A 115343-nucleotide genomic window follows, 5' to 3' on the forward strand; every position below is an offset into this window, starting at 1 on the left:
AATTGCAGCTTCCGGTATTATCGGCAGTCTGATTACGGCGACAGTCGGAGCCATTCTGATGTTATGGATCGCTTCGTTGTTTAATAAGCGAAATGTAGATTAATAACAACAGGACATATAGAGTAACGCAAATCCACCCAATTGGCAAGATCTGCGTTACCCTGTTTTTTCAGCTATTTACGGGAACACATCCTATTTCAACACAACCAATACCTTGACCGGGCCATGTGCACCCAATACAAGAGCCTGTTCTATATCAGCTGTTTTAGAGGGGCCTGAGATAAAAGCACCGAAATCATATGTCATGTTTTCCGTCCGTTTATAGGCTTCATGCATATTGTTCACGATCGAATTGCGGTCTATCAGCATAACCAGGCTGTTGGAGATAAAATACAATGCCTTATGCTTTACCTGGCGGGTAATCCAGACAGCCCCGTTCTCGGCTACACCAAAATGGCCTTCCACGATGGCAAGGTCTGTATTGTCCAACTCACGAGGATCGTCGAGATCGTCCGGATTAAAGGTGGCACAGGTAATACTGGACAGATTGGAGGCGATACGGATTGCATCAGGAAAATGGTGACGAATAATATCGTTGATATCGTCTCCAGGCTGCATCAGGACGACTTGCCCCCCAGCAGCTTTCAGAGAGTCGGTAAACTGGAGGATTTTATCTTCGTAAGTGATGGCATCCAGCGTCAGTTCCGGCATATCGTAACGTTTGCCGGTGTGACGACGGATAGCAGATAATATATCGTTTTTGCTACTCATTGTCGTATCATTTTAAGGGCAAGCATACTTCACCCCTACATTATTTTATCTTGTTACTTTTCCACATTTCATTGAACGACTGCTTGGCAAAAGCTGGCAGTTCACGGCCCTTCCCCCATGCATTCAAAGCGTTGTAGATCATAAAACGAGGCATGTTATTGACTACCGGGGCAAACTTCAAAGCCGTATTGAACAGTTTCGGACGTTCCATCAGGAACTTCATGCCGCCGGACATAATCTTTTTCTCCGTACTCGCTTTCCCTATCTTATCCAAGTCCTGACGCCAGCGATAGATCTGTTCGCCGAGGTCTATCTTGACCGGGCAAACATTCGAGCAAGAGAGGCACAACGAACAGGCAGAAACATTGTCCGAATATTTCACCGGATCTTTCAGCATCCCTAGATTGATCCCAATCGGGCCGGGTATAAAATATGTATAGGAATAACCACCGCTACGGCGATAGACCGGACAAGTATTCATACACTCGCCACAACGGATGCAGTTCAGCGTACGGATATGATCGGGACATGCCAGGATATCACTCCGCCCGTTATCGACTATGATGATATGAAACTCACCTCCTTCTTTCGGTTTACAATAGTGAGAAGTGTAGGAAGTGATCGGCTGCCCCGTGCCGGAGCGTGCCAGCAGGCGGGTGAAGACACCTAACGAGTCCCGATCCGGCACGATCTTCTCCATTCCGAACGTCGCAATGTGAACATTCGGGAAAGAAGTTCCCATATCTGCATTCCCCTCGTTGGTGCAGACCACTATCTCTCCAGTCGAAGCAACTGCAAAGTTAGCTCCCGTCATGGCAACATCGGCTGTCAGGAATTTCTCACGCATATTTTTGCGGACGGCATGCGTCAGATAGGTCGGGTCGGAATTGCCTTTTTCCGTACCTAACACGCGCTCCATCATCTCGCCCACCTCCTGCCGCTTGATATGGATAGCGGGCATCACGATATGGCTGGGATGAAGTTTCATCCATTGAAGGATACGTTCGCCGAGGTCGCTCTCGATTATATCGTAACCTTTTCCGAACAGGTAATCGTTCATACCACACTCTTCTGTCAACATGGATTTGCTCTTTATCAGCGTATGCGCCTTGTGCTGTTGCAGGATTTCCTCGACGATCGCATTATGTTCCGCCGCGTCTTTCGCCCAATGGACAATCGCTCCGTTGGCCGTGGCGTTCTTCTCGAACTCTTCCAAAAGGACATCCAAATGGCTGTTCGAATAAAGTTTGATCTCACAAGCCAGTTCACGCAAGCGTTCCCATTCGGGAAGCGAATGGCTCATTTTATCCCGTTTGACACGGACCATCCAGAGGGTTTCGTCGTGCCAGGCTTCCTGCTTGCGGTTCCCGATGAAGCGGGCAGCCGCTTTTGAATGTTTCGTGCTCATAATCCGGAGGCTAATATTTCAACAATATGAATCGTTTTGATCGGAAGGTTGTCACGCTTGATCACGCCTTCCATATGCATCAGGCAGGAACTGTCGGCACCGGTGATGTACTCGGCTCCTGTGCTCATGTGGTCCTTCACCTTATCTCGTCCCATACAGACGGACACTTCGGGTTCCTCAATCGCAAACATGCCACCGAACCCACAGCACTCGTCGATACGTTTCGGTTCGAATATCTCAATGCCTTTCACCAAAGAGAGGAGATCGCGCAACTTAGAAAAATACGGGATATTCCGTTCACTCGGAGAAGAAAGATGCAACTCGCGCACACCGTGACAGCTATTGTGAATGCTTACCTTGTGGGGAAATTCAGCTTTCAGTTCCTTGACCTTCACAATATCGTGCAGAAACTCGCAGATATCATAAATCTTCTTGCTGTTCATACACACATGACCTGCCTTTTCCAGAATACCGGGATGATTCTCTTTCACGAAAGCGACACAACTGGCAGAAGGGCCAACCACATAATCGTACGAACGGAACAATTCTTCCATACGCAGCGCCAACCCTGCCGATTCATGCTCGAATCCGGCATTTGCCATTGGCTGGCCACAACAAGTCTGGTCTAACGGATAATCCACATCCAACCCGAGACTTTTCAATAATTTATAGGAAGCAACACCAACTTCCGGATATACCGCATTGATATAACAGGGAATAAATAATCCTATCTTCATATTGGTTTATTTTAATTACCACAAATGTAATAATTATTTCTGTTACTTTGAACTTGATCCAAAAGTAACAAATCACTTATACTCCTGCCAGCTTCGGATTTGTATATCGTCCATGCCCAGCGTGCAAAATGCTTCGATAAAGGCGCTTGCCAGACGGGCATTTGTGATGAGCGGAACGTTCAGATCGATGGCGGCACGACGGATCTTATAGCCATTATTCAACTCACCGGCTGAAAGGTCGCGCGGAATATTCACAACCATGTCAATCTTCCTTTCGTGGAGCATGGTGAGTGCTTGAGGTTCCATGTCCTCCTCGCTCGGCCAGTAAACCCGCGTACTGGAGATGCCGTTTTCTTCGAGAAAGCGGTGTGTCCCGCCTGTTGCAAAGAGGTTGTAGCCTTTCGATGCCAACATCTTGGCGGCATCCAACATGGCCACTTTCTGTTTTGGCGTACCCGTCGAGAGCAGAATATTCTTTTCTGGGATACGGAGACCGACGGAAAGCATACTTTTCAAAACAGCCTCGGAAACATCGTCGCCGATACACCCGACCTCGCCCGTCGAAGCCATATCAACACCTAAAACAGGGTCAGCTTTCTGCAAGCGGTTGAAGGAGAACTGCGAGGCTTTGATACCTACATAATCCAGATCGAATTCGTTCTTATTAGGTTTCTCGACAGGTAAACCTAACATGATGCGAGTGGCCAGTTCAATAAAGTTAATCTTCAATACTTTGCTGACGAAAGGAAAGGAACGGCTCGCGCGAAGGTTACATTCGATCACCTTGATCTCGTTGCCTTTCGCCAGATATTGGATGTTGAACGGACCAGAGATATTCAGCTCTTTTGCGATCTGCTTGCTGATACGCTTGATGCGGCGGACCGTTTCAACATACAGCTTTTGTGCGGGAAACTGGATAGTTGCATCGCCGGAATGCACACCGGCAAACTCGATATGTTCGGAGATAGCATACATGACGATCTCACCCTTATCGGCTACTGCATCCATTTCCACTTCCTTGGCATGTTCGATGAACTGGCTGACAACGACCGGATGTTTCTGCGACACGTTGGCTGCCAGCTGCAAGAAGCGTTCGAGTTCTTCCTGGTTGGAGCAGACATTCATGGCGGCGCCACTCAGCACATAACTCGGACGAACCAAGACCGGAAAACCCACCTCAGCCACAAACTCGTTGATATCTTCCATCGACGAAAGCTCTTTCCAACGCGGCTGGTCCACACCGATGCGGTCCAGCATGGCGGAAAATTTCTCGCGATCTTCGGCATTGTCGATACTCTTGGCGGATGTCCCCAAGATATTGACATGCTGCTCGTCCAGACGCATCGCCAGGTTATTGGGTATCTGGCCGCCTGTCGAGACAATCACGCCGTGCGGATTTTCCAGTTCGAGGATATCCATCACACGCTCGAAGGTCAGTTCATCGAAGTAAAGGCGGTCACACATATCATAGTCGGTCGAAACTGTTTCGGGATTGTAGTTGATCATCACTGAACGCCAACCTTCCTTACGGATCGTTTCCAACGCCTGCACGCCACACCAGTCGAACTCGACCGAACTGCCGATCCGGTAAGCGCCGGAACCCAGCACGACGATGGAACGGTGGTCACCCTGATACTGCACGTCGTTTTCCGTACCGCTATAGGTCAGATACAGATAGTTCGTCTGCGCCGGGTATTCAGCAGCCAGCGTATCGATCTGTTTCACTACCGGAACGATGCCGTGTTCCTTACGAAACTGGCGGATCTGCATCATACCTTTTTCTATATTTCCCTCAAGGCCGAAGGCGCGAGCTATCTGAAAATCGGAGAAACCTTGCCGTTTCGCCTTGCGAAGCAATGAACTATAGACTATGGACGATTGACAATTATCAGGATTGCGATATTCTTTTTTAATTGCCAATTGTCCATTGTCAATTGTCAATTTATGCAACTCCTTGGAGGTACACATGATTCCGTAGAGTTTTTGTAGGAACCACCGGTCTATCTTGGTCAGTTCGTGTATCTGATCGATGGTATATCCGGCACGGAACGCTTTGGAGATAACGAAGATACGGGTGTCGGTCGGTTCATGGAGTGCCTTGTCGATGTCGGTTATCACCAGCTCCTTGTTTTCCACGAAACCATGCATGCCCTGTCCGATCATACGCAACCCTTTTTGGATCGCCTCTTCGAAGGTGCGCCCGATCGCCATCACCTCGCCCACAGATTTCATGCTCGACCCCAACTCACGAGCCACACCATGAAACTTACCCAAATCCCAGCGCGGGATCTTGCAGACCACATAGTCGAGAGCCGGTTCGAAGAAAGCACTTGTCGTCTTCGTCACCGAGTTTTTCAAATCAAAAAGGCCGTAACCCAGTCCCAACTTGGCTGCGACGAAAGCCAACGGATAACCGGTTGCTTTAGAGGCCAGCGCAGACGAACGGGAAAGACGGGCATTCACTTCGATCACGCGGTAGTCTTCGCTCTCCGGATCGAAAGCATATTGCACGTTACATTCGCCCACGATACCGATATGACGAATGATCCGGATAGCCAGTTCACGAAGTTTATGATACTCGCTGTTGGTCAGTGTCTGTGAGGGAGCGATCACAATGCTTTCGCCGGTATGGATACCCAACGGGTCGAAGTTCTCCATGTTGCAGACCGTGATACAGTTGTCGAAACGGTCGCGCACCACCTCATATTCCACTTCTTTCCATCCCTTCAAACTCTTTTCCACCAACACTTGAGAAGAGAAAGAGAAGGCTTTTTCAACCAGTACATCCAGTTCCTCCTCATTGTCGCAGAAGCCGGAGCCGAGGCCGCCCAAAGCATAAGCGGCACGGACAATCACCGGATAGCCTAACTCGGCAGCAGCCCGGCGGGCATCTTCGGCATTTTCCACCGCTTCGCTCTTGATCGTCTTCACACCGATCTCGTCGAGTTTGCGGACGAAGAGTTCGCGATCCTCCGTATCCATGATTGCCTGTACCGGAGTACCGAGTACACGGACGTTATATTTTTCCAGCACACCACTCTGGTAAAGCGCCACACCGCAGTTCAACGCCGTCTGGCCTCCAAAAGCGAGCAGGATGCCATCCGGACGTTCTTTGGCGATCACCTTTTCGACAAAGAAGGGAGTGACGGGCAGGAAATAAACGGTATCTGCCACTCCTTCCGAAGTCTGTACCGTAGCGATGTTCGGATTGATAAGCACTGTCTGGATTCCCTCCTCCTTGATGGCTTTCAAAGCCTGGCTACCTGAATAGTCGAATTCTCCCGCTTCACCGATCTTTAGGGCGCCGGAACCGAGTATCAGGACTTTCTTTATATCTTCTTTCATTTTCAGACTCTTTTATTCGTTAACATTTTTAGATCTGTCGTCCCAATTCCTAAAGCAAATCGACAAACTTATCGAAGATAAACTCCGTATCGGTCGGTCCGCTACATGCTTCGGGATGGAACTGGGAAGAAAAGAAAGGCTTCGTCTTATGCCGGATTCCTTCGTTTGTCCCGTCGTTCATATTGACAAAGAGCGGTTCCCAGTCAGCCCCCAATGTGTCATTATCCACTGCGTAGCCGTGATTCTGGGAGGTGATAAAACACTTCTCCGTCCCCACCATACGCACCGGCTGGTTATGGCTGCGGTGGCCATACTTCAGTTTATAGATCGAAGCACCGCCTGCTTTGGCAAGCAACTGGTTTCCCATGCAAATGCCACAGATCGGTTTGTCCCCATCCAATGCCTTGCGGATATTCCGGACAGCAACATCGCAAGTATTGGGATCGCCAGGGCCGTTCGAAAGGAAAAGCCCGTCGTATTCCAAATGATTGAAATCATAGTTCCAGGGAACACGTATCACCACTACATTCCGCTTCAAAAGGTTACGGATGATATTGGCTTTCACACCACAATCGAGAAGCACAACACGCTTCAAGAGTTGAGAGTTGAAAGTTGAAAATTGAAAGTTGTCGAAGCCTACAGGGTAATGGGTGGTGATCCCGTCAGGTAAGTAGGCGACAATGTCTTTGCAAGAAACACGATCCACATAATTGATGCTACCGTAATCCGGTATTTCCCCTCCACTTTCACCTTCTTTATCGGCGGTACCGATAACGATACGTCCCATCATTACCCCGTGCTCTCGTATCTTTTTTGTCAGCGCACGGGTATCGATGCCGGTGATTCCGGGAATCTTCTCACGTTTCAACCAGTCACCAAGGCTTTCCACAGCATTCCAGTGGCTATACTCTTCACTATAGTCACTCACGATAATCGCCTCCGCATGAATTTTCTCACTCTCCATGAAGGTAGGCAAGCCGTTCTCTTCGATAGAGAAAGGAGGCACCCCGTAGTTTCCGACCAGCGGATAAGTCAGAACCATCAACTGCCCGGCATACGAAGGGTCGGTAAGACTTTCGGGATAACCGGTCATAGCAGTGTTGAACACCACTTCGCCGGCCACTGCCTTGTCAAAACCAAAAGAGAAGCCGTGAAACATGCTTCCGTCGTCTAAGACCAATGTTGCTGTTTTTCTTGTCATTTTCAATATTCAATTATCATTTTTCAATTCCCCAATATTCCTCTTCCATATAATGAATGAACGCTTCGTTCACCATTCGTACACCACCAGGTGTCGGATAATCACCGGAGAAATACCAGTCGCCCGGATGATCAGGACAAGCGGCATGTAACCCTTCGAGTGTCTGGTAGACAATCTCCACCTTCGCACGTGTTCCTACGGGGGTAAGCAGTTCCACCATCTTGGCCGAAATTTCCTCGTCGGTGAAAGACGCATAAATCTCCTTCACGCAATTTACGGTCGCATCGCACGGCATAACCTGCTGCCGCTTGGCTTTCTTATAGGCATCGAGCAGAACGGATTCCATCCCCTTGTCCACTAAAAGTGCCACGGCAGCCTTGAACGCGATAAATTCGCTCATACGAGACATATCAATACCGTAATAGTCCGGATAGCGCACCTGCGGAGACGAGCTGACCACCACGATCTTCTTCGGATTCAGGCGGTCCAAAATACCGATGATACTCTGCCGGAGTGTCGTACCGCGCACGATACTGTCGTCGATCACGACCAGATTGTCCTCGAAAGGCACGACGCTTCCGTACGTGATATCGTACACATGGGCAGCCAGATCGTTACGACTGTTTCCCTCAGCAATAAATGTACGCAATTTTATATCCTTGATCGCTACTTTTTCACACCTAACACGCATGGACAGGATTTGTTCCAGTTCTTCCTCCTGAAGCAGGTGGCTACGATCGGCGATCCATTCTTTTTTCTTCTTGTTCAAATATTCGTTCATGCCCTCCTGCAATCCGAAGTAAGCAACCTCCGCCGTATTCGGGATAAAGGAAAAGACCGTATGGTTCAGATCGTTGTCCACAGCCTTCAGGACTGCAGGTACAAGATTTTCACCCAACCGTTTCCGTTCGCGGTAAATATCCCGATCGCTTCCACGCGAGAAGTAAATACGTTCGAACGAGCATGCCTTATTCTCCTTCGGCTCCATAATCTGCGAGGTATGCCAGTCACCTTGCTTGTTGATGATCAGCGCCTCTCCCCTTTTCAGTTCATGCACATCTTCGGCAGGCACATTCATGGCCGTCTGGATTACTGGACGTTCGCTTGCCAAGATCACAATCTCGTCATCGGCATAGTAAAACGCCGGACGGATGCCCCAAGGATCGCGCACGCTGAAAGATTCGCCGCTCCCGGTCAGTCCGCAGATCACGAAACCACCGTCCCATTGCGGGGCACAACGTTTCAGGACATTCGACAGGTCGACATTTGCCTCGATCGCATGGGTGATATTCATTCCTTTCAGCCCTTCGGCTTCGTACTTCCGGTACAGGCGTTCGACCTCACGGTCCAGACGGTGCCCCACCTGTTCTAGCATGATGAAAGTGTCGGCATAGGCACGCGGATGCTGGCCGATGGCTGTTATCTCTTCAAAAATATCCTGTACGTTAGTAAGATTGAAATTACCGCAAAGAGCAAGGTTCTTGGCTCTCCAGTTGTTACGGCGTAAAAAAGGATGGACATAGGAAATACCGGATTTCCCGGTCGTACTGTAACGCAGGTGTCCCATATAAAGCTCTCCTGCAAAGGGAAGGTTTGTTTTAGCAAAAAGCGGATCATTCAGTTTGTCGGGCGGCAAATCCTTGTAATACTCATGAACGGCTGCGAATATCTCGGTAATGGCTTCTGTGCCTAATGCTCTTTCCCGAAACATATATTCTTCGCCGGGACTAGCTTCCAACTTGACGCATGCTAAACCGGCTCCTTCTTGACCGCGGTTATGCTGCTTTTCCATCAACAAATAGAGCTTATTGAGCCCATACATCCAGGTTCCATACTTCTGATGATAATATTCCAAAGGCTTTAGTAACCGGACCATGGCGACTCCACACTCGTGTTTAAGTACTTCCATTTGGTTCTATCTTGTTTATTCCGACTGCAAAGATACTTACATTATATTACATAATGTTCATATAAACGAAGTTTATTTGACACATTAATAGAAATAATCATTTTATCTACCATTTAGTTAAATTATTCTATAAAACAATATTCTTTCAACAAATCTACCAAATAAAAAGAAAAAGTCCTTTCATCACATACGGATCGTAAGAAAGCAAAAGGCTTTTTTATATAATCATTATCAGAGCGATTTTGTTCTGGGAAATCGCTTTTGGATTTCTCATTTACACAAACTGACTTTATAAACAAAATGCGGCATGTCCACCCCTCGGTAATGCTTTATGAAGGTTGCCACTTTTTGCATGCTATTGCGCCGCGCTACTTTTTGGGAAGCAATATTGGTATCCCGTATGATCGAATAGACCTCTTCGAAACCAAGCGTATGGAAAGCATACTCCCGACAAGCGACAGCAGCTTCGATAGCAAAGCCCTTATGCCAAAACTCCTTTCTAAAAAGGTAACCGATTTCAGGGACTCGTTTTCCGTCAAATTCCTGATAAGTAATACCACACTGCCCAATTAGTTCGTTGCTACCTTTCTCAACCACTCCCCATAAACCGAAGCCGTCGTGCCGGTACCGTCCGAACTGCCTATCCAGCCAGTTTTGCACTTCCTGATCGTTGAATGCCCCTTCATAGGCATACATGACTTCATCGTCCTGCAACAGTTTGCACACATCCTTAAAATCTCCTTGTTCCAATCCCCGTAATAACAATCGTTCCGTTTCCAGTATTTTCATATCATCCTCCACATTTATAAAATCATCAATTCCGAAACATTTAAGTTTCTCACCTTTACCAACACTATTTCCGGTAAAAGAACTTTTACCTCCTCTTCTTCTCCCGTTTTTTTCCAATACACGACAAAATTAACGCGTGCCTCTTTCAGTTCATATCCCTTATCCAGCCATTTCTCGATCTCTTTTTTGAAACTGTTTGAAAAACGGACAACTTCCTTATCCGACGAATCGCAACAACCGCCCTCCATCAACCGCAATGGCATGCCACTTTTCAGATTTCCAATCGACTCCTGCCTCCTTGCATCTTTGAAAAAATCCAACCATACATCGCGATGCGTAAGCAAGAACAGTAAACGTTCCGGCATCGGATAATAAGCCTTATCGAACCGGATAATTTTTTCCTCATTGCCGAAAATTTCCGGATAATAGCTATTCAAATGGATCGATAACTTATTTTTGGCACGTGTGAGTGCTACATAAATCTCACGTCTCTTTTCATCCGTGACAGGCTGATTATCCCCTAATAAATCCCTATTATCGTTTAAAAGCAGAAAGACATTATCAAACTCTTTCCCTTTTGCCTTGTGAATCGTAGAAACAACGATAGTTTCTCCCCGAACGGCATAGAAATCTTCCAGCTTCGATTCAAACAGATACGTTTCCCAATCCGAACGATACTTACAGGGATAAAGTTGTTCGAAATTCTGAATAATCCCCCGGCAAATTTCCCAAGAAGCAGCTTCACAATATTCATTTTTAATAGCTTGTTTTGCCTCAGCCCAGCATACTTCATCTATCAGATGAACCTCCGCTTGCGATCCTAAAATCCGGTTGAAGAAACGCATCTCATCCATATCGCACAGACGGAAACCCTCGTTTGACTGAATCAAACGGACTGGCATACGTTTATCTTTCAACAAACAGGCAACCTGTATCGCTTCCCAGTTTGTCTGAGTCAATACGCAGGTCGTTCCGATTAGAGGGGTTGCACAAATATCCTGCACCAATGGTATAACCATATTCGGCGACTGGTATTGAACGATACGGATCTCACCTTCATCCTGGTCGTGAGAAATGATCCGCGACTGCTTCATTCTTTCAGGTATAGTTTCCCAAAAACGATTCGCAAACTCAACCAAACACTTTTTGCTTCGGAAATTGACCAGCAAATCATGCGTACGAGCACCGTATTCATCGACCAGCTTTCTCATATATCGGGAATTCGAACGACGGAAACTGTAAATATTCTGGTCATCGTCACCTACCGCGACCACCTTCAAGTCCTCATTTTTACGAATAAGCGCCTCCACCAGTGCAAACTCGTCTTCAGTCATATCCTGCGCCTCATCAATCACCAGAACCGTTTTTGTAATACGATTTATCTCTACTTCCCCATTGTCTATTTTTCCCACGGCATCGATAATTACGGAAGATGATTTTTCTAAAGAACCTTGCAGCCCTAACAGGTCGAAACAATAAGAGTGGAAAGTCTTGATCTCAACATAACCAGCAGCAGTCCCTATCAAATCCCATAACCGTCGTCTGAATTCGCTCGCAGCAGCACGAGAAAAAGTCAGCATCAAGAGTTGTTCGTGCTTGACATCTTCCTCCAACAGCAAGTAAGCCAGTTTATGAACAAGTACACGTGTCTTTCCACTTCCGGGTCCCGCCATGACGACTATAGAACCGGGACGGTCATCCTTGACAATCTCCAATTGTGTTTCGGACAATTTCCCCAATAACCGCTGAAGTTTGGTATTCGTCATTTTCCGGTTAATCTCATCCCTCCGTTTACCAGGGAAATATTTTTGGAGGAATGACGAATAATTCAGTTGGAAATAGTCGTCAACAAATTCCAATGCATCGCTATTACCGGAAAGCATTTTCCGTACATATTCACCGACAATATTAATCTGCTGGATCTTATTGGCATAAAACAGTTCGAGTTTATGATAATCATCCTGTTTATATTGCATCTTATTATTCAGAACCAATCTGTCTATCTGCAATCGGTTGTATAACACCAAGAAGCCACCTTCGATCTGTAAGGCTTCTATCCGCGAAAGATACAAAAGAGTATCTTCAATGTCTTCCATCCGAATGGTATGCCCAAACAATTGTTTCCTGACATCCTTCTCATACGCCTCTTTCAGCTCAAGCATGGAAAACTCGACCAAAATATTTCCGCTCTGTTCCAGCTCGCTGGACTGTCCTGTTTTCTCAAACAAATAACGAATGATGAAATCAGACAAGAGATGCCTCCCTTCCGTCAGTTCTTCCAGATCGAGGACCGATCCGGTACGGGCAATCGTGACATAATTATGCGCTTTATCCAAGTATATCCGTTTGATCCAGTTCTTTTCAGACCAAAAATTAAGGAGTCTGTTTAGCTTATCTGGCGAAATACTTTTTCCAGTCTCGATCTCGGCTTCTTTCCGTAGCTCTTTCAGATTGAAAGATTGTTCTTTTGCGGTAAAAACGGATAAAAGATATTCATCAAGACGGTTGTAAAGAAGGACCGTTTCAAGCGAACGATTGCTGTTTTCACCTTTTTTTATATAAGCTGTCAAGTCACAAGCGTCTGCCAGAATATTCTCTTCCCGCAACAAGCGAATGACCAGCATCACTTCTTGCCGGGATATCCCCAAATGGTCCGAGATATAATCGATACGAGATTCCGGGATCTCGCCATTTACATGCTTGCGGCTTCTCGTCGAAATTAATTTTTTGATGATACGTATCGCTTCTTCCTTTTGAGTGTCATCAAAACGTGGAGAGACTGTTATTCTATCGATAGCCTCCTGAGCTGTTTTCGCAAGGATACTATCAGCAAAAACACACGGATTGTTTTGCCCCCGCCGAATATAACCGGCCTCCTCAAGCGCGGCTATTGCAGTGGTTACACGCGTTTCCACGTCCAGAATATTTTCATTCCAACCAGCTTTACGGGCAAGTTCAAGAGCTGACAACGAAATCCTGGAACTGGTAAGTTCTTTAATTGCTTTCCAAACCTGCTGTATCTCTTTAATACGCAGTTTGGTCTGGTTTAGCAAATAGAAGTGCTTGTCCAGATCCTCTTCGTTGAAAAGAACGTAACAATCCGCCTCAATTGATTCGTCACGTCCGGCTCTACCAGCCTCCTGCACATAATTTTCCAATGAATCCGATATCTCGTAATGAACCACCAGACCGACATTTTTCTTGTCGACCCCCATTCCAAAAGCAGAGGTAGCGACCATTATCCGGATTTTATTGTCTATGAAATCATTCTGACTGGATGTTTTCATCCGGGTTTCCATCTTTCCGTGAAAAGTACCGGCCGAAAAACCATCCTGCTGCAAGCGCGTGGCAACTTTGGCTGCCGTACGGGTACGGGAAACATAAACTATAGCCGGACAATCATGGTCTTCAATGATACTCCGTAACAGTCCATATTTTTCATCTTCATTTTCTACCTTGAAAACTTTGTATTTTAGATTTTTGCGGGTACTTCCCGAACAAAATGTTTTAAAGCGTATATTTAGCTTTTCGAAAAAATAGTCTTTGATATCTTGTATTACATTCTGCTTGGCAGTGGCTGTAAAACAGGACACCGGTATCGCCTGCTTCCCTCCTTTTTGTTCCTGTAACAGACGTATGAAATCACCTATATATAGATAATCCACACGGAAATCCTGTCCCCAAGCTGAGAAACAGTGTGCCTCGTCAATAACGAAACGAACCACTTTCCGCCCGACCAACAACCGTTCTATCGTTTTCGAACGAAACGACTCCGGCGATATATACAAGATAGAAACCGACCCTTCTTCCACCCTTTGGATAGCATGGGCACGTTCCACCGGGTCTAACATCCCGTTGATGGTAACAACATCCATGATTTCATTTTTCCACAGGTTATCCACTTGGTCCTTCATCAGGGATTGCAAGGGAGAGATAACGACAGTAAGTCCTTTTATCCGTTTACCGCTCATCAAAGCCGGGAGCTGGAATGTGATGGATTTTCCTCCGCCTGTCGGAAAAACAGCCAAAAGAGATTCTCCTTCAATCGCAGCCTCCACCGCTTTCTGCTGCAGATCTTCTCCTTCATAGGTACGGAACGAATCATATTTGAAAAAATATTTCAGTCCTTCCTTACCGTTAAATGCTCCTCTGCAATAAGCACATTCGTTATTTTCACAAGGCGTATCCCGCAAACGCTCCATCACCCATCCTACCTTCGGGTAATTATGCAATACCCAAAGCGGAATGCCGGAACTGCTATTCCAACAATTAATCAAAGACAGGCCATAAGCCAATTCCACCGGATAAGAGGTGATCAATTCAGCAAGCGGAGAAGATATACAGATGTCTTTACTGAAACGCTCAAGGATACTACCCGATAAATCATCCAGAATATCCGGTGCATAATCTATGTAATCAAAAAAGCCGCCGAACTCATCCGTATCATGTAATAACCCGTAATAGATCATTTTCAGCATACTATCCAAGCGTTCAAAAGCGTTTTGTTCTTCCTCGAATAACAACAACGATTTCAGCGAATCGTTTACCGGGTTATTGGGTTTATCAGCCTGTAACTTATCATCCTTGGACAGTTGATGATGCAGTTTTTCCGGGAACAGCAACGAGGATAGATAGAGCGTATCAATTATTTTCGGTTGTCGGCAGCCTGCTTTCTCAAACTGAGGTTTCAAATAAGAAAGGTCATGTTTTAATATATTATGCCCGCCAATATAAGGTACCTGATGCAAAAAAAGCAACAGATTATCAAAGGAATTTTCATGAAAAGGAGTTCTGTCGGATCGGACAGCTCCGATATCCACTACCCGGCAGGTGTTCAGCGTTACTTCCAGATCAACAAAGGTTATGTCTTTCATGGGCTACATTTTTGTTTTGTAGCAAAAATACATTTTTTCTTTTATCCTCAAGCAACCACACCAAAAAAATCCTTTCTCGACTATCTTTCCCATATTGTCATTTTGATAATAATCTCCTGCCGAAAACGAGAGATACTACCACTCCTTCGGACGAAGAGAAGCCGAGAGAACTCTAAGACTCTTGGCTCTTGACTAAGAAATCTCACATTTTCATATTCCCTATTACAAAGAAATGCATATATTTGTCTAACGTTAAAATTCAAATTATGAGAATTTACTACTTCATTATCACCCTCATTATCAGTTTTTGTGTTTCCCTTCAGGCACAAAACAATGCGGACAAATTCAAGCAACAGGCACAAAGTAGCTTTGAGAACAAAGACTATACGAAAGCCCGCTATCTTTATATCCAGGCATACAAGGATTACGCAAATGAAGGAAAAATAACGCAGGCAATCGAATGCGGTACACAGGCGGCATCCCTCTATCACCGCGAGAACTACTATCAGGAAGCGTTCGACCTCTGCCGACAAATGAGCCAGATAGTGGCAAATCAGGAACATGCAGAGCAAAAGAAACTGTACGGCCTGCGTTTTGGGATAACAAAAGAGCGCCTACAAATGTACATCAAGCTAAGAAACACCGCGCAAGCACAGCTCCAGCTTAACATGCTGGACAACTTGGCCGAAGAATCAGGCAATCCCGAACTTACCGAAGAACTGTTGTACACAAAAACCGATTATTTCTATATCTTCGAACAGAAAAAAGAAGGAGACGCAGCATTCAACAAGCTCATCAGCCAATACCGGGAGAAAAAGGAATACGGCAAAATCGACGAATGCTATCAAAATCTGATCGCAATTGCCCGCAAAGCCAATAATATCTCGTTGCTGGAGCAAACCTACGAGAAATATATGGTATGGACCGATTCCGTAAAAATGCTTACCGCAGAGGACAAATTGGGTGCCCTGCAACAAAAATACGACAGCAGCCTGCAAACGATACAGGAAAAAGAAGACCAGCTATCAGCCAAGCAGTATATCATCGCCGGGCTCTGCACGTTAGCCGCCATCCTAATTGCCGCATTGGCGTTTCTGGCATTTCTGGTCATACGCTTCATACTCCTGAACCGGAAGTTGAAGAAGATCATCCAGACCATCACCGAGCACAGCGAACAACAGACCGGATTCATCCAAAGTATATCGGCGCAGATGGAACCGACACTAGACGAAATGAGCAAATCGGTAGCCGGATTGCAAATCACAGCACCCAGACAAGCAAAAGCCATACAAGCCCGTATCGATGCCCTAAAACAGTTCGGAAACCATATACAAGAACTTTCTTTGTTGAAAAACTCCTTGCTGGAAACCTACGAAGCACAATCTTTTAATGTCAGCTCTTTCTGCGAGAAAGTGATGGAACAGGTAAAAGAGGATGTCCGTCCGGACGTTGAAGTCACTGCTGATATCCCAAAGATCGAAATCAAGACAAATGCCGAACAGCTGCAACGCATCTTGCTACACCTGCTGAGAAATGCGGCGATCTACACGACATCAGGCAAAATCAAGCTGGAATTCAAGAAGAAAGGAGCCCATATCTGTCAGTTCATCGTTACCGACAGCGGTCCGGGTATCCCTGTCGAAAAGCAAATGGCGATCTTCAAGCCTTTTACTGAAATCAAGGATCTGACTGATGGAGACGGACTGGGATTACCCATCTGCTCCCTAATCGCTTCGAAGATGAACGGTACACTGTCCATAGACCCCGAATACAAAAAAGGCAACCGCTTTATTCTGGTATTGCAGGTGTAACCTGACCACATACATCTCCTGCCACAGGCGAGTCCGCATCGTCTGCGGCAGGTTGCATCCTGTAAATCTCATTCCATCCTCTTCTTCACTATCCCCCCAGGCATACGTATCAAAAAATACAACATACTTCCTATTTGATAGAATTAAACGATAATAACACTACAAATTATTACCTAAATCAATCATACACTTTCAAATAGTAACAAATCAATCTATAGAATAAAAAAGCCTCTCCTTATTCACACGTAACACTATTACATTTTGAAAGAAATAATATATATTTGTCAGACATTTTGATGCATAATAAAATATTTTACAAACATAAGGTCAACAAATAATGAAAGTAAGGAGCCATTTGAACAATAAGCAAGGATTATACGATCCTGCCAACGAGCACGACGCTTGCGGCGTAGGACTGATTGTAAACGTCCACGGTGGTAAATCGCACGGTATTGTAGAATCAGCCCTTAAGGTATTGGAAAACATGCGGCACCGGGGTGCAGAAGGAGCAGATAACAAGACTGGCGACGGTGCAGGCATCCTGTTACAAATTCCACACGAGTTTATCTTACTGCAAGGTATCCCCGTACCGGAAAAAGGTAAGTACGGAACCGGACTGGTCTTCTTTCCGAAAGACGAGAAACAGCATTCGGCTATCCTCAGTATCATGATCGAAGAGATCGAAAAGGAAGGGTTGACCTTAATGCATCTGCGCAAAGTACCTGTCAACACGGACATCTTAGGAAAAGACGCACGGGATACAGAGCCGGATATCAAACAGGTGTTCATCACCGGATGTGACGACCAGCAAGTATTGGAACTGAAACTATACATCATCCGCAAACGAATCGAGAAACGGATGGCGGCATCCGATATACCGAACAGGAAAGATTTCTACGTAGCGTCACTTTCCACCAAGAGCATCATATATAAAGGCATGCTGGAATCAATGCAACTTCGCCATTATTTCCCTGATCTGACCAACCCCTACCTGACAAGCGGACTGGCACTCGTCCACTCCCGCTTCAGCACGAACACATTCCCGACCTGGAGTCTAGCACAACCGTTTCGCCTCCTGGCACACAACGGGGAAATCAATACGATACGGGGCAACCGTGGCTGGATGGAAGCACGTGAAAGCGTCCTGTCCTCTCCCCGCATCCCGAATATAGACGAGATACGCCCGATCATCCAGCCGGATATGAGCGACAGCGCTTCGCTGGACAACGTGCTGGAATTCTTCGTGGCGTCCGGCATGAGCCTGCCACATGCCATGGCGATGCTGGTTCCGGAAAGTTTCAACGAAAAAAACCCGATATCGGAAGACCTGAAAGCGTTCTACGAATATCATTCCATCCTGATGGAACCGTGGGACGGCCCGGCCGCCCTGCTTTTCAGCGACGGACGGTATGCCGGAGGAATGCTCGATCGCAACGGCTTGCGCCCGGCACGCTACCTGATCACGAAAAACGGCATGATGGTCGTGGCGTCCGAAGTGGGCGTAATGGACTTCGAACCTGATGAAATAGAGGAAAAGGGGCGTCTGCAACCGGGCAAAATCCTGCTGGTCGATACGGAAGAAGGCAAGATCTATTACGACGGCGAACTGAAAAAGCAGCTTGCTGGCGCACAGTTCTACCGCGTCTGGCTAGCAAACAACCGGGTGGAACTGGACGAACTGAAGTCCGGGCGACACGTCCCGCACACCGTTGCCGGATATGACAGGATGCTACGCACTTTCGGGTACAGCCGCGAGGACATCGAGCGTATCATCGCCCCGATGTGCATAGGCAGCACGGAGCCGGTCGGTTCAATGGGAAACGACATACCGCTGGCCGTCCTCTCCGAGCATCCTCAACTGCTGTTCAACTATTTCCGCCAACAGTTCGCCCAAGTGACGAACCCGCCAATCGATCCGCTCCGTGAGGATTTGGTCATGAGCCTAACAGAATATATTGGTGCTGTAGGAAGTAATATCCTCATACCGAACGAGGCACATTGTAAGATGGTACGCCTCGCTCACCCAATACTGACCAACACGCAATTAGATATTCTTTGCAACATCCGCTATAAAGGTTTCAAGTCCGTCAAGCTGCCGATGCTCTTCGAAGTATCGCAAGGCTGCGAAGGACTGAAAACCGCCCTCGACCGGCTTTGCATGCAAGCAGAACAATCTGTCGCAGACGGTGTGAACTACATCATCCTGAGCGATAAGGATGTGGACGAAACCCATGCCCCTATCCCTTCACTCCTTGCCGTCAGCGCCGTGCACCACCACCTGATCTCCGCACAAAAACGTGTGCAGACCGCATTGGTGGTGGAGACTGGGGAAATGCGCGAAGTGATGCACGCAGCCTTGCTCTTAGGCTACGGAGCAAGCGCCATCAACCCATATATGTCGTTCGCCATCCTCCAAGATCTGGTGGACAGGCAGGAAATACAGCTCAACTACGAAATGGCACGCAAGAACTACATCAAAGCGCTTTGCAAAGGTCTGTTCAAGGTCATGAGCAAGATGGGAATCAGCACGATCCGCAGCTATCGAGGCGCCAAGCTGTTTGAGGCAGTCGGCCTTTCGACCGCACTTACCGATGCCTATTTCGGAGGGACGGCCAGCAGTGTAGGCGGTATCCGCCTGCAAGAGATAGCCGCCGACGCCATCGCCCTGCATCATCAGGCCTTTAGAGGGACAATAGACAGTCTGACTCTTGAGCACAAAGGGCTATACAGTTTCCGCAAAGACGGCGAGAAACACGCATGGAACCCGGAAACGATCTCAGCCCTCCAACAGGCAACCCGTTTGGGTAGCTACAAGAAGTTCAAGGAATACACACATCTCGTAGACAAAAAGGATACACCAATCTTCCTCCGAGATTTCCTGACCTTCCGAACGGGAAAATCCATTCCGATCGAAGATGTGGAACCAATAAGCGAGATCATGAAGCGTTTCGTCACGGGCGCCATGAGCTTCGGCTCGATCAGCAAAGAGGCGCACGAGACGATGGCAGTAGCAATGAACAAGATACATGGACGCAGCAACACAGGGGAAGGAGGCGAAGACTCCGCCCGTTTCACTCCCCGCGAAGACGGTCTCTCCCTCCGTTCCGCCATCAAACAAGTGGCCTCCGGACGTTTCGGCGTAACCGCTGAATATTTAGTGAATGCAGAAGAGATACAGATCAAAGTCGCCCAAGGCGCAAAACCAGGTGAAGGTGGACAGCTGCCGGGATTCAAGGTTAACGACGTGATTGCCAAAACACGCCACTCCATTCCAGGTATCTCGCTGATCTCTCCTCCTCCCCACCATGACATTTACTCGATCGAAGACCTAGCACAACTGATCTTCGACCTGAAAAATGTCAACCCGAGTGCCGAAATAAGCGTGAAGCTGGTATCGGAAAGCGGTGTCGGGACAATTGCAGCAGGCGTAGCAAAAGCTAAAGCCGACCGCATCGTCATATCGGGAGCCGAAGGGGGAACAGGTGCTTCTCCGATGAGCTCCATCCGCTACGCCGGACTGCCTCCCGAACTGGGATTGTCGGAGACGCAACAGACACTGGTCATGAATAACCTTCGCGGGCAAGTCCGGCTGCAAACCGACGGACAGTTGAAGACCGGGCGCGACATCGTCCTGATGGCCCTGTTGGGAGCCGAAGAGTTCGGTTTCGCCACCTCCGCCCTGATCGTACTGGGCTGCGTGATGATGCGCAAATGCCACATGAACACCTGCCCGGTGGGTGTCGCCACCCAAAACGAGGAACTGCGCAAACGTTTCCACGGCCGTTACGAATATTTGGTGAACTTCTTCACCTTCCTCGCCGAAGAGGTCCGAGAATACTTGGCGGAGATGGGCTTCAAAAGGCTGGATGACATCATCGGGCGTACGGACCTGATCGATAAGCGCCCACCCACGCCATCTGCATCCGGCAAATACGCATTGCTCGATTTCTCCAAATTGCTGCACATCCCAGCACAGGCTGCTACAAATGCCATACGTCATACGGCAGAGCAGGTCCACTTGACCGGACATGTAAAAGACCAGGACATTATCCTGCATGCCATGCCGGCCATCGAGCACCGACAAGAGATTTCTTTGGATTATGCCATAGCCAACACCGACCGCTCGGTAGGCGCCATGCTCTCCGGTGAGATTGCCAAACGATACGGCAACTCAGGATTACCGGAACATACGCTTAATATCAAATTCAAAGGTTCGGCCGGACAGAGCTTCGGCGCCTTCCTTGCGCACGGTGTCAACTTCCGCCTCGAAGGAGAAGCCAACGATTATTTAGGCAAAGGCTTGAGCGGAGGACGTATCAGCGTGATGCCTCCGGTACGGTCGACCTTCGTAGCCGAAAACAACACGATTGCCGGAAACACCCTGATGTACGGGGCGACAAGCGGCGAAGTGTATATCAACGGACGTGTAGGCGAACGTTTCTGCGTGCGTAACTCCGGTGCTATCGCCGTCGTAGAGGGAGTCGGTGACCACTGCTGCGAATATATGACCGGAGGACGCGTGGTGGTTCTCGGACGTACAGGGCGCAACTTCGCCGCCGGCATGAGCGGCGGTGTTGCTTATGTGTGGAACAAGGAAGGAGACTTCGACTACTACTGCAATATGGAGATGGTCGAACTCTCGCTGATCGAAGACAGCACGACACGCAAGGAACTGCACGAACTGATCCGCAAACATTACCATTTCACTGGCAGTCACCTCGCAAGCAAAATGCTTGACAACTGGAACAAGTATGTGGATGAATTCATACAGATCGTCCCGATCGAATATAAAAAGGTCTTGCAGGAAGAGCAGATGAAGAAGTTGCAACAAAAAATCGCTGAAATGCAGCGCGACTACTAAACGGCAGGGATACGTACCCGGCAAGTGAGGAGCGACCGTCCTTATGCGTGAGGAGTCACCGTCCTTACAAGGTCCCCCCTACCCATCCGGGCCGAATTACGAAGAAAAGAAAAGTATCAGTATAAACAATCAATTACCAACATGGGAAATCCGAAAGCATTCCTCACCATACACCGGCAAGAAGCCGGATATCGTCCCGTTCATGAACGCATCGACGACTTTAGCGAAGTAGAACAAACGCTCAACAGCAGCGACCGCCGCACACAGGCTTCCCGCTGCATGGACTGCGGCGTGCCCTTCTGCCACTGGGCCTGCCCGTTAGGTAACAAACAACCCGAATGGCAAGACCTGCTCTATAAAGGCAGATGGCGCGAAGCCTTCCACGTGTTGGAGCAGACCTGCGACTTCCCGGAGTTTACCGGACGCATCTGCCCCGCTCTCTGTGAGAAAAGCTGTGTGCTGAAACTGAGCTGTGACGAGCCTGTCACGATACGCGAGAACGAAGCCTCCATCGTAGAGGCCGCTTTTCGCGAAGGATACATCCAACCGGTCCGCCCCATCCGCAACGGCAAGCGGGTAGCCGTGATCGGCAGCGGCCCGGCCGGACTGACAGCAGCCAACCAACTGAACCGCCGGGGATACGAAGTAACGGTATTCGAGAAATACGAACTCCCAGGCGGCCTGCTCCGATTCGGTATTCCGAACTTCAAATTAGGGAAGAACATCATCGACCGCCGTATCCGGCTGATGGAACAGGAAGGGATCGTCTTCAAAGTCAACACGATGGTCGGCAACGAAGTATCCGCCAAAGAGATCGCCTCGACGTTCGATGCCGTCTGTATCGCCATCGGTTCCGAAGTGCCGCGCGACCTCCCCATCGAAGGGCGTAATCTGAAAGGCGTCCATTTCGCCCTCGAACTGTTGTCACAACAGAACCGTATCCTCGAAGGCATCGTCATCCCGCCTAAAGACATCATCAACTGCAAAGGCAAGAAAATCCTCATCATCGGTGGCGGCGACACGGGAAGCGACTGCGTCGGGACAGCCAATCGCCACAAAGCCGCTAACGTGACGCAAATCGAAATCATGCCCCAGCCGCCCGTCGGACATAACCCGACAACTCCCTGGCCCCTGTACCCGCAAGTGCTGAAAACGAGCAGCAGCCACGAAGAAGGATGCATCCGCCGCTGGAACCTCGCCTCCGTCCGTTTCATCGGCGAAAAGAACACACTGAAAGGCGTCGAAGTCGAAGAGGTGGAATGGTTGCCTGCGAAAAACGGCGGACGTCCCGAAATGTGGAAGACAGGCCGTACGGAAATAATCGAAGCCGACCTCGTCTTCCTCGCGATGGGCTTCATCCACCCCGAACAGGAAGGGCTGATCAAAGAACTTTCCATCGCCGTCGACACACGCGGCAACATCGCCGTCGATCCGGGCACCAACCGGATAGCCGACACTAATATCTTCGCCTCAGGCGATGCCGTCAGCGGTGCCAGCCTCGTTGTCCGTGCCATGGCCTCCGGTCGCAAAGCAGCAGCCGCTATCGACAAATACCTGCACCCCCATAAATCATAATTCATAATTCATAAATCATAATTCCCATGTGTGGTATTACAGCAATCTTCAACATCCATAGCAGCGCCGCCGACCTTCGTCAGCAAGCCCTGAAAATGAGTAAACGTATCCGTCACCGCGGCCCGGACTGGAGCGGCATCTATCAAGGAAAAACCGCCATCCTCGCCCATGAACGCCTCTCCATCGTCGATCCTGCATCCGGCGGACAACCGCTGAGAAGCAAAGACGGCAAACTGATCCTCACCGTCAACGGCGAGATATATAACCATCGCGAACTCCGCGGACAGTTGAAAGACGAATACGAATTCCAGACCGGAAGCGACTGCGAGGTCATCCTCGCCCTCTACCGCAAATACGGCGTGGGATGCGTGGAAAAGCTGAGCGGGATCTTCGGATTCGCTCTCTACGACGAAGCGAACGACTGTTACCTGATCGCCCGCGATCCGATCGGCGTCATCCCCCTCTATATCGGCCACGACGACGAAGGGCATCTCCTTGTGTCATCCGAACTGAAAGGGCTCGAAGGCTTCGCCACCGCATACGGCCAGTTCCCTCCGGGACACTATTTCTATAGCCGTGATAAGGATTTCACCCGCTGGTATATCCGCGACTGGATGCAATATGATAACGTGAAAGATAATCCTGCCAGCGTAGAGGAACTGCACGATGCCCTCGAAGCGGCCGTACGCCGCCAACTGATGAGCGACGTGCCCTATGGCGTACTCCTTTCCGGCGGTCTGGACTCGTCCATCACCTCCGCCATAGCCAAAAAATACGCAGCCAAACGCATCGAGACCGAAGGGAAGGCAGATGCATGGTGGCCGCAGCTGCACTCCTTCGCTGTCGGTCTCAAAGGAGCGCCTGATTTAGTGGCAGCCAAGAAAGTGGCCGATTATATCGGTACTGTCCACCACGAGATCAACTACACGATCGAGGAAGGGCTCGATGCCATTCGTGACGTGATCTACTACATCGAGACATACGACGTGACGACTGTCCGCGCCTCCACTCCGATGTACCTGTTGGCTCGCGTAATCAAGTCGATGGGTATAAAGATGGTGTTGAGCGGCGAAGGGGCGGATGAGGTGTTCGGGGGTTACCTCTATTTCCACAAAGCCCCGGATGCGAAAGCATTCCACGAAGAGACCGTCCGTAAACTGAGCAAACTCTATATGTATGACTGTCTACGGGCTAACAAAAGCTTATGTGCTTGGGGTGTGGAAGGTCGCGTTCCTTTCCTCGACAAAGAGTTTCTCGATATTGCCATGCGCCTCAACCCTGAAGCCAAAATGTGTCCCGGTAGCGTGATCGAGAAGAAAATTCTCCGCGAGGCTTTCGCCGATGTGCTCCCCTCGGAAATAGCCTGGCGGCAGAAGGAACAATTCTCCGACGGCGTCGGCTACAGCTGGATCGACACGCTGAAAAAGGTGACCGCCCAAGCCGTCAGCGACACTGAAATGGCGAATGCCGCCCGGCGCTTCCCGATCAACACGCCTCAGAACAAAGAAGAATACTTCTACCGTACCATCTTCGAAGAGCATTTTCCCAGTGAAAGTGCCGCCCGCAGCGTGCCGAGCGTACCGAGCGTTGCCTGCTCCACCGCCGAAGCTCTCGCTTGGGATACCGCCTTCAAGAACATGAACGACCCCAGCGGACGGGCGGTGAAAGGGGTACATGAAGCGGCATACTGACATACCGATCTCCGTAACAAAACACACTCAAATCTGTATGTTATATAAAAAACAGAAACAAACCTCTAAACTGAAGTTTGCTTCTGTTTTTATATGACCTTCACTAATCCCGCACGCAACGGATAGGGAAATAACAAGCTCCGACTGCTGCCGCTGAGACATTATTATTAATCATATCATTGTCGCCATCCAAATATGGAAGCATCGGAATTCCCTTTGACAAGATATCGACCCAAAATAAGACAGTTCCTTCTAACTCCGTTGAATTAAACTTAGGAGTATTGGTTTTACCAAACCCTGTTGTCTGTCCCAGTGCAGGCACAGCATAAAGTGAAAGTCCACTCAAATTATCAGGAGTATTATCACCAGACTTCCACCATTGAGCAGCCACCCAATCACGACTATCTTTATTTTCCGCCACATTAGAAGCCATCATATGCCACCAGTCAAAGCCAAAAATATAATCAATATATTCCATGTCTGCATAATAATTTCCAAATACACCATGCGTAAAACTTGTCGGAATATGCCACCCTTCGGGGCAAAGACTATTATTAGTTTGTCCTTCTATATCTTGTGAAAGAATATTGTAATCTGAACCAAGATTCTGGACATATGGATCGTAATCTCCCGCCACAGCCGAAAAGTTATAATGCAAACCATATCGTTTCTTCACCTCATCGCTCTGACTTTCCACATCAAAACTATCATCTTTCTTATAATAATCATACATAGCTGCTTTCTGATACTGAGTACCTGTCGAATATTCGTTAAGATAAACAGTTTGAGACTTTTGGTCATCCGTTGCGCTCCGCTGATAAACCAAAGAAGTTCCATCCTTAAACTTTGTAGCACGCAAATTCTCTCTCATCCAATAAGACGCTCCTATCTTGACAATAGGATACTCAATACCGTCAGCATCCGAAATGGTATAGGGTTCTAACTTATACTTATCAATCCCATTTTTGCATTCCTTGACATTTTTAGATGATGTAATCATCAATTTGGAGATTTCCTCCTTCCCTCCAGTTCCCGCAATAAAAGCTGCAAGAGGTGACACATTACCATTTTCATAACTACCCCGCATTGTCCAACCAATGTTACCTCCGGCAATATTCCTACTGCCTTTAGCACCTCCTAGATATTTCGCTATATATCCATTGGCAAGGTCTACCTTGTTATCTTCACCTACAGGATAAACGGCTACGACCTGATAAGTCACGCCATTTTGCCCCGGAATACGGCCGAACCCTTCCTTACAGATCTCCGCAACCTGCTTATCGCCATCCATCACTTTCCACACGTTGGATTTATCCCAATCTATATCATTTATATCGATATAATTCTCAACTGTGACAGGCATACTGAACCGGGTTCCATCAGTCAAGATAAATTCCACATAGTCATCATAGACCTTCACATCGCTAAAGAACGAGCTACCACCGCCCCCACCGCTACCGGCAGGACCTTGTGAGCCGGTCGGACCCTGTTCTCCCGTTTCGCCACGCTCACCTGAAACTTTCGCCCACTGCTTACCTCCGTCTACAGAAAGATAAACGGCAGTATCATTCTTCTTACCCCCGCCAATCAGAATGGCATCATCCGGCAATTGGCTTCCTAATTTCAATTCAGGAGGTATACTCTGTGTATTAGCGCCGATTATATTGCCTTCAGAATCTTTCATCAGTTCGCCGTCAAGTGTCCAATACCAATTTCCATCTTCCGACTGCTTTATACCGATTAGGGGGGTATTCCCTTTTTCGCCTTTCTCGCCGTGATAGATCGTAGCCGGTTCCTGATTCTTAAAACGTATCGTATAACCGACCGTATCACTGCCTAAAACCACAGGAGTGACATCCGTGATATAGTCATTTTCGTCCATCAACTTTTGAAGAGCATCAATATTGCTACTGGCCGCAGCCTGCCAGGTTTCCAAAGCTTCGATACGGTTCTCCAATCCCGAAATCTTATTCCATAAATCTTCATCATTATAGCATCCGGTCATAAACACAGCAGAAAGAGCTAACCAAACACAAATACTCGTTTTTATCTTTTTCATTTTTCTATTATATAAAAATTCGATTAATAATACTAATCAGTCTTGACTACCGGCATCGCTGGATGCCGGTAGTCAAGACCATTCGGTGCCAGTTACCAGCACCGTTCAGTGCCGATGACCGGAACAAATTATAATTCACCCGGACGTTCTTCTTCTCCGGGAATATTTCCCACATACAAAGGATAGGGGAAGCGGTTTCGACGGGGTTCCTTCAACAACTTCTTTGAATTTGTGCTTGCCTGAGTCGCAACCTCCAAATAGTAAGCCCCCTTATTTAACTGAGGAATGATAAATGAAAAAAAAGATGGGTCGTTGCGTAGTAAAGCAGAAACCGGGACAGGGATTTCCGTTTTATCCGTATCGGACACGAAGAAGAAGCCGACCGTCTGCCCTTCAGAACCGGTTATCTTCACCCGGTTGCCTTCGCCGTTAAGACCACCGCCCGGAGTGATCCGAAGATTTTCACTGCCGGTTGCCACATCGACAACTTTCGTAATGGTCGGCAATCCTTCTTCCGTACCAGCGACAATCACACTGATGTTTTTCAAATCTTCCTTAAATTCGATACGGGGTGAACAACGTAAAGTTACATTGTTGACCGACGGATCGAATTTGGCATCCGGACCTATAAACGGACCGTCCACGCCAAGTGAATTATTCGCAAACCCGAACTCTACGGTAGAAGCATTGTAAAGTTCTATCTTAGCCTGGGCCATCAAGTCGTTATAGGCACTCTCCAACTCAGACGCCGTAAATTTACTGTTCGTTGCAGCCAGCTTGCATAAGTCTTTGACTGAACGATTTGCCTGATAAGTTACATTAAAAGAAAAGTCATCATCACGCTCCGTCAGCTTATTAGCAACTAATTTGCCGGTAATGCTACGCATTTTAGGTTCGTTTAAAGCCATAAATTTAAAATTTGATTAAGTTCGATTAGAACTATTTCCTTTTATGGCGTTTTTCAAGTAACGAAATCCATATCAACAACCAAAACACACTTTATTTTGGCAAAAAGGTTCAAACGGGTAATAAAAATTAATACAAAAACCCGTTTTGTTAGGATTTATTTTATAGATTTGCATCATTATTAACGTAGTTCTAATCGAACTATGTCTATTTTTTTGTTTCCTTTTAATTATCAATTATTATTACAAATACGAACTTCCGGCTACTTTCGTAGTACAAATGGGATTCCTGCCATTTATAAGAAATCCTCCCGCATCGGACTGAACGTGTCGATCAGAACACCAGCTTCCAAGCATATGCAACCATGCAGAATACCCGGTTTCATATATACGCCGTCACCCGGACGCACAATCTTCGTTTCACCGTCCGTCGTGAACTCGAACACACCACTCGCTACATAAGTCGTTTGCGTATGCGGATGTGTATGCGGCGTTCCGATTGCTCCTGTTTCGAACTTGACTTTGACCATCATCAGGTTGTCGTTATAACCCATAATTTGCCTAACGATACCTTCACCCGCTGATTCCCATAGCATTTCTGCCTCAAACTGAAAATTGTTACTCTCGTATTTCATGATTTTGCAATTTAATTATTACAAAAATAATCGTTTTTTCGTACATTTGATGCATTATTAAATCTATCAACATGAAAAATAGAATTTCTACTGGGGCGCTCTTCGCCATGCTTATGCTTATGGCCATGCTTCCCCGAACCGGACATTCACAAGAAATCGATCCCAACGCCTATTACGAGATCGTAAGCAGCAACAACCTGGTTCTCGACAATCAAGACAGCGAAGACGACGGGACCCAGATATTCATCAACAACCGTGTGGAGAACCGCGTGTCGCAGGTATGGCAACTGACGACTCCCGGCTATGGGGTCTATAAGATCTGCACGCCCCTCTCCGATAAATGCGTGGACAACAACAACACGAAAGAACCGGGCCCGGTTATCCAGTGGGACAACGGAGCGACCAATATGAACCAATTCTGGAAACTCACGAAGATAGGCGGAAACACCTACACGTTCACCAACATAACAAACGGGTTGAACCTCGGTATCAGTGACGACGGGCAACCAGGAAAAGCGGCTCTCCAGCTTGTCGCTGATTCGACCAGTGCCAGACAACACTGGACAAACATCAAAATTGACAAGGAGGCCCTGCGCAGTTCCAGTGACAAGGATTGGGAGAACGAAACTATCTTCGCTATCAACAAGGAGCCGGGGCATACGACTTATGTCCCCTTCCCTTCCGTGGAAAGCCTGAAAAGTTCGCCAGACTACCGCAAAGCCTGGCTTCGCCCGAACTCGCCGCGCTACCAGTTGTTGAACGGCAACTGGAAATTCAATTGGGTAAAACAGCCGTCCGAGCGTCCGGTCAATTTCTATAAACCGAACTACGATGTTTCCGGCTGGAAAGAAATTCCGGTTCCTTCCAATTGGGAAATGTACGGATACGGTACTCCTATTTATACAAACATCACGTATCCGCATCGCAACAACCCTCCTTTCATACAAGGCAAGAAAGGATACACGATTATGGACGAACCCAACCCGGTCAGCTCCTACCGCCGCGACTTCAATATTCCGGACGACTGGAAAGGAAGTGAAATCTTTATCCATTTCGACGGAGTCTACAGTGCAATGTACCTCTGGGTGAACGGAAAGAAAGTCGGGTACAGCCAGGGAGCGAATAACGACGCAGAGTTCAATATCACGAAATATGTAAAGCCGGGAAAGAACGTCCTGGCTGTCGAAGTGTACCGTTGGAGCGACGGCAGCTACCTGGAAGACCAAGATATGTTCCGCCTGAGCGGTATCCATCGCGATGTTTATCTGTTCGCGACTCCCAAGCTGCGCTTGCGCGATTACTATCTGACCGCTTCCTTCACAGGAGATGACCTGAGCAAGGCGATATTCAATGTCCGTACAAACGTGACGAACTATGGCAAAACAGTGGACGAAGCGGTTGTCGACATCACGTTGCTGGACCAAGACGGCAAACAGGTGGCCTTTATATCCGATGTTGTCAAAGACATCAGGAAAGGACAGGAAACGATCAACACGGCCAGCGTCGAAGTCAAGAACCCGCGTCTCTGGTCTGCCGAGACTCCCTACCTTTACACGGCGATACTGGAACTGAAAGACAAGACTGGCAAAACACTAGAAGCTATGTCTTCACAATTCGGTTTCCGCAAAATCGAGATCAAGAACAAGCGGGTATATATCAATAATGAGCAGGTGTTCTTCAAAGGAGCCAACCGCCATGACATCCACCCTCAGCACGGAAAAGCGGTTCCGGTCGAGTCGATGATCGAGGATATATTGCTTTTCAAGCGTTATAATCTGAACACGATCCGCACGAGCCATTATCCGAACGATGCCAAGATGTACGCATTACACGACTACTATGGCCTCTACGTGATGGACGAAGCCGATATAGAGTGTCACGGCAACCATTCGATCAGTAACAAGGAAAGCTGGTTACCCGCCTATGTAGACCGTATGGTTCGCATGGTCGAGCGTGACAAGAACCACCCGTCCGTCATCTTCTGGTCTATGGGAAACGAATCCGGTGACGGCAAAAACTTCGACACCGTATACAAGGAAGCCCGCAAACTCGATCCGCGTCCGATCCATTATGAAGGCAAAAACCGGATCGCCGACATGGATTCCCGAATGTATCCTTCCATCGAGTCGATGAAGCAACAGGACGAGGAGAAGAGCGACAAACCGTTCTTCCTTTGCGAATATGCGCATGCAATGGGTAATGCGATCGGTAACCTCGATGAATATTGGGATTATATCGAAAACCATTCCCGCCGCATGATAGGCGGTTGTATCTGGGACTGGGTGGACCAGGGTATCAACAAATATGGCGAATTGTCTGACCGTTACTACTTCGGCGGTGGCTTCGGCGACAAACCTAACGATTTTGATTTCTGCTGTAACGGTATCGTAACTCCCGACCGCCAGGTAACTCCTAAATTGATCGAAGTGAAAAAAGTGTACCAATATATCAAATTCAAACCGGTAGAGTTGAAGGCTGGTAAAGTGAAGCTGGAAAACCGCTACGATTTCCTTAATCTGAATCAGTTCGATTTACAATGGCAGTTGTTGAAAGACGGCCAAATAGTCGAATCGGGCGTATTATCTTTAGGCGATGCAGCTCCGAACAAAGACATCGAAGTGACGATTCCTTATAAAACGGCTTTGGATGCCGGCAGCGAATACTTCCTCAACCTGTCAGCCCGGTTGAAAAAAGATTGCAATTGGGCGAATGCCGGGCACGAAGTAGCCTCCGAGCAATATTCACTGACCGGAAAGATTGCAGTAGCTCCTGTCGACACAGCTTTCAACGACACACTGAAAGTCGAAGAAGAAAAAGGGCAGATCGGTTTTCGCGCTCCGGGATTCTTCATCGCTTTCAATCCAGAGACGGGCAAGATGGTTTCTTTACGCTATGCCGGTACGGATATGATCTATAATAAGGAAGGTTTCGATTTCAACTGGTTCCGTGCAATGGACAATGATAAACGGGACTATCTGCCGACCACCGTCAAAAAGCAGGCATTCGACTGGAAGCAGGCCACCGACAAAAAGTCGGTGACCATTACCACAAGCTTGGAAGCTACCGTAGGAAGCGGAACCCAAAAAGTGGTACTGCCATTCGACGTCACCTATACAGTCTATGCAAACGGTACGGTCGATATAGACGCGACTTTCAAAGCTGGCAACGACTTCAACCTGCCTCGCCTCGGCCTTCAGGTTGCTTTGAACCCGACACTCGAACAGGTGGAATGGTACGGGCGCGGCCCGATTGAAAACTATTGGGACCGCAAAAATGCAGCCTATGTCGGCCTGTACAAGAACACCGTGACTGGAATGGAAGAAGCCTACGTACGTGCCCAGTCGATGGGTAACCGCGACGATGTACGCTGGCTGACGCTAAAAAGCCTCGATAACCAAGGTATCCGAATCACATCTAAAGACCACCTGAACTTCAGCGCACTCCACTTCACCGATCCGGAACTGTGGGAACTGACTTACGGGCATGACCTCGACAATATCCGCCGTGCGGAAGTGATTCTAAATCTCGATTGCATCCAGCGTGGTATTGGAAACGGCAGTTGCGGCCCAGGCCCGCGCCCACATTATGAAATTGAAAAGAACAAAAACTATAGCTACTCGTTCCGCATCGAGAACGCGAAGTAACCTATCGGCGAATGAAGACTTAACCGCCTTGTTTCCACGCTCGACGCGGGATCGCAAAAGAACAGGCATCATCTACGGCCAGTTATAACGCGATCCTGTGCCCAGCACAGGAATAAGGCGGTTTTTATTCACCGATAAAGCATCATTCAAACAAAACAACCATTTACTAAGCCCCTATAAAGAATGAAGAAAATCTTATTGACCGCAGGCTTTACCCTATTCGCTTGGGGATCGACCTGCCTGGCGCAAAGCACGTATTTCAGCGACAGTAAAGAATGGCTCCGGAAAGCTGAGGCCTGCAAGCCGGAGTTGAGTTATCAGACTATTTCTCCCGTCAAAGTCGTCCGTTCCGTACAGGACACAAAAGCATTCCAGGGCTGGCGGATGGAAGATGCCGGACAACCGGATATCCTCTTCAACGAGCCGTTCAAAAAGCATCCAGCCATTACCCTGGATTTCGGCAATCATTATACCGGCTATCTCACTTTCTCCATCAAACCGTCCGGATTAAAAGCAGCAGACGCACCCGTCCGGCTTAAGTTCACCTTTGCAGAAGTTCCGGGAGAGTTGAACACCCCGCTCGAACCTTATAAGGGAGGTTTGGCCCGTTCCTGGGTGCAGGACGAGATCGTGACGGTCATGAGCGTCCCCCACGAGATGACGATCCCGCGCCGCCTGGCAGGACGCTACCTGAAAATCGAACTGCTGGGCATATCGGGCAGTTTCGACTTCGTGTTCGACAAGCTGACCTTCAAGACACAAACCTCCGTCACCAACGAAGCACCGGCTTTAGCCTCTACCACCGATCCTCTGGTCCGGGATATATATAAAGTAGGCTTGAATACCCTGAAAGAATGCATGCAGACTGTCTATGAAGACGGCCCCAAACGGGATCGCCGCCTGTGGATCGGCGACCTCTATCTCGAAGCATTGGCAAACGCCCATACGTTCAAGAACCATGAACTGACCAAACATTGCCTGTATCTGCTCGCCGCCTTCGCCAACGACGAAGGCTTGCTGCATGCCACACTGCTCGAAAAGCCTCAACCCCATCCGCAATACGGCACGCACACACTGGACTACTGCCTCATTTATAACGTAGCATTGTTGGAATACCTGAAAGAGACGGGGGACAGGGAAACAGCGAATGACCTGTGGCCTGTTGTTGTCCGCCAGATAGAGTTAGCACTTCGCCAGTTTTCACCGGAATGGATCTATGACATGGACAAGAAACCTCAATACTGGTTGGTATTCGACTGGAAAGACGGATATGACCGGCAGGCTTCCATGCAAGGACTAACGATTTTCGCCCTACAACACAGCTACGAATTGGCTAAAATGTTAGGCAAAGAAAAGGAGGCCGGCGAATGGCCGACAATAGCCGGCAAGATGAAGAAAGCTGCCCGCCAACATTTCTATGACAAGAAGCGAGGAGTAATGGTCAGCGGCAAAGACAAACAAATCTCCTATCTGTCGCAAGTTTGGATGATCCTATCCAACACACTGGACAAAAAAGAAGGGGCTAAGGCAATGGCTACCGTCATGTCCATGCCCGACGCTTGCTATCCGGGCTGCCCCTATGCTTACCATTATGTGATAGAAGCCCTTCTGCAATGCGGCATGCCGCAAGAAGCACGCAAACTGATTACCGATTATTGGGGTAGTATGGTAAAGCGGGGAGCCGATACCTTTTGGGAAGTCTATGACCCGAACAATGATTACCTTTCCCCCTATGGCTTCTTCGTAATCAATAGCTATTGCCATGCCTGGAGTTGCACCCCGATCTATTTCATCAACAAATATCCGGAGATATTCCAAAAATAACCTCTTTCATGCCGGTTAAGGAACTGTATCAAAATACCTATATGATTTCTCTTAGGCACGGATTACATGGACTTTTTTATTCTTTCCTCGTGTAACCCGTGCCAAAAAAACAAATAGCAAGCGAATTTTCATTTTGACCTCATGAAATCTTTCAGGAGGTGTGTCGATCAGCAGTCAGAATTTCTTCCCATCCTTCCAAAACCAAAAGTCCTCATCATAAACTCAGATAGCCATTCGCATAGAACAACTTACAATAACAAAGATAAAACAAGTATCCTCATTACTATTTATAACATAAAACAGCCCTATTTATAACAATTCATCACAAATACATTATTATTATACATTAAGACATAATTTACATATCAAAAATATCAAAACGTCGTATATTTGCATTGCAATAAAACAAAAAGACATATCAAACAAAATAATAGCGATAAAAATGACAGAACCAATCAGATTTACAAAGATGCACGGAGCCGGAAACGACTACATATACGTGAATACAATGGCTTTTCCGGTCCGGAACCCGGAAGAGCTTGCCATTAGGTTGAGTGCTCCCCATACCGGGATCGGCTCGGACGGACTGGTTCTGATCGGTTCATCAAAAATCGCCGACTTCAGCATGCGTATTTTCAATGCGGACGGTTCCGAAGCCATGATGTGTGGAAATGCCTCCCGTTGTATCGGCAAATATGTATATGACAAAAGACTGACGAACAAAAAAAACATTACGCTGGAAACATTATCCGGCATCAAGGAGTTGCAACTGACCACCCGGAAACTTTCCGGTCCCCACGAAGAGGTAACCGAAGTGACGGTCGACATGGGCTGTCCGGTAATAGGTGAAACAGCCCTTGAAATAGAAGCCGGAGACTATTTTTATACGGGAACGGTCATCTCGATGGGGAATCCGCATCTTGTCATTTTTGTCGAAGATATCACGAATATAAATCTGCCGGTCATCGGACCTTTATTGGAATGCCATCCGCTGTTCCCGAACCGGACGAATGTCGAATTTGTCCAGGCGCTAAGTACAGACGAAGTACGGATGAAGGTTTGGGAACGCGGTTCCGGCATTACGCAAGCCTGTGGGACCGGAGCCTGTGCGACAGCCGTAGCAAGCGCAGTGCGCGGGAAAACCGGACGAAAAACCAAAGTCGTCATGGATGGAGGCCCTCTTACCATCCATTGGGATGAAAGTTCCGGACACGTCTATATGACTGGCGGGGCGGTCAAAGTATTCGAGGGGGAACTGGAAATATAAACACAACAAAAAACTATTGATAGAATATGGCACTGATTAATGAACATTTCCTGAAGCTGCAAAACAACTACCTGTTCTCGGACATCGCAAAGAAAGTAAACAGTTTTAAGGTTACACATCCCAAAAAGAAAATTATCCGCATGGGTATCGGCGATGTGACGCAACCGTTAGCCCCTGCCGTCATCGAAGCCATGCACAAGGCGGTCGACGAGATGGCAAGCAAGGATACATTCCACGGATACGGCCCCGAACAAGGCTATCCGTTCCTGATAGATGCCATCATCAAGAACGATTATGCCAGTCGCGGCATCTTCCTCGAACCCGGAGAAGTGTTCGTGAGCGACGGAGCCAAAAGCGACTGTGGAAACATCGGTGACATGCTTCGTCACGACAACAGTATCGGTGTGACAGACCCGGTCTATCCGGTATATATCGACTCGAACGTGATGAGCGGACGGACCGGTACGCTGGAAAACGGCAAATGGAGCGACGTGGTCTACATCCCCTGCACCGAAGCCAATAACTTCGTGCCCGATCTGCCCAGCCGCCGCGTAGACATCATTTACCTCTGCTATCCGAACAACCCGACCGGGACAACGCTTACGAAAGAAGAACTGAAGAAATGGGTGAACTATGCCCTTGCCAATGATTGCCTGATCATGTACGACTCGGCTTACGAGGCCTATATCCAAGATCCCAATATCCCCCACTCTATCTACGAGATCAAGGGAGCGAAGAAGGTGGCGATCGAGTTCCGCAGCTTCTCCAAAACAGCCGGTTTCACAGGTGTGCGCTGCGGTTACACGATTGTTCCGAAAGAGTTGAACGCCTTTACCCTGGCAGGCGAACGGGTTCCGCTGAACCGGATGTGGAACCGCCGTCAGTGCACGAAGTTCAACGGTACGAGCTACATCACCCAGCGAGGAGCCGAAGCAGTCTACAGCCCGGAAGGGAAAGAGCAGGTCCGGAAAACGATCGATTATTACATGGCCAACGCCCGCATCATGCGGGAAAGCCTCCAGAGCTGCGGCCTGCGGGTGTATGGCGGCGAAAACGCACCTTACATCTGGCTGAAAACACCGGACGGACTCTCTTCTTGGAAATTCTTTGACAAACTGCTTTACGAAGTCAATATAGTAGGGACTCCCGGTGTGGGGTTCGGACCCGGTGGCGAGGGTTTTCTCCGTCTCACCGCTTTCGGAGACAGAGACGACACGCTGGAAGCCATGAGCAGGCTGAAGAAGTGGTTGCTCTAAGCTAACAGTCGATGAATTCCAATCCACAGGTTAATTTGGAAAATTATCACATCAAATCATTATATCTATGTCAAAGTTAAGATTCAGAGTAGTAGAAACAGCCTTCAAGAAACGGGCTGCAGAAGTACCGGCTCCAGCCGAACGTCCATCCGACTATTTCGGGCAGAACGTATTCAACCGGGCGAAGATGTTCAAATATCTTCCTGAAAAAGCGTACGAACGGATCACGGACTGCATCGACAACGGCGCTCCGCTCGACCGAGAAACAGCCGACATCGTAGCTGCCGGCATGAAGAAGTGGGCGATCGGAATGGGAGCCACCCACTACACGCATTGGTTCCATCCGCTGACCGAAGGAACAGCCGAGAAGCATGATGCTTTCGTCGAACACGATGGCAAGGGCGGCATGGTCGAAGAGTTCTCCGGCAAGCTACTGATCCAGCAGGAACCCGACGCATCCAGTTTTCCGAACGGCGGTATCCGGAACACATTCGAGGCACGTGGCTATTCCGCCTGGGACCCCTCCTCTCCCGCTTTTATCGTAGGTGACACACTCTGTATCCCGACTGTTTTCATCGCTTATACCGGAGAATCGCTGGACTACAAAGCCCCGCTATTGAAAGCCCTCGAAGCCGTTAACAAGGCTGCCACAGACGTCTGCCATTACTTCAATCCGGATGTAAAGAAAGTATACGCTTACCTGGGCTGGGAACAGGAATACTTCCTAGTCGACGAAGGACTGTATGCCGCACGTCCCGACCTGTTGCTGACAGGCCGTACGCTGATGGGACACGAAAGTTCGAAGAACCAGCAATTGGAAGACCACTACTTCGGCGCCATCCCGACCCGTGTCATGGAATTTATGAAGGAGTTGGAAATCGAGTCGCTCAAATTAGGCATTCCTTTGAAAACACGCCACAATGAAGTCGCCCCGAACCAGTTCGAGCTGGCTCCCGTCTTCGAAGAATGCAACCTGGCGAACGACCATAACCTGCTTGTAATGGCTCTGATGCGCAAGATCAGCCGCAAACATAGCTTCCGTGTCCTGCTGCACGAGAAACCGTTCAAAGGCATAAATGGTTCCGGCAAACACAACAACTGGTCACTGGGAACCGACACAGGCATCCTGCTGATGGCTCCGGGCAAGACACCGGAAGAAAACCTCCGCTTCATCACCTTCATCGTCAATGTGCTGATGGCTGTCTACCGCCACAACGGATTACTGAAAGCCAGCATTTCGAGTGCCACCAATGCCCATCGTTTAGGAGCTAACGAAGCACCTCCTGCAATCATCTCCAGCTTCCTCGGAACACAGTTGTCGAAAGTCCTGGAACATCTCGAAAAAAGCGAACCGGAAGACCTGATGCTGGCAGGCAAGCAAGGCATGAAGCTCGACATCGCCCGTATCCCCGAACTGCTGATCGACAATACCGACCGTAACCGTACCTCACCTTTTGCCTTCACCGGCAACCGTTTCGAATTTCGTGCCGTAGGCTCCGAGGCCAACTGCGCTTCCGCCATGCTCGCCCTGAATGCTGCCGTAGCCGAACAGTTGAAGACATTCAAAACCGAGGTCGATGCAAAAATTGCCGATGGCAAGGATACATTCGCCGCCATCCTCGAAGTACTACGTAAAGACATCAAGGAATGCAAGGCGATCCATTTTGACGGCAACGGCTACAGTGACGAATGGAAAGCCGAAGCAGCCCGTCGTGGCCTGGACTGCGAGACAAGCGTGCCGGTGATTTTCGACAACTATCTGAAAGAAAGCAGCGTCCGGATGTTCGAATCCACCGGCGTCATGACACGCAAGGAACTGGAAGCCCGTAACGAAGTCAAATGGGAAACCTATACGAAGAAAATCCAGATCGAAGCTCGCGTACTCGGTGACCTGGCGATGAACCACATCATCCCGACCGCCACCAGATACCAGACTTCCCTGATCGACAACGTCTACAAGATGAAAGACCTCTTCCCTGCCGATAAGGCTTCCGCCCTTTCGTCCCGCAACCTGGAGATCATCGAAGACATCGCCAACCGCACCAACTTCATCAAAGAGAAGGTCGATGAAATGGTGGAAGCCCGCAAGGTCGCTAACAAGATCGAAAGTGAACGCGAGAAGGCAATCGCCTACCACGACAAGATCGTCCCGATGCTGGAAGCCATCCGCTACCACATCGACAAATTAGAACTGGTTGTCGACGACCAGATCTGGACATTGCCGAAATACAGGGAACTATTATTTATCAGATAGTTTTTTGTTGATTGTTTTGTGTTTGCAAGGGGAACGTGCTGTGAAGTATGGATCCCCTTCTTTTTTATTACAAAGGAATTGCATACCTTTGGAGCATAATTCAATAAGAAAGGAGTTTACGTCATAACGGCAATGGAATTACAACAATGGAAACAGAACTTTATCCGCGATTATCTGGACGAGATAGACAGTCTGGAAGTGATGGATAAGCTGGAAAAATATACAAAACGGATACTAAATAAAAAGCCGGTGGCTCTATCCCCTATCGCTTTCAATATAGACGAAGCAAATGCTGAAATCGATATTGCCGAAAAAGAATTAAGCGAAGGAAAAGGTATCAAAGAAATGGAGAACCTGCCTTTGCAAACAGGACAAAGCAGTATCGCTCTCTGGTAGAAGGCTACTATAAAATTATCTATACCATGAGAAAACGATCACACGATACAAGTCGTTTTATCATGGGATTGCCGTCAGAACCCCGACAAGCTCAAAAAACTATAAGACAAATATAAACAAATATGAACTACGGATTTGTAAAAGTTGCCGCCGCCGTACCGCTTGTACAGGTAGCGGATTGTTTTTATAATATAGAAAAAATAGAAGGACTGATGCGGCAAGCATCGGAAAAAGGCGTGCAGATCATCGCTTTCCCGGAACTGTCCGTCACCGGCTATACCTGCCTCGACCTCTTCGCTCAGCAGACGTTGCTCGATGGCGCAGAAGCGGCACTGCTCCAGTTGGTCAGCAACACGGCCGACCTGGATATCCTGACCATCGTCGGCGTTCCGCTACGGACGGAAAACCGGCTGATCAATGCCGCCGTTGTCTTCCAGAAAGGAGCCATACGGGGTGTCGTCCCCAAGACATATTTGCCCAACTATAAAGAGTTTCAGGAACAACGCTGGTTCACATCTGCCACGGAACTTCGGGAATCGACAATTTCCATCGGGAAAGAAGAATATCCGATGGGCAGCCACCTGCTGTTCCGTTCGGGACGGCTGACTGCCGGCATCGAGATATGCGAAGACCTATGGGTTCCCGTCCCCCCCAGTTCCCTGCTGACGATGGAAGGAGCCAACATCATCTTCAACCTCTCCGCCAGCAACGAGCTGATCGGCAAGCACGCCTACCTGCGTTCGCTGATCTGCCAGCAATCCGCCCGTTGCATGGCAGGCTATGTCTATGCCTCTTCCGGCTTCGGCGAATCGAGCACCGACCTCGTCTTTGCCGGTAACGGGATCATTGCCGAGAACGGCAACCTGCTTGCCGAATCTCCCCGTTTCACGATGGAAGAACAGCTTGTCATCAGCGAGATCGACATAGAGACTTTGCAGAACGACCGGCAAGTCAACACCAGCTTCATGTATGGCACATCCGGTCTACCGAAGGAAAAGGCACAGGTTGTAGACTTCCAAGTCCGGATTTCGGACGGATTCAGCCTGACGCGTCCGGTCGATCCGCATCCGTTCACTCCCTCCGGAGAGGCTTTGAAGGAACGCTGTGAAGAAATATTCCACATACAGGTAGCCGGCCTTGCCAAACGACTCGTCCATGCACATGCTCAAACGGCTGTCGTCGGTATTTCAGGCGGGCTGGACTCCACCCTGGCTCTGCTCGTGACCGTCATGACGTTCGACGCTCTGAAGATGCCACGGGGGCAGATCATCGGCATCACGATGCCCGGCTTCGGTACGACCGACCGCACCTATACTAACGCTTGCGACCTCATCCGCTCCCTCGGCGTCACACTGAAAGAGATCCCGATCAAGGAAGCCTGCCTTCAACATTTCCGCGACATCGACCATGATCCGTCCGTCCATGACGTGACCTACGAAAACAGCCAGGCACGCGAACGGACCCAACTGCTGATGGATGTCGCCAACCAGAAGAACGGCCTCGTGATCGGAACCGGCGACCTCTCCGAACTGGCACTCGGCTGGGCGACCTACAACGGCGACCATATGTCGATGTACGGCGTGAACGGCAGCATCCCGAAAACATTGGTCAAATACCTGGTCGAATGGGTTGCCAATCACAAGGTGGACGATGCCTCCCGCCTCACCTTGCTGGATATCGTCGACACGCCGATCAGCCCCGAACTGATCCCGGCAGACGAGAACGGCAACATCAAGCAAAAGACAGAGGACTTGGTCGGCCCGTACGAACTGCACGACTTCTTCCTCTACCATTTCCTGCGTTTCGGTTCCCATCCGTCCAAGATTTATTTCTTAGCGCAAAAAGCCTTCGCAGGCATCTACGACAATGCAACGGTCAAGAAATGGCTCTACACCTTCTGCCGCCGCTTCTTCCAACAACAATTCAAACGCAGTTGCCTGCCAGACGGCCCCAAGGTCGGCTCCGTCAGCCTCTCGCCACGTGGTGACTGGCGTATGCCGAGCGATGCGGTGTCGCGACTCTGGTTGGAAGAGATAGAACGGATCAACATATAGATACCGGACCGATTCACCCGACAAAGATACGAAACCATAAAAAAGCAAAGTCGATTAGAGTCGATTAGAGTCGATTAGAGTCGATTAAAATGACTGCTAAAACGATTTTTATTGGTATTCATTGTTTTATTGATAGCTATGTCCATTTGCAAACGATCAATAAAACAGTGAATACCAATACATTGCAACAGCAAATCACCACCTCTTGACCTTTTGCTATGACGATTCCTTATATATAATAACTAAGTATTCTCTTATAACTAATTATAAAACGGGACTTTTTTCAATTTTTGAAAACGACAAAAGGCGAAACTTCAAAAAATCCCGCCAACTCCTAAAGGACCGGCATCTCAGCCCCCCAATCAAAACACCGGTGTTTTGAAAACGAATCACCGGTGTTTTGAATTCAAATCACCGGTGATTCGCACCATAAAGCAGCAGGCTATATATAAAAGCAGATCACAATCCGGAAGAATCGATCCATGAACATGAAAAGATTAATCGACTCTATTCGACTCTAATCGACTCTAATCGACTCCGCTTTTTTATAATGCCATATATTTGCAGGATAATCGATTCACAAACGCTCTTTGAAATATTTACATATAGCCAACCGTTCCCACAAAAAAAGGCTACCGGAACCCGATAGCCTTTTAATGGATATTTCAATTTTCTTATTCAGACAATGCAAATGCCGGCTGACGGTGAATCCACTGTCCACGAGTAAAGTCGGGGAAGTCTACCAATGCGCCGCCACGGGCGATAGACATCTCGGACAAAGCGGAAATAGCGCTCCATGCAGCAGCATCGTAGCAGTCCATAGGAGCCGGTTTCTTGTTATGGATAGCGTTGATCAAGTCGAACATCATCACGTAGTCCATACCACCGTGTCCGGCCTGAGCAGCTTCGGCTTCATGTTTGGACCACAATGTATGGTCGAACTTCTTGAACCATTCTTCCGAATCATCCCAACGGTGAGGTTTGGATTGGTTTTCAACGTATACGTGATCGCCATCGTTCATCCATAAACCTTCGGTTCCCTGAATGCGGAATCCCAAAGAGTAAGGACGGGGGGAATTCGTATCATGCGTAACGATAACCGTCTGTCCGTTCGCACACTTGATCATGGAAGTCACGATGTCACCCAAGTTGAAGCGGACTTTTGCCAACGGATGATTTTCACCGCCATTGTCCACGATGAACTTATGCAAACCGCGAGACTGGGTTGCCATAGCAGACAAGGAGAGAAAACGGTTACCACGGTTGATGTCTAGGCAGTTTGCCACCGGTCCGATTCCATGCGTCGGATAGACATCGCCGTTACGGCGGACAGAATGGTTCGTACGCCACTGGGCTTCTGCAAACGCATCTTTACCCATGCGCAACTCACCGCCTTTCTGGTAAGTATAATGTTTACCATCATTGAATTTGACATCGCGCAAATCATGTTCGTAACCGCAAGTCGCATGCAGCAATTCACCGAACAGGCCTTTGCGGACCATGTTCAACGCAGCCATGCAGTCGCGACGATAGCAAACGTTTTCCATGATGTTCAGATGGCTTCCCGTAGCTTCCGATACGTTGACCAGATCCCAGCATTCTTCCAGCGTATTGGCGGCAGAGACTTCCACACCGACATAAGGGACACCGGCTTTCATGGCTGCAACCGACATCGGCACGTGCCATTCCCACGGGCTGGCGATGATGACACAATCGAATTCTTCGTTGTTCAACATCTTTTCAAATTCACGTTCGCTGCCTGTATATACCTTCGGAGCCGGAACATTGAACTTGGCGATATGATCCAGCGTACGCTGGATCGGACCAGCTTGGATATCGCAGATAGCCACGATCTTGTTTCCGGGGATAGACAACACGTTGTTAATATGTTCGTGACAACGAGAACCTGTACCGATAAAACCGAAGCGTAATTTGCCATCGTCTTTGCCGGCGGGTTTCTTTTTCTTCTCTGCACTAGTTTCTGTTGTAACCGTAGCAGCAGCATTGCTACTCAATGCAAGACCGGCCGTACCGATTCCGGCAGCGGTCATCTTTTTCAGGAATGAACGACGAGTGTTTTCCATTTTTCAATTTAGAATTTTATGTTAAGTGGGCAAATGTATAACATTCCATGCATATATCAAAGGAGATAGCCCATTATTTTGCAACCGTTCTCTTCTTATTCCGCCAAAAGCTGCCATCCCGTTTGCTACCGAACATATTCCGGCGCTTGGACTCTTCTTTTATCGCTTTTTTCTTCTCGGCTACCGCTTCCTTTACCTCGACCGTCTCGAACATATGGCCTCCTGCAACCGGCACTTCTTTACCGATCAGCTTCTGGATATCTTTCAGATACGGAACCTCTTCCACATCGCAAAAGGAAAAAGCGATCCCGCTACGGCCGGCACGACCGGTACGGCCGATACGGTGCACATAGGTTTCAGGTACATTCGGCAAATCATAGTTGATGACATGCGAAAGATGGTCGACATCGATACCGCGGGAGGCGATATCGGTCGCGATCAAGACACGGAGCGTATGATCCTTAAAACTGGATAAGGCACGCTGACGGGCACTCTGCCCTTTGTTTCCATGAATGGCTTCCGCACCGATCCCGGATTTGTTCAGGACACGGGCAACCTTGTCGGCTCCGTGCTTCGTACGAGTAAAAACCAAGACGGATTCCAGTGAGCGGTCTTCCAGCAGATTCTTCAACAGGTTGATCTTTTCCACTTTCTCAACAAAATAGACAGACTGGTCGATCGTATCGACGGTTGAAGAAACAGGAGTCACCTCCACTTTCTCAGGTTCATGAAGGATCGTTCCGGCCAGGCGTTCGATCTCCGGCGGCATCGTTGCAGAGAAGAACAGGGACTGGCGCTTTCGGGGCAGTAAAGGAAGGATGCGTTTGATGTCATGGATAAATCCCATATCCAGCATCCGGTCGGCTTCGTCCAAAACAAAATATTCCAATGTGTCCAGGCGGATAAAACCTTGGTTGATCAAATCCAGCAGACGCCCGGGAGTTGCGATCAATACGTCTACACCCCGTTCCAATGCATCTGTCTGCGGCTTCTGCCCCACGCCACCGAAAATAACGGTATGTTTTACGTGAGTATAACGCCCGTATGCCGTAAAACTTTCACCTATCTGGATCGCCAATTCGCGTGTCGGAGTCAGGATCAAGGCTTTGATGCCCGGTTTACGTCCCCTCGAAATCCGCTCTTCGATCTTTTGGATGATAGGGATGGAGAAAGCTGCCGTCTTACCTGTTCCGGTCTGTGCGCAACCTAATAAATCAGATCCGTCCAATACTACGGGAATGGCTTCGGCTTGTATGGGAGTGGGAGTTGTGTACTTTTCTTTTTTGAGAGCCTTTCGTATCGGCTCGATTAGTTCCAATTGTTCAAATGTCATATAATAAGTATGAGCCGTCACGGCTCGTTAAATAAATAATGGTGACAAAGATACACAAAAATCCGGCATCTCTGCAATAATTTGCTATATTTGCGTGCTTTTTAAAAATATTCAGTTCTTTTTGATTCTCATGAAAGAATTATTGTCACTACTCAAACGGTTCTTCGGATACACTTCATTCCGCCCCTTACAGGCCGAAATCATACAGCGCACCTTGCAGAAAGAAGATTCGCTGGTCCTGATGCCTACGGGTGGCGGCAAGTCGATCTGTTTCCAGCTTCCGGCGATCTATATGCCGGGAACCGCCATCGTAGTATCTCCCCTTATCGCTCTGATGAAAGACCAGGTCGAAGGGCTGATCGCCAATGGCATACCGGCTGCTACGCTCAACAGCATGATGCCGGAGGAAGAACGCCACCGGGTACGACAACTCTGCATACAGGGAAAGGTGAAACTGCTTTACATCTCCCCCGAAGGGATCATTAGCGAACTGCACTGGCTCCTGCCCCGCATCGACATTTCGCTGATCGCCATCGATGAAGCGCATTGTATCTCGCATTGGGGACATGATTTCCGCCCCGAATATACCCAGTTGTCCGTTCTGAAAGAGAATTTTCCGAAAGTACCGATCATCGCCCTGACAGCTACGGCAGACAAAATCACCCGGACGGACATCCTGAATCAATTGAAACTGCGTGATCCTAAAACATTCATCTCGTCTTTCGACCGCCCGAACCTGTCGCTCACTATCCGTCGCGGGCTGAGCAAAAAGGAAAAGATCGCAGCGATCGTCCATTTCATCAACCGGCATCACCGGCAGAGCGGTATCATCTACTGCATGAGCCGTAACAGTACGGAGTCTTTGGTCGAAGAACTGTCTGAGTACAGCATCCGGGCAGTCGCCTATCATGCCGGGCTAAGCTCCGACAAACGCGAGAAAGCACAGGACGATTTCATCAACGACCGTGTTAATGTAGTGTGTGCAACGGTCGCATTCGGGATGGGGATAGACAAAAGCAATGTCCGCTGGGTCATTCATTATAATATGCCGGCAAGCATCGAGAACTACTACCAGGAAATAGGCCGTGCCGGACGGGACGGAATGAAAAGCGACACGCTTCTGTTCTATTCCGTGGGCGACATCCTGCTCCTTCGCCGTTTTGCAGAGGAAAGCGGACAGAAAGACGTCTGTTTACAGAAGTTGAACCGGATGCGCAGGTATTGCGAGGCAGACATCTGCCGGCGTCGTATCTTGCTGAGCTATTTCGGAGAAGAAACGGACAAGGACTGCGGGAACTGCGACGTCTGCAAGAACCCTCCCCAACGTTTCGACGGGAGCATCTTGGTACAGAAAGCCCTGAGCGGTATTTTTCGTACCGGGCAAACAGCCAATATGCACCTGCTAATCGATATACTCCGGGGAGCCGAAAAGGATGAACTGAAGGAAAAAGGATACGACAAGCTAAAAACCTATGGTGTTGGCAAAGACCTCAGCTACAAAGAGTGGAAAGAATACTTATATCAGATGCTTCAGCTCGGTTATATTGAAATCGACTATATGTCGGCCGGTCACCTGAAAGTGACTCCATTAGGACGTAAAGTCCTTTTCGGCGAGCAGCAGGCGCTCATGACCATTTACCAAAAGATCAAAGATTTTGCCCTGCCGACCAAGAAAGGCGGCTACAAATACCGTCCGATCCGTCCGATCGAATCCACTTCCGTGGATGAAACATTGCTCGACTCCCTGCAACAACTCCGTAAGCAGATTGCCGAACGCGAACATACCCCGGCTTATATCCTCTTTTCGGATGACGCCCTCGAAGATATGGTCCGTAAGAAACCGGTTACGCTCGACGAGTTCAGCGAAATACGAGGTGTCGGACAGCTCAAGCTGGACAAATACGGCAAGGTATTCGTCGCCCTGATCCGCTTTGTCCTTCGTTTGCCTAAAAAGGAATAAAAAAAGAAAAACAAACAATCGTTCTATTCTTTTGTTTATATTTATATAATGAATAGAATGACAGATACAATGAAAACAGTTCCCATACTCTTGTTGCTTTGCCTTTCCACACTGAGTTTCTGTACGACAAAGCCAGGAGAGCCGCAAGGACCTGGTTTACCCGGACTAGACACTCCCGTTGCAGAAACAGTACCGGAGGCGGCCCCTCCCCTCATTGAAACCGTTATAGAAAAGGAACTGCTTTACGACCAGCATACGTTGGCCGATACTTACCCATACAAGGATACAATGCGGGAATTCCAATGGGATAAGATCCGTGCCGGTCTCCGTCTGCTCGATTCGCTTCGACAGAAACCGTCCCGTTGGGCGATCTTTCAAAACTACAGGAACAAGAACGGGGAAGCCCCGCTGGTCCGGAAGTTTCATCGCGATGCTTACAAGCGGGTTTCCGACACTTTAGGTATCGAACGTTACCAATCTGTCCCGCTATATCTGCCGGAAGATACACTGACTGCCGAACGCTATGGCCGTGACGGTGCTCTTGTGAAATTGCTTGATGACAGCAACCGCCTTTTCCGTATCCAAACGATCTATACAAACGGGGAATGGCTGGTTCCCGGAAAATATGTCAAGTCGATAGCCGATAGCGTCACGTTCGACAAGGCCATATTCGTCGACGTCACCAACCAGAACATCGCAACACTCGAACATGCAGGTTCCAAATGGTTGGTCAGAAGCATGAATCCGGCCACAACAGGGCAGCACCGTCCTCCATACGCACAGGAAACGCCATTAGGCATATTTGTCGTTCAGGAAAAGAAGGCAAGGATGATTTACCTCGTAGACGGCAGCAAAGAGACAGGCGGATTCGCTCCTTATGCCAGCCGGTTCACCAACGGAGGTTATATCCACGGGGTCCCGGTAAACGCGCCACGCAAGTCGCTGATCGAATACAGCCCAACGCTTGGAACGACCCCACGCTCCCATATGTGCGTCCGGAATGCAACCTCTCACGCCAAGTTCGTTTATGATTGGGCACCTGTAAATGAGACTATTGTTTTCGTTTTTGATTAAAAGTCTTATCTTTGTGCGACATTATTCAATCTTATGTTATTGCGTATCTGTTTATACTTGTTTTTATTATTTCTTCCGGCTAATTATACGACAACCAGAAGTTCGTCTCCCCTGATTCCGGCTGATCCCGCGGCGGCCATGTCTTCGGTATGCCGACAGCTCTATGCTGATATGCAGCTGGATAGTATGGTGGACTATACCGCTTTCGAACAGGCGATAACCGGAGCACAGGCAATCGAACGGCGTAACAAGGATATCATTACCCTGATCGACTTCACAAAGCCTTCCACAGAAGAACGGCTTTACGTCCTGGATATCCGGCATAAGAGACTCCTGTTCTCCTCTCTCGTCTCACACGGAAAAAACAGCGGAGGAAATTACGCCACTTCTTTCTCCAACAAAGTCAATTCTTACAAAAGTTCATTGGGATTTTTCGTTACGGAAAATACCTATCAGGGCAAAAATGGCTATTCCTTAGTCCTGAACGGCTTGGAAAAAGGAATCAACGACCGGGCAAAAGAACGGGCGATCGTAGTGCACGGGGCGAATTATTGCAGCCCGTCTGTTGCCGTCTCGACGGGCCGCTTAGGAAGAAGTTTCGGTTGTCCCGCCCTACCCCCGTCGCTTGCCAAGCCGATCATTAACACCATCAAGGACGGGACCTTACTCTACATCTATGCCAACGACAAGGAGTATCTGAGTCAAAGCACGATCTTATCAACCGGAAGATCGATTTCCCCGAACTCGATCATCGCATTGAACAGCCTGATACGGGAATAGCCCGGCAAATCCTCCGGACGGATATCACCTGCAACCAGCTCTCCCTGATCCAGCAACGAAGCCCTCTTCGTCCCTGCCAGCAACGGTGCGGAGGGAGTGATCCATTGTTTCCTGTTCCAGAATGCCACGTTGCAAATAGAGGTGTCGGTCAACAACCCTTTCCGGACGACCAACACATCATCTTCTGTCTCGCGACACGCGAACAAGCGGTTCAGCACACTCCGATCTCTGCTTTTATACCGATAGTCGGCTTCGTCATCGACAACCAACCGCAAAGAGGATACTGGGCGGAAGTGATAGGCGGCATACTCCACGTTCCGGATATCCACATCATATTCGACCCGACACTTCGTCCGCTCCCGATAGTTCACGGGGCGGATGTAATCGTTCAAATCAAGCACATCGGTTTGACATAGCACGTTCCGACGTGTCTCATTCATACGCCGGTTATGGTAGGATAGGTTATGAATCCGCCCGTTCTCGATCCGGATTGTTTCAATAAATAGGGACATATACTTTCTGCTTCATTTCATTATATTCGCTTGTCAAATCACTTTGGGAAGTGATTCCCCCTCCACTCTTAAAGATCAACGAGCCATCCGCCTGCTGTTCCAAAAAGCGGATCATAACGGCACTGTCCAGGCTATTCCCGTCAAAATAGCCCATGACACCCGTATAAAACCCCCTTTCGTAGGTCTCGGCTTCCGCGATAATCTCCATTGTCTTCTTTTTAGGCGCCCCGGTAATGGAACCTGCCGGAAGGAGCCGGAAGAACAAATCTCCCACTTCAGCCTGCCAACCTCCGGCAAGACGGCCCCGGATCTCCGAACTGACCTGCAACAAAGCCCCCTGATGTGTCGGTAGTTCGTCTATGTAGCGATAACGGGTCACCATCACCTCGGTCGCCACCATACTGAGGTCATTGCGGATCAGGTCGACAATCGTAGCATGTTCAGCCGTTTCCTTCGGATCCTCTAATATCCGCCTGCGAGCATCCGGCAATGTAGCATCGATCGTCCCTTTCATCGGATAGGAATAGATATGTTCATCCCGAATCTTCACGAATATCTCAGGAGAGAAAACGACAAAACAGTCTTTCATCCAGAGCTTATACCGGGCTTCCGAACTGACAAAAACGTCCTTCAAGCTCAGATCGGTCCGAACAGGAGTGGCGCAAGTCAGATTGACCAGGTAGGAGTTTCCGGCCCGGATATGTCCGACCACCTTATGAAACGAGTCGGCGTAGGCCGATTGTGTGATAGGGAATGTTTCCCATCGGATCGCAGAAGTTCGGTTCTCCCGATCATTCATACGGCTTGCAGTCGCAACATTCGTCACACCGTCCAGATTGTAGAGCAATGCCTCCGAATCGATCTGATCCGGCTCTTCCACAATCACCTGCTCTTGCTTGTAATCGATCACAAACAGGAAAGGCCGCCTTTCCGCACCCAATCGGTTCATACGGCAGACGGCCTCTATGCGGTTATAGAATCTCATATCAGAAAACGTTCGGTCAAACCACCAAAAGCATCGATACGGCGATCTCGGAAGAAAGGCCACCAACGGCGGACATTCTCGCTACGCGTCTTGTCGATCTCCACAATTCGTATTTCTTCATCATTATTGGAAAGTTCGGCCAAAAGTTCACCCTGCGGACCAGCGACGAAACTGTTTCCCCAGAACTGAATGCCATTCGTTTGTCTGGACGGATCGGCCTCGTGTCCTACCCGGTTTACCGTAACGACCGGAAGACCATTGGCTACGGCATGCCCCCGCTGAACAGTTACCCACGCTCCTAACTGGCGTTTTTTCTCTTCCTCCGTGTCACTGCTTTCCCAACCGATAGCTGTCGGATAAATCAGCAGTTCCGCTCCTTTCATCGCCATCAGGCGGGCTGCTTCGGGATACCACTGATCCCAACAAACCAATACACCCAATTTACCAACAGAAGTCTCGATCGGCTCAAATCCGAGATCACCGGGAGTAAAATAGAACTTCTCATAATAGGCCGGATCATCCGGAATATGCATTTTACGATATTTTCCGGCAATAGCGCCGTCTTTCTCAATAACGACAGCCGTATTATGATACAGACCGGGAGCTCGTTTCTCAAACAAAGAAAGTACCAGTACGATCCCCAGTTCCTTTGCCAACGCTCCGAAGCCCTCTGTAGAAGGTCCTGGAATCGGTTCAGCCTGATCGAACACTTCGGTATTCTCCGTCTGGCAAAAATAAAGCCCGTTATGCAACTCCTGCAAAACGACCAATTCAGCTCCTTGCAAAGCACAAGCCCGAATATTTTGTTTCAGTTTCTCAATATTAGCAGCCCGATCACTGCTATTCGCCTGCTGCACCAGCCCTAACTTCATGATTTATGATTTATAATTTATGATTTAGATTTGAAACCTCAATTGTCAATTGACACGACTCCCTCCGGGTACTGCATCGTCACACAATGTAGCGAACCATGTTGTTTAATCAACGGCAAGCAATTGATTCCTATAATCTCACGCTCCGGAAAAGCCTGTTGCAAAGCTTTCTTCGCCAGTTCGTCCTTCGGAGATTTATAATAGGGTAACAACACAGCCCCGTTGATAATCAAAAAATTGGCATAAGTGGCAGGAAGACGTTCTCCCTCCCATTCCACAGGGTCCGCCATCGGCAAGGCGATTAACCGGTAAGGTTTGCCGTCAGCCTGTCTGAAAGCCTGTAACTCCTGTTCCATCGCTTGCAGCTCCTCGAAATGTTCATCCGACTCATCCTTGCACTGCACGTACGCAATCGTATCTTCGCTACAGAACCGTGCCAGCGTGTCGATATGGCTGTCCGTATCATCACCGGCAAGATAACCATTTTCCAGCCATAAGATGCGTTCAAAGCCGAAGACATCCTTCAGATAGGCTTCCAACTCTTCCTTTTGCAGATATTCGTTCCGATTCTGAGACGAAAGACATTCGACCGTCGTCAACAGTGTTCCCTTGCCATCCGATTCGATACTGCCGCCTTCCAAGACAAACGGTTGCATATTGATGACCTGAACCCCGCCGGCAAATGTTCCCTGTACCGACAGGTTACGCGTAACCAGGTTATCCAGATTCGCCGCGAACTTCATCCCCCACCCGTTGAACACAAAGTCATACACGACTGGTTCTCCCTGGTCGAATACAGTAATACCGCCATGATCACGTGCCCAGGTATCATTCGTCGCCATCTCCCTGAAAATGATCCGGCTGTCATCCACATCGCCCAATTGTCTGCGTACTTCCTGTTCGTCCGGACAGACAATCAAGAGCTTCTCATGTTTGATCACCTCCTTGGCAATCGATACAAAACAAGGAATCACCTCGTCTAATATAGGCGCCCAATCCGTTTCATCATGCGGCCATGTCAACTGGACGGCACTTTGCGGATACCATTCCGCCGGTAATATGATTTTATTTTCCATCTGCGTTTAATAAAATATGCGATTGTATTGCGGCACAAATATAGGCTTATTTTCCATCATTCTTAATACAAAGATTCTATCACCTCTGTCAACTTGCTGTTTTTCTTCCACGTCTCAAGCAAACAAAGAAGCGGTGCGTATGTCACCTTCGGCCAGTTATTGACTGTTTGAAGTTCCGCAAAAACTTCCAATAACCGCTTTAAATCCTTTACCGGATTTTCCGGCAGGCAAGACAAGAAAGAGACAAACAGCACAGACAGTTCTTTGTTATGAAAAGATGATCTATTTATCAACATTTCGACAACCAAACCTGAAACTCTCTGCGCAGGAGCCCATTCCAACGCTTGGATCTTCCCCAACACCCGACCTAATGCCACATTGTCTATCAGGTCTTTTTCCACAAGTTCGCCCCAAAGATTCGCCGCACACAAACGAATAGGACGATCAATGCTCAACAGGCACACCGCCAGGTATGTCAAAGCCATCCCCCCTCTCCACTCCAAATCAAGTTCGCGCAGGGTATCAAGAGCAACCAGGTTAAGCCTTGCTAGTTCCAAATCGTTCCAATAAGCATCTCTTACGCGATCCCGCACCAATAAAGCCAACCAAATCCGAGGTGCATTCGGAGAAAGCAACAAAAATCTCTTCAGGTCCTTCTCCCGCAAAGGAACCTTCCAAAAAGTCTCCACCAAAAGCGGAATACGGGAACAAGGACGATAAGCCATATATAAGGCATAACCTCCAAACCTCCACTTTATCGCAACATTCTTACTTGCCGGCGGAATCAACTGCAAGATACGATCGACTTTCCCAAACGGCTTTTCGAAAGTAAATACATCGCATGGAATATCTCCCGTCAGATAGGCCCGGTTCACAGCAGAATAAGGAAAATCCTTGAACTCGTCATAGACGGTATCAGGACTTTTGACCAAAGCGGCGGTCATCCAGACAGCCTGAAACGTAAAAGGACCATTAGGGCGTGCTTCCGGCTTGAACAAGAAAAGCAATAGCTCGCGATATTCGCCCGCCAACTCTTGTTCGGCTAACCGGACAGCCTCTTCCGTATCATCCAATGCCACACGCGAAAGTGCGATTTGAAAGTCCAGACTGTCCGGTTTGATTCTCTTTTTCTGATATGCAGACAACCGGGAGACAAGCACGGACGGATCGATCCAAGCCGGACGGTGGGTCGGTGTCGATAGCAAAGGCAATGTATTATAATCTTTTATCCGGTTAAAAGCCAATTTTACAAGATCCAGATAGGGTTTATAGTCCTGAAATGATTGTTGTTTCGAGCTTTTGACACGTCTTTCCGATCCGGTAAGCATTTGAGCATAATCAAGAAGAAAAGACGCTGCCAGCACATCCAATTCTCCTACCCCGTCTTTTCCTCCCTCCACAACGGTACGGGCCATTTCGAAAACCGGAACCATACGTTCCACATCCTCCTGCTTTACAAACGGATGCATACGGGACAAAGAAGCCAAAAGTAAATCGATATGGAAACTCTCTTCGTTATCCATCGACCGGCCCATCAGAGAAACCAGCCCATCCATATTCGTGACATCTGGAATACGCATTTCTTCCCGAATGAAGGGTTGTTTTTCTATTCTTTCCATACTACTTCAATATTGTGCGATACAAATATACGGAGAAAAATACACCCATCAGACAAAGTCTCCATTTACCCTTGTGTTTTCCGGTATTCCATGGGGGTCATGCCATATTTGTCTCTAAAAATGCGCTGGTAGGTTCGCACATTGCCAAAACCGGAATCGATAGCGACAGCCTCAATCGTATAATGCTTGAAATCTTTCAGCAGCACAAGCGAATAATCGAGTCTCAGCCGATTGATGTATCCGTTGAAATTTTCGCCTGTGAAAGTCTGCAATAACGGAGAGATACGATTTTTCCCAACAGGTGTCCATCAAGACGATGATCCTACGCCGACAGTTGTTGAAGAACCCGATTGGAAATTGGAATTGGTGGAAAACGATCCTGAACCGGAATGGGAAATGCCGGAAAGCGGAATCTATAAGGCTTCCGAATCTTTCCCCTTCATTAATGAAGGAGTGAAAGGCACCGAAGAAGAGCCTTTCACGATATCTTTACAACCTGTTGTAAATTGACACTAAACTCCAATAAAAAGAAGGTGTGTCGTAATACCCGATGCGCCTTCTTTTTTTCGTTGACTATAAAAATCGGCTCATTTTTTTAAGCTGCGACATTTTGAGGATTTCTTCGATTTATGTGTTCCCAGCATCTAAATATAGCTACTGTAAGCTCATAAAACAGTCCAGTCAGCCAATCCATACCTTCTTTAGCCATTTTTGCACATATCTTTTTTATATTGAAGGCAATGGCAAAGAAGGCAAAATCCATGAAGACCTTGTCCTTTCCAAAATGGCGGAAACGTTTGTAATTCATATTGTTTTTCATTTGTCCGAACACGGCTTCCGGTTCTATGCATCTCTGTCCTCTGTGTTTCAGCCCTTCCTCGGAGCAGAGCTGCTCTTTGGCTTTTTGCCTGTATTTTCTGAGCCTGTGATTCAGTTCTATCGTCCTGTTTCCTTTTGCTTTAAAACAACGGCATCTCGCTGACATATCCGGATGCGGTTTTCACATGTATAGTACCTATCCTCCGCATCCTTTGTCCCATAGGGCAGATGCAAAAGTCATGTTCTTCATTGTAGTAGAAGTTTTCTGCCTTGAACGGATCCGGTTTGAATCTCGGCCGCTGCTCCATGTGGAAATAGTTATATTTGACGTAAGCTTCCATGCCGTTCTCTGACATGAAGCGGTAATTCTCCTCGGAACCATAGCCGGAATCGGCAACCACCGTATGAGCCATCCGGTCATACCTGTTTGAAAAAGATTGCAGGAAAGGGATCATGGTCAGTGTATCCGTAGGGTTCGGGAAGAGTGCAAAATCGGTGATGAACTGGTTCTCGGTGCCGATCTGAAGGTTGTAACCGGGCTTCGTCTGCCCGTTACGCATGGCATCCTCCTTCATTCTCATGAAAGTTGCGTCCTTGTCCGTCTTGGAATAGGAATTCCTCTCTTGCAGCGTGTCCAGATGACTGTCGTATTCCTGGAGTTTGTCCCTATGTTCTTCCAACTCCTTCAGCTGTTTGCGTCTCTTTTTCAGCTCAGTCTTTTCCTCCTTGGTGGAAGGCTCGGGAACCTGTTCCAGCACATGACGTAATTCTCCCGCCATTTCGGTCAGCATGGCCGGAGTGAACTCAACCTCCTCATTACTTTCCGAAGACTTTTCTTGGGCGATGACATCGTCTATCTGCCCTAGCAGGACATGTATCTTCTTCATCAGGCGTTCACGGTTCCGCTCAACCGTTTTTCGCCAAACGAAAGTATACTTGTTGGCTTTGGATTCAATCTTTGTCCCGTCAATGTATTCCACGTTCAGGCTGATGAAGCCTTTGGAAGAGAGAAGAAGTACGGTTTGGGTAAACATCTCGTTGATTTCCTTCTTCACCCGATTGCGGAAACGGTTGATGGTAATGAAATCCGGTTTCTCATATCCGGCAAGCCAGATATAATGAATGTCACGATGAAGGAGCTTTTCGATTTTCCGGCAGGAGTAGACGTTGTTCATGTAGGCATACAGAATGACCTTGAGCATCATCTGGGGATGGTAAGGGCTGCGGCCACATTCCTTATATAGCTTCCTGAAACTTTCAAGATTCAGGCCCTCAACCAGGGCGTCAACCATGCGCACCGGATCGTTATCTGCAATATCCTCATCTATTCTTTGAGGAAAAAGCACTGTTTGGTTGGGATTGTAAGGACGAAAATGTATCTTTGCCATAGTATAAATTCTTATGCCTAAAGATACAAAATCTTCAGGTTATAACAAAGCCCCAGCTTGTGAAAGTCGGGGCTTTGGGCATAAAAAAAGAAGGTGAGAATTTTGACACACCTTCTTTCCAAACGCAACGAATAAATTATTAATTACTTACACTCTTATTATTTCTTACAGTCGCAAGAAGAGTAAGCCACTAACATCCAAACCAATTTTTCCTGTTCCTTCAGGTAATCGCTCATCAATGCTACTGTCGCCTCGTCTCCGGATTCGGAAGCCAAAGAAAGTAATTTACGTTCTTCGGCAATAAACTGGCCGTAAGTGTCCAGAACGTTTTCCAACGCTTCGTCTGCACAAGATACGCCCGACACCTCCTTTACTTTGGCAACTTTCAGATATTCACTGAATTTGTTAACCGGAACACCACCTAACATCAGGATACGCTCAGCCAGTTCATCTACCTTTTCAGCGGCATCGTTATACATATCTTCGAACTTGCTGTGGAGAACAAAGAAACCGTGTCCCTTAATGTTCCAATGGAAACCGCGAAGGTTTGTATAGAATACCTGATAATCGGCTAATAACTGTTGTAATGCTTCAACTACTTTACCTGCAGCAACTGCATCCAAATGGATATAATCTAATGTCTTCATAATACTTTACTTTTTAATTGTTATACTTTTCGTTTTTCTTGTACTGCAAAGATACATCAGATATAAGTACCTGTCAAACAGATAATTTTTATACACAAATAGATATACTCTATCACACTTCCGGCAGAACGGATTACCAGTCCGATACCGAAGACGCAGCATTCGTCGGAATGATACTTTTACACAAATATTCCATACCTGCCTGCTCTTGCTTTCAAAACATATATGCTTTGAACACGAAACATATATGTTTTGAAATCGAATCATATATGTTTCGCATTGCATTTCATGATTTTTTCCTACCTTCGTAAAAATTATCAATACAGAGTCCGTAACAACAAACAAAGAATATTATGAATATACAACAACTCGAATACATCCTGGCTGTAGACACATACCGCCATTTTGCCAAAGCTGCAGAACATTGCCGCGTAACTCAACCGACATTAAGCATGATGATCCAGAAACTGGAAGATGAACTGGGCGTGAAACTTTTCGACCGCAATATCCAGCCGGTCTGCCCTACCCCTGCCGGCCGTAAGGTGATCGATCAGGCACGTGTAGTCCTCTACCAGACTTCTCTGATTAAAGATATCGTAAACGAAGAAGAGCAATCTTTGAAAGGTACGTTCCGTCTCGCCGTGTTACCGACGATTGCTCCTTATCTGCTTCCCCGCTTTTTCCAGCAAGTATCGGAGAAGCATCCTGATCTGGATATCCGCATTCTGGAAATGCAAACGGCTCCTACAACGAAAGCCCTCCTAAACGGCGAAATAGATGCTGCCATCATCGCAAACCAACCGACGGAGGTGCAGCTACAGGGAGACATCCTATATTACGAACAGTTTTATGCTTACGTAGCCCGTAACGAAAGCGTGTTCAAGAAAGAGATGGTCCGCTCCGCCGATATCAGCGACGAACGTCTTTGGTTGCTGGATGAAGGACATTGTTTCCGCGATCAGCTGATGCGTTTTTGCCAAATGGAAAAGGTCAAACTCCGTCAGGCAGCCTACCGTCTGGGAAGTCTGGAGACTTTTATGCGTATGGTTGAAAGCGGCAACGGCGTCACTTTTATTCCGGAACTGGCTACCTATCAGTTAAGCGAACAGCAAAAAGAACTGGTACGCCCGTTTGCCATCCCCAAACCGGCACGTGAAATCGTCTGGGTAACCCGCAAAGATTTTATCCGGCATTCGGTCGCCGGTATTCTGATCGAAAGCATCCGAAAATCTGTTCCAAAAGAAATGCGTACGCTGCAAGCGGGGTTGCGAGTGGTCTGAAACGGAATTGTCTTTCATAGGACAGTAAAATTTGGAAAGCCGGCAATTTAAACACATGACCGATTCATGTCTATCTGGCTAAAAAACACCCCTGACGAAATAAATATTTCGGATGCGATGAAAAAAAATATCACTTTATGCTTGTAGTTTCCAAAAAAGCGTTACTTTTGCTGCGTATTTAAAAACAAAGAGACAAAATGAATCGATTTAGCTTTACATATTACTTTTATTACTTTTACTTTAGCAGAGTGAAGGCAGGAGTTTGTATGTAAAGCATTGATGAATGAATGTATATATCAATAACAAAATATGAAGTCCTGCCGGTTTCGGTGGGACTTTTTTGTTATTGAAAATTGAGAATTGAAAAATAATAGATAAAGAGAAGATGAAAAAGAAAGTAGCAATCCAGGGAATAGCCGGTTCGTATCACGATATAGCCGCCCGTAATTATTTCGAAGGTGAAGAAATTGAAATTATCGGTTGCAACACATTCAGAGATGTTATTTCGACCATCAAGAAAGATCCTTCCATTCTGGGAATGATGGCGATCGAAAATACGATTGCAGGCAGCTTGTTGCAGAACCATGAGTTGATCCGCGAAAGCGGTTTGCAAGTTATCGGCGAATACAAACTGCGCATATCCCACTCGTTGGTTGCACTTCCAGGGACCAATATCCACGATGTCAAAGAAGTCAACTCTCACCCGATCGCCCTAATGCAATGTACCGATTTCCTCGATACGCTACCTAACGCAAAAGTGGTCGAGAAGGAAGATACCGCCATGAGCGCCCGGTGGATTTCGGAAAACCAACTGAAGGGACACGCCGCCATCTGTGGGAAACTGGCCGCCCAGATCTACAACATGGAAGTCCTTGCCGAAGGGATCGAGACAAACAAACGAAACTTCACCCGCTTTTTGGCAATAGCCGACCGATGGACGGCAGACGAGATGCTCAAAGGTGAAGACAAAAACAAAGCGTCGGTCGTTTTCGCTCTCCCCCACACAGCCGGCAGCCTCTCCAAAGTTCTCTCCGTCCTTTCCTTCTACGACATGAATCTTTCTAAAATACAATCCTTGCCAATCATCGGCCGCGAATGGGAATATCTGTTCTATATCAATCTGACATTTACGGACTACCTGCGTTACAAACAGGCATTGGATGCTATCAGACCATTGACAAAAGACTTAAAAATATTAGGTGAATATGCAGAAGGAAAACAAAGTGTATAACATTACCCCCGCTAATCGCGTAGGTAGCGTACAGGAATACTACTTTTCCAGGAAACTGAAAGAAGTAGCCGAAATGAACGCCGCTGGTAAAAATGTGATCAACCTCGGCATTGGCAGTCCCGATCTTCCCCCTTCGGAACAGACAATCGAGACATTGTGTGAACATGCTCGTAAGCCGAACGAACATGGTTATCAGCCGTATGTAGGTATTCCTGAACTGCGTAAAGGATTCGCCGATTGGTATAAGAAATGGTATGACGTGGATCTTGATCCGAAAACAGAGATCCAACCGCTGATCGGTTCCAAAGAGGGAATCCTGCACATATCGCTGGCATTCTTGAATCCGGGCGATGGCGTGCTGGTTCCCAACCCCGGCTATCCGACCTATAGTTCGGTTAGCAAACTGGTTGAAGCCAATCTGATCCCTTACAAACTGAAAGAAGAATTAGGCTGGCAACCGGACTTCGAAGAACTGGAAAAAATGGATCTCTCGAACGTCAAACTGATGTGGACCAACTACCCCAATATGCCGACAGGAGCTAATGCCAGCATGGAACTGTACGAAAAACTGGTCGCTTTCGGAAAGAAGCACGGAATCATCATTTGCAACGACAACCCGTATAGTTTCATTCTGAACGAACATCCGCTAAGCATCCTGGCCGTACCGGGAGCCAAAGACATCTGTATAGAAATGAACTCCATGAGTAAAGCGCACAATATGCCAGGCTGGCGTATGGCAATGCTCGCTTCCAATGCCCAATTCGTACAGTGGGTCCTGAAAGTAAAAAGCAATATCGATTCCGGACAGTTCAAGCCGATGCAATATGCGGCCGTCGAAGCATTGAGCGCACCGAAGGAATGGTATGACAATATGAACCGTGTATACCGCAGTCGCCGTGATCTCGCCGGACAGATCATGCACACGTTGGGATGCGAATACGACGAAAAGCAGGTAGGTATGTTCCTTTGGGGGAAAATCCCAGCCGGAGCAGAAGGCAGCGAAGCAATAGCCGACAGAGTCCTGTACGAAGCCAACGTATTTCTAACGCCGGGATTTATCTTTGGCAACCTGGGCGAACGTTACATCCGTATCTCGCTCTGCTGTAAAAACGAGACATTGGAAGAAGCTTTGAAGAGAATAAAAAAGATTTATGATTTATAGTTTATGATTTATGTATCACCATCCAATCATATTCTCAAATCATAAATCATAAACTATAAATCATAAATTACAAATCATCATACAGTCATGGAAATGGAATTAGAATCAATCATGTTACCCGGTATAGACCCGCAACGTCCTATTGTAATCGCCGGTCCGTGTAGCGCTGAGACAGAAGAGCAAGTAATGGAAACGGCCAGAGGAATCGCAGACAAAGGCATCAAGTTGTTCCGCGCAGGAATCTGGAAACCTCGTACCAAACCGGGTGGATTCGAAGGAATTGGTGCAGAAGGCTTGCAATGGTTGAAACGGGTAAAAAAGGAAACAGGTATGTATGTGGCTACCGAAGTGGCAACGAAAGACCATGTTTTCGAAGCATTGAAAGCAGGGATCGACGTGTTGTGGATCGGAGCCCGTACAACGGTTAATCCGTTCGCCGTACAGGAGATCGCCGATGCACTGAAAGGAGTAGATGTTCCTGTCTTGATCAAGAACCCGGTCAATCCGGATTTGGAACTGTGGATCGGAGCTTTCCAGCGTCTCTATGGTGCCGGTATCCGTCGTCTGGGAGCCATCCATCGCGGTTTCAGCTCTTATGATAAGAAGATGTACCGCAACCTCCCGCTCTGGCATATCCCCATCGAACTTCGTCGCCGCATGCCGAACCTGCCTATTTTCTGTGATCCGAGCCATATCGGAGGCAAACGCGAACTGATCGCTCCTCTCTGCCAGCAGGCTATGGACTTGAGTTTCGATGGTTTGATCATCGAATCGCATTGCAACCCCGATTGCGCTTGGAGCGACGCTTCACAGCAGATCACACCGGATGTATTGGATTACGTTCTGAATTTATTGGTTATCCGCGACTCCAACCAGACAACGGAAAACTTGGCTGAACTCCGCCGCCAGATCGATGGTATCGACGAACAACTACTGGAACTGCTGGCTAAACGTATGCGTATCTCCCGCGAGATCGGCGTGTACAAAAAAGAGCACAATATGCCAATCCTGCAATCACCGCGCTACAGCGAAATTCTGGAAAAGCGTTCCAATATGGGTGAACAGATGGATTTGAGTACGGACTTTGTAAAAGAAATCTTGAAAGAAATCCATGAAGAATCCGTCCGCCAGCAGATGATCATCATGAATGAACAATAATAATAATGTGCCAATGAGCTAATATGCCAATGGGACATTCTCTTTAATTGGTACATTGGCACATTATTATGGACACATTAATACATTAAACAATTACTGATAATGAAAATATTGATATTGGGTGCAGGGAAGATGGGATCTTTCTTCACCGATTTACTTAGTTTTGAACATGAAGTAGCCGTACTTGAGAGCGATCCGAAACGGATGCGTTTCATATACAACGCCCTTCGCCTACAGAAGCCGGAAGAAGTTGCCGAATTCAAACCCGAATTAGTCATCAATTGCGTGACACTAAGCTATACGATCGAAGCATTCAAGAGTGTCATGCCTTACCTGCAGCCATACTGTATCATCTCGGATATTGCATCGGTCAAGACACACCTGAAAGAATTTTACGAAACATGTGGCTTCCCGTATGTTTCTACCCACCCGATGTTTGGTCCGACATTCGCCAATTTGGGACAACTGGAGAAAGAAAATACGATCATTATCTCCGAAGGGGATCATCTGGGAAAAATATTCTTCAAAGATATCTATTCCAGCCTGCGCCTACATATCTGCGAATATACTTTCGAAGAACATGACAAAGTCGTGGCTTATTCGCTCGGTATTCCGTTTGCATCCACAATGGTATTCGCTGCCACGATGAAACACCAGGATGCTCCGGGTACAACTTTCAAACGTCACATGAAGATAGCCAGAGGCCTGCTTTCCGAAGACGACTATCTATTGACGGAAATCCTTTTCAACCCGCGCACACCTCATCAGATCGCACGCATTCAAGAGGAACTGGATATCTTGCAGGAAATTATCAAAAACAAAGATTCGGAAAGAATGAAAGAATACCTGACCAAGATCAGGAAGAATATCGAATAATACAGTTCAATACACCGCTTTCCAAGATACAATCTGGTAACAACAAATCGTTCCACAGCTGTGAGTCGTCCAGCTCACACTTGTGGAACAACTTATTTAATGACTTCATACCATAAAACAAACGATCATGAACAACATCATCCACTTTATGGCAAGACTATCATTGCTATATTCCCTGTTATGGAGCATTTCCATTCACGCTTATGCACACAGCCGAGATACCGACCCAAACTCCACATATCCGACACCGGACCGTCTTTTCCACATTGCACGTAGCTTGAACCGCAACCTCGTCTGTTATGATGCCAACCAAACCAATGGCAAACTAGACACCAAAGAACCCATAAAAGTTTACTGGCTGAATCGAGAAATGGAACCGGGAAAAACTAACGGACTAAGTTTCATACAAAAAAAGATGGCCTACGGCTACAAAGTGGTTTCAATAACAGAACATACTTGCACGATTACCCTAACGGCTTATCCGGAAAAGAAACTGACGATCTGTAGGGAGGGAGATCACTTCGTCTGCCATGTCAAGATAGACAATCGGCAGGCTATCCTACAATCTTTGTATGTCAAGGCCAGCCCCAACAATCCGCTAAATGTGGAATACGTGGAACTGCAAGGCATAACAACCGATACTGGCGTCCCTGTTACGGAAAAGGTCAGCAAATAAAAAAGAAATACGGTTGCTATCAACGACACAGGTCTTTGAACTTTTTTGCAACTATTTTGCAACTAAAAAATGTAAAAACCGCTTGAAAAGCGTATTTTTGTCCTTGTATTTCAAAAAAGAGTGTTTTACGGATGAAGGTATGTATAGCTGAAAAGCCCAGTGTAGCACGCGAAATTGCAGAAGTTCTCGGGGCAACCAAAAAGATGAACGGGTATATTGAAGGAAACGGGTATCAGGTAACCTGGACTTTCGGACATCTGTGCACTCTCAAAGAGCCCAATGATTATTCAGAGAACTGGAAACGATGGAGTCTAGCTTCCCTCCCAATGATCCCGCCTCGATTCGGGATCAAGTTGATCAGCAACCCGACATACGAACAGCAATTCAAAACAATCGAAGAACTGATGCAGAATGCCGAAATGGTTATCAACTGCGGAGATGCCGGCCAGGAAGGAGAACTGATCCAGCGTTGGGTGATGCAAAAGGCTGGCTGTAAATGCCCGGTCTACCGCCTATGGATATCTTCGTTGACAGAAGAAGCGATCCGCGAAGGTTTTCAACATTTGAAAGAACAGTCCGACTTCACCAAGTTATACGAAGCCGGTCTTTCCCGCGCCATCGGTGACTGGCTGTTAGGAATGAACGCAACGCGCCTTTATACGCTCCGCTACGGACAAAATCGGCAAGTGCTTTCCATCGGACGAGTACAGACACCTACCCTTGCACTCATCGTAAACCGACAAGCCGAAATAGACAACTTTAAGCCGGAACCTTATTGGGAACTGAAAACAGTTTACCGAAACACTACTTTCTCGGTTACCAAAGGCAAATTCACGAAGAAAGAGGAAGGAGAAGCTTTCCTGGAAATAGTCCGGCAAAAAGAATTCACCGTCACCGACATATCAGAAAAGAAAGGGAAGGAATATGCTCCCCGCCTTTTCGACCTGACTTCGTTGCAGGTGGAATGTAATAAAAAATTTGCTTTCACGGCTGACGATACATTGAAGCTGATCCAGTCGCTATACGAAAAGAAAGTGACAACCTACCCGCGTGTCGACACCACTTTTCTAAGTGACGATATCTATCCTAAAGTTCCCAACACACTTAACGGCCTGGTTGACTATATCGACCTGACGGCCTCGCTGTTGAAAGCGAAAATACGGAAAGACAAACGTGTATTCGACAACTCGAAGGTGACAGACCACCATGCCATCATCCCGACCGGTGTACCAGCACGTAACCTGACGGACAACGAACGGAAGGTGTACGACCTGGTGGTCCGCCGTTTCATCGCAGCTTTTTACCCAGACTGCGAAATCTCGACTACTACGGTATTGGGTAAAGTCGACAAAGTAGATTTCAAGGTAACAGGCAAACAGATACTGAAACCGGGATGGCGCGTTGTGTTCGGAGCAGAGCAGAAAGACTCGGACGCCGAACCGTCAGATGAAGAAGGCGTACTGCCGGATTTCGTAAAAGGAGAAAGTGGCCCCCACAAACCGACATTAGGCGAAAAATGGACACAGCCGCCCAAACCCTACACCGAAGCGACATTGCTCCGCGCCATGGAAACAGCCGGTAAACTTGTGGACAATGACGAATTGAGAGACGCATTGAAGGAAAACGGTATAGGCCGTCCTTCCACCCGCGCCGCCATCATCGAGACTTTATTCAAACGCAATTATATCCGCAAGGAACGCAAGAACCTGTTTCCTACAGCTACCGGTGTGGAACTCATCGACACGATACAGGAAGAGCTGCTGAAAAGCGCCGAACTGACCGGTCTTTGGGAAAAGAAACTACGACAAATCGAACGGGGCACCTACGAAGCCCGTACTTTTTTGGAAGAGCTTAAGCTGATGGTCCATCAAGTAGTGATCAACGTCCTCTCCGACCAGACCGGACGCACCATCACAATCGAGCAGGCTGCTCCGGAGAAGCCCCAAGCCGAAAAGGAGCCGAAAGGGAAAAAAACGCGCAAACCGCGTGCCAAGAAGGAAAAGACTGCCGGTCAACCGGAATCAACAACCGTTCCTGCAAAGCCGGTATGCCCGATTTGTAAGAAAGGTAGCATCCTGCGTGGGAAAACGGCTTACGGCTGTTCCGAATATAAAGATGGTTGTACTTTCCGCATGGATTACGCCACCTACGGCGAAGGATTGTCGGATGAGGAATTAGTGAAGGTGATCAGTGGAATCAGAAAGGATTAAACCGACAAATTGGTTTACACTTTCTTTACGACAAATCAAATATGAAAACATAATTAATAAAGAACTACAAAGTATTTTAAAACAAAATGGGATTTAATAATTAATCTAAAATCAATGAAAGAAGAATGGTTCCCTTTGGTTGATGAAAAGGGAGAGACAATAGGAAAAGCTACCCGTAAGGAGTGCCATAACGGATCGAAAATGTTACATCCGGTAGTGCACCTGCATATTTTCAATAAAGCAGGTGACCTCTACCTACAAAAGCGTTCGATAAACAAAGATATCCAACCCGGTAAATGGGATACAGCAGTAGGGGGGCATATTGACTACGGAGAGACGGTCGAAGATGCCCTTCACCGGGAAGTACGGGAAGAATTAGGGATAACAGATTTCATCCCGCAATTCATCACCCGTTATGTATTCGAATCGGCTATAGAAAAAGAGTTAGTCAACACCTACCGTACCATTTACGACGGTCCGGTCATCCCTGACCCTTCCGAACTGGACGGTGGACGTTTCTGGTCTCCTTCCGAAATCCTCGAAAATATGGGAAAAGGAATTTTCACACCCAACTTCGAAGATGAATATAAACGGTTATTCATGTAAACTACAAAAACACTAAAACAATGGCAAAAGAATTAGAACTCAAGTACGGCTGTAACCCCAACCAGAAGCCGTCGCGCATTTTCATGCAGCAAGGGGAGCTGCCCATAGAAGTCTTGAACGGACGTCCCGGATATATCAACTTCCTGGATGCTTTCAACAGCTGGCAATTAGTAAAAGAACTGAAAGAAGCAACCGGACTGCCCGCCGCCGCTTCCTTCAAGCACGTAAGTCCGGCAGGAGCCGCCGTAGGTATCGAGATGAACGATACGTTGAAGAAAATCTATTTTGTGGACGATCTTCCACTCACTCCGCTTGCAACCGCCTATGCTCGCGCCCGCGGTGCCGACCGTATGTCGTCCTACGGCGACTTCATCGCACTCAGCGACATATGCGACGAAGCGACTGCACGCCTCATCAACCGCGAAGTTTCCGATGGCGTCATTGCTCCCGACTATACGTTGGAAGCGCTTGAAATCTTGAAAAATAAACGGAAAGGCACTTATAATATCATCAAAATCGATCCAGACTACTGCCCCGCTCCTATCGAACACAAAGATGTTTTCGGCATCACATTCGAACAGGGACGTAACGAGATCAAATTAGACGAAAACCTGCTAACCAACATCCCGACCCTGAACAAAAATTTCCCAGACGAAGCGAAACGCGACCTGATCATCGCCCTTATCACACTGAAATATACGCAGAGCAACTCAGTCTGCTACGTTAAGGACGGACAGGCCATCGGTATCGGTGCCGGCCAGCAAAGCCGTATCCACTGTACCCGTCTGGCGGGCAACAAGGCAGATATCTGGTACTTACGCCAGCATCCGAAAGTAATGAATCTGCCTTGGATCGAGAAGATCCGTCGTGCAGACCGAGACAACACGATCGACGTCTACATCAGCGATGACCACGAAGATGTTTTGGCCGACGGTATCTGGCAACGGTTTTTCACTGAAAAACCGGAAATCCTGACACGCGAAGAAAAACGTGCCTGGCTGGACACACTTAAAGGCGTTTCATTGGGCTCCGACGCCTTTTTCCCCTTCGGTGACAATATCGAACGAGCACACAAAAGCGGCGTAGATTATATCGCACAGGCAGGCGGTTCCGTCCGTGACGATCATGTGATCGACACGTGTGACAAATACGGCATCGCAATGGCATTCACAGGTGTACGGTTGTTTCACCATTAACAAGGGAATTCTTGTTTTTAAAACATTAGTGTTTTTCACATTTGGTTCTTCGTCAATTAAGAGGTAACACTTGACAACCAAAGTTCAACAAATAAAGAAGTTTGAATGAAATCAATAGAGAATGATATACTTCTACATGCAATTGAATAAACCAATGAATAGCAAAATACAATAAATAGAAACCTCTAAATTGACGAAGAACCAAAGATTTTATGGAAAAACACGTATTCTGCCCTACGCTTGAACCTCAAGAGGGCATTTAAGCAGCTTCCAGTAAAAAACTACTCGTCCTTATAAAATTACTCCTCCAACATCCCTTCCAAATAACGGTCGGGAGCTAACCCTATGCTCTGGAGGAATCCCGCCAGAGCGCTATATGTTAAACTATTCTCCGACAAGTTCATCAAGGCAATCCGGCGGAGACATCCGAACGGGATCGCATAATCCACATAAGGGACCAAGTTAGCCCCTATAAAATCATATCCCGCTTCTACCGGATCACAAAATTGTACAAGCCGCCATTCCTGTTCAGAGGCCCAACAAGGTTCCCGCACTTCCAGGCAAGCATTGCAAAGCATCGAGAAGAAACGTGAATCCCGCTTGAACCCGGTATGCTCTTCATCATAAAAGAATTTGTCATATTCCCGCCTCATCTGCGAGACAAACGCGTTCAGATTCTCCTCCTCATTATATTTGCAACGGAGCAAGTATTTTTCCTCCGACAAACTATACTCACCTAGTGCCCCGTAATCGAAAGTCAGCCGCAAACAGGAAGTATCCTTTTCCTTCACACCGGAAGGGATTTCCAAATTCTGGTAAAGGGAAAGAGCGTACATCTCCACCTCCGGTCCGATAAGCATCCGGCGGTTCTCCCGGAAAAAAGGAATATTTTGTTTACTAAGCTCCGGCCCGATGCCTTTTTGCTCTTCATGCAACACGATCGAACGGCGAAGCAGGGACAAACCGTATCCGATTACTTCGTCCGACTTGGCATACAACAAATTAGGAACATGCAAGGTGAATGTTCCCGGCGTCTTCGACTCCTTGCATCCGCGAACAAAGGATTCTATTGAAACATAGGAATATAAATCCATCTTTTATGATTTTTTTGGACGTCAAATATACAATTTATATTAGAGATTATCTACCTTTGTTAAAACTTTTATAAACTACATAAAACCAATAAAACAAAATGAAACGTCGTGATTTCCTTAAGACCAGTGTTGTAGCAGGTGTAGCCTTATCTCTGAACTTTGAAGGATTACAGGCTGCTCTCTCCTCGAATACAGTAGCGGTAGAGCAAGCACCCGATCTGGTAGCAGTAATGGGCGGTGAACCGGCAGTCATGCTCGACAAAGCCTTAGAAGCGCTTGGCGGCATCGGCAAATATATCAAAAAAGGGCAGAAAGTCGTTATTAAGCCCAATATCGGCTGGGACCGTACACCGGAACTGGCCGGTAATACCAATCCTGAATTGATAAAGGCCCTCGTAAAGAAATGTTTCGAAGCTGGAGCCGAAAAGGTAACGGTATTCGACCACACGTGCGACAACTGGCAGAAATGTTACGAGACAAGCGGCATCGCCGCCGCCGTAAAAGAAGCAGGTGGTATCATCATGCCAGGCAACGACGAAAAATATTTCAAAGAAGTAGACATTCCCGACGGCGTGACACTGAAAAAAGCCAAGATACACGAGTCACTGATCGAAGCGGACGCCTGGATCAATGTTCCCATCCTGAAGAACCACGGAGGAGCCAAGCTGTCATGCGCAATGAAGAATATGATGGGGATCGTCTGGGACCGCCGCTTCTTCCACCAGAACGACTTGCAGCAATGTATCGCCGATATCTGTACCTGGAAGAAGAAACCGGTTCTGAACATCGTGGATGCCTACCGCATGATGCATCAGAACGGTCCGCAAGGAAAAAGTGCAGCTGACGTGGCTACGTTGAAATCGATGATTGTTTCTCCGAATATCGTCGCCGTCGATACGGCCGCCCTCGCTCTGTTCAACCAGGTAAAGAAATTGGATATGGCTGCCGTTGGACATTTGAGCAAAGGGGAAGCTCTTAAATTAGGTTCTACCGATCTGAAAAAAATAAACATCAAACGTATTAAGATCTGATGAAGAAACGGAATTATCTAAAGGGATTGAGAGTTTTGCTCGCAATCCTCTTTTTTGTACCCATACTTTTGTTTTTCGTAGACTTTTCAGGAGTTTTACCGGATAGTGTACATCGTTTGCTGCATCTGCAACTGATGCCGGCCTTGTTGGGAGGAACGGTCGGTCTGATCGTGTTCCAATTCTTGCTGGCACTGGTATTCGGACGTATTTATTGTTCCACGATATGTCCGGCAGGCGTATTCCAGGATATCATCAACCGTCTATTTTGCATCGGTAAGAAAAAGAAGAAAGGAAGCCGTCGTTTTACTTACCACAAGCCGATGAACCGGCTACGCTACGTACTGCTGGTAATTACGGCAGTCATGGCTGTTTTCGGTCTTAGCGAGTTGTGCCTGCTCTTAGACCCGTACAGCAACTTCGGACGTATTGCGGCAAGTCTGTTCCGTCCGATCGTGATGTGGGGGAATAACCTACTCGCCGACCTGCTGATGAAAGTGGACAACTACTCGTTGTTCCATGTGACAATCAGTACCGTGACGGCTTCCGGTCTGATCGCAGCAACCATCGCATTGCTTGTTTTCATCGTCATGACTGTTTTCCGCGGACGATTGTTCTGTAATACGATCTGCCCTGTCGGAGCTTTGTTGAGTCTTTTCTCGCGCTACTCGTTCTTCCGTATAACTTTCGATAAGGAAGCCTGTACGCATTGCGGGAATTGCGAACATACCTGCAAGGCGGAAGCGATCGACAGCAAAAACCTGACGATCGATACATCCCGTTGCGTAGATTGTTTCAATTGTGTTTCTTCCTGTGCCAAAGGCGGCTTGCGGTATCGTCTGCAATTTCCGGGTATGAAACAGGAGGAAACAGTCGATACCCAAGCTGTAAAGGAATTATATTCCAGCCAACTGACAGTCGCCAACAGCCGCCGTACATTTCTGGCCACAAGTGCAACCATTGCCGCCTCGCTGCCGATCGCATCTGCGATTGCCGAAGGAGGAAAAGGGAAAATGAACAGAAAAGGCAGAAAGAAGTGGCCTCCCCTCACGCCTCCGGGTTCTATCAGTCTGGAACGTTTCAAAGACAAATGTACAGGATGCCAGATATGTGTCGTCCGCTGTCCGAGCCAGGTCTTGCGCCCGACAGGATTGGAATACGGTTTGGATTATATGTTGAAACCACGTCTGGCCTATATCAGCAGTTATTGCAACTACGAGTGCACAGTCTGTTCCGATGTATGCCCTACCGGTGCGATCAAACCTCTGACTATCGAAGAGAAGACAACGACACAGGTCGGCATTGCCACTTTCTTCAAAGGCCGTTGTGTTGTTAATACGGAAGAGAAAGACTGCGGTGCCTGTGCAGAACATTGCCCGACCCAGGCCGTACACATGGTTCCTTACAAAGGAACACTGACAATCCCGCAGATCAACCCTGACCTTTGTATCGGATGCGGCGGATGCGAATCGATCTGTCCGGTACGCCCAATGCGTGCCATCATCGTCAAATCGAACGTTGAGCACAAATTCGTCGAAAAGCCTAAAGAAGAGGAAATCAAAGAAATTGAGGTAGACGATTTCGGTTTCTGATTAACGATATATAACCGACTATATTATGAGGCCTTATTTGTGAAAGTAAGGCCTTTTCTTTATCTTTGCAGCCATGAAATTCGAATTACAACATAACGACACAAAATCAAATGCAAGGGCGGGTCTGATTACCACTGATCATGGAGTAATTGAAACGCCTATTTTTATGCCGGTCGGCACACAGGGCACAGTTAAAGGCGTCCACATGACCGAGTTGGAAGAAGATATCAACGCACAAATCATTTTAGGAAACACATACCATTTATATCTCCGTCCCGGATTGGAAATATTGGAACAGGCAGGCGGATTGCACAAATTCAACACATGGAACCGGCCAATCCTGACAGATAGCGGTGGTTTCCAGGTTTTTTCTCTTTCCGAAAACCGCAAGTTGCATGAGGAAGGCGCCATGTTCCGCTCACATATCGACGGCTCCAAGCATCTGTTTACCCCGGAAAAGGTTATGGATATCCAGCGGATCATCGGGGCGGATATCATTATGGCTTTCGATGAATGTTGTCCGGGCGATGCCGATTATGAATACGCGAAAAAGTCCCTCGGTCTGACGGAACGTTGGCTGGACCGTTGTTTCGAACGTTTCAACTCTACAGAGCCGAAATACGGTTACCAGCAAAGTCTTTTCCCAATTGTACAAGGTTGTGTTTATCCGGAACTGCGCCGAAAGGCAGCCGAGAATGTAGCGGAAAAGGGCGCTGACGGCAATGCGATCGGTGGCCTGGCAGTAGGCGAACCAACAGAGAAGATGTACGAGATGATCGAAGTAGTCAACGAGATCCTGCCGAAAGACAAGCCTCGTTACCTAATGGGAGTCGGCACACCGATCAATATTTTAGAGGGGATTGAACGGGGTATCGATATGTTCGACTGCATCATGCCGACGCGCAACGGACGTAACGGACAGATATTTACCCGCTTCGGCACGATCAATATGCGTAATAAGAAATGGGAGAACGACTTCTCTCCTATCGATCCGGATGCTCATTCGGCTATCGACACGCGCTACAGCAAGGCGTATCTACACCATTTGATCAAAGTGAATGAGATGTTAGGACTTCAACTGGCATCAATTCATAACCTCGCGTTTTACCTGTGGCTCGTAAAAGAGGCACGCAAACATATTATTGCCGGCGATTTCACGACCTGGAAAAGTGAAATGGTCCGTCAATTATCAAACCGGTTATAAGCAAACTGTCACATGAAATTCAAACTGAAACGGATAGACTGGTATATCATCAAGCAATTCTTAGGTACTTATATCTTTGCGATTGCCCTGATTATCGCTATCTCGGTCGTCTTCGATATAAATGAGAAGATCGACAAGTTCCTGAGTCCGGACGTACCGTTGAAAGCGATTGTCTTCGACTATTACATGAACTTCATCCCGTATTTCGCGAATCTGTTCAGTCCGTTGTTTACTTTCATTGCCGTTATCTTCTTCACCTCAAAGTTAGCAGACAATTCAGAAGTGATCGCAATGTTGGCGAGCGGGATGAGTTTCCGGCGTCTGATGTTGCCTTACGCGATTTCGGCAGGGATCATTGCACTCAGTACGTTTGTGCTGAACGCTTATATCATTCCGCCTGCCAACGCCACGCGTATCGACTTCCAAAACAAATATATCAAGAATAAGAAGGTAGACTATGTCCGTTCCGCCCAATTGGAGATCGAGCCGGGCGTAATCGCCTATTTCGACCGCTACGACGCGCGTTCCGGGATGGGATACCGTTTCTCTTTGGAGCACTTCGAGGACAAGAAGATGATTTCACGCCTCACGGCAAACTCCATCAAATACGATTCGCTATACAATTGGACGCTGATCGACTACATGATCCGCGACTTCGACGGGATGCGCGAACATATCACCGAAGGGAGCCGCATGGACACCACATTGACAATCGTCCCTTCGGACTTCCTGATCTCTGTCAATGACTGCGAGACGATGACTTCTTCCGAACTGTCCACGTATATCGACCGCCAGAAGAAAAGAGGGATCGGCAATATCCAGACATTCCAGATCGAATACCACAAACGTTTTGCCGCCATCATGGCCGCCTTCATCCTGACCTCCATCGGAGCCTCGCTCTCTTCCCGCAAGATCAAAGGAGGCATGGGGTTGAACATCGGCATCGGACTGGCCTTGAGTTTCTCCTACATCCTCTTCACCACCGTCACATCGACCTTCGCCATCAACGGCAACCTCAGCCCTGCTATGGCCGCCTGGATTCCGAATATATTGTATACGTTTATCGCGATTTATTTGTACCGGAAGGCACCGAGATAAGAAATGTTTTGCAAAACCAACCATCATACTATCATAATCGTCCGTATATTGTTTTAAAACAGTGTGTTACGACATGACAGTTGCCGTTTTATACTATCATTCATCTGTCATAACCATCATGGAAAAAAAACGATAATATTCTGTGTATCAATCAACAATAAAAACAGAAACCGTCCGGGAATAGATGCAAAACAGGTTAAAATAGCTTCATTTTTCATCAAGACAGGCTTTTCTTTTGCCCAAAAAGGCTTGGATAGCCGCTTAAGACCCGGGTGTAAGCACCACGGAGACCCGAGTGGGGGAGAGGTGCAGATCCGGGTCTGTGCAAGGCCTTTCCGTAGATGCGTGGATGTTTATCCGCCATGCTGGGGGTGTTTTTATGTCTCGTTTTTGCATTTTGTCCGGCAAAAAAGGCCGTTTTATTATAGAAAACGACCTCGTTTTGTCGATGGCCATTTGGGCTTACATAAATGCAAACAGCCCATTATCAATCATATAAGTAAACCAGCAAGTAAAAAGCATGATAGATGCATGATGGTAGAATGATAGTGGAAAACAGCAACTGTCATACTTTAATATATTGTGTAACAACAGCTAATAACCCAAAAGATAGTATGATGGTTGGTTTGCGAAATTTTCATGAAAGAAGAGAGGTGATCTCGAATAGTAATTTTTGGTGCGGTTACCCTGATTACCTTTAGAGTTTTCCAAAAGCAACAGGCAGCTCTTTTCGCTAAAACCCTCGTTTAAGATAGGTTTCATCCCATCTGAACGGTTTTGAGGAATGTCGAAGGCGCCGGCATCCGGTGTCAAAAGGAATACCGGATAAAGGCTCACGCCGAACATACAAAAAAAGAGGATACATAGTCTCGATGTATCCTCTTTTCCTTTAAATTTAATGAATTACTTAATCAATTTCAATCCAACTTCAAACTTAGTTGTCTTTTCCATCGCTTCGGGGAAGGCTTTCAGTATTGACTTAACCAATTGTCCCATTCCGTTTAAAGCGTCATCTCCGATAAGTTCAGCCAACGTAGGCAATAAAGGAGCGATCTGGCTAACTAAAGCTTTGTCAATATAGACACGGGCTGACTTGCCATCAGAAGCGATTTCATAATTAACAGGAATGCCATTCTGCAATAAAGCCATAATTTGTTCCAAAGGATCTATAGCAGCCTTACTCTTCAAACTTCCCATGATCTTAGTTATATCCAAGAAGACAAGTATTTGCTTATCCGTCACATTATAGGAAGCATATCCTGGTTCCGAAGTTTCCCAAACAGGTGTGACAGGCTTGCTCAAATCCACTCCCGCTTTAGAAATAGAAGCAACAATCTGCCCGTCTTCCTGGAACGTAACACTCTGAAGGACCTGTACCAAAGCGATACTTCCAAAACCTTCAGCTATATTAGGAATAGAAGTCACAGGTAAAAAACCAAGCATAGTGCCTTCAGCAGCTTCCCAAACCATAGACACAGGACCTGATACAAAAGTTTCACTCTCGTCTTTTGCTATTTCAGCCAATTTCCAAGTACCTGCAATAGGAGCTGTTATTTTCAAAGTTGCATCCAAAGTCAAAACACCGGCTTCAACGGTTCCTTTTGCAGAGACAGTTCGCAAGTCATTCGTGTTGCTTCCTTCCAATGCATAGCTTTCACCTGTCTTGACCATTTTGGCTTCAATCTTGACTTCTGCTTCACCCGGAATCAAATTCGCCAACGTAATAGTTGCCTGTTCAGCCGAACTTGCATCTACTTTTACAGATTGGTCAGCGACTTCAGTGCCTCCCATCGTCAATTTCAATGTTTCTGCCGTATAAGTCGCAGAAATAGCCTTCCAGCCGTCATCAGTCTTATTGTCATCATCGTCACTACAAGCAGTGAAGAAACTCAATGCACAAAGCATCGTAAACACAAAAAATAGATTTTTCTTCATAATCTTCTTTTTAAATTATACATAAAAACAGAGCGAAGATAAGTAATCTTAATGAGACATACAATACAAAAAAGTTAATGCCGGTTATTCCGAAAAAATAACCGGCATTATCATAAAAATAGACAATTCAATCGATAAAATTGAATCAATTATACAAGATTATTTTTTGACTTCAGACAACGCTCCCGCCGCTTTCAGATATTCGACATAATTCAAGTAGAGTTGAAAATGGGCATCGACCTGTGTTTCATAAGCCTGCTGCCACAAAGCCTGTGCTTCGAGATAGTCCGAGAGTGTCTCCAAGCCCACTTCGTACTGGCTTTTACTGACCTTCATGTTTTCTTCGGCCTGGAGGAGAGAACGGTCGGAAAGTTCGCTTTCCAGCCGGGCTTCGTCGAGGTTATTGGCGGCTTGTGTCAGTTCCAACATCATTTGTTCGTTCATGTTTTCCTGTTCCAGGCGGGATTGCATCAGCTTGGCTTTGGCGGCACGCACCTTATTACTTCGCTCGCCGAAATGGAAAAGCGGGATGCTCACGTTCAGCAAGACGGAGAAACTGCCTTTGTCCATCAACATCTGGTCGTTCAGTTCAAAGCCGTGTACATAATCATAAGACCCCATGATGCCGACTTTGGGTAACAACTCGCTACGGTTCAGCCGCACCTGCTGCCCGGCGATCTCGACCTGTTTATCCAAGATGGCATATTCGGGACGGGCACTGATATCGGAAACCTGGACATCCATCCCCTTTTCGACCGCCGGATAATTGCCGGAAATACGGATATCGGAGACAAGCGGTTTCCCGATCAGATGGCAAAGATTCATAGTCGCCAACCGCAGGGCGTTCTCAGCTTTACGGATGGAGAGTTCGCTTTCGTTCAGCTTCACTTGCACTTTCAAGACATCGTTCTGCGGTTTCAGGCCATGTTTGTAAGCGCTCTCGACATTCGACAGAAGTTCCCGGAGCACAGCGTTATATTTATCCGCCACCTTTTTCATCTCCTGTGCCTTCACGACCAGGGCATAGGCTTTGTCTGTTTTGAGGATCACTTCCGTCGCCGTCAGCGCCTCGTTCATCTCGGCCATCTCTTTCCCCAAGACAGACATCCGGTAGGCAGCCCGGATCTTACCGCCCATATAAAGCGGCTGCTCGACCCGGATTCCGCCCATGTAGACTGTCCCGACTTTATAATCGAGATTGATACCGGGGAAATGGGTATAAATGCCTGTCGGGACCAAGTTCCCGGCTGCATCATACAGAATAACGGGCATTTTGCCACCTTCAATTCCGAATCCGCCGTCCGCCGTACTGTAAAGGCCCATCCCGTTAGCGGTAAAGTTCGGGAAGAAATTCCCTTTATAGCTTTTCATCGTGTACAGGGCACTTTCGGTCTGTTTCACCGATGCCGCCATTTCCTTATTATATTGCAGCGCCATTTCCCGGCACTGCTGCAAGCTCAACGTCTCCTGTGCGAAAAGAGACGACGGGCAGAGAATAGACAACAGGATAATAGATATTTTCTTCATCAGTCTACATGTTTAATATGAAAGAATAATGCGTATAGGACAGGAATAAAAACGAGTGTGATCACCGTTCCGAACAGCAGGCCGCCCATAATGGATGCAGCAAGCGAACCGAACATGGCGTCGGTCAGCAACGGGATCATCCCTAAGATCGTGGTCAAGGCCGCCATCATCACCGGCCGCAGACGGCTCTGGGCACTGTCAATCAAGGCGGTGACCGGCTCCGTCCCCTGCCCGATCTGCAAAGTGATCTCGTCCATCAGCACGATACCGTTCTTTATGATCATTCCTATCAACCCCAATGTACCGACAATGGCGACAAAGTTGAACGTCTTGCCGGTCACCAACATCGTCATCACCACTCCGACAAATACCATCGGGATACTGCAGAAGATGATAGCCGGCTTGCGGTAATCCTTGAACAGCATGATCAAGATCGCGATCATCAGGATAATGGCCAGCGGGAAATTCTTGAACAGATACTTCATGGACTGGTCGCTGGCGTTCTTCTCACCCTGCCATTGCAGCGAATAGCCTGCGGGGAGTTCGATCTGCTCCAACTTTTCCGCGACTGCCAATCGCGCTTTTTCCGTCTCGACACCCGGCACGGGAGAGCATTGCACGCGCTGGCTGCGTTGTCCGTTGTAGCGAGGAACAACCGGGTCCTCCCATCGCACGTCAATTCCCTTGCTGATCTGTTTCAACGGCGTGCTGCCCATCAGGCTTTCGATCAGTTCTTCCTTCGATAGTGTCCCGGCTTTCAGTTTCACCATGTTTTCTTCGTTCAGCAGACCGTTCAGCGAAGGGAGCGTCGAAAAGACCTGCGTGTTTCCTAAATCCTCGATCGGTTTTCCCTGTCCGTCCAGGCATTTCAAGTAAATATTGTTTTTATGGATGCCTTCGTAGAAAGAACCGATAGGTATACCGCCTGTAGCTGTCAGTAACGAAAGGCTCACGTCGCTGCGGCTCAATCCCAACGCACGGGCGGCCGGTTGGTCGTACTCGATTGTCAGGACCGGAACCTGCGGTTCCCAGTCGGTCGTGATCAGGCAGACTTCTGGCGTATTCTCCATAATATGTCGTGCACTGTCCGCCAAACGGTGCAGGACGGCAGGATCAGGTCCTAAGAATTGGGCCTCGATGGGATATTTCTTAAACATCAGGTTATAACGTTTCAACTTGACGTAAGCATCCGGATACTGCCGTGTCAGGAACTCTTGTATCTCGTCGATATTTTCGACTAGCTCATCGGGAGATGTAAAGTCGATGATCAACTCCCCATAGGCCAGCGAAGGATTGGCAATGCTTCGCACCAGGTTGTAACGTCCCGGCGTCCCACCGATGGAAGCTGTCACGTTCGTGATCTCCTTCCGGGTTTTCAGATAAGCTTCTATCTCTTTCAGGTCATTCGCCACACGGGTAGAATTATTGCCCTCCGGAAGTTTGTATTCCATATACAACTGATCATACACCATATCGGGGAAGAATCCCTGGCGCAGGAACCGATAGCTGTAGGCGGACAAGAGCAACAAAGCGACCATCGTCAGCGTAAAGCCAAGGCGGTGCGACAAACCGAAACGCAAAGCAGCCCGCAAGATGGCATATATCTTACCTTTATATACACGCTTGCCGGAATTATCGTTTTCCACCGCCGGATGTAACCGCCTGTTTGCCATCAAGGGAACGTGGAGTAATGCCAACACCCAGCTCAGCAACAGTGAAACGGCCAGTACGATAAACAGGTCGCGCGTATAAACGCCTGCCGTATCCGGCGACATATAAATCGGCAGAAAGGCTATGATAGCGATCAACGTCGCTCCCAACAACGGCATCGCCGTCTGCCGTCCGATAGCGGTCATCGCCTCCATCCTATCTTTCCCGGCTTTCAAGTCCACCAATATGCCGTCGATAATCACAATGGCATTGTCTACCAGCATCCCCATCGCCAGCACGAAAGCCGCCAAAGAGACACGCTGCATCGTTCCCCCGGCGAATTGCAGGAAAAGAAATGATCCGAAAACAGTCACCACCAAACTGATGCCGATAATCAGGCCACTCTTGAACCCCATCGCCAGCATCAGTATAAACACGACGATGACGACGGATTCGATCAGGTTGATGACAAACGTTCCCAGCGAATCCCCCACACGCTCGGGCTGATAGAATATTTTATGGCAATCTACTCCGGCCGGCAGACGGTTATCTTTCAACTCCGCCAGCTTCGCTTCCACGGCTTTGCCGACCTTCACGATATCCGAACCGCTCGAAGCAGCTACCAAAATGCCGATAGAGCGCTCCTGGTTATAGAACATCTCGTTACGGGTTGGATCTTCATACCCCTTTTCGATCAAGGCTATGTCGCGCAGACGCAATTGGTCGTCGTCATGGCCCTGGATAAACATCTTGCCGATGTCGTCCACCGTTTTGAAACGATCGTTCACCGTCACTCGGATGCGGTTGTCCCCGTTATCATAGTAACCGCTATAGGTTGTCTCGTTTTGTCCGTTCAAGGTAGCCAGGACTTCGGCCGGTTTCACGCCAAGGTTGGCCATGCGGTCCTGCAACAGGGAGATATTGATACATTCGGAACGTTCCCCATATATATCCACCCGGTCCACTCCTTCTATTTCGACTACTTCCCGTTTGATCAGTTCGGCATAATCAGCCATCTCCCGATCGGACAGTCCATCGCCCGTCAGTGCGTAGAACATGCCGAACACCTTGCCGAAATCGTCTTGTACGATCGGTGTATTAGCTCCGGAAGGAAGTAAGGCGGAGGCATCGTTGACTTTCCGCCTGAGAAGGTCCCAATGTTGCTCCACGTCATCGTCCTTGACGGTGGTCAACAATTCGACCTGAATCAAGGACAGATCATTGAACGAATAGCTTTCGACATTATCGACATTGTCCATCTTACGGATACTTTTTTCGAGCACATCCGTCACTTCCAACTCCACCTGATGGGCCGATGCACCCGGATAGGTAGTTGCCACCATTGCCAGCTTTACCTTGATCTCCGGATCTTCCAGCTTACTCATTTGATAGCAGGCCAAAGCTCCGCCCGCCAACAAAACCGCAACCAGAAAATAGACCAGGTTCCGGTTCTGAAATCCCCATTTGCTTATATCCATCACAACAATCCTCCTACATTCGTTTTAGAACCGGTGGCCAAAGGCCGGACATTTTCTCCATCTTCAATATGATGCACGCCGGAGGCAACCACGATTTCACCGGCATGCAGCGTATCGGAAACAACCATCGCACGTCCGTCGGACAACAGGCGCAGAACCGTCACCTCGCAGCTATGGACTTTCCCCGCAGACGGATCATAGACAAACACGTACGTTTTACCATCCTTTTGCAGAAGTGCCCCGCCCGGAACGGAAACCGGCTGCGAATCGCCCTCATTGCAATAGATCGTGACCATCGTATTCATTCCCGGCGAAGGGAGCGGCAACTTGCCGGGAACCATTTGCAGGCGCATCGTGTACAGCTGGTTCGCATTGGCTTTCGGAGTGACGCTGATCAATTTCAAAGGATAGTTTTCTCCCGGATAGAGGTCGAACGTGCAGTGGTAGCCATCGAACCGGTCCCGCCGGATATAGTCGGCTGCCGGAAGATTGATTTCCACCTCCGGAATGCCGGCGCTGACCATCGAGATCACGGGCATACCTGCTCCGATCGTTTCATGTGCATCGAACAGCTTTTTCTGTATGAAACCACAGAATGGAGCATACAGCCGAGTATATTCCAACTGGTCTTTATGATGCTGATATTTTGCAGTGATCTGTTTCAGGCCGTACACGGCTTTATCGTTGGCATTAGGCGTGGTCCCGTTTTCTTTATAAAGAGCCATGACACGTTCGGCTTCCGCCTTGATCTGCTTGTATTCGGCCTCCGTAGCATCCAGTTGCACCCGATAATCTGCCGGATCCAATTCGGCCAGCAGTTGTCCTTCCCTCACGCGGGCGCCGTCTTCCACATATATTTTACGGATTGTCCCGCTCACACGGAAAGCCAGGCTGATATCCTGCGCAGCTTTCACTTTTCCTGGGAACTGGAGGGCAGTCTGACTGCTGGCGGAAACGACCGTATCGATCTTGACTGTCTGAGTATCCTTTGTCCCCTTCTCCGAACGGGCACAAGACATAAATAGAATCAAGGATATACCTGCTAAAATGAAATAAATTCGTTTCATAATTTAAGTGTATTTATTTAAAGACAAAATTATCCCGACAGAGCAACCTCGGAAAGGTCAATATGAATAATAAATTGTTCCATTTGTATATTTTCCTCAAAAAGAAGATATAAATATTCTGCGATTTGTATTTTCTTTACCGAAAATTCTTAACTTGATAAAAGAATGTCACCTAAAGAATACCGTAAGTAGCTTTTGGAATTGTTAAAATGCCCAAAACATGTCGTCATACATTTGAAAGCAAAAAGCCAGTTTTAGTATAGTTGTTCCACTGCTCCACAAGAACTATAGAATATTTTATGTACTTTTGTCTCAGAATATAAAAAAACTAAATAACTCAAATTAATCAACATGAAACGCTTAATGGCTAATCATAAACAGAAAAAAGCGATCCTGATCGCTCTTGCTGCGCCATTGATGTTTTCTCCTGCCCCTTTAATGGCTGTGACCGGAACCTCCGAGCCTGTAGTAGCTATCGCCCGGCAGGCGCAAACGATCGTCAGTGTGCAGCAGATCAACCCGACTACGGTCGATGTTGTGTTCTCCAACAATCAACGGATGACATTCGATTTCTATGGAGATAATATTTTCCGTATGTTCCAGGACAACAACGGTGGTATCCTTCGTGATCCGGAGGCAAAACCAGAGGCCCGGATTCTCGTAGATACCCCCCGTCGCCCAGTTTCCAAACTGGACATTCAAGACGATAATGGGCAAGTGACCATCACGACCGGAAAAGTCAGACTCCAGTTGGACAAATCGACCGCCCTGCTGAAAGTCACCAATCTCACCACAAACAAAATCGTTTTCGAAGAGACGAAACCCGTGGTTTACGAAAAAGGAGAAACGATCCTAACGCTGAAAGAGAACCCTGATGAATATTTCTACGGCGGCGGTGTGCAGAACGGACGCTTTTCACATAAGGGAAAAGCTATAGCCATCGAAAACCAGAACAGCTGGACCGATGGCGGCGTGGCTTCTCCCACTCCTTTTTATTGGTCCACAAACGGCTACGGCTTTATGTGGTACACTTTCAAACAGGGGAAATATGATTTCGGCGCCACAGAAAAGAATACGGTAAAACTATCCCACGATACAGACTATCTGGATGTTTTCTATATGATCAATGATAGCCCGGTCGCCCTATTGAACGACTTTTACCAACTGACCGGTAACCCAATACTGCTGCCCAAGTTCGGATTCTATCAGGGACACTTGAACGCTTACAACCGCGACTATTGGGTAGAAGGCGAAAAGGGTATCCTTTTCGAAGACGGCAAGCGCTACAAGGAAAGCCAAAAAAATAATGGAGGTATCAAGGAATCGCTGAATGGAGAAAAGAACAACTACCAGTTCTCTGCTCGCGCCGTGATCGACCGCTACAAGAACCACGATATGCCGTTAGGTTGGTTGCTGCCGAACGACGGTTACGGAGCCGGCTACGGACAGACCGAAACATTGGACGGTAATATCCAAAACTTAAAGAGCCTCACCGATTACGCTCATAAGAACGGTGTCGAAATCGGTCTTTGGACACAATCCGACCTGCATCCGAAAGACAGCATCAGTGCCTTGCTGCAACGCGACATTGTAAAGGAGGTACGAGATGCCGGTGTACGAGTCCTGAAAACAGACGTGGCATGGGTCGGTTGGGGCTACTCGTTCGGTCTGAACGGTGTGGCTGATGTCGGACATATCATGCCGTATTACGGAAACGACGCACGTCCGTTCATCATCTCTCTCGACGGTTGGGCCGGCACGCAGCGTTATGCCGGAGTCTGGTCGGGCGACCAGACAGGCGGACAATGGGAATATATCCGTTTCCACATCCCGACTTATATCGGCTCCGGGCTTTCCGGACAACCGAACATCACATCCGACATGGACGGTATTTTCGGTGGCAAGAACCTCGTGATGAATACCCGCGACTTCCAGTGGAAGACCTGGACGCCGATGGAGCTGAACATGGACGGCTGGGGATCGAATGAGAAATATCCGCATGCCTTAGGCGAACCGGCAACTTCCATCAACCGCTGGTACCTGAAAATGAAATCCTGCCTGATGCCGTATGCTTACAGCATTGCCCGCGAAGCGGTAGACGGCAAGCCGATGATTCGCGCCATGTTCCTTGAAGATCCGAATCCTTACACCTTTGGTAAAGCTACACAATACCAGTTCATGTACGGGCCGTACTTCCTCATCGCGCCGATCTACCAAGAGACGCAAATGGATGACAAGGGAAATGACATCCGTGATGGTATCTACCTGCCTGAAGGCGAATGGTTCGACTATTTCACCGGTGAGAAATATACCGGCGGCTGCGTGGTCAACAACTTCGCTTCTCCACTTTGGAAACTTCCGGTATTCGTAAAAGCCGGTGCGATCATCCCGATGACGAACCCGAACAATAACGTAGGGGAAATCGACAAGAATTTGCGCATATATGAGCTTTACCCGTCCGGATATAGCGAGTTCGTCGAATATGACGATGATGGTATAACGCAGGCTTATCTGAACGGCAAAGGGACAACCACACGGATCGAAATCAAGAACAATGACCCATCAAAAGTCTCAATCACTATCCATCCGACAACAGGCGATTTTGACGGTTTCGTGAAAGACAAGGCAACCGAACTGCGTATCAATCTCTCGGAAATGCCGAAGAAGATCACCGCTAAAGTCGGTTCCTCCAAAGTGAAACTGGTAGCCGCCCGTTCGATGAACGAATACCAGAACGGTACGAATGTCTATTTCTACGATGTTGCCCCGAACCTGAACAAATTCGCCACCAAAGGAAGCGAATTCGAAAAGAAGACAATCACCAAGAACCCTCAGTTGTTAGTAAAACTAGCTCCGACAGACATCAGCATGAACGGAACGGTTATCATCATCGATGGTTACCAATTCGACACGCCCGACACCCACCGCGTTTCTACCGGTTCTTTGGCCGCGCCGATCGCACAGGTGACGGATGGGAACACGGAAGCTTACACACTAAAACCGACTTGGAATAAAGTTCCCGGCGCCGACTTCTATGAAATAGAATTTAACGGCATGCTTTATACGCAGATCAAGAATGCGGAACTGCTGTTCGACAACCTCTCAGCCGAAACAGACTATTCGTTCAAAATTCGCTCAGTCAACAAGGACGGTTATTCAGACTGGTCTACCTTCTCCGTCAAGACCAAATCCAACCCGCTGGAATTTGCTATCAAAGGCATCCGTGGAGAAGTGACAGCCGAAGAACAGGAAGGCTTTGAAATCTCCCGCTTGTTCGACTATGCCGAGTTAGGCGATATGTTCCACACGAAATACCGCAAGAACGCAATGCCGTTCGATATGATCATCGATCTACGCACCATCAACCAACTGGATAAGTTCCATTATCTGTCCCGCCAGGATGGAGGCAACGGAACGATCCTTGCCGGCGACGTGGCCTACAGCATGGATAAGGAAAACTGGACAGCGGTCGACTCGTTCCGCTGGGAACGTAATGGTGACATGAAAGTATTCACTTTCAAGGACCAACCGAAAGCCCGCTACATTAAATTGCATATTACGGAAGGTGTCGGCAACTACGCTTCCGGACGCGAATTATACGTATTCAAGGTTCCGGGCACGGAAAGCTATCTGCCAGGTGACATCAATAACGACAAAAAGATCGACACAAACGACTTGACCTCGTACATGAACTACACAGGGCTACGCCGTGGTGACAGCGATTTCGATTATGTCAGCGCAGGTGATATTAACCGGAACGGTCTGATCGATGCTTACGACATATCGGTCGTGGCAACCCAATTGGAGGACGGCATCGAGAATCCAGGTACGGACCGTGTAGCCGGAACGATCTTCCTTTCCACTCCGAAACAGACGTACAACGCCGGCGAAACAGTCGAAATCACTGTCAAAGGTGACAGTGTCAAAGCTGTCAACGCTTTGAGTTTCGCATTGCCTTACGACCAACAGGATTATGACTTTGTCGGCATCGAACCGGCAAACCTCGGTACGATGGAAAACCTGACATACGACCGCCTGCATACCAGCGGTCAAAAGGCGCTCTATCCTACTTTCGTCAATCTCGGAGACAAACAAGTGCTCGAAGGTTCTGAAGATCTCTTCACCATCAAGCTGAAAACGAAACGCAAAGTTACATTCAACCTGAAAGCAGTCGACGGCATCCTGGTTGATAAGAATCTGAATATGCAGAAGTTCTGAACAATGAATTTCTGATATAAACGAAAGCAGAAAGGCTTCGCCTACCGGACCATTCCGGGGTGAAGCCTTTTTCATTAAGATTATGAATGTTTTCTGCCCCACAGATGTTATCTTTGCAGAAAAAGCGATAGAACCATCGCATGACAAAGCAAACAAATACATTATGTACTCAGATAAAAAAAACATCCTGCAGCTCGTAGCCCTGCTCATCGAGCATAACATCAAGAAAATCGTTTTGTGTCCCGGCAGCCGCAATTCACCTATTGTACATACGATTGCCAATCACCCGTTCTTCTCCTGCTATCCGGTGACAGACGAACGGAGTGCGGCATTCTTCGCGATCGGGCTGGCATTACATGGCGGTAGTCCGGCTGCTGTCTGCTGCACATCGGGCAGTGCATTACTTAATATTCATCCTGCCGTATCGGAAGCCTTCTATCAGCAAGTGCCATTGGTCGTAATCTCAGCAGACCGTCCCGGGGCCTGGATCGGACAAATGGACGGGCAAACGTTTCCTCAACCGGGTGTTTTCGGTTCGCAGGTTAAAAAATCCGTCAACCTGCCGGAGATACATACCGATGAAGACGAATGGTATTGCAATCGTCTTATCAACGAAGCTCTGCTCGAACTGAACCATCATGGGAAAGGACCGGTGCATATCAACGTACCAATCTCGGAACCGTTGTTCCGCTTCACTACGGAGGAATTGCCCAAGGTACGCGTCATCACCCGCTACCAAGGATTAAATGTCTACGACCGTGAATATACTGGGTTGATCGAGCGGCTGAACAACTACAACCGTCGCATGATCGTTGCCGGTCAGATGAACCTGATCTATCTTTTTGAAAAGAAATATTCCAAACTGCTATACAAGCATTTTGCCTGGCTTACCGAGCACACAGGTAACAAGACCATTCCCGGCATCCCGGTAAAGAATTTCGACGCCGCCCTTTACGCCCTGCCAGAAGAAAAATTAGAGAAGATGGTTCCTGACCTGCTGATCACATACGGTGGACATATCGTGTCGAAACGCCTCAAACAATTTCTCCGCAAGCATCCGCCACGCGAACATTGGCATGTTTCGCTTAGCGGAGAAGTAACAGACCTTTACGGTTCCCTGACAACCGTTATCGAGATGGACCCGTTCGAATTTCTCGAAAAAATCGCTTACCTGCTGGAAAACCGGACAACGGAGTTTCCACGCATCTGGGAAAACAACACCCGCGACCTGCCACAACCGGAATTCAGCTATTCGGAAATGGCTGCTATCGGAACATTGATCAAGTCGCTTCCAACACCTGCGGCCTTGCATTTAGGCAACAGTTCAGCCGTACGTTACGCCCAGTTATACACACTCCCAGAAGATGTCGAAGTCTGCTGCAACAGGGGGACGAGCGGCATAGAAGGATCGCTTTCGACTGCCATCGGTTACTCCGTTTGTTCAGACAAACTGAATTTTGTAGTGATCGGCGATTTGAGTTTCTTTTATGATATGAACGCACTTTGGAACAGCAACTTCGGCTGTAACCTACGTATCCTGCTGCTCAATAACGGAGGAGGTGAAATATTCCAAGCACTTCCCGGACTGAAAATGGAGGATAAAACACGCCGTTTCGTGACAGCTACACACAAAACTTCTGCCAAAGGATGGGCCAAAGAAAGAGGATTCTCTTACCTTCCCGTCCATAACGATGAAGAACTGACGAGTGCAATGGCTGTTTTCACCCAGTCCGCCCCCCACAACCAACCAATGTTGATGGAGGTATTCACAGATGCGTCTGAAGATGTACGGCTACTCAAAGAGTATTTCCACCAACTAAAAAAATAAGAACATAACTCATAATTTATAATTCTAAATTCATCTTATGGAAACAAAAAGAGAATGGACAACCATCAAAGAATATGAAGAAATCCTGTTCGATTTCTATAACGGAATTGCCCGCATCACTATCAACCGCGAACGCTATCGCAACGCTTTCACTCCGACAACGACGACGGAGATGAGCGATGCTCTCTATATCTGCCGTGAACGACCGGATATCAATGTTGTCGTGCTGACAGGAGCCGGAGACACGGCTTTCTGTGCTGGAGGTGATATGCATGTGAAAGGTCACGGCGGCTACATCGGTAAAGATGGTGTGGCACGGTTAAATGTACTCGATGTACAAAAGCAAATCCGCTCGATTCCAAAACCGGTGATCGCTGCCGTAAACGGTTTTGCAATCGGTGGCGGGCATGTGTTGCATGTGGTCTGCGACCTGACGATTGCTTCTGAAAACGCAATATTCGGACAGACGGGTCCTCGTGTGGGGAGTTTCGACGCAGGTTTCGGTTCATCCTATTTAGCTCGCATCGTCGGCCAAAAGAAAGCACGTGAAATTTGGTTTCTTTGCCGCAAATACAATGCACAGGAAGCACTCGACATGGGTCTCGTGAACAAGGTCGTACCTTTGGATAAGCTTGAAGACGAATATGTCGGATGGGCCGAAGAAATGATGTTGCTCAGCCCGCTTGCCCTCCGTATGATCAAGGCAGGCCTCAACGCCGAGCTAGACGGTCAAGCCGGAATCCAAGAGTTGGCTGGCGATGCCACCATGCTCTACTACATGACCGACGAAGCCCAGGAAGGTGGCAAAGCTTTCCTTGAAAAACGCCGCCCCCGTTTCGAAGATTATCCGAAATTCCCATAATCCAAAGTCACAATGGCTATGCACTATCACATAGAGATCCGCCCTAAGACCTTGTACTTCAAAAAGCCGGCAGGGACTTCGCGCGGGACCTACACGGAGAGGAAGAGTTGGTATATCTACCTCACCGCAGAAGAAATACCCGGCCGCCAAGGAATAGGCGAATGCGCTCCTCTGCCTAAACTGAGTTGCGACGACGTGCCTGGATATGAAGAAGTTTTGGCCAAGGCTTGCCAAAACTTCACCCGCACAGGCAGAATCGACGTGGACGGACTGCGCGATTATCCATCTATCCTGTTCGGTCTGGAGACTGCTTTCCGCCACTTTGAAGCCGGCTCCTTTGCCTTGTGGAACACTCCTTTCTCGCATGGCGAGGTGGGTATTCCTATCAACGGACTGATCTGGATGGGAAGCTATGAAGAGATGTTGGGACAAGTGACAGACAAGATAGAATCCGGCTTTCGTTGCATCAAGCTGAAAATCGGAGCGATCGACTTCGATAAAGAATTAGAAATCCTTCGTATCATCCGCAAACAATTTTCATCTGATGAAATCGAACTGCGTGTTGATGCCAACGGTGCTTTCTCGCCGAACGAAGCCATGAGAAAACTGAACTGTCTGGCAAAACTGGACCTGCACTCGATCGAACAACCGATCCGTGCAGGACAGTGGGAAGACATGGCTCTGTTAGCTGCTTCTTCTCCAGTTCCCATCGCCCTCGACGAAGAACTCATTGGCTACAACACACCGGAAAAGAAGAAAGAATTGCTTTCCTTCATTAATCCGCAATATATCATCTTGAAACCGTCTCTTCACGGAGGCCTATATGGTTGTAGCGAATGGATCAAGGAAGCTCAGGATCGGCAGATCGGCTGGTGGATCACTTCTGCATTGGAATCGAATGTCGGCCTGAACGCCATCGCTCAATGGTGCGCAACTTTCGACAATCCGCTTCCGCAAGGGTTAGGAACAGGTGGCCTCTTCACCAACAACATTGACTTGCCGTTGTCAATTAACAACGGACAATTAATAATTGACAATGGACAACAAACAATTGATAAGTAAGAAACATCCCGATAATTGTCAATTGTCAACAGTCAATTGCCAATTATCCGAATTCATTTCCGATTGGAAGTCTGCCTCTCCTTACTTGGAAGTACAAACTTCCGGTTCGACCGGTACACCCAAACGAATCATGGTCCGCAAGGAACAGATGGTAAATAGTGCCCGCCTCACCTGCGATTATTTAGGGTTGCGGCAGGGGGATAAAGCCCTCCTTTGTATGCCACTCCGATACATTGCCGGAAAGATGATGGTCGTACGGTCACTCGTGGCAGGGTTAGATTTGGTCATACGTGAACCTTCCGGGCATCCGATGGCAGACATCGACATGCCACTCCGATTCGCAGCCATGATTCCGTTACAAGTATACAATACGCTACAGATTCCGGAAGAACGAGAGCGCCTCTGCCAAATCGATATCCTAATCATCGGTGGCGGCTCTATCGACCATGAACTGGAAGCACGGATACAAGAATTGCCTATCTGCGTTTACTCCACCTACGGAATGACAGAAACACTTTCGCATATCGCCCTCCGACGGTTGAACGGACCGGATGCATCTCCTTATTACACGCCTTTCCCGTCTGTCAAGCTATCACTCTCGACTGACGACACACTGATAATAGACGCTCCACTCGTCACCGACGAAACACTTGTCACTAACGATGTCGCCGAACTGCTCCCAGACGGCCGTTTCCGCATCTTAGGGAGGAAAGACAACATCATCAACAGCGGAGGCATAAAAATACAAACGGAGATTGTGGAAGAAATCTTGCGCCCCATCATTCCTACCAATTTTGCCATAACATCCGTTCCAGATCCAAAGTTCGGAGAGGCTATGATTTTATTGATCACCACAGGAAATGACCACTTCCCGAGTAAAAAGACAGCCTCTTCCCTTATTGGAGAACAATCTCTCTCATTACCTGAAAACAATCTCTTTTCCGAGCTGGAAGAAATGATATTTGGAATATTACCCAAATACCAACGTCCGAAGCACATTCTCCAGATTGAATCAATTCCTCTTACCGGTAGCGGAAAGATCGATCGGGCGGCATGCCGGAAATTGGCAATGGAAAGATATACAGGATAAATTAATTCGGGCATCAATTATTTAGTAATAAACATACAAAAACACTATATTTTATGAAGTATTTATCAATCTTCGCCTCCGTCCTTCTCGCCACGGCGTCCGCCTACGGACAAAGTGGGGAAAGTTGCCGGACGGCATCCGATCCGACTCTACAAAAGCCGGAATTATACGCAGGTTATGACTGTGTAAACCTACTCGACAGCACCGCTGTGACCGTGCAGCCTACCGGCTCCGGTTCTTTCACGGTCTGCAAAATCGTCAAAGTTATGAACACGCGCGGGGCCGTCGCCAATCGCATCCTCAAATACGATTACGATCCGCTGACGGCACATGCAGAGTTTCATCGTGTCACCATCTACAAAGCCAATGGCGACGTAATCAACCTCGATATCACCCAACAGCAGGATTATGCCGCTCCTGCCCGCGCCATCTATTGGGGAGCACGGCAGATCATGATGGAAATAGGCCGTCTCGATCCGGGCGATATCATCGATTATCAGATCAACAAAAAAGGTTTCACCTATGCCCTGTTGACTGGCGGTATAGGCAACGACGAATCCCGTTTCATCCCGCCCATGCGCGGACAATTCTATGATATCGTCCCCTTCTGGACAACCGAGCCAACTGTCCGCAAGGTATATAAGGTAAACATCCCGATGGAGAAAGAAATGCAGTTCCAGTTCTATCAAGGAGAATGCACCTCTTCCATGCGTTACGAGGACGGTCGGAAAGCTTATACGTTCGTCAGCACAGACATCATGCCGACCCGACGCGAACCGAATATGGTCGACCTGTTCGACGCCGCACCGAAACTGATGATGTCCAGCACACCACGCTGGCAAGACAAATCCCTTTGGTTTAACAAAGTGAACGAAGACTACGGCAGTTTCAGTGCCATTCCCGAAGCCCAGAAGAAAGTAGACGAATTGATCCAGGGCAAAAAGACGGAGATGGAAAAGATCGCCGTCCTCACCCACTGGGTTGCCGACAATATCCGTTACTCCGGTATCTCGATGGGCAAAGGCGAAGGCTACACGCTGCATAATCTGAAGATGAACTACACGGACCGTTGTGGTGTCTGTAAAGATATTGCCGGTACCCTGATCGCTTTCCTGCGTATGGCAGGCTTCGAAGCCTATCCAGCCATGACAATGGCCGGTAGCCGCGTGGAAAGCATCCCGGCCGACCACTTCAACCACTGTGTCGCCGTTGTGAAACTTTCCAGCGGAACCTATATGCCGCTCGATCCTACCTGGGTCCCCTTCTGCCGCGAACTGTGGAGCAGTGCCGAACAACAGCAAAACTATTTACCGGGAGTTCCCGAAGGTTCCGATCTCTGTCTCACGCCGGTTTCCGCACCGGAAAACCATTATGTCCGCATAAAAGCCAACAACCGCTTGGATGCCAAAGGTACACTGACAGGACAGTTCACGATCACAGCCGAAGGACAGTCGGACAGCAATATCCGCCGTATCTTCACCACCGGCTGGCAGTCGCAATGGCAGGCCGCATTGGAAAGCCAACTTCTTGCCGTATCACCTAAAGCTCGTCTTATCAGCGTGGACTATGGCAAAGACCCGAAGAACTACCAGGCTGCACCGATCAAAATGACATTCCGTTATGAAATACCAGGTTATGCCCTTTCAGGAGAAAGAGAAATGCTGTTCAAGCCGATGGTGATGAATAACCTTTATAACCAAGTAAAAAGTTACCTGCGCATCAACACCGACCTCGAAGAACGTCGGTATGGTTTCAAGGATGCCTGCTCACGTCTGGTCGAACTGGACGAAACGATCCAACTCCCCACAGGTTATAAGCTAGCGGGTAATGGAAAAGAAGACAGTGTGCAAAGTTCTGCCGCCGACTTCGAAGGTTCCCTCCGCCAGGACGGTAACAAAGTGGTGTTGCACCAAAAGCTAGCGCTGAAGAAACGCGTGTACGAGGCAGGCGACTGGAATGGTTTCCGTAACGCCGTGAATGCACATAAATCATTCGGGGATTATATCGTCATAAAACGATAAGGTCTTCCCTCTTCATAAATCACAAATTATAAATCATAAATCAAATGATACGAAACAAACATAAGTTCGCCTTCCTTCTTTGTATGCTACTAATGACTACGACAGTTTTTGGAGCATCGGAAGCCGAATACAAGAAATTAGCAAAGACCTGGACACTCAATGCCGACGGCAGCCAAGAGTTCCGCTATGACATGGAACTGACACTTTTCACCCACACGGCCATGAACGGCACATACGGAGAAAGCTTCATCGTGTACAATCCGCAATACCAGGAACTGAAGATCAACTCGTCTTACACCAAACAAAAAGACGGCACAATCATCAAGACACCGGACAATGCTTTCGTGGAAGTCCTTCCCCGCAACGCGGCTGATGCTCCGGCTTACAACCACCTGAAAGAAATGGTTGTCGTCCACACAGGCCTAGAACTGGGAGCAACTATCTATCTCGACTACACAGTCACATCCAAACCAGGCTATCTGCCGGAGGTAGACATTTTCGAAGAACTGCTCCAATCCTCTCCCGTCAAAGAATACACACTGACGATCGTGATACCCGAAGCCAAAGAACTTGCCTACACACTGACAAACAATCCGGCAAAAGCATCTGTCAAACGATCCGGTGGAACCTGTACGACAAGCTGGACATTACGTAACCTGCCAGCATCTTCCCGCGCTCCGTTCGTCTATGTCAAGAACGGCGACGTTCCTTTTCTCGCCGCCACGACTTACGCATCCGAAGGAGAAGCATTGGCAACCCTACTCAAACAGTTCAATCCGTCCGGCGATCCACAACTCACGACTCTGGCTGAGAGCCTGACCGAAGGGGAAAAAAAGGACGAAGACAAACTGGAAGCTATCCTCGAATACACGACCAACCACATTGCCAACAACGGGCTGACATTGGATCAGACCGGCTATCGCCTCCGCCCTGCCGATGCCGTCATGAGCACAGCGTACGGAACTGAAGTCGAAAAAGCCAATTTGCTCGCAGGCTTGTTGGATGGGGCCGGCTTCAAAGCCGAGCCAATGGCGACTTACCAGGCTTATGCAGACAAAGGGCTGGCGCTAAAGGCTGTCGACCAACTGTTCGTCTCCTGTATGGTGAACGGCGAATTATATTTATTCTCCACCTCTTCTACCCACCGTCCGCAAACGGTGAACTTTGACCAGACTCCTCTTTTCAGCCTGCAAACAGGAAAACCGGTAGCTATTGCCGTTCCACAGGATTACCAGATCAAGAGCGACATCGCAGTTCGTTTCAAAGATGGAAAAGTGACGACATCCACTAAAGAATCTGTCGGTAAAGAATTGATGCCTTATTTCACAACAGGTAACAGCGAAAACGAACAAACTGCTCCTTTAAAGGAGGAAAACGGGTATGCAACGATCTCACTGCCGGATGCCGGATATGGCTTCTCCCATCTGCCTTATGGCTACCTGAACAGCCAGCGGAAAGAAAACCTGCTGATCCCACGCCCTGTCAACGAAGTCTATACATACACGATCGAATGTCCTGAAAATATGGAACTGCGCACCCCGGAAACCGACAAGACGATCCGCAATGCCGCCGGTAGCCTGACCATCTCCGTCAAGAAAAACGGACGTACGGCAACCGTCACCCGTAGCCTGGAACTGAACAAACAACTCTATACACCTGCCGAATACAAGGATTTGCGCCAGCTTTTGACAGAATGGAGCGATGTAAACGGAAAGACTCTATTGTTTTCAGTACGATAAAGACAATTACTTTTAGGATGGCCGATACTGCCTGTTATATTAATGCCGATATCAGCCATCCCCAAAAAGCCTTGATCTTTTGGTAAGAGGTTTCAAAATGTACTTGCCCCGTACTTGACGCGGGGAACAAGTACATTTTGAGACACCACCAACAGATAAATCATTAATTAAACATCTAAAATAAATCAAATATGAAACTACTAAATCTAACCGCTGCCCTCTTTTTAGGAGGTGTTCTGCAAGCACAAAACCCTTTACCGGCCATTCATCCGCAGCCACAGGAAGTTACATTATCTACCAACCGGCTGAAAGCGCCTCATGGCTTTACCCTTTCCGGCATGCAACATCCGGATGAAGATGCCATGCGCCTGATCAGACAAACTTTGTCGATAACAGACAACTCCGAAGCGCTACCGCTCAAAATTACATCGCTGGAAGACCGGACACCCGAACTGAAACGTTCAGGAGCCTATCTATTAGTTATCACACCAGAAGAAATCGACATTGCAATTTCCGACAGTCGCGGTCTTTTCTACGCAGCACAGACATTGCAACAATTGGCCCAAACCGACGGACAAGGCAATACGACACTGCCACTCGGAGTTATCAAAGACTATCCTGACGTCGCCTACCGTGGAACTGTCGAAGGTTTTTACGGCGATCCCTGGAGCCATACCGACCGCATCGAGCAGCTTCGTTTTTATGGAAAGATGAAGATGAACACCTATATCTACGGACCGAAAGATGATCCTTACCACAGTTCCCCAAACTGGCGCAAGCCTTATCCGGAAAAGGAAGCAGCACAGATCAAGGATCTCGTGAAGGAAGCCGCCGCCAACAAGGTAGACTTCGTCTGGGCGATCCATCCGGGCCTGGACATCAAATGGACAGATGAAGACCGGATGAATGTGCTGAACAAGTTCGGTATGATGTATGATTTGGGAGTCCGTTCCTTCGCAGTCTTCTTCGACGATATTTCCGGTGAAGGGGCCAAGGCAGACAAACAAGCCGACCTGCTCAACTTCCTGCAAAAGGAGTTTATCGAGAAGAAAGAAGGCGTCAGCCCGCTGATCATGTGTCCGACCGAATATAACCGGGCCTGGGCGGGAAGCGACTATCTGGATGTGCTGGGCAGAACGCTCGACCCGGCGATCCATGTGATGTGGACCGGCAACAGCGTGATCCACGATATCACACTCGAAGGGCAGGAATGGGTGAACAAACGTATTCAGCGCCCGTCGTATGTCTGGTGGAATTTCCCTGTAAGCGACTACTGCCGCGACCACCTGCTGATGGGACCGTCTTACGGGCTCGATCCGAATGCGGCACATGCCATGTCGGGTTTCGTCGCCAACCCGATGGAACGGGCGGAAGCTTCCAAAGTAGCCCTTTACGGAGTAGCCGATTATGCCTGGAACATGAAAGCCTATAACCCTGAAAGCGACTTCGTAGAAGCCTGCCGTTATGTTTTGCCGGAAGCACCGGAAGCATTCCGGACGTTCTGCGAGAACAACTGTGATCCCGGGCCAAACGGACACCGTTACCGCCGCGACGAATCCATCCGCTATGCCGAATCTGCCGAAGCATTCCTCCATGACTTCCGCCAGCACAACTATAATGCAGATGCCGCTGACCGGATGAACCGACTGTTCGCCGAGATCACAGCCGCCCCTGCCGCCATCGAGACAAGCCGCAACAAGGCGCTGATAGACGAAATCAAACCGTGGCTGATGCAGTTCCACCTGTTAGGGAAAGCCGGACAAAAGGCTATCCGCACTGCCGAAACCGGACAAGGCGAGGATCGTGCCGCCACCTGGCAATCGTATCTGTCGCTCACCTCGTTGCTCGACAGCATGCGCACGATCGACCGGACCTACAATCAGAATCCGTATCAGAAAGGCGTGAAAGTCGGCTCACGAGTCCTGACCCCGTTCGTACAGGAGATACATTCAGGTGTCGGAAGCAACCTGCTGTTTGCAGACCAAACAGATGCTGCCACCCAGATGAGTAAGGCCTCTATCCTGACGGATATCGAACAATTGAAATATCAGCCGTTGAAGGAAGGCAAAGACCAGATCGGATACAACCGCCTGAACGAAGTACTGCGTATCGAGCCGGGACAGTCCTTCGGCCTTACCTGGGAATTGCAGAAAGAGGCTACCTCCTTCAACTTCAGCCTGCCGAAAAGCGAAAACAGCGGACGGGTATTCGAATGGTCCGCCGACGGCAGACAATGGACGACTATCGCCGACATCCCCGCCGACCAAGCCCGCTTCAAATTGGAAAAGCTCGCTCCCGGAGCACGCTATATCCGTATGCGTAATGCAACTGACAAGCAGATGCAAATCTACTTGTACGAATTTGCCGTGACAACGAAAGAAGATACCTCCATCGACCCCGTCCGCCTGATGTATGACAAGAACCTGGAATCTGTCAACACATTGACCGCAAGTTCACGCATCACGATTGATAAGGAAAAGGAGGGTTCGCTCGAACTGTACTTGTCCGGCTCCCCTTGCAGCCAAGTTGTGGTAGAAGGCTCACCGTTGAAAGGGAAAGTGAAACAAGTGCTTTACTCCGGTCCGGCAAATTATATCAAGCTGAAAAAAGAAGCCTTGGAGAGTGTAAAGGCATTAGAACTATATAACGCAGGATCATCCCCTGTCAACATCCACGAGATCAATTGACAAAGAACAACGGACAATTGACAATCAAACTGCAAAAACATTTAATTGTCAATTGTCCATTCTCAATTGTCAATCGTTCAATCCATCGGATACCGCACCCCCCATTCGGAGCGAAGATCATCCAGCATCTGCATGATGTGCAAAGTTTCCGCATGCGGCATACAAGGCGTTTCGATCTTTCCCTCACGGATCGCGTCGATGGAAGCCTGCACCTGATACTCGAAACCCGTTATCTGTGGCGGACAGGTATAGCGAGCCACTTCCTCATGATTGACCGAATAGACGACTGCCAACTGCGGGTTGTTGATATTATCGACGATTATATATCCTTTATCCCCCGAAATAACTCCCTGACGATCGTTCGCACAGAAAGCGGTCATTTGTAAAACAGCCATCCGATGATTCCGATACACAAAAGTAATGCTGCTCTGCAAATCCACTCCCGTCTCCCCTTTCACGCAGGCAGAAGTAATCCCCGTAATTTCCGAGCCGAAAAGCATCCTTGCAAAGTTGATCGGATAAACGCCGATATCCAGCAAAGCACCGCCACAAAGTTCCGGTTTGGCGATGCGCTCCTTCTCGGCAATCGGATATCCGATATTGGCCGTCAGCATCATCACGCGTCCGATCGTCCCGCCGTCAACCAGTTCGCGAAGCGTCTCGGAGAAAGGCATATAACGTGTCCAAATCGCCTCAGTCAGGAAAACCTGTTTTTCTTTCGACAGGCGTATCAACGTCTCCGCCTGCTCTGCATTGGCGGTAAATGCTTTTTCACATAAGACCGGCTTACCCTTTTCGAGGCACATCCGCGCCTGCTCAAAATGATGGGAATGCGGGGTGGCGATATAAATCAACTGTACTTCGGGATCATCTGCCAAATCCTCGTATGATCCGTAAGCCCGCGTAAAACCCCATTCACTGGCAAACCCTTCGGCATTTTCCTGGTTACGGGAAGCGACTGCATACGGTTCAACCCCTTCCATATCGCGCAGCGTATGCGCCATTTTGCGGGCAATATGCCCAGCTCCTATAATTCCGACTTTAAAACGTTCCATTAGCTGTCATTTTTTATCGGGTAAATATACAATAAAAATTCCATGCCCATGAAACTTTTACTTCACAAGCATGGAATTCAAAAGTGATCGCAATACTATATCCTACTCCATAATCACCACCACCGGATTATCCTCCTCACCCACCTTTTTCAAGACGGCCACTTCGGCAGGGATATCCGTTTCACCGGCGTTATCCTCGAACCAGGAGACGACTTCTTCCGAAGGGAGAATGGCAGCAAATTCGCCCGAAGCGGAGACAGATACAGGCTGTAAGGGAAGGAAGCCATTCGTATCGTCGGTTATCTTGTCATCGAGAGGAGAAACCTTGACGGCTCCGTCCGCCTTCCGGTAAAGGGCATTATAAGTCTTCTGCTTGTCGTTATAGACATTCGTCATAAAACGGAAAAGGATCACATCTTCGTTTTCCATGAACTTTGTCGGGTAGATAGCATCTTTCTTATCCTCGAAACGCTCGTTGTAAGACCAACTGTAGACACCTAAATCCAGCACGCGCACAGGTTGCAGCTCTTTCGCTGCCGACACCCGATAGATCGTATCATTATAAGACTGACGGAAATAAAGATCCTTGCCCGCATGCCAGAAACAACTGTTGCCAAGCGGATAAATGGCAGACCTGCCATCCTTATATTTTATGAACGCCAAACCATCTCCCCCATCTTTCAAGACCGAGATGGAAACAATATCGTCCGGAGTGATCGCCTTGTCTCCTTCCTGCCCGACCGGTAACGATTCCACACGGACAATCTCATCTCCACGGAACAGAGCGATACGGGCCGGCAAACTGTCGGTAGCCGAATAATAACCAGCGATAAGATCCGCATCCAGATAGTCGAACACTCCCATTGCCGGAAACTCATCGGCGGAAACCGAAGGAGTCCAGATATGGTCGAATCGACCGTCCGCCCCGTAAACAACGATTTCATTTTTCCAGCCATGGAAACTTAATTGGCCGGTATACGGGTTCTGCCATCCTCCGTGGACATCCGAATAGCCTTCAGGATCTTCCCCCACATGCCCGACCGAACGGATAAAGCGACCCGTTTTTTTGTCGAATAGCTGGCAGCGGTCCCGACCGGATGTCACAACAATCCAATCATTCAGGATAGTTGCATACGCTCCCTGCCCCACCAGGCAACTATCGGTCGTTTCCAAGGCGACATAGCGTATTTTCTTGAAACAGTCGGAAGTCTTCAACTCCGTCTGATTCTCAAAAGCAACTCCCAAAGGAATCGCTTCGAGTTTTGCCACCTTTGTTTCCCCTCCGCCACCGCAAGCAGCAAGAAAAAGACATGCCACTGCCACAAACACATGATTTTTCATACGATTTTCATTTTACTTTAGAAGAGGCTTTTTTCGTTGTGATCAGGATCACGCCTCCGACTGCTTTTTTTCCGTACATTTCGATGGCGCTCTTATCTTTCATTATCGATATCGATTCGATTTCGTTTGGATCGACCTTGTCCAGTCCACCCGTATATTCGACACCGTCAATCATGACAAGCGGGTCCGGCTTGGCATACCGGACACCTTCGGCAGGACGCATATTCGATTTAAATTCCAGAGGACGCAAGAGAGGCTTGTCTTTCTCTGCTTGCGACATCTTTTTGTCCTGTCGGGATGTGAGGACTTCGGCAAACTCCACTTCGGAGATATTTTCCAACCGGCGGGAAATTTCAGGACGGGCGAACGCAGCAACGGCAACGGCTGCAAGAGGAAGCACATAAAGGAACTTCAAGCGAGCCCAGGGGTTCGATTTTTGTTTTAACATCATAGTAATCCGCTTTTTAAGTTTACTGTGGTCGAAACTGTTGGCCATAGAGGTAAAACGCTGTGCTCCGACCGCTTTCTTTATTAATAACAATTGATAATGCTTTGCATCCACGCCATGTGCGATCACACTCTCGTCCGCCTCATACTCATGCACGTTCTGCAGTTCCTGCTTGAGCAGCCAAACAGCAGGATTGAACCAATGCAGGACGGCACAACATCCGGCAAACCACATATCCAATGAATGGCAAGCTCTGATATGCGCCTGTTCATGCGCCAGGATTTCAGCTCCGCTCTCTTCCATATCGATGCGGGAGATAACAATATATTTCATCCAACTGAAAGGCGGGACCGTCAGGTCGGTCACGACAAGCCGCGTACCATCTTCCAATACGGCCCGCTCGCCCGAACGTATCAGACGCACGATCTGGCAGACGGAATAGAGGAACCGTCCTGCAAAAAAGAGGCATCCGCCGGCGTAGATCATAAACAAGGCCGCCAACCAAGACGGAAAGCGACTCTCTTCTTCCACAGGAGTTCCACCCATTTGCAAGAACCGTTCGAGTTCCAACGCCGTACGTTGTACGGCGACCGGCTCATCGGCGGCAAGCTGTACAAAAGGAATCGCGATTGAAAAAACTATCACACCAAGAAGAGCCATCCGATTGAAACGGTGGAACGTATCCCGGCTCAAAAGCAGGCGATAGAACAGATAGAACACTGCCAGACAGCAGGTGGATTTTATTATGAATACTAAAAATGCTCCCACGTTGAAAGAATTAAAATTAATAATAATGAATCCCCCCTCTCTTAATCATCAATTGTCGATTGCCTGTTGTCAATTGATTCTATCAGCTCCTTCAGTTCCTCCACCGAAATCTCCTCCTCCTTCACCAGCGAAGAGATAACACCGAGGTAGGAATTGTTGAAATACTTGGCAATGACGTTTTTCAACGTGCTCCGGCTATAATCGGCTTCTGTCACCGCAGCATAATATTGGTAGGTATTGCCAAACGTATGATGTGCCAGAAAACCTTTCTCCTCCAATCCGCGTACGATCGTGGAAAGAGTGTTGAAATGCGGCCTCGGCTCATCGTAAAACTCAAGCAGTTGTTTGACGAACAAAGGGCCTTTCGTCCAGAAATAGCCCATGATTTCTTCTTCTCTTGCAGTCAGTCGTTTCATGATATCTTGTTTGTTCGGGACAAATATAACTAAAAAAAATAGTTTGCAAACTATTTCAATTAGTTTATAAACTATTTTTTTTAGTGGAACAGGAGTTGTAAAAAGTAAAAAATCCTGTCCGAAGTTCGGACAGAACTTCAAGAGTCCTAAAAACGCTGTCCGATCTCCGGATCGCATTTCAAAAACACCAAAAGTCCGGTCCGGGCTTCGGACAAAACCTCGAAAATCCTCAAGATGCCATCCGAGCTTCGGATCATATCACAAGAAGATTTGAAGTCCTTGCCGAAATCCGGAACGTATTTTTCGAGTATTTCAAATCATTTCCGAAATAAATGAGATTATTTGATAGACTGTGAAAATTAATGACTATCTTTCGAATCAATTAATTACAATCAATAATAGAACAACATGAAAAAAATTATCCGGATTCTAAATCTAGACATTCATTCCCTGAATAATGCCGAATACAAAAACTTCATGGAGCGCTTCTTCAAACTGATCCCGCTCAAGGCTGTATCAGGAGAGGGAGACCGCCCCAGTGAACTCCGCCTCTTGGGCGAAGAAGAAAACATGACATCGGATTTCGTAGGGATCAGCGATGAGGACAAGGCGACATTCAATGCCGACATGCTTCTCCTGACAGATGTCGTCAACCAGTCGCGCACGAACGACAACACGGCTCTACTGCTCAATCTCGACAAGCGTCGTGATCCGTTGGTTTCATTCATCATCAACACGACCTCCATCGGACGTAAAAGTTCGAATCCTGCATATGCACAAGCATGCATCAGCTTGTATAATATCTTGAAACCGTATCGCGGCATACAAAACATTCCGATGCAACAGGAAACCGCACAGATCAAAGGCATGCTCTACGATCTCGACAAACCGGAAAACAAACAGAAGATAACGCTTCTGCATCTCGACGACACCGTCTCCGAGTTGCGCAACGTAAATGACGAATTCGACGCATTGTCCAGCGACAGAACCAACGAACGGGCGATCAATGCAGTCGGGACGGCGAAGGAAATACGCCACCGCCTCAACTCGCAATACGACTATATCACTACCACCATCTTTGCCCACAGCATTGCGGTCCCGTCGGACGAGGCAACGCTTTTCATCACGCAACTCAACCAGCTGATCGATGAAACCCGCACCGCCTACAACCTGCGCAAAGGTATCACCGCATCCAATAAGAACAAAGGGCAGGGCGGCAATGACGAACGTCCGGGCGAACTTTAAGCCCTCTCATCCCTTCTGCAACAGATAACCCATACAAGCACGAACCGACATGGTTTACAACAATAACCCATGTCGATCCGTGCTTATTTTCACCCTTTTCATACGCCTCCGAAGGACTATTTCATGATAAGAATTATTAAAATACTTATTGATAACATTTTTTAATAGGCACTGAACATTTCCCTTTTTCCAAGCTGTTTACCTCCACACCACCTCCCCATCCATCCCTGGAATAACATCGGAGGACAGAGCAATCTCATCCAATTGCAAATCCAAGGAGGACGAAAAATAAAATCGTAATTCTCTATAATAATCAAGCAGAACTTTTGCATCGGAAAAACACCAGCTTCCGCTACACTCCCGCTCCCCTTTGCCGCAATCGCCACTACACCCCTCTCCCCCTGCCGCAGAGCTTTTTAAGTTAAGAAACGGATTAATCCGCATTTCCTTCCGGCTCCCGGAGTCGTAAACAAATCAAAACGGCTCTTGGTTATTGAATGCAAAATCGTATCTTTCAGTCACAAATCCCGAACATCTCATTGAAAAGGCGATCAGGTATGGAGGTAAAAACCAATTCATCGGAGTAGGAATCTAGACATTATTATTGCTATAGGGAATTGGAAATTATAAATTCACGCCCTTATTAAATTCTCAAAACCTGCGAATAAATAAGAGCTTTTTTAATGAAATGAATCGGGTTTTTCATATATGTTTTCTATCTTTGTCGTGGTAATTGGACCTTGAAGCGTCAAGGAAACATTATTTTATGATTTATATAAAAAGCGTTTTGGTTTATCCTTAAGTAGAAATCTAGACAATTTCAAGCCATAGAAGGGTCATAAACAAAAATGCTCATGTTTCGATTATATACCCAATGTATATAGCATAAGGGCGTGAGCAAACTGTTGTATAGTACTGCATGGCGGGTTGTCTAGAACCTCTACTTAAGTCCGAACAACAGTCCTCACGCTTTTTCATTTTATAATACGCCCGATTTTGGAGGACTACCGGACAATTTAACAAAAATGCCTATGAATTAATAAGATAATATTTTTTCCCACAATAAGCGATTTTAGTATTATCCCTAAGTAGAAATCTAGACAATTTCAAGCCATCCGGGAGAAGTAGCTAAACAATGAGTTCCTTACGTTTTATCGTATCTGTAAAGCGTGGGCTATGTTTATACTTATCAGGATTAGCGATAGTATTAAAGACAACAGTCCCGCGCTTTTTCATCTTAGACAAATCCGCCCGGGGACAGGGTACGGAAAGAAAAACAATAACGATAAAACAACTATTATATGACTACAAAAAGAGCTCTAATCAAGGAATTGGCACAACGGATGGAATGTACGGACGTTGCCGCGAAGAAGTTTCTGAATTCATACATCGAACTAATAACCGAAAAACTTTCAGAAGGTGAAGGGGTGAGCATTCATTATTTTGGCAAACTGGTTCCCCATTACCAAACAGAGCGTCCGGGACGTAACCTTCGTACAGGTGAAGAATGTAAAATACGCGCCCGCACATCAGTAAAATTCAAAGCCAGTGAAATACTGATTCAAAAACTGAATCCTGGAAAATAAAACAAAAAGAGTGCACCGAAATCCGGCGCACTCTTTTTGTTTTATCGTTTCGGGATATCTACCGATGTTTCCTGTTCACCCAATAAGTGGCGGGAGAAATAGTCGACCATACGCCAGTAGAAATATTCGTCCATATCGCCAAAACCGTGGCGTTGCTGCGGAAGGAGCAACATGTCAAAACGCTTTCCGGCACGGATCAGGGCATCTGCCACACGTAGCGTATTGCCCGGATGGACATTGTTGTCGATGTCACCATGTACGAGCATCAAATGACCTTTCAGCCGACTTGCGATCTCTTCGTTCGTCTTGATGTTGTAGACGAAAGTCGTATCACCCTTTTCGCTGACCACTTCCTTCACGCCATGATGCGTCTCGCTCCACCAACGGTTATAGATACGGTTATCATGGTTTCCGGCACACGAGACGGCTGCCTTGAAGAAGTCGGGATATTGCAGTATAGCAGCCGTAGACATGAAACCTCCACCCGAATGGCCGTGGATACCGACACGGTTGATGTCGATGAATGAATAGCGGTTGGCCAGTTGCTCGATAGCCGCTTTCTGATCCGCCAACCCATAATCACGCAAGTTGCCATAGCCGAAGTTATGATACCATTTCGAACGGCTCGGATGTCCGCCCCGGTTTCCGACCGTGATCACGATAAAGCCGGCCTGTGCCAGACGATCCGTGCGCACACTCATACGGCTGAACGGATAAACGGTTGCTTCGACTTGCGGGCCCGGATATACATAATCGATGATCGGATACAGGGCCGTCGAATCAAAATTAAACGGTTTATACATCACACCATAGAGGTCAGTCACGCCATCCGCAGCTTTCACCTTGAAAGGTTCGGGAAACTGGTAACCGGCAGCCAGCAACCCAGAGAAGTCGCTCTCTTCAAGCGTCATCAGCTTGCGGCCGTTACTATCCATCAAATCCGTACGCGGGATAGTGTTCACACGCGAATAATTATTGACCACAAAGGCCGCATTGTCATCCATGCTGACTGTGTGGAAATAGTCGCCCGGAGTGACTTGCTGCAAACCACTTCCATCGAGGCCCACACGATACAGGTGTTCGTAGTAGGGATTCTCATCTTTCTCTTTCCCGTTAGCCAGGAAGTAAACGACACGTTTGGCTTCGTCCACTTTCACGATCTGGTCTACATGCCAGGGGCCGCGTGTGATGCGGTTCTTCAGGTTACCTTCTCCGTCATAGAGGTACAGGTGCGCCCAGCCGTCACGTTCGCTCCACTGGATCAACTCCTTGCCATCACCTACGGCTGCCAACGGGCGGACTTCCTGATAAGTATTCATACGTTCCTCGATAATCGGACAGATCGAATCCTGTCCGACCGTATACGAACAGATGTCGATACGGTGCAGGTCGCGGCTCGAACGAGTAACGAAGAAACGGTTATTGTCGCCCAGCCAGACACTCGCCACCTCTTTCCGATCACGGTCTTTCTGCCTCCACGGCTTACGTGCCAAGCGCAATGTCTGATCTTTGAATGCAGATGTGCGGATTTCCTTATAGCTGTTGTCGTTCATGTCGAACAAGAACAGATGCTGGACAGGCGCTTCTTTCTCACCGGGCATCTGGTATTTATAGGTTTCCAGCGTCGGACGAGGCGAAGCCATAGAGTTGATTACCCACAAGTCTTTCACGGCACGCTCGTCTTCAACCGTCACGGCAAAATAACGGGAATCGGGTGACCAGACAATCCCCCAAACACCTTTCCGCTTGCCGTTGCAAAGCGTGTCGGTGTTCAGCAAGCTATAGGGCTGGCCGAAACCAAAGTCTTTCACACCGAAAGTAGTGAGTTGTATATCCGTAACCGTACTATCCTTATCGTCTTTCTTCAACTTCTCGTAATCCTCGCGGGACATCCGATAGAGGTTCAGGTCTTTTGCATACACGACTGTTTTGCCGTCGGGCGAGAAAGAGGCCCAGTCGGGATATTCCGTTTCTTTCTTCTTTTCTTTGAGCCAAGTCAGCTTACGCGTGGGATAGTCGTAGGAGAAAAAGAATATCTCTTTCTTCGGACCTTTGTCTTTGTCGGTACTGTCTTTTTTAGCCTCTTGCGAAGAGGTGATCTGGAAAGTAAAAGTGCGACCGTCCTCTCCAGCTTCGAGCTTCTGGATGGGTAGTTGCTGGGCGGTGAACGGGTCTTTGACGATCTCGGTTATCTGTGCGGCAATATCGTCGAGGTCAAAAAGCGGACGTTTCGTCTTCGCCACTGGATCGACGACATACCAGACTTTGCCGTTGCCGGTCTTATATTCATACCAGAAACTACTGCCCTTCCGGAACCAGTGCGGATCGACAGATGTGGAGAAAAGCATCGTGTTCAGCTTCTCCTTCGTGAAACGTTCGGCCTGGACGTATCCGGATAGCCGCTCCGCTTCCTGCCCTTTCGCTTCCGTGCCACAGAACATCCCGGCACAAAGCATCACTAATAGTAGTTGTTTTTTCATTTGACGTTGTTTATATATAAGTTGTTATTGCAGATAAATCATCATTTAACTATGAATGATTACATAAATAAAAAGGCTGCATATAAAGTATTGACATTATATACAGCCTCTTTCGTTTGTTTATTTATATTATACCGGAAGAGTACCACCGATCAGGATAACAACCAGCAAAGCCAAAATTGCATACAATTCGGGGAATACGGCCATCACCATAGTAGCACCGAACACATTGTGGCCGGCTCCAACGCCTGCGATACCATTTGCACAAACCTCTGCCTGACGGATAGAAGAGAACAAACCTGCAAAACCCAACACCAGGCCTGCACCGAAGATAGCGGTTGCATTCAACATTGTGATGCTATCAACTAAAAATTTCTGCATCATGAAGTAACCTACAAATCCATACAATCCCTGAGAAGAGGGCAACGCGCTTAATGCGATGTAAGTACCCAGTGCATCGGGATTTTTCTTCATTGCTCCGACAACGGCATTACCCGCAATCGTTACCCCATAACTACTACCGATGAAAGTCAGACCTGTCATCAACGCAATACCCAGATAAGCTAATAAAATTGGTTCCATAATGATAATTGTTTTAATTTATTTTTTTGTTATTGTTTAATTTACTTTTAATAATAGATAAACATACCTCGTTTGCCTATGCTTTCTTAAAAGGCCGGTACTCTTTACCTCCTCCTTCAAATTCGGCATTTTTATAATATTCGACAAAGATAAGACGTAGAGGATGGACAAGCGAACTGATCGTACAAAGCCCGATGTTGATAGCATGGCCGACCAACAGGATCAGCAACATGCATACCGCACGCAGCACGATGTTCATGCCCTCCGTCATATCTACGGCCAACTGGTTGAATACACCCCCCAAAATCGCACCTGTCAAACCGATTGCAAACAACCGGATATACGACAAGGTGTCACCCAGCAATCCGGAAGCCATGTTGTAGGTATTCCAAAGCCCTGTACCGAAATTCAGGAAGATATTCTTTCCCGGCGAATTATACAGGTAAGCTACAACCAAGCCGATAACCGCAATACCGATAAAGACCGTCTTGACGGTTTCGGGCAATTGCAAATTCAGCATCGGCAGCCCGAATGCCAGTGCCAATGCCGTAATAACAAAAACCCAGGCAAAAGGAGCAATACTATATTTGACACCTTTTTGCGCTTTCATCTTAAAAGCGGCAACCGTCTTTCCGAAGATAATCTGAACCAGACCGATAACGATTGAGAAGGTCATCAAATTGTCACTGCTTACAAAGTAGTCTTTCACTTTCGATAATGCCGGAACATCGGCCAATGCGATCCCAAAGAAAGAACCCGTACACGTACCGACGATTATCGCCGCCAAGCCCAAATACTGGAACAAGGTAAGATAAGGTTTGAAGTCCGGATTGACTTTCCGCTTGAAGAACGAGCAAGCCAATAACACTAACAAACCATATCCTCCGTCTCCGAAGCACAGTCCGAAGAAGAGCATGAAGAAGGGAGCAAAAAGAGGTGTCGGGTCGAACTCGGTGTAATTCGGCAAGGAGAACATCTTGGTGATCGGTTCGTACAACCGATTGAACTTATTATTTTTCAACTTGATCGGAACACGATCCCCATCCTGTATATCCAACTCCTGGAAATAGTAACCTTCTTTTTCAAGGGCGACCTCCATAGCCGGAGCCTCTTCCGTCGGAACAAAACCTTCCAGCAACATCAACTTATCGCCGGCTTCGCGATCCGTCTGCACCAGCGTATTGGAAAGATTGAATTCGTTTTGGATATTCTTTTCCAACTCTACCAATGTATTGTATTGCTCAGCTGCATACTCTTTCAACTGATTGTTCAATACCTTGATATTATCCAGCAATTGTTCCATCGCAAGATGAAGTTTTGCCAATCCCCGGTCGGGCATTTTCGGACGTTCAGCATCGATATCGATTGGCGTTCCCGTCTTGGTGACCGTCACGAAATAGGTAACCGACTGGAAATTATTGACAAGAAAAGCATTGTACTCTTCTCCCCATTTAGGTTCGTATTTGGAAGTCGGGCAACTAAAAAACGTCACGTCGAAGCCAGCCTTTTTCAACCGCCTGATATTTGCATAGCTGAACTCTCCCCAGATATCCATATAAGCGATATCCTTTTCCAGCGAAACTTTCGCTGCCTGTAACTGGGCCTGCTTTTCTTGCATTTCTTCCAGCTTGCCTACCAACTTCAATCCTTCGGCTTTTGTCAGTCCGCGTGCCGGAGCAACAGTCACCTCTTTCGTCTGGGAATTCAAGTTCTTGCAATAGCGGATCGCTGTACTTACCTGTTTCCGTTCGGCCAGCAAAGCCTGTAGTTCCGCATTATCCAGAACAGAATTCGTTTCCTTCACATGCACAACACCCAATTCGCGGAGAGTCGTGAGGAATGCATCATATTCTCTATGATATACCATAAAGGCATACTTGCTCATCTTTACTATCATACTTCAGCCTCCTCTTTTTCTTCTTTCGCTTTACGCTTTTCCTGATTAGCCCGCATGATCTTTTGTGATGACTTGGAGAGACTTTCCTCGTCTTCCATGAATCGTTTCACTTTGCGGATCGCATCTTTATAACCCGGAATCTGTACCTTCTCAAAAAGATTCACTTTCTGAGTGGTTTTCTTCCGCGCATGCTCCAACAACTCCAACTTCATACCCGAAAACTCAGCTTCGATGCCGGTACGCGCCAACTTCTTCAACAGTTCGATACCGTCGGTAAACCAAGCAGGGGCATTGAACAGGCTGTAACGGCCGATCTCGAATTCGATCTCGTCCAACACAGGGACCACTACACCGGCTATCTTTTTGGTAGAAAGAGAAACATCCCGTACCGCAATCAGTTCGGGATTAAACTCGTTCCACAAAGCCATCATGTTTTCATAGCTCTGTATCTCCTGTTCAAGCTGAAGTTCCAATTTCGTCACTTCATCTTTGGTCCGCTTCACTTCGATACGCAGGGCGCTTTCCTTACTTTTGATCGTCGGCAGGGAACGCTCACGCATCTTCAGTTGCTTTTCCAATTGCTGAAGAGAGGTTTTATTATATTGAAACTTTATTGCCATTTTCTATACATTTATGATTTCTGATTCATAACTTATGAGTCGATGATAATTCATAAATTATGAATCAGAATTCTTTTATTTCTTCCAGTATTTGTCGACCAACGCCTGTTTGATGTTCACTTCGGCAGGTTCGAAATACTCACCGAACAAGTCCCATGCCACATCGAGCATTTCGGTCGTATCGAGATTGACATCGATAGCCAATAGCTTTTCGGAATAATCCTTTGCAAAAGCCAACGTACGGTTATCGTAGTCCGTCAGGTCGAAACCGTTCTCCATCTTCGTCTTCGCATTGGCGGCATCGGCATACAGGCGAACGGCAGCATTCATCACCTGCGGATGATCCTCGCGTGTCTTCTTCCCGGTCACCAATTGTTTCAGACGGGACAGACTTCGGAACGGGTCGACGATTACCTTGCCGACATCGCTATCCTTACGGAGGTACAACTGCCCTTCGGTGATGTAACCTGTATTGTCAGGCACAGCATGCGTGATATCACCACCGGACAAAGTCGTCACGGCAATAATCGTGATCGAACCACCGGCAGGGAACTGAACTGCTTTTTCGTAAATCTTAGCCAAATCGGAATACAAGGAACCCGGCATGGAGTCCTTCGACGGGATCTGGTCCATACGGTTGGACACGATAGCCAAAGCATCCGCGTAGTTGGTCATGTCGGTAAGCAACACCAACACTTTTTCGTTCTTCTGCACGGCAAAATATTCGGCCGCACATAAGGCCATATCGGGGATCAGGATACGTTCTACAGAGGGGTCTTCCGTCGTATTGATAAAGCTGACGATACGATCCAGCGCACCGGCATTGCTAAACGTATTCTTAAAGAACAAATAGTCGTCATTCGTCATCCCCATACCGCCTAGGATAATCTTATCGGACTGGGCACGCAAGGCAACCATTGCCATTACCTGGTTGAACGGCTGGTCGGGGTCAGCAAAAAACGGGATCTTCTGTCCAGTTACCAACGTATTGTTCAAGTCGATACCGGCAATACCCGTAGCGATCAGTTCGGAAGGTTGCTGACGACGAACCGGATTCACAGACGGACCGCCGATTTCAACATCTTTGCCTTCGGGAACAGGACCGCCATCGATCGGATCACCATACGCGTTGAAGAAACGGCCGGCCAACTGGTCCCCGACTTTCAACGAAGGCGCTTTTCCCATGAACACGACTTCGGCATTCGTACGGATACCTTCCGTACCGGAAAAGACCTGCAAGGTCACTTCATCGCCGATAATCTTTACCACCTGAGCCAGCTTGCCGTCGACAGAGGCCAACTCGTCATACCCTACTCCCGTCGCTTTCAGCGAACAGGTAGCTTTTGTAATCTGGGTAATCTTTGTATATATCTTTTGAAATGCTTTTGTTGCCATACACTCTATTATTTATCTTCGCGCTCTGCAATCAGTGCGTCAAGTTGGTCGTTAAACTTCTTGAACTGTTCGCTCTCATATTCGGAATAGTTCATCTGCTTAAAGATGTTGATCATCTTCTTAAAGTATTCCATTACTTCGAGGAAAGTGTTGAACTTGAACTCGGCATGACAAATCTTCACAACCTTGTTCAGCATAAACTCCTGACGCGCAAGAGGGGTTACCGCGTCGATCGCATCGAATGCATCCTGTTGCAGGATCACGAAGTCGATCAGTTCCGATTTCCAGAAAATCACGTGATATTCTACAGGTACGCCGTCGTCACCGAGGATATTGATCTGTTCGGAAATTTCCTTACCGCGCAACATACGAGTCTTGATCTCGTTCACCTTGTCGATCCAGGTCGGAGAGATATGACCCGCAATATATTCCTGGAATTCGGGATATTCCAGATACTTGGAATAACTGTCGATCGGATTCACGGCCGGATAACGTTTACGGTCGGCACGCTCCTGTTCCAAAGCATAGAAACAACGGGCCACTTTCTTCGTATTTTCCGTCACAGGCTCTTTCAGGTTACCACCGGCAGGCGATACCGTACCGATGAAAGTTACGGAACCCGTTTCACCATTATTCAAATGTACATAGCCGGCACGTGCATAGAAGTTAGCCACGATTGCAGACAAGTCCATCGGAAACGCGTCCGGTCCGGGAAGTTCTTCCAAGCGGTTGGACATCTCGCGCAAAGCCTGTGCCCAACGGGAAGTCGAGTCAGCCATTAAAAGCACCTTCAATCCCATGCTCCTGTAATACTCGGCGATCGTCATAGCCGTATATACGGATGCTTCACGGGCAGCCACAGGCATGTTTGACGTATTCGCGATAATGATGGTACGCTCCATCAACTTACGGCCCGTATGCGGGTCGATCAGTTCCGGGAACTCGGTAAAGATTTCCACTACCTCGTTCGCACGCTCGCCGCAGGCGGCAATGATTACGATATCTGCCTCAGCCTGTTTGGAGATAGCGTGCTGAAGCACGGTCTTTCCGGTTCCGAACGGTCCGGGGATAAATCCTGTACCACCTTCTACGATCGGATTTACCGTATCGATCGTACGGACACCCGTTTCGAGCAACTTATAAGGACGTGGTTTTTCTTTGTAACAGGTGATGGCACGTTTTACCGGCCAGCGTTGTATCATCGTCACCTCCACATCTTTGCCGGTTTCGTCCGTCAAGACGGCTATCACCTCTCCTATTGTATATTGTCCTGCTTCTTTCAGGCTCTTGACCGTATATTCTCCTTTGAAGGTAAAAGGAACCATGATCTTGTGAGGCTGGAAATTTTCGTCCACTTCACCCAACCAGCCACCAGCAGTCACCTTGTCACCCACTTTGGCAAGAGGTTTGAAATCCCACAACTTATCATTGTCCAACGGGAACGTATATTCTCCACGCCTGAGGAAAACGCCTTCCATCTTATCGAGGTCGTTCTGCAAACCATCGTAGTTGCGTGACAACATACCCGGTCCCAACGTTACCTCCAACATATGTCCTTCAAACTCGGCTTCGTCACCCACCCGCATACCGCGAGTGCTCTCAAATACCTGTACAAAAGCATTCTTGCCTATTACCTTAATAACTTCCGCCATCAGCTTCACGCCTCCTACGGAAATGTAACAGATCTCATTTTGGGAAACCGGTCCATCCACCTCTACGGTAACAAGGTTGGAGACGATCCCTTTTACAATTCCTTTCGTAGCCATAACGTTTAATTAATTAAGAATTAAGAATTAAAAAATCAAGATTGTGCGTCGAACTCAATCCTTGAAAATTCCTTACTCCTTTATCCTTAACTCTTTTATTTTTTAATTTTTAATTCTTCATTTTTAATTTTCCAAATTCTTCCAGGGCATGCTCGCTGCCTTTCTTCATCGCTCCGACGATCTCACGGAAAGTCTTTTCACCGGTCGCCTTATCCAGCATCACCCAGCGTTCGATCATTTCCAACTTCAGCAGATAAGCAAATACACTCTCTATATCGAAAGGCTTAAAGAATGTATGTTCTTCGAGCCATTCCCACTTCAAAAGGTCCACTTTCTTCTCGCGAACCATCAAATCCGTTTCCTCAGCAATACGCCAGAGATCAGGCAAATAATCCACCGTGTCTCCCAACCCGAAATCACGGGCATTGGATGTACGAAGCGCCTGGGCTACTTCATTATCTCCGACGATATACCCGGCTTTATCGAAACCATGTTTACGGCAGGTAATAGCGGTCAACATATTGTTGATATTCAAATTTAAGCAGAACCAATCGCTGACGAACTTATTCGCATTTTTCATGGCATACGCATAATAGAGGGCTGCCAGACGGTCTTCCCAGGGAATTTCCTGTTTGTTTTCTTTGCCTTGTGCTTCAAGATAAAGCTTGAAAAACTCTTTGAAATAAGGAGGTATCCGGTCATTCTTGGGTGGCTTTTCTTCTTCCTTCAACGCTTTGTAAAGAGCATCAAACTCATCATACGTTATACGTCCCCGTGGGTCCGGATCACGATCCGGTTGTTTGGCATGAGCAATCAGGTTCTTATTGTCGAATTTGAGAAAGAACAGATCGATCAACTTCTTATCGGCCTTCGTCAGTATACCGTCCAATTCCTGTCTGAATTGACTGATGGAATAGGTCAATTTACTATCATCGAGCGCAATATTGGGGAGTCCTGCGATTAAGCAATAATATTTACCCATATCAGAACAGCATTTCTACCAATCCTGGACGAAGGAATTCCTTGAAGAAAGCAACAAACTCGTCTTCTCCGAAACTTACTTTATACGAACCGTCAGCCGGGACGATTGTGAAAGAAGCATCATGGCCGCTCACTTTTTCAATCTTCACACCTCCGTCCAAGAGGCTTTTGGCATTGGCTTCAAAATATTTGGTGAGAGCATCGGCATCGGCCGTCCGGATCGTAATCGCCTCCTTCACAACCCATTCCTTTGCCATTTCTAAAATCACTTTCTGCATAAATGCAGTATCAGAAACGATCGCTTTCACATTGGAGGAAGTAATTTTTCCCGTAATGAGATTTACCACTTCGCTCTTCAGTGCTTCTACAGATTGGGTAGCAAACAGCTTCAACTCGGCTTCCGTATTCTTTTTCAACTCGGCGGCCTGCTTTTCAGCCTGTGCCACAATACGCTTTGCTTCTGCTTCTGCCTCAGTCAAAATAGCCTGTTTCTGAGCATTTGCATCGGCAATGATTCGCCCTGCTTCTTCGTTGCCTTTCTCTACACCTTCTTTGTAGATTTTGTCGGTCAGTTCCTGAATCTTTGTATCCATTTCTATATATTTTTTTAAGTTGTTCCCACGTAAGTATTAAACGCCTACAAAGTTATTCTTTTCTTTGAATTAGCATTCAGTCTATCCTAAAAATTTGCGATTATACAATTTTTCACACCACTGGTTAGTCGGGATGGTCGCCACCTGCTTGTGATAGATAACAGATAAAATACCCTTTTCGCAAAACTTTTCCAAGTTTGAATTAAAAAATATCAGAACCAGACCATATCTATCATATTTATATATTTTGAAAAACTACTGTCATACTATCACTAATCGCCTTTTATCAATTGAATATCAATGGACAAAAGCAATGATAGTAGGTATGATGGATGCCTTTTCCATCTATCATACTGTCATTAACTGCCTGTCCGATATTTTTCTTCACATGACTTATTTTCAATAACATAATAAGATAAACCCATTGACACCCGGGTCTCGATATCATTCACACTCGGGTGTCAAGACCGTTCACATCCGGGTGTAAAAAGCCTGTAAACGGGAATCTTCGGCACTTTTTCTGCCTGTTTGAAGCAAAATAAGTCACGTGTTTCATGAAAAAAGACGGCATCTCCTACAGAAAAACATCAATACTACTCTCAAAACCAACAAATGCTAAATTCAAACAGGCTCTTAGCGGCAAGCATAGCAAGTAATATTTTTTAACGTTCCAAATCTATTCAAAACAGTCTTTTTTCTATCGAAATGACAATTCGCATTCTATCTTTGCGTCACAATTTTTTATCATTCATTGTAAATCCAAAATATATGTTTTCCATCGAAAAAGCAACCCTTGCCGATTGTCCCCTTATCCAGACTCTGGCATCCAATATCTGGGAACCGACCTATGGTTCCATCCTCTCCCGCGAACAACTCGACTATATGTTCGAGATGATGTACAGCAATGAAAGCCTTCAAAAGCAAATGAGCGAACTTCATCACCAGTTCTTCATCATCTATGCCGACGGTGTCCCTTCCGGCTACTTGTCTATCGAGACCGTAGAAAAGGATTTATATGAATTCCAAAAAATATACTCTTTGCCTTCCCTACACGGTTCGGGAATCGGGCGTTTCATTATCGAACAGGGAATAGCCTACCTGAAAACGATCCATCCGAGCCCCTTTACGATAGAACTGAACGTAAACCGCCACAACCCAGCCGTAGGTTTCTATAAACATATGGGATTTCACGAACATGCAACCCGTGATTTCCATATCGGGAACGGCTATTACATGAACGATTACATAATGAGAATGGAGGTAAAGGAATGAACGTACGCCTAAAACCGATCATGTTTGTCGGGACTTGTTCCGATGCAGGCAAAAGCGTTATCAATGCAGCTTTCTGCCGTATATTCAAGCAAGACGGATATCATCCGGCACCATTCAAGGCGCAAAATATGTCACTCAACTCCTACTCCACTCCCGAAGGAGGAGAAATGGGACGTGCACAGGTGGTACAGGCCGAAGCCTGCGGGATCGCCCCGCATACGGATATGAACCCGGTGTTGCTGAAACCGACGAATGATAAAAGCTCCCAAGTCGTCTTGAACGGCCGGCCGGTCGGAAACATGTCGGCACAGGATTATTTCGGTATGCAAAACCAAAAAGAGGTATTATTCAAAGAAGCGATTGAAGCCTTCCATCGCCTGGAAAGTCGCTATAGCCCGATCGTCCTGGAAGGGGCCGGTAGCATTTCCGAACTAAACCTGCGCGACCGAGACATCACCAATATGCGGATGGCCGAGCAGGCAGGAGCGGCCACCTTTTTGGTTGCCGACATAGACAGAGGCGGCGTTTTCGGATCTGTTTACGGAACAATCGCCCTTCTGAAGCCGGAAGAAAGAGTTTTGATGAAAGGGATCATTATCAATAAATTCAGGGGAGATGCATCTCTTTTTGACGATGGCAGGAAGATTATCGAGGACTTGACCGGTGTGCCGGTAGTAGGTGTGATTCCTTGGTTTCGCGATATCAAAATCGAAGAAGAAGATTCGGTCGCCCTCGATATGAAACACAATACTTACCGGGACGGAAAAATCAACGTGGCGATCATCTTGCTGAAACGAATGTCTAATTTCACCGACTTCGACGTATTGGATATGGACCCTCGCTTCAATGCCTATTATACGAACAATATCGACGAGATAGAAAAAGCAGATATCATCCTGCTTCCCGGC

At 47.7% G+C, this 115343-nt stretch carries 78 protein-coding genes and 1 pseudogene (2 of these 79 cut by a window edge); 41 read left to right on the forward strand and 38 right to left on the reverse strand.

Annotated elements, in window-relative coordinates:
* Positions 1–103, forward strand: partial view of a GlsB/YeaQ/YmgE family stress response membrane protein gene (locus NQ542_RS06795; RefSeq protein ID WP_039850049.1) — the final stretch only. 149 nt of this gene lie to the left of the window's left edge; the window shows 103 of its 252 coding nt (coding positions 150–252); the start codon falls outside the window, past its left edge; its stop codon occupies positions 101–103.
* A gap of 89 nt (positions 104–192) precedes the next feature.
* On the opposite strand, the gene NQ542_RS06800 is transcribed toward NQ542_RS06795, so the two are convergent.
* The 8 genes from NQ542_RS06800 to NQ542_RS06835 form a co-directional block, all read right to left on the reverse strand.
* Positions 193–771 (reverse strand): LutC/YkgG family protein, encoded by a 579-nt coding sequence (locus tag NQ542_RS06800; RefSeq protein ID WP_005638596.1) that lies wholly within the window; start codon positions 769–771, stop codon positions 193–195.
* Between the two features lie 40 nt (positions 772–811).
* Entirely contained in the window at positions 812–2179 is a 1368-nt protein-coding gene (locus NQ542_RS06805) for a lactate utilization protein B (RefSeq protein ID WP_005638598.1), read from the reverse strand.
* On the reverse strand, positions 2176–2916 hold the full coding sequence (locus NQ542_RS06810; RefSeq protein WP_005638600.1) for a (Fe-S)-binding protein: 741 nt from the start codon (positions 2914–2916) through the stop codon (positions 2176–2178). The genes NQ542_RS06805 and NQ542_RS06810 overlap by 4 nt, the downstream gene beginning before the upstream one ends.
* A gap of 72 nt (positions 2917–2988) precedes the next feature.
* Positions 2989–6261, reverse strand: a complete 3273-nt coding sequence (gene carB / locus NQ542_RS06815; RefSeq protein WP_005638602.1) for a carbamoyl-phosphate synthase (glutamine-hydrolyzing) large subunit — start codon at positions 6259–6261, stop codon at positions 2989–2991.
* Positions 6262–6310: 49 nt separating this feature from the next.
* Complete coding sequence (gene carA / locus NQ542_RS06820; protein ID WP_005638604.1) at positions 6311–7462, reverse strand: glutamine-hydrolyzing carbamoyl-phosphate synthase small subunit; 1152 nt, start codon at positions 7460–7462, stop codon at positions 6311–6313.
* 16 nt (positions 7463–7478) lie between these two features.
* A complete protein-coding gene (locus NQ542_RS06825) occupies positions 7479–9371 on the reverse strand; it encodes an amidophosphoribosyltransferase (RefSeq protein WP_005638606.1) in 1893 nt (630 codons plus the stop codon).
* A 270-nt stretch (positions 9372–9641) separates the two neighbouring features.
* Complete coding sequence (locus NQ542_RS06830) at positions 9642–10160, reverse strand: GNAT family N-acetyltransferase (protein ID WP_005648815.1); 519 nt, start codon at positions 10158–10160, stop codon at positions 9642–9644.
* 14 nt (positions 10161–10174) lie between these two features.
* Positions 10175–15034 (reverse strand): RecQ family ATP-dependent DNA helicase, encoded by a 4860-nt coding sequence (locus NQ542_RS06835; protein ID WP_005638610.1) that lies wholly within the window; start codon positions 15032–15034, stop codon positions 10175–10177.
* Positions 15035–15300: 266 nt separating this feature from the next.
* Between NQ542_RS06835 and NQ542_RS06840 the strand changes: the two genes are divergently transcribed.
* The 4 genes from NQ542_RS06840 (at position 15301) to asnB (ending at position 24972) form a co-directional block, all read left to right on the forward strand.
* Positions 15301–16845, forward strand: a complete 1545-nt coding sequence (locus tag NQ542_RS06840; RefSeq protein ID WP_005638614.1) for a sensor histidine kinase — start codon at positions 15301–15303, stop codon at positions 16843–16845.
* Positions 16846–17182: 337 nt separating this feature from the next.
* Positions 17183–21706 carry a glutamate synthase large subunit gene (gltB, locus tag NQ542_RS06845; protein ID WP_005638616.1) on the forward strand — a complete coding sequence of 1508 codons (4524 nt, stop codon included), beginning with the start codon at positions 17183–17185 and terminating at the stop codon, positions 21704–21706.
* A gap of 141 nt (positions 21707–21847) precedes the next feature.
* Positions 21848–23281 carry a glutamate synthase subunit beta gene (locus NQ542_RS06850; protein ID WP_005638618.1) on the forward strand — a complete coding sequence of 478 codons (1434 nt, stop codon included), beginning with the start codon at positions 21848–21850 and terminating at the stop codon, positions 23279–23281.
* A 26-nt stretch (positions 23282–23307) separates the two neighbouring features.
* Positions 23308–24972, forward strand: coding sequence for an asparagine synthase B (asnB, locus tag NQ542_RS06855; protein WP_005648812.1), 1665 nt, complete (start codon positions 23308–23310; stop codon positions 24970–24972).
* Positions 24973–25075: 103 nt separating this feature from the next.
* On the opposite strand, the gene NQ542_RS06860 is transcribed toward asnB, so the two are convergent.
* The 3 genes from NQ542_RS06860 to NQ542_RS06870 form a co-directional block, all read right to left on the reverse strand.
* Entirely contained in the window at positions 25076–27031 is a 1956-nt protein-coding gene (locus NQ542_RS06860) for a PL29 family lyase N-terminal domain-containing protein (RefSeq protein ID WP_005638627.1), read from the reverse strand.
* Positions 27032–27159: 128 nt separating this feature from the next.
* A complete protein-coding gene (locus tag NQ542_RS06865) occupies positions 27160–27939 on the reverse strand; it encodes a DUF4469 domain-containing protein (protein ID WP_005638629.1) in 780 nt (259 codons plus the stop codon).
* Positions 27940–28232: 293 nt separating this feature from the next.
* Positions 28233–28571 carry a cupin domain-containing protein gene (locus NQ542_RS06870; protein ID WP_005638631.1) on the reverse strand — a complete coding sequence of 113 codons (339 nt, stop codon included), beginning with the start codon at positions 28569–28571 and terminating at the stop codon, positions 28233–28235.
* 71 nt (positions 28572–28642) lie between these two features.
* Between NQ542_RS06870 and NQ542_RS06875 the strand changes: the two genes are divergently transcribed.
* From NQ542_RS06875 to NQ542_RS06905, 7 genes are all read left to right on the forward strand, one after another.
* Positions 28643–32215 carry a glycoside hydrolase family 2 TIM barrel-domain containing protein gene (locus tag NQ542_RS06875; RefSeq protein ID WP_039850050.1) on the forward strand — a complete coding sequence of 1191 codons (3573 nt, stop codon included), beginning with the start codon at positions 28643–28645 and terminating at the stop codon, positions 32213–32215.
* Between the two features lie 183 nt (positions 32216–32398).
* Positions 32399–34039 (forward strand): alpha-L-rhamnosidase-related protein, encoded by a 1641-nt coding sequence (locus NQ542_RS06880; protein WP_005638634.1) that lies wholly within the window; start codon positions 32399–32401, stop codon positions 34037–34039.
* 442 nt (positions 34040–34481) lie between these two features.
* Positions 34482–35306 carry a diaminopimelate epimerase gene (dapF, locus tag NQ542_RS06885; protein ID WP_005638635.1) on the forward strand — a complete coding sequence of 275 codons (825 nt, stop codon included), beginning with the start codon at positions 34482–34484 and terminating at the stop codon, positions 35304–35306.
* Positions 35307–35332: 26 nt separating this feature from the next.
* Positions 35333–36562, forward strand: coding sequence for an LL-diaminopimelate aminotransferase (locus tag NQ542_RS06890; RefSeq protein WP_005638636.1), 1230 nt, complete (start codon positions 35333–35335; stop codon positions 36560–36562).
* Positions 36563–36629: 67 nt separating this feature from the next.
* Positions 36630–38816: a glutamine synthetase III family protein gene (locus NQ542_RS06895; RefSeq protein WP_005638637.1), complete on the forward strand. Its 2187-nt coding sequence runs from the start codon at positions 36630–36632 to the stop codon at positions 38814–38816.
* 132 nt (positions 38817–38948) lie between these two features.
* Positions 38949–39212 (forward strand): hypothetical protein, encoded by a 264-nt coding sequence (locus NQ542_RS06900; protein ID WP_005638639.1) that lies wholly within the window; start codon positions 38949–38951, stop codon positions 39210–39212.
* Positions 39213–39334: 122 nt separating this feature from the next.
* Positions 39335–41266 (forward strand): NAD(+) synthase, encoded by a 1932-nt coding sequence (locus NQ542_RS06905; RefSeq protein ID WP_005638640.1) that lies wholly within the window; start codon positions 39335–39337, stop codon positions 41264–41266.
* Positions 41267–41940: 674 nt separating this feature from the next.
* Here the strand turns inward: NQ542_RS06905 and NQ542_RS06910 are convergent.
* Both NQ542_RS06910 and NQ542_RS06915 read right to left on the reverse strand, forming a co-directional pair.
* On the reverse strand, positions 41941–43350 hold the full coding sequence (locus NQ542_RS06910; protein WP_005638644.1) for a Gfo/Idh/MocA family protein: 1410 nt from the start codon (positions 43348–43350) through the stop codon (positions 41941–41943).
* A gap of 73 nt (positions 43351–43423) precedes the next feature.
* Positions 43424–44683: a DEAD/DEAH box helicase gene (locus NQ542_RS06915; protein WP_005638646.1), complete on the reverse strand. Its 1260-nt coding sequence runs from the start codon at positions 44681–44683 to the stop codon at positions 43424–43426.
* 130 nt (positions 44684–44813) lie between these two features.
* On the opposite strand from NQ542_RS06915, the gene recQ reads away from it, so the two are divergent.
* From recQ to NQ542_RS06930, 3 genes are read left to right on the forward strand one after another with little or no spacing between them, the layout of a single operon-like run.
* The gene (gene recQ / locus NQ542_RS06920; RefSeq protein ID WP_039850052.1) at positions 44814–46643 is read left to right on the forward strand and encodes a DNA helicase RecQ; all 1830 of its coding nucleotides are present in this window, start codon (positions 44814–44816) and stop codon (positions 46641–46643) included.
* Positions 46644–46700: 57 nt separating this feature from the next.
* Positions 46701–47717 carry a L,D-transpeptidase gene (locus NQ542_RS06925; protein WP_121955723.1) on the forward strand — a complete coding sequence of 339 codons (1017 nt, stop codon included), beginning with the start codon at positions 46701–46703 and terminating at the stop codon, positions 47715–47717.
* A gap of 33 nt (positions 47718–47750) precedes the next feature.
* A complete protein-coding gene (locus tag NQ542_RS06930; protein ID WP_005648795.1) occupies positions 47751–48497 on the forward strand; it encodes a murein L,D-transpeptidase catalytic domain family protein in 747 nt (248 codons plus the stop codon).
* On the opposite strand, the gene NQ542_RS06935 is transcribed toward NQ542_RS06930, so the two are convergent.
* The 6 genes from NQ542_RS06935 to NQ542_RS06960 all read right to left on the reverse strand — a co-directional run bounded on the left by NQ542_RS06935 (position 48419) and on the right by NQ542_RS06960 (position 53833).
* Positions 48419–49009: an aminotransferase class IV gene (locus NQ542_RS06935; protein WP_005638655.1), complete on the reverse strand. Its 591-nt coding sequence runs from the start codon at positions 49007–49009 to the stop codon at positions 48419–48421. The two genes, NQ542_RS06930 and NQ542_RS06935, sit on opposite strands and share 79 nt — an antisense overlap.
* The gene (locus NQ542_RS06940; protein WP_005638657.1) at positions 48993–49994 is read right to left on the reverse strand and encodes an aminodeoxychorismate synthase component I; all 1002 of its coding nucleotides are present in this window, start codon (positions 49992–49994) and stop codon (positions 48993–48995) included. Before NQ542_RS06940 ends, NQ542_RS06935 begins: the two co-directional genes overlap by 17 nt.
* Entirely contained in the window at positions 49991–50866 is an 876-nt protein-coding gene (locus NQ542_RS06945; RefSeq protein ID WP_005638659.1) for a carbon-nitrogen hydrolase, read from the reverse strand. The genes NQ542_RS06940 and NQ542_RS06945 overlap by 4 nt, the downstream gene beginning before the upstream one ends.
* Before the next feature lie 38 nt (positions 50867–50904).
* Positions 50905–51942 (reverse strand): agmatine deiminase family protein, encoded by a 1038-nt coding sequence (locus NQ542_RS06950; protein ID WP_005638661.1) that lies wholly within the window; start codon positions 51940–51942, stop codon positions 50905–50907.
* Positions 51943–52004: 62 nt separating this feature from the next.
* Positions 52005–53561: a DUF7824 domain-containing protein gene (locus NQ542_RS06955; RefSeq protein WP_005638663.1), complete on the reverse strand. Its 1557-nt coding sequence runs from the start codon at positions 53559–53561 to the stop codon at positions 52005–52007.
* A gap of 65 nt (positions 53562–53626) precedes the next feature.
* Positions 53627–53833 carry a helix-turn-helix domain-containing protein gene (locus tag NQ542_RS06960; RefSeq protein WP_229032805.1) on the reverse strand — a complete coding sequence of 69 codons (207 nt, stop codon included), beginning with the start codon at positions 53831–53833 and terminating at the stop codon, positions 53627–53629.
* Between NQ542_RS06960 and NQ542_RS06965 the strand changes: the two genes are divergently transcribed.
* Positions 53820–54071 (forward strand): hypothetical protein, encoded by a 252-nt coding sequence (locus tag NQ542_RS06965; RefSeq protein WP_227945669.1) that lies wholly within the window; start codon positions 53820–53822, stop codon positions 54069–54071. The genes NQ542_RS06960 and NQ542_RS06965 overlap by 14 nt on opposite strands.
* An 85-nt stretch (positions 54072–54156) precedes the next feature.
* Here NQ542_RS06965 and NQ542_RS06970 read toward each other — a convergent pair.
* Positions 54157–55768, reverse strand: a pseudogene (locus NQ542_RS06970) (IS1182 family transposase).
* A 158-nt stretch (positions 55769–55926) separates the two neighbouring features.
* Positions 55927–56415 carry a Dps family protein gene (locus NQ542_RS06975; RefSeq protein WP_005638674.1) on the reverse strand — a complete coding sequence of 163 codons (489 nt, stop codon included), beginning with the start codon at positions 56413–56415 and terminating at the stop codon, positions 55927–55929.
* 353 nt (positions 56416–56768) lie between these two features.
* Between NQ542_RS06975 and NQ542_RS06980 the strand changes: the two genes are divergently transcribed.
* The 9 genes from NQ542_RS06980 to NQ542_RS07020 all read left to right on the forward strand — a co-directional run bounded on the left by NQ542_RS06980 (position 56769) and on the right by NQ542_RS07020 (position 66810).
* Positions 56769–57695, forward strand: coding sequence for a hydrogen peroxide-inducible genes activator (locus NQ542_RS06980; RefSeq protein WP_005638680.1), 927 nt, complete (start codon positions 56769–56771; stop codon positions 57693–57695).
* A 385-nt stretch (positions 57696–58080) separates the two neighbouring features.
* Positions 58081–58926: a prephenate dehydratase gene (locus NQ542_RS06985; protein ID WP_005638685.1), complete on the forward strand. Its 846-nt coding sequence runs from the start codon at positions 58081–58083 to the stop codon at positions 58924–58926.
* Entirely contained in the window at positions 58901–60088 is a 1188-nt protein-coding gene (locus NQ542_RS06990; RefSeq protein ID WP_005638687.1) for a pyridoxal phosphate-dependent aminotransferase, read from the forward strand. Before NQ542_RS06985 ends, NQ542_RS06990 begins: the two co-directional genes overlap by 26 nt.
* An 87-nt stretch (positions 60089–60175) precedes the next feature.
* Positions 60176–61246, forward strand: a complete 1071-nt coding sequence (locus NQ542_RS06995; protein ID WP_005638688.1) for a bifunctional 3-deoxy-7-phosphoheptulonate synthase/chorismate mutase type II — start codon at positions 60176–60178, stop codon at positions 61244–61246.
* A gap of 102 nt (positions 61247–61348) precedes the next feature.
* Entirely contained in the window at positions 61349–62122 is a 774-nt protein-coding gene (locus NQ542_RS07000; RefSeq protein ID WP_005638691.1) for a prephenate dehydrogenase, read from the forward strand.
* 127 nt (positions 62123–62249) lie between these two features.
* Positions 62250–62798, forward strand: coding sequence for a DUF4833 domain-containing protein (locus NQ542_RS07005; RefSeq protein WP_005638693.1), 549 nt, complete (start codon positions 62250–62252; stop codon positions 62796–62798).
* Positions 62799–62929: 131 nt separating this feature from the next.
* Positions 62930–65008, forward strand: coding sequence for a DNA topoisomerase 3 (locus tag NQ542_RS07010; RefSeq protein ID WP_005638697.1), 2079 nt, complete (start codon positions 62930–62932; stop codon positions 65006–65008).
* A 114-nt stretch (positions 65009–65122) separates the two neighbouring features.
* The gene (locus tag NQ542_RS07015) at positions 65123–65614 is read left to right on the forward strand and encodes an NUDIX hydrolase (protein WP_005638701.1); all 492 of its coding nucleotides are present in this window, start codon (positions 65123–65125) and stop codon (positions 65612–65614) included.
* Between the two features lie 20 nt (positions 65615–65634).
* A complete protein-coding gene (locus NQ542_RS07020) occupies positions 65635–66810 on the forward strand; it encodes a phosphoribosylaminoimidazolecarboxamide formyltransferase (RefSeq protein ID WP_005638703.1) in 1176 nt (391 codons plus the stop codon).
* Positions 66811–67109: 299 nt separating this feature from the next.
* Here NQ542_RS07020 and NQ542_RS07025 read toward each other — a convergent pair whose 3' ends face one another.
* Entirely contained in the window at positions 67110–67904 is a 795-nt protein-coding gene (locus tag NQ542_RS07025; RefSeq protein ID WP_005638705.1) for a hypothetical protein, read from the reverse strand.
* Positions 67905–68002: 98 nt separating this feature from the next.
* On the opposite strand from NQ542_RS07025, the gene NQ542_RS07030 reads away from it, so the two are divergent.
* The 4 genes from NQ542_RS07030 to NQ542_RS07045 all read left to right on the forward strand — a co-directional run bounded on the left by NQ542_RS07030 (position 68003) and on the right by NQ542_RS07045 (position 72826).
* The gene (locus NQ542_RS07030; RefSeq protein WP_005638707.1) at positions 68003–68935 is read left to right on the forward strand and encodes a DUF362 domain-containing protein; all 933 of its coding nucleotides are present in this window, start codon (positions 68003–68005) and stop codon (positions 68933–68935) included.
* A complete protein-coding gene (locus NQ542_RS07035; RefSeq protein ID WP_005638708.1) occupies positions 68935–70524 on the forward strand; it encodes a 4Fe-4S dicluster domain-containing protein in 1590 nt (529 codons plus the stop codon). Before NQ542_RS07030 ends, NQ542_RS07035 begins: the two co-directional genes overlap by 1 nt.
* Positions 70525–70597: 73 nt before the next feature.
* Positions 70598–71728 carry a tRNA guanosine(34) transglycosylase Tgt gene (gene tgt, locus NQ542_RS07040; RefSeq protein ID WP_005638710.1) on the forward strand — a complete coding sequence of 377 codons (1131 nt, stop codon included), beginning with the start codon at positions 70598–70600 and terminating at the stop codon, positions 71726–71728.
* Between the two features lie 12 nt (positions 71729–71740).
* Entirely contained in the window at positions 71741–72826 is a 1086-nt protein-coding gene (locus tag NQ542_RS07045) for an LptF/LptG family permease (RefSeq protein ID WP_005638712.1), read from the forward strand.
* A 903-nt stretch (positions 72827–73729) separates the two neighbouring features.
* Here the strand turns inward: NQ542_RS07045 and NQ542_RS07050 are convergent.
* The 4 genes from NQ542_RS07050 to NQ542_RS07065 form a co-directional block, all read right to left on the reverse strand.
* Positions 73730–74761: a DUF4925 domain-containing protein gene (locus tag NQ542_RS07050; protein WP_005638719.1), complete on the reverse strand. Its 1032-nt coding sequence runs from the start codon at positions 74759–74761 to the stop codon at positions 73730–73732.
* A 159-nt stretch (positions 74762–74920) separates the two neighbouring features.
* Positions 74921–76288, reverse strand: coding sequence for a TolC family protein (locus NQ542_RS07055; protein WP_005638721.1), 1368 nt, complete (start codon positions 76286–76288; stop codon positions 74921–74923).
* Positions 76288–79416 (reverse strand): efflux RND transporter permease subunit, encoded by a 3129-nt coding sequence (locus tag NQ542_RS07060; RefSeq protein WP_005638723.1) that lies wholly within the window; start codon positions 79414–79416, stop codon positions 76288–76290. Before NQ542_RS07060 ends, NQ542_RS07055 begins: the two co-directional genes overlap by 1 nt.
* A complete protein-coding gene (locus tag NQ542_RS07065) occupies positions 79416–80483 on the reverse strand; it encodes an efflux RND transporter periplasmic adaptor subunit (RefSeq protein WP_005638725.1) in 1068 nt (355 codons plus the stop codon). The genes NQ542_RS07060 and NQ542_RS07065 overlap by 1 nt, the downstream gene beginning before the upstream one ends.
* A gap of 351 nt (positions 80484–80834) precedes the next feature.
* On the opposite strand from NQ542_RS07065, the gene NQ542_RS07070 reads away from it, so the two are divergent.
* The 8 genes from NQ542_RS07070 (at position 80835) to NQ542_RS07105 (ending at position 95990) form a co-directional block, all read left to right on the forward strand.
* Positions 80835–84701, forward strand: coding sequence for a TIM-barrel domain-containing protein (locus tag NQ542_RS07070; RefSeq protein WP_005638726.1), 3867 nt, complete (start codon positions 80835–80837; stop codon positions 84699–84701).
* 163 nt (positions 84702–84864) lie between these two features.
* Positions 84865–86529, forward strand: a complete 1665-nt coding sequence (gene menD, locus NQ542_RS07075) for a 2-succinyl-5-enolpyruvyl-6-hydroxy-3-cyclohexene-1-carboxylic-acid synthase (protein WP_005648772.1) — start codon at positions 84865–84867, stop codon at positions 86527–86529.
* Between the two features lie 37 nt (positions 86530–86566).
* Positions 86567–87391, forward strand: coding sequence for a 1,4-dihydroxy-2-naphthoyl-CoA synthase (gene menB, locus NQ542_RS07080; protein ID WP_005638730.1), 825 nt, complete (start codon positions 86567–86569; stop codon positions 87389–87391).
* Positions 87392–87403: 12 nt separating this feature from the next.
* Positions 87404–88453 (forward strand): o-succinylbenzoate synthase, encoded by a 1050-nt coding sequence (locus NQ542_RS07085; protein ID WP_005638732.1) that lies wholly within the window; start codon positions 87404–87406, stop codon positions 88451–88453.
* A complete protein-coding gene (locus NQ542_RS07090) occupies positions 88428–89543 on the forward strand; it encodes an AMP-binding protein (protein ID WP_005638733.1) in 1116 nt (371 codons plus the stop codon). Before NQ542_RS07085 ends, NQ542_RS07090 begins: the two co-directional genes overlap by 26 nt.
* Positions 89544–89596: 53 nt before the next feature.
* The gene (locus NQ542_RS07095) at positions 89597–91564 is read left to right on the forward strand and encodes a DUF3857 domain-containing protein (protein ID WP_005638735.1); all 1968 of its coding nucleotides are present in this window, start codon (positions 89597–89599) and stop codon (positions 91562–91564) included.
* A 44-nt stretch (positions 91565–91608) separates the two neighbouring features.
* Positions 91609–93303 (forward strand): DUF3857 domain-containing protein, encoded by a 1695-nt coding sequence (locus NQ542_RS07100; RefSeq protein WP_005638736.1) that lies wholly within the window; start codon positions 91609–91611, stop codon positions 93301–93303.
* A gap of 191 nt (positions 93304–93494) precedes the next feature.
* Entirely contained in the window at positions 93495–95990 is a 2496-nt protein-coding gene (locus NQ542_RS07105; protein WP_005638738.1) for a beta-N-acetylglucosaminidase domain-containing protein, read from the forward strand.
* A 77-nt stretch (positions 95991–96067) separates the two neighbouring features.
* Here the strand turns inward: NQ542_RS07105 and NQ542_RS07110 are convergent, their stop codons facing one another.
* The 4 genes from NQ542_RS07110 to NQ542_RS07125 form a co-directional block, all read right to left on the reverse strand.
* Positions 96068–97045 carry a Gfo/Idh/MocA family protein gene (locus NQ542_RS07110; RefSeq protein WP_005638740.1) on the reverse strand — a complete coding sequence of 326 codons (978 nt, stop codon included), beginning with the start codon at positions 97043–97045 and terminating at the stop codon, positions 96068–96070.
* A 102-nt stretch (positions 97046–97147) separates the two neighbouring features.
* Positions 97148–98386, reverse strand: a complete 1239-nt coding sequence (locus tag NQ542_RS07115; protein ID WP_005638742.1) for a DUF4934 domain-containing protein — start codon at positions 98384–98386, stop codon at positions 97148–97150.
* Between the two features lie 7 nt (positions 98387–98393).
* Positions 98394–99602, reverse strand: a complete 1209-nt coding sequence (locus NQ542_RS07120; protein WP_005648768.1) for a M56 family metallopeptidase — start codon at positions 99600–99602, stop codon at positions 98394–98396.
* A gap of 41 nt (positions 99603–99643) precedes the next feature.
* Positions 99644–100018, reverse strand: coding sequence for a BlaI/MecI/CopY family transcriptional regulator (locus NQ542_RS07125; protein WP_005644064.1), 375 nt, complete (start codon positions 100016–100018; stop codon positions 99644–99646).
* 408 nt (positions 100019–100426) lie between these two features.
* On the opposite strand from NQ542_RS07125, the gene NQ542_RS07130 reads away from it, so the two are divergent.
* Together NQ542_RS07130 and NQ542_RS07135 are read left to right on the forward strand one after the other, a co-directional pair.
* Positions 100427–101263: a DUF6261 family protein gene (locus NQ542_RS07130; protein ID WP_005638750.1), complete on the forward strand. Its 837-nt coding sequence runs from the start codon at positions 100427–100429 to the stop codon at positions 101261–101263.
* A 1301-nt stretch (positions 101264–102564) separates the two neighbouring features.
* Positions 102565–102849 carry an HU family DNA-binding protein gene (locus tag NQ542_RS07135; RefSeq protein ID WP_005638763.1) on the forward strand — a complete coding sequence of 95 codons (285 nt, stop codon included), beginning with the start codon at positions 102565–102567 and terminating at the stop codon, positions 102847–102849.
* Between the two features lie 41 nt (positions 102850–102890).
* On the opposite strand, the gene NQ542_RS07140 is transcribed toward NQ542_RS07135, so the two are convergent.
* From NQ542_RS07140 to NQ542_RS07175, 8 genes are all read right to left on the reverse strand, one after another.
* Entirely contained in the window at positions 102891–105329 is a 2439-nt protein-coding gene (locus NQ542_RS07140) for a S9 family peptidase (protein ID WP_005638765.1), read from the reverse strand.
* 129 nt (positions 105330–105458) lie between these two features.
* Positions 105459–105911, reverse strand: coding sequence for a hypothetical protein (locus NQ542_RS07145; protein WP_005638767.1), 453 nt, complete (start codon positions 105909–105911; stop codon positions 105459–105461).
* A gap of 76 nt (positions 105912–105987) precedes the next feature.
* Positions 105988–107808 (reverse strand): V-type ATP synthase subunit I, encoded by a 1821-nt coding sequence (locus NQ542_RS07150; RefSeq protein ID WP_005638769.1) that lies wholly within the window; start codon positions 107806–107808, stop codon positions 105988–105990.
* Positions 107805–108428, reverse strand: a complete 624-nt coding sequence (locus tag NQ542_RS07155; RefSeq protein WP_005638772.1) for a V-type ATP synthase subunit D — start codon at positions 108426–108428, stop codon at positions 107805–107807. Before NQ542_RS07155 ends, NQ542_RS07150 begins: the two co-directional genes overlap by 4 nt.
* 75 nt (positions 108429–108503) lie before the next feature.
* Positions 108504–109823 (reverse strand): V-type ATP synthase subunit B, encoded by a 1320-nt coding sequence (locus NQ542_RS07160; RefSeq protein ID WP_005638774.1) that lies wholly within the window; start codon positions 109821–109823, stop codon positions 108504–108506.
* A gap of 8 nt (positions 109824–109831) precedes the next feature.
* Positions 109832–111589: a V-type ATP synthase subunit A gene (locus NQ542_RS07165; protein WP_005638776.1), complete on the reverse strand. Its 1758-nt coding sequence runs from the start codon at positions 111587–111589 to the stop codon at positions 109832–109834.
* 109 nt (positions 111590–111698) lie between these two features.
* Positions 111699–112571 (reverse strand): DUF2764 domain-containing protein, encoded by an 873-nt coding sequence (locus NQ542_RS07170; protein WP_005638778.1) that lies wholly within the window; start codon positions 112569–112571, stop codon positions 111699–111701.
* A 1-nt stretch (position 112572) separates the two neighbouring features.
* On the reverse strand, positions 112573–113163 hold the full coding sequence (locus NQ542_RS07175; RefSeq protein ID WP_005638780.1) for a hypothetical protein: 591 nt from the start codon (positions 113161–113163) through the stop codon (positions 112573–112575).
* A 768-nt stretch (positions 113164–113931) separates the two neighbouring features.
* Between NQ542_RS07175 and NQ542_RS07180 the strand changes: the two genes are divergently transcribed.
* Positions 113932–114435, forward strand: a complete 504-nt coding sequence (locus tag NQ542_RS07180) for a GNAT family N-acetyltransferase (RefSeq protein WP_005638787.1) — start codon at positions 113932–113934, stop codon at positions 114433–114435.
* Positions 114432–115343, forward strand: the 5' portion of a protein-coding gene (locus NQ542_RS07185; protein ID WP_005638788.1) for a cobyric acid synthase. It continues 612 nt past the right edge of the window; the window shows 912 of its 1524 coding nt (coding positions 1–912); it begins with the start codon at positions 114432–114434; the stop codon falls past the right edge of the window. The genes NQ542_RS07180 and NQ542_RS07185 overlap by 4 nt, the downstream gene beginning before the upstream one ends.

Source organism: Parabacteroides merdae ATCC 43184, assembly GCF_025151215.1.
Classification (GTDB): Bacteria; Bacteroidota; Bacteroidia; order Bacteroidales; family Tannerellaceae; genus Parabacteroides; species Parabacteroides merdae.

Coding starts and splice junctions, on each gene's coding strand:
- NQ542_RS06800 (WP_005638596.1), bottom strand. CDS start 771: ATGAGTAGCAAAAACGATATATTATCTGCTATCCGTCGTCACACCGGC.
- NQ542_RS06805 (WP_005638598.1), bottom strand. CDS start 2,179: ATGAGCACGAAACATTCAAAAGCGGCTGCCCGCTTCATCGGGAACCGC.
- NQ542_RS06810 (WP_005638600.1), bottom strand. CDS start 2,916: ATGAAGATAGGATTATTTATTCCCTGTTATATCAATGCGGTATATCCG.
- carB (WP_005638602.1), bottom strand. CDS start 6,261: ATGAAAGAAGATATAAAGAAAGTCCTGATACTCGGTTCCGGCGCCCTA.
- carA (WP_005638604.1), bottom strand. CDS start 7,462: ATGACAAGAAAAACAGCAACATTGGTCTTAGACGACGGAAGCATGTTT.
- NQ542_RS06825 (WP_005638606.1), bottom strand. CDS start 9,371: ATGGAAGTACTTAAACACGAGTGTGGAGTCGCCATGGTCCGGTTACTA.
- NQ542_RS06830 (WP_005648815.1), bottom strand. CDS start 10,160: ATGAAAATACTGGAAACGGAACGATTGTTATTACGGGGATTGGAACAA.
- NQ542_RS06835 (WP_005638610.1), bottom strand. CDS start 15,034: ATGAAAGACATAACCTTTGTTGATCTGGAAGTAACGCTGAACACCTGC.
- NQ542_RS06840 (WP_005638614.1), top strand. CDS start 15,301: ATGAGAATTTACTACTTCATTATCACCCTCATTATCAGTTTTTGTGTT.
- gltB (WP_005638616.1), top strand. CDS start 17,183: ATGAAAGTAAGGAGCCATTTGAACAATAAGCAAGGATTATACGATCCT.
- NQ542_RS06850 (WP_005638618.1), top strand. CDS start 21,848: ATGGGAAATCCGAAAGCATTCCTCACCATACACCGGCAAGAAGCCGGA.
- asnB (WP_005648812.1), top strand. CDS start 23,308: ATGTGTGGTATTACAGCAATCTTCAACATCCATAGCAGCGCCGCCGAC.
- NQ542_RS06860 (WP_005638627.1), bottom strand. CDS start 27,031: ATGAAAAAGATAAAAACGAGTATTTGTGTTTGGTTAGCTCTTTCTGCT.
- NQ542_RS06865 (WP_005638629.1), bottom strand. CDS start 27,939: ATGGCTTTAAACGAACCTAAAATGCGTAGCATTACCGGCAAATTAGTT.
- NQ542_RS06870 (WP_005638631.1), bottom strand. CDS start 28,571: ATGAAATACGAGAGTAACAATTTTCAGTTTGAGGCAGAAATGCTATGG.
- NQ542_RS06875 (WP_039850050.1), top strand. CDS start 28,643: ATGAAAAATAGAATTTCTACTGGGGCGCTCTTCGCCATGCTTATGCTT.
- NQ542_RS06880 (WP_005638634.1), top strand. CDS start 32,399: ATGAAGAAAATCTTATTGACCGCAGGCTTTACCCTATTCGCTTGGGGA.
- dapF (WP_005638635.1), top strand. CDS start 34,482: ATGACAGAACCAATCAGATTTACAAAGATGCACGGAGCCGGAAACGAC.
- NQ542_RS06890 (WP_005638636.1), top strand. CDS start 35,333: ATGGCACTGATTAATGAACATTTCCTGAAGCTGCAAAACAACTACCTG.
- NQ542_RS06895 (WP_005638637.1), top strand. CDS start 36,630: ATGTCAAAGTTAAGATTCAGAGTAGTAGAAACAGCCTTCAAGAAACGG.
- NQ542_RS06900 (WP_005638639.1), top strand. CDS start 38,949: ATGGAATTACAACAATGGAAACAGAACTTTATCCGCGATTATCTGGAC.
- NQ542_RS06905 (WP_005638640.1), top strand. CDS start 39,335: ATGAACTACGGATTTGTAAAAGTTGCCGCCGCCGTACCGCTTGTACAG.
- NQ542_RS06910 (WP_005638644.1), bottom strand. CDS start 43,350: ATGGAAAACACTCGTCGTTCATTCCTGAAAAAGATGACCGCTGCCGGA.
- NQ542_RS06915 (WP_005638646.1), bottom strand. CDS start 44,683: ATGACATTTGAACAATTGGAACTAATCGAGCCGATACGAAAGGCTCTC.
- recQ (WP_039850052.1), top strand. CDS start 44,814: ATGAAAGAATTATTGTCACTACTCAAACGGTTCTTCGGATACACTTCA.
- NQ542_RS06925 (WP_121955723.1), top strand. CDS start 46,701: ATGACAGATACAATGAAAACAGTTCCCATACTCTTGTTGCTTTGCCTT.
- NQ542_RS06930 (WP_005648795.1), top strand. CDS start 47,751: ATGTTATTGCGTATCTGTTTATACTTGTTTTTATTATTTCTTCCGGCT.
- NQ542_RS06935 (WP_005638655.1), bottom strand. CDS start 49,009: ATGTCCCTATTTATTGAAACAATCCGGATCGAGAACGGGCGGATTCAT.
- NQ542_RS06940 (WP_005638657.1), bottom strand. CDS start 49,994: ATGAGATTCTATAACCGCATAGAGGCCGTCTGCCGTATGAACCGATTG.
- NQ542_RS06945 (WP_005638659.1), bottom strand. CDS start 50,866: ATGAAGTTAGGGCTGGTGCAGCAGGCGAATAGCAGTGATCGGGCTGCT.
- NQ542_RS06950 (WP_005638661.1), bottom strand. CDS start 51,942: ATGGAAAATAAAATCATATTACCGGCGGAATGGTATCCGCAAAGTGCC.
- NQ542_RS06955 (WP_005638663.1), bottom strand. CDS start 53,561: ATGGAAAGAATAGAAAAACAACCCTTCATTCGGGAAGAAATGCGTATT.
- NQ542_RS06975 (WP_005638674.1), bottom strand. CDS start 56,415: ATGAAGACATTAGATTATATCCATTTGGATGCAGTTGCTGCAGGTAAA.
- NQ542_RS06980 (WP_005638680.1), top strand. CDS start 56,769: ATGAATATACAACAACTCGAATACATCCTGGCTGTAGACACATACCGC.
- NQ542_RS06985 (WP_005638685.1), top strand. CDS start 58,081: ATGAAAAAGAAAGTAGCAATCCAGGGAATAGCCGGTTCGTATCACGAT.
- NQ542_RS06990 (WP_005638687.1), top strand. CDS start 58,901: ATGCAGAAGGAAAACAAAGTGTATAACATTACCCCCGCTAATCGCGTA.
- NQ542_RS06995 (WP_005638688.1), top strand. CDS start 60,176: ATGGAAATGGAATTAGAATCAATCATGTTACCCGGTATAGACCCGCAA.
- NQ542_RS07000 (WP_005638691.1), top strand. CDS start 61,349: ATGAAAATATTGATATTGGGTGCAGGGAAGATGGGATCTTTCTTCACC.
- NQ542_RS07005 (WP_005638693.1), top strand. CDS start 62,250: ATGAACAACATCATCCACTTTATGGCAAGACTATCATTGCTATATTCC.
- NQ542_RS07010 (WP_005638697.1), top strand. CDS start 62,930: ATGAAGGTATGTATAGCTGAAAAGCCCAGTGTAGCACGCGAAATTGCA.
- NQ542_RS07015 (WP_005638701.1), top strand. CDS start 65,123: ATGAAAGAAGAATGGTTCCCTTTGGTTGATGAAAAGGGAGAGACAATA.
- NQ542_RS07020 (WP_005638703.1), top strand. CDS start 65,635: ATGGCAAAAGAATTAGAACTCAAGTACGGCTGTAACCCCAACCAGAAG.
- NQ542_RS07025 (WP_005638705.1), bottom strand. CDS start 67,904: ATGGATTTATATTCCTATGTTTCAATAGAATCCTTTGTTCGCGGATGC.
- NQ542_RS07030 (WP_005638707.1), top strand. CDS start 68,003: ATGAAACGTCGTGATTTCCTTAAGACCAGTGTTGTAGCAGGTGTAGCC.
- NQ542_RS07035 (WP_005638708.1), top strand. CDS start 68,935: ATGAAGAAACGGAATTATCTAAAGGGATTGAGAGTTTTGCTCGCAATC.
- tgt (WP_005638710.1), top strand. CDS start 70,598: ATGAAATTCGAATTACAACATAACGACACAAAATCAAATGCAAGGGCG.
- NQ542_RS07045 (WP_005638712.1), top strand. CDS start 71,741: ATGAAATTCAAACTGAAACGGATAGACTGGTATATCATCAAGCAATTC.
- NQ542_RS07050 (WP_005638719.1), bottom strand. CDS start 74,761: ATGAAGAAAAATCTATTTTTTGTGTTTACGATGCTTTGTGCATTGAGT.
- NQ542_RS07055 (WP_005638721.1), bottom strand. CDS start 76,288: ATGAAGAAAATATCTATTATCCTGTTGTCTATTCTCTGCCCGTCGTCT.
- NQ542_RS07060 (WP_005638723.1), bottom strand. CDS start 79,416: ATGGATATAAGCAAATGGGGATTTCAGAACCGGAACCTGGTCTATTTT.
- NQ542_RS07065 (WP_005638725.1), bottom strand. CDS start 80,483: ATGAAACGAATTTATTTCATTTTAGCAGGTATATCCTTGATTCTATTT.
- NQ542_RS07070 (WP_005638726.1), top strand. CDS start 80,835: ATGAAACGCTTAATGGCTAATCATAAACAGAAAAAAGCGATCCTGATC.
- menD (WP_005648772.1), top strand. CDS start 84,865: ATGTACTCAGATAAAAAAAACATCCTGCAGCTCGTAGCCCTGCTCATC.
- menB (WP_005638730.1), top strand. CDS start 86,567: ATGGAAACAAAAAGAGAATGGACAACCATCAAAGAATATGAAGAAATC.
- NQ542_RS07085 (WP_005638732.1), top strand. CDS start 87,404: ATGGCTATGCACTATCACATAGAGATCCGCCCTAAGACCTTGTACTTC.
- NQ542_RS07090 (WP_005638733.1), top strand. CDS start 88,428: ATGGACAACAAACAATTGATAAGTAAGAAACATCCCGATAATTGTCAA.
- NQ542_RS07095 (WP_005638735.1), top strand. CDS start 89,597: ATGAAGTATTTATCAATCTTCGCCTCCGTCCTTCTCGCCACGGCGTCC.
- NQ542_RS07100 (WP_005638736.1), top strand. CDS start 91,609: ATGATACGAAACAAACATAAGTTCGCCTTCCTTCTTTGTATGCTACTA.
- NQ542_RS07105 (WP_005638738.1), top strand. CDS start 93,495: ATGAAACTACTAAATCTAACCGCTGCCCTCTTTTTAGGAGGTGTTCTG.
- NQ542_RS07110 (WP_005638740.1), bottom strand. CDS start 97,045: ATGGAACGTTTTAAAGTCGGAATTATAGGAGCTGGGCATATTGCCCGC.
- NQ542_RS07115 (WP_005638742.1), bottom strand. CDS start 98,386: ATGAAAAATCATGTGTTTGTGGCAGTGGCATGTCTTTTTCTTGCTGCT.
- NQ542_RS07125 (WP_005644064.1), bottom strand. CDS start 100,018: ATGAAACGACTGACTGCAAGAGAAGAAGAAATCATGGGCTATTTCTGG.
- NQ542_RS07130 (WP_005638750.1), top strand. CDS start 100,427: ATGAAAAAAATTATCCGGATTCTAAATCTAGACATTCATTCCCTGAAT.
- NQ542_RS07135 (WP_005638763.1), top strand. CDS start 102,565: ATGACTACAAAAAGAGCTCTAATCAAGGAATTGGCACAACGGATGGAA.
- NQ542_RS07140 (WP_005638765.1), bottom strand. CDS start 105,329: ATGAAAAAACAACTACTATTAGTGATGCTTTGTGCCGGGATGTTCTGT.
- NQ542_RS07145 (WP_005638767.1), bottom strand. CDS start 105,911: ATGGAACCAATTTTATTAGCTTATCTGGGTATTGCGTTGATGACAGGT.
- NQ542_RS07150 (WP_005638769.1), bottom strand. CDS start 107,808: ATGATAGTAAAGATGAGCAAGTATGCCTTTATGGTATATCATAGAGAA.
- NQ542_RS07155 (WP_005638772.1), bottom strand. CDS start 108,428: ATGGCAATAAAGTTTCAATATAATAAAACCTCTCTTCAGCAATTGGAA.
- NQ542_RS07160 (WP_005638774.1), bottom strand. CDS start 109,823: ATGGCAACAAAAGCATTTCAAAAGATATATACAAAGATTACCCAGATT.
- NQ542_RS07165 (WP_005638776.1), bottom strand. CDS start 111,589: ATGGCTACGAAAGGAATTGTAAAAGGGATCGTCTCCAACCTTGTTACC.
- NQ542_RS07170 (WP_005638778.1), bottom strand. CDS start 112,571: ATGGGTAAATATTATTGCTTAATCGCAGGACTCCCCAATATTGCGCTC.
- NQ542_RS07175 (WP_005638780.1), bottom strand. CDS start 113,163: ATGGATACAAAGATTCAGGAACTGACCGACAAAATCTACAAAGAAGGT.
- NQ542_RS07180 (WP_005638787.1), top strand. CDS start 113,932: ATGTTTTCCATCGAAAAAGCAACCCTTGCCGATTGTCCCCTTATCCAG.